The organism is Pseudomonas sp. Wu6, from assembly GCF_019891515.1.
Lineage (GTDB): Bacteria > Pseudomonadota > Gammaproteobacteria > Pseudomonadales > Pseudomonadaceae > Aquipseudomonas > Aquipseudomonas orientalis_A.
In genome coordinates, this window is record NZ_JAFLXH010000003.1 from 55,432 (window position 1) to 168,961 (window position 113,530).

General features: G+C 61.5%; 107 protein-coding genes and 2 pseudogenes (2 of these 109 running past the window's edge). 59 read left to right on the forward strand and 50 right to left on the reverse strand.

Annotated elements, in window-relative coordinates; translation table 11 throughout:
* The 10 genes from ribD to J1G34_RS02705 form a co-directional block, all read left to right on the forward strand.
* Positions 1-82, forward strand: the end of a protein-coding gene (ribD, locus tag J1G34_RS02660; protein ID WP_222993237.1) for a bifunctional diaminohydroxyphosphoribosylaminopyrimidine deaminase/5-amino-6-(5-phosphoribosylamino)uracil reductase RibD. The gene continues 1,046 nt to the left of window position 1, outside the view; 82 of the gene's 1,128 nt are visible here — the last part of the coding sequence; its start codon lies beyond the left edge, outside the window; its stop codon occupies positions 80-82.
* 48 nt (positions 83-130) lie between these two features.
* Positions 131-793: a riboflavin synthase gene (locus J1G34_RS02665; RefSeq protein ID WP_065888387.1), complete on the forward strand. Its 663-nt coding sequence runs from the start codon at positions 131-133 to the stop codon at positions 791-793.
* Between the two features lie 15 nt (positions 794-808).
* Entirely contained in the window at positions 809-1,900 is a 1,092-nt protein-coding gene (ribBA, locus tag J1G34_RS02670; RefSeq protein ID WP_065893131.1) for a bifunctional 3,4-dihydroxy-2-butanone-4-phosphate synthase/GTP cyclohydrolase II, read from the forward strand.
* A gap of 88 nt (positions 1,901-1,988) precedes the next feature.
* Positions 1,989-2,465, forward strand: coding sequence for a 6,7-dimethyl-8-ribityllumazine synthase (gene ribH, locus J1G34_RS02675; protein ID WP_003176356.1), 477 nt, complete (start codon positions 1,989-1,991; stop codon positions 2,463-2,465).
* Complete coding sequence (nusB, locus tag J1G34_RS02680) at positions 2,462-2,962, forward strand: transcription antitermination factor NusB (RefSeq protein WP_065888385.1); 501 nt, start codon at positions 2,462-2,464, stop codon at positions 2,960-2,962. Before ribH ends, nusB begins: the two co-directional genes overlap by 4 nt.
* A gap of 18 nt (positions 2,963-2,980) precedes the next feature.
* Positions 2,981-3,946 carry a thiamine-phosphate kinase gene (gene thiL, locus J1G34_RS02685; protein ID WP_065888384.1) on the forward strand — a complete coding sequence of 322 codons (966 nt, stop codon included), beginning with the start codon at positions 2,981-2,983 and terminating at the stop codon, positions 3,944-3,946.
* A 55-nt stretch (positions 3,947-4,001) separates the two neighbouring features.
* Positions 4,002-4,727 carry a substrate-binding periplasmic protein gene (locus tag J1G34_RS02690; RefSeq protein WP_222993239.1) on the forward strand — a complete coding sequence of 242 codons (726 nt, stop codon included), beginning with the start codon at positions 4,002-4,004 and terminating at the stop codon, positions 4,725-4,727.
* A 130-nt stretch (positions 4,728-4,857) separates the two neighbouring features.
* Complete coding sequence (ribA, locus tag J1G34_RS02695) at positions 4,858-5,475, forward strand: GTP cyclohydrolase II (protein WP_057724861.1); 618 nt, start codon at positions 4,858-4,860, stop codon at positions 5,473-5,475.
* The gene (locus J1G34_RS02700) at positions 5,472-5,891 is read left to right on the forward strand and encodes a nuclear fragile X mental retardation-interacting protein 1 (protein WP_065888382.1); all 420 of its coding nucleotides are present in this window, start codon (positions 5,472-5,474) and stop codon (positions 5,889-5,891) included. The genes ribA and J1G34_RS02700 overlap by 4 nt, the downstream gene beginning before the upstream one ends.
* Positions 5,888-6,673: a cobalamin-binding protein gene (locus tag J1G34_RS02705; protein WP_065893136.1), complete on the forward strand. Its 786-nt coding sequence runs from the start codon at positions 5,888-5,890 to the stop codon at positions 6,671-6,673. The genes J1G34_RS02700 and J1G34_RS02705 overlap by 4 nt, the downstream gene beginning before the upstream one ends.
* Before the next feature lie 482 nt (positions 6,674-7,155).
* Here the strand turns inward: J1G34_RS02705 and J1G34_RS02710 are convergent, their stop codons facing one another.
* The 7 genes from J1G34_RS02710 to J1G34_RS02740 form a co-directional block, all read right to left on the reverse strand.
* Positions 7,156-9,027 (reverse strand): TonB-dependent receptor domain-containing protein, encoded by a 1,872-nt coding sequence (locus J1G34_RS02710; protein ID WP_222993241.1) that lies wholly within the window; start codon positions 9,025-9,027, stop codon positions 7,156-7,158.
* Positions 9,028-9,168: 141 nt separating this feature from the next.
* Entirely contained in the window at positions 9,169-11,067 is a 1,899-nt protein-coding gene (dxs, locus tag J1G34_RS02715) for a 1-deoxy-D-xylulose-5-phosphate synthase (RefSeq protein WP_122682449.1), read from the reverse strand.
* A gap of 110 nt (positions 11,068-11,177) precedes the next feature.
* Positions 11,178-12,065 carry a polyprenyl synthetase family protein gene (locus J1G34_RS02720; protein ID WP_122560790.1) on the reverse strand — a complete coding sequence of 296 codons (888 nt, stop codon included), beginning with the start codon at positions 12,063-12,065 and terminating at the stop codon, positions 11,178-11,180.
* Positions 12,062-12,304, reverse strand: a complete 243-nt coding sequence (locus tag J1G34_RS02725; protein WP_003176346.1) for an exodeoxyribonuclease VII small subunit — start codon at positions 12,302-12,304, stop codon at positions 12,062-12,064. The genes J1G34_RS02720 and J1G34_RS02725 overlap by 4 nt, the downstream gene beginning before the upstream one ends.
* Positions 12,305-12,378: 74 nt before the next feature.
* The gene (locus J1G34_RS02730) at positions 12,379-13,518 is read right to left on the reverse strand and encodes a Fic family protein (protein ID WP_222993243.1); all 1,140 of its coding nucleotides are present in this window, start codon (positions 13,516-13,518) and stop codon (positions 12,379-12,381) included.
* Positions 13,519-13,649: 131 nt separating this feature from the next.
* Entirely contained in the window at positions 13,650-14,030 is a 381-nt protein-coding gene (locus J1G34_RS02735) for a hypothetical protein (RefSeq protein ID WP_065937156.1), read from the reverse strand.
* Position 14,031: 1 nt separating this feature from the next.
* Positions 14,032-18,642 carry an RHS repeat-associated core domain-containing protein gene (locus tag J1G34_RS02740; protein ID WP_222993245.1) on the reverse strand — a complete coding sequence of 1,537 codons (4,611 nt, stop codon included), beginning with the start codon at positions 18,640-18,642 and terminating at the stop codon, positions 14,032-14,034.
* A gap of 484 nt (positions 18,643-19,126) precedes the next feature.
* Between J1G34_RS02740 and J1G34_RS02745 the strand changes: the two genes are divergently transcribed.
* Both J1G34_RS02745 and J1G34_RS02750 read left to right on the forward strand, forming a co-directional pair.
* Positions 19,127-19,891, forward strand: coding sequence for a type IV toxin-antitoxin system AbiEi family antitoxin (locus J1G34_RS02745; protein WP_222993247.1), 765 nt, complete (start codon positions 19,127-19,129; stop codon positions 19,889-19,891).
* Positions 19,881-20,804: a nucleotidyl transferase AbiEii/AbiGii toxin family protein gene (locus J1G34_RS02750; protein WP_122561966.1), complete on the forward strand. Its 924-nt coding sequence runs from the start codon at positions 19,881-19,883 to the stop codon at positions 20,802-20,804. The genes J1G34_RS02745 and J1G34_RS02750 overlap by 11 nt, the downstream gene beginning before the upstream one ends.
* A gap of 55 nt (positions 20,805-20,859) precedes the next feature.
* Here J1G34_RS02750 and ycaC read toward each other — a convergent pair whose 3' ends face one another.
* On the reverse strand, positions 20,860-21,492 hold the full coding sequence (gene ycaC / locus J1G34_RS02755; RefSeq protein WP_222993249.1) for an isochorismate family cysteine hydrolase YcaC: 633 nt from the start codon (positions 21,490-21,492) through the stop codon (positions 20,860-20,862).
* A gap of 506 nt (positions 21,493-21,998) precedes the next feature.
* Here ycaC and J1G34_RS02760 point away from each other — a divergent pair.
* Positions 21,999-22,235 carry a hypothetical protein gene (locus J1G34_RS02760; RefSeq protein WP_065895149.1) on the forward strand — a complete coding sequence of 79 codons (237 nt, stop codon included), beginning with the start codon at positions 21,999-22,001 and terminating at the stop codon, positions 22,233-22,235.
* A 293-nt stretch (positions 22,236-22,528) separates the two neighbouring features.
* Here J1G34_RS02760 and J1G34_RS02765 read toward each other — a convergent pair whose 3' ends face one another.
* The 9 genes from J1G34_RS02765 to exaC form a co-directional block, all read right to left on the reverse strand.
* Positions 22,529-23,299 carry a LexA family transcriptional regulator gene (locus J1G34_RS02765; protein ID WP_065886816.1) on the reverse strand — a complete coding sequence of 257 codons (771 nt, stop codon included), beginning with the start codon at positions 23,297-23,299 and terminating at the stop codon, positions 22,529-22,531.
* Positions 23,300-23,510: 211 nt separating this feature from the next.
* Entirely contained in the window at positions 23,511-24,038 is a 528-nt protein-coding gene (ppa, locus tag J1G34_RS02770) for an inorganic diphosphatase (RefSeq protein ID WP_049711351.1), read from the reverse strand.
* A gap of 109 nt (positions 24,039-24,147) precedes the next feature.
* Complete coding sequence (locus J1G34_RS02775; RefSeq protein WP_122738771.1) at positions 24,148-24,963, reverse strand: M90 family metallopeptidase; 816 nt, start codon at positions 24,961-24,963, stop codon at positions 24,148-24,150.
* A gap of 6 nt (positions 24,964-24,969) precedes the next feature.
* Positions 24,970-25,626: a DedA family protein gene (locus J1G34_RS02780; RefSeq protein ID WP_065886818.1), complete on the reverse strand. Its 657-nt coding sequence runs from the start codon at positions 25,624-25,626 to the stop codon at positions 24,970-24,972.
* Between the two features lie 302 nt (positions 25,627-25,928).
* Positions 25,929-26,387 (reverse strand): GNAT family N-acetyltransferase, encoded by a 459-nt coding sequence (locus J1G34_RS02785; protein WP_056861944.1) that lies wholly within the window; start codon positions 26,385-26,387, stop codon positions 25,929-25,931.
* Between the two features lie 91 nt (positions 26,388-26,478).
* Positions 26,479-27,312 carry an ethanolamine ammonia-lyase subunit EutC gene (eutC, locus tag J1G34_RS02790; protein ID WP_065895151.1) on the reverse strand — a complete coding sequence of 278 codons (834 nt, stop codon included), beginning with the start codon at positions 27,310-27,312 and terminating at the stop codon, positions 26,479-26,481.
* A complete protein-coding gene (locus J1G34_RS02795) occupies positions 27,309-28,703 on the reverse strand; it encodes an ethanolamine ammonia-lyase subunit EutB (RefSeq protein WP_122462691.1) in 1,395 nt (464 codons plus the stop codon). The genes eutC and J1G34_RS02795 overlap by 4 nt, the downstream gene beginning before the upstream one ends.
* Before the next feature lie 63 nt (positions 28,704-28,766).
* Positions 28,767-30,200, reverse strand: coding sequence for an ethanolamine permease (gene eat / locus J1G34_RS02800; protein WP_065895153.1), 1,434 nt, complete (start codon positions 30,198-30,200; stop codon positions 28,767-28,769).
* Between the two features lie 207 nt (positions 30,201-30,407).
* Complete coding sequence (gene exaC / locus J1G34_RS02805; RefSeq protein ID WP_065895154.1) at positions 30,408-31,928, reverse strand: acetaldehyde dehydrogenase ExaC; 1,521 nt, start codon at positions 31,926-31,928, stop codon at positions 30,408-30,410.
* Between the two features lie 269 nt (positions 31,929-32,197).
* On the opposite strand from exaC, the gene J1G34_RS02810 reads away from it, so the two are divergent.
* From J1G34_RS02810 to J1G34_RS02835, 6 genes are all read left to right on the forward strand, one after another.
* Positions 32,198-34,117, forward strand: coding sequence for a sigma-54-dependent Fis family transcriptional regulator (locus tag J1G34_RS02810; protein WP_130137858.1), 1,920 nt, complete (start codon positions 32,198-32,200; stop codon positions 34,115-34,117).
* Positions 34,118-34,301: 184 nt separating this feature from the next.
* A complete protein-coding gene (locus J1G34_RS02815; RefSeq protein WP_222993251.1) occupies positions 34,302-37,487 on the forward strand; it encodes a hypothetical protein in 3,186 nt (1,061 codons plus the stop codon).
* Positions 37,488-37,746: 259 nt separating this feature from the next.
* Positions 37,747-38,661 carry a hypothetical protein gene (locus J1G34_RS02820; RefSeq protein ID WP_222993253.1) on the forward strand — a complete coding sequence of 305 codons (915 nt, stop codon included), beginning with the start codon at positions 37,747-37,749 and terminating at the stop codon, positions 38,659-38,661.
* Between the two features lie 133 nt (positions 38,662-38,794).
* Positions 38,795-40,144, forward strand: coding sequence for a UDP-N-acetylmuramate:L-alanyl-gamma-D-glutamyl-meso-diaminopimelate ligase (gene mpl, locus J1G34_RS02825; RefSeq protein WP_065936760.1), 1,350 nt, complete (start codon positions 38,795-38,797; stop codon positions 40,142-40,144).
* Entirely contained in the window at positions 40,141-40,770 is a 630-nt protein-coding gene (gene ubiX / locus J1G34_RS02830) for a flavin prenyltransferase UbiX (protein ID WP_065895159.1), read from the forward strand. Before mpl ends, ubiX begins: the two co-directional genes overlap by 4 nt.
* The gene (locus J1G34_RS02835) at positions 40,763-41,047 is read left to right on the forward strand and encodes a YceK/YidQ family lipoprotein (RefSeq protein ID WP_122561960.1); all 285 of its coding nucleotides are present in this window, start codon (positions 40,763-40,765) and stop codon (positions 41,045-41,047) included. Before ubiX ends, J1G34_RS02835 begins: the two co-directional genes overlap by 8 nt.
* Positions 41,048-41,506: 459 nt before the next feature.
* Here the strand turns inward: J1G34_RS02835 and J1G34_RS02840 are convergent, their stop codons facing one another.
* From J1G34_RS02840 to J1G34_RS02850, 3 genes are all read right to left on the reverse strand, one after another.
* The gene (locus J1G34_RS02840) at positions 41,507-42,148 is read right to left on the reverse strand and encodes an oxidoreductase (RefSeq protein ID WP_065886828.1); all 642 of its coding nucleotides are present in this window, start codon (positions 42,146-42,148) and stop codon (positions 41,507-41,509) included.
* A 29-nt stretch (positions 42,149-42,177) separates the two neighbouring features.
* Positions 42,178-43,896: a C13 family peptidase gene (locus J1G34_RS02845; protein ID WP_065895160.1), complete on the reverse strand. Its 1,719-nt coding sequence runs from the start codon at positions 43,894-43,896 to the stop codon at positions 42,178-42,180.
* Positions 43,897-44,001: 105 nt separating this feature from the next.
* Entirely contained in the window at positions 44,002-44,457 is a 456-nt protein-coding gene (locus J1G34_RS02850) for a MaoC family dehydratase (protein WP_065886830.1), read from the reverse strand.
* A 181-nt stretch (positions 44,458-44,638) separates the two neighbouring features.
* Between J1G34_RS02850 and J1G34_RS02855 the strand changes: the two genes are divergently transcribed.
* The 4 genes from J1G34_RS02855 (at position 44,639) to J1G34_RS02870 (ending at position 46,634) form a co-directional block, all read left to right on the forward strand.
* The gene (locus tag J1G34_RS02855; RefSeq protein WP_065895161.1) at positions 44,639-44,992 is read left to right on the forward strand and encodes a CidA/LrgA family protein; all 354 of its coding nucleotides are present in this window, start codon (positions 44,639-44,641) and stop codon (positions 44,990-44,992) included.
* Positions 44,989-45,705 carry an LrgB family protein gene (locus tag J1G34_RS02860; protein ID WP_222993255.1) on the forward strand — a complete coding sequence of 239 codons (717 nt, stop codon included), beginning with the start codon at positions 44,989-44,991 and terminating at the stop codon, positions 45,703-45,705. Before J1G34_RS02855 ends, J1G34_RS02860 begins: the two co-directional genes overlap by 4 nt.
* 21 nt (positions 45,706-45,726) lie before the next feature.
* Positions 45,727-46,317, forward strand: coding sequence for an LON peptidase substrate-binding domain-containing protein (locus tag J1G34_RS02865; protein ID WP_065886833.1), 591 nt, complete (start codon positions 45,727-45,729; stop codon positions 46,315-46,317).
* A 101-nt stretch (positions 46,318-46,418) separates the two neighbouring features.
* Positions 46,419-46,634: a hypothetical protein gene (locus tag J1G34_RS02870; protein ID WP_065895163.1), complete on the forward strand. Its 216-nt coding sequence runs from the start codon at positions 46,419-46,421 to the stop codon at positions 46,632-46,634.
* Here J1G34_RS02870 and J1G34_RS02875 read toward each other — a convergent pair.
* Both J1G34_RS02875 and J1G34_RS02880 read right to left on the reverse strand, forming a co-directional pair.
* Positions 46,628-47,944, reverse strand: coding sequence for a bifunctional DedA family/phosphatase PAP2 family protein (locus J1G34_RS02875; RefSeq protein WP_222993257.1), 1,317 nt, complete (start codon positions 47,942-47,944; stop codon positions 46,628-46,630). The genes J1G34_RS02870 and J1G34_RS02875 overlap by 7 nt on opposite strands.
* 75 nt (positions 47,945-48,019) lie before the next feature.
* Complete coding sequence (locus J1G34_RS02880) at positions 48,020-48,706, reverse strand: DNA-3-methyladenine glycosylase (protein WP_065895165.1); 687 nt, start codon at positions 48,704-48,706, stop codon at positions 48,020-48,022.
* A gap of 175 nt (positions 48,707-48,881) precedes the next feature.
* Here J1G34_RS02880 and J1G34_RS02885 point away from each other — a divergent pair, with 175 nt between their 5' ends.
* From J1G34_RS02885 to J1G34_RS02945, 13 genes are all read left to right on the forward strand, one after another.
* Positions 48,882-50,147, forward strand: a complete 1,266-nt coding sequence (locus tag J1G34_RS02885; protein WP_065895166.1) for a glutamate-5-semialdehyde dehydrogenase — start codon at positions 48,882-48,884, stop codon at positions 50,145-50,147.
* Positions 50,147-50,791 (forward strand): nicotinate-nucleotide adenylyltransferase, encoded by a 645-nt coding sequence (nadD, locus tag J1G34_RS02890; protein ID WP_065886838.1) that lies wholly within the window; start codon positions 50,147-50,149, stop codon positions 50,789-50,791. The genes J1G34_RS02885 and nadD overlap by 1 nt, the downstream gene beginning before the upstream one ends.
* 69 nt (positions 50,792-50,860) lie before the next feature.
* Positions 50,861-51,355 (forward strand): ribosome silencing factor, encoded by a 495-nt coding sequence (rsfS, locus tag J1G34_RS02895; protein ID WP_003176298.1) that lies wholly within the window; start codon positions 50,861-50,863, stop codon positions 51,353-51,355.
* A gap of 9 nt (positions 51,356-51,364) precedes the next feature.
* A complete protein-coding gene (gene rlmH, locus J1G34_RS02900; RefSeq protein WP_003176297.1) occupies positions 51,365-51,832 on the forward strand; it encodes a 23S rRNA (pseudouridine(1915)-N(3))-methyltransferase RlmH in 468 nt (155 codons plus the stop codon).
* 15 nt (positions 51,833-51,847) lie between these two features.
* Positions 51,848-53,746, forward strand: a complete 1,899-nt coding sequence (gene mrdA, locus J1G34_RS02905) for a penicillin-binding protein 2 (RefSeq protein WP_122463509.1) — start codon at positions 51,848-51,850, stop codon at positions 53,744-53,746.
* A gap of 31 nt (positions 53,747-53,777) precedes the next feature.
* The gene (gene rodA / locus J1G34_RS02910) at positions 53,778-54,881 is read left to right on the forward strand and encodes a rod shape-determining protein RodA (protein WP_057724897.1); all 1,104 of its coding nucleotides are present in this window, start codon (positions 53,778-53,780) and stop codon (positions 54,879-54,881) included.
* 17 nt (positions 54,882-54,898) lie between these two features.
* Positions 54,899-55,909 carry a lytic murein transglycosylase B gene (gene mltB / locus J1G34_RS02915; RefSeq protein ID WP_065895168.1) on the forward strand — a complete coding sequence of 337 codons (1,011 nt, stop codon included), beginning with the start codon at positions 54,899-54,901 and terminating at the stop codon, positions 55,907-55,909.
* Positions 55,909-56,913 carry a septal ring lytic transglycosylase RlpA family protein gene (locus J1G34_RS02920; RefSeq protein WP_065895169.1) on the forward strand — a complete coding sequence of 335 codons (1,005 nt, stop codon included), beginning with the start codon at positions 55,909-55,911 and terminating at the stop codon, positions 56,911-56,913. The genes mltB and J1G34_RS02920 overlap by 1 nt, the downstream gene beginning before the upstream one ends.
* A gap of 183 nt (positions 56,914-57,096) precedes the next feature.
* The gene (locus J1G34_RS02925) at positions 57,097-58,254 is read left to right on the forward strand and encodes a D-alanyl-D-alanine carboxypeptidase family protein (RefSeq protein WP_065895170.1); all 1,158 of its coding nucleotides are present in this window, start codon (positions 57,097-57,099) and stop codon (positions 58,252-58,254) included.
* An 84-nt stretch (positions 58,255-58,338) separates the two neighbouring features.
* Positions 58,339-58,614, forward strand: a complete 276-nt coding sequence (locus tag J1G34_RS02930) for a DUF493 domain-containing protein (protein ID WP_065886843.1) — start codon at positions 58,339-58,341, stop codon at positions 58,612-58,614.
* A complete protein-coding gene (gene lipB / locus J1G34_RS02935; RefSeq protein WP_122561191.1) occupies positions 58,614-59,261 on the forward strand; it encodes a lipoyl(octanoyl) transferase LipB in 648 nt (215 codons plus the stop codon). The genes J1G34_RS02930 and lipB overlap by 1 nt, the downstream gene beginning before the upstream one ends.
* 25 nt (positions 59,262-59,286) lie before the next feature.
* Positions 59,287-60,288, forward strand: a complete 1,002-nt coding sequence (gene lipA / locus J1G34_RS02940; RefSeq protein ID WP_162276339.1) for a lipoyl synthase — start codon at positions 59,287-59,289, stop codon at positions 60,286-60,288.
* A 180-nt stretch (positions 60,289-60,468) separates the two neighbouring features.
* Positions 60,469-61,386, forward strand: coding sequence for a S66 peptidase family protein (locus J1G34_RS02945; RefSeq protein WP_065895173.1), 918 nt, complete (start codon positions 60,469-60,471; stop codon positions 61,384-61,386).
* Between the two features lie 109 nt (positions 61,387-61,495).
* Here J1G34_RS02945 and J1G34_RS02950 read toward each other — a convergent pair whose 3' ends face one another.
* The 5 genes from J1G34_RS02950 to leuS form a co-directional block, all read right to left on the reverse strand.
* Positions 61,496-62,821: a lytic murein transglycosylase gene (locus J1G34_RS02950; protein ID WP_065895174.1), complete on the reverse strand. Its 1,326-nt coding sequence runs from the start codon at positions 62,819-62,821 to the stop codon at positions 61,496-61,498.
* A 62-nt stretch (positions 62,822-62,883) separates the two neighbouring features.
* Positions 62,884-63,048, reverse strand: a complete 165-nt coding sequence (gene arfA, locus J1G34_RS02955; protein WP_003176285.1) for an alternative ribosome rescue factor ArfA — start codon at positions 63,046-63,048, stop codon at positions 62,884-62,886.
* Between the two features lie 214 nt (positions 63,049-63,262).
* Positions 63,263-64,300, reverse strand: a complete 1,038-nt coding sequence (gene holA / locus J1G34_RS02960; protein ID WP_222993259.1) for a DNA polymerase III subunit delta — start codon at positions 64,298-64,300, stop codon at positions 63,263-63,265.
* Positions 64,301-64,339: 39 nt separating this feature from the next.
* Positions 64,340-64,945, reverse strand: a complete 606-nt coding sequence (locus tag J1G34_RS02965; protein WP_065886849.1) for an LPS-assembly lipoprotein LptE — start codon at positions 64,943-64,945, stop codon at positions 64,340-64,342.
* A gap of 89 nt (positions 64,946-65,034) precedes the next feature.
* The gene (gene leuS / locus J1G34_RS02970) at positions 65,035-67,641 is read right to left on the reverse strand and encodes a leucine--tRNA ligase (RefSeq protein WP_065895176.1); all 2,607 of its coding nucleotides are present in this window, start codon (positions 67,639-67,641) and stop codon (positions 65,035-65,037) included.
* A 261-nt stretch (positions 67,642-67,902) separates the two neighbouring features.
* On the opposite strand from leuS, the gene J1G34_RS02975 reads away from it, so the two are divergent.
* Together J1G34_RS02975 and J1G34_RS02980 are read left to right on the forward strand one after the other, a co-directional pair.
* Positions 67,903-68,220, forward strand: coding sequence for a hypothetical protein (locus tag J1G34_RS02975; protein ID WP_083203251.1), 318 nt, complete (start codon positions 67,903-67,905; stop codon positions 68,218-68,220).
* A gap of 95 nt (positions 68,221-68,315) precedes the next feature.
* Complete coding sequence (locus J1G34_RS02980; protein WP_065886851.1) at positions 68,316-69,077, forward strand: YdcF family protein; 762 nt, start codon at positions 68,316-68,318, stop codon at positions 69,075-69,077.
* Positions 69,078-69,199: 122 nt separating this feature from the next.
* On the opposite strand, the gene lnt is transcribed toward J1G34_RS02980, so the two are convergent.
* The 5 genes from lnt to miaB form a co-directional block, all read right to left on the reverse strand.
* Complete coding sequence (lnt, locus tag J1G34_RS02985) at positions 69,200-70,723, reverse strand: apolipoprotein N-acyltransferase (RefSeq protein ID WP_065897171.1); 1,524 nt, start codon at positions 70,721-70,723, stop codon at positions 69,200-69,202.
* A gap of 15 nt (positions 70,724-70,738) precedes the next feature.
* A complete protein-coding gene (locus J1G34_RS02990; protein WP_065886853.1) occupies positions 70,739-71,578 on the reverse strand; it encodes an HlyC/CorC family transporter in 840 nt (279 codons plus the stop codon).
* A gap of 42 nt (positions 71,579-71,620) precedes the next feature.
* The gene (gene ybeY, locus J1G34_RS02995; protein WP_065886854.1) at positions 71,621-72,079 is read right to left on the reverse strand and encodes an rRNA maturation RNase YbeY; all 459 of its coding nucleotides are present in this window, start codon (positions 72,077-72,079) and stop codon (positions 71,621-71,623) included.
* A complete protein-coding gene (locus J1G34_RS03000; protein ID WP_065886855.1) occupies positions 72,072-73,076 on the reverse strand; it encodes a PhoH family protein in 1,005 nt (334 codons plus the stop codon). Before J1G34_RS03000 ends, ybeY begins: the two co-directional genes overlap by 8 nt.
* A gap of 225 nt (positions 73,077-73,301) precedes the next feature.
* Entirely contained in the window at positions 73,302-74,630 is a 1,329-nt protein-coding gene (miaB, locus tag J1G34_RS03005) for a tRNA (N6-isopentenyl adenosine(37)-C2)-methylthiotransferase MiaB (protein ID WP_222993261.1), read from the reverse strand.
* A gap of 131 nt (positions 74,631-74,761) precedes the next feature.
* Here miaB and J1G34_RS03010 point away from each other — a divergent pair, with 131 nt between their 5' ends.
* The 6 genes and pseudogenes from J1G34_RS03010 to J1G34_RS03035 all read left to right on the forward strand — a co-directional run bounded on the left by J1G34_RS03010 (position 74,762) and on the right by J1G34_RS03035 (position 80,748).
* Complete coding sequence (locus tag J1G34_RS03010; RefSeq protein ID WP_003236992.1) at positions 74,762-75,088, forward strand: DUF1820 family protein; 327 nt, start codon at positions 74,762-74,764, stop codon at positions 75,086-75,088.
* A 235-nt stretch (positions 75,089-75,323) separates the two neighbouring features.
* Complete coding sequence (locus J1G34_RS03015; protein WP_222993264.1) at positions 75,324-77,381, forward strand: oxidoreductase; 2,058 nt, start codon at positions 75,324-75,326, stop codon at positions 77,379-77,381.
* 35 nt (positions 77,382-77,416) lie between these two features.
* Positions 77,417-78,175, forward strand: coding sequence for a transporter substrate-binding domain-containing protein (locus J1G34_RS03020; RefSeq protein WP_065935421.1), 759 nt, complete (start codon positions 77,417-77,419; stop codon positions 78,173-78,175).
* Between the two features lie 28 nt (positions 78,176-78,203).
* The gene (locus J1G34_RS03025) at positions 78,204-78,920 is read left to right on the forward strand and encodes an ABC transporter permease (protein WP_065935420.1); all 717 of its coding nucleotides are present in this window, start codon (positions 78,204-78,206) and stop codon (positions 78,918-78,920) included.
* Positions 78,917-79,627, forward strand: coding sequence for a histidine ABC transporter permease HisM (hisM, locus tag J1G34_RS03030; RefSeq protein WP_222993266.1), 711 nt, complete (start codon positions 78,917-78,919; stop codon positions 79,625-79,627). Before J1G34_RS03025 ends, hisM begins: the two co-directional genes overlap by 4 nt.
* 8 nt (positions 79,628-79,635) lie before the next feature.
* Positions 79,636-80,748: pseudogene (locus J1G34_RS03035) on the forward strand (succinylglutamate desuccinylase/aspartoacylase family protein).
* On the opposite strand, the gene J1G34_RS03040 reads toward J1G34_RS03035, so the two are convergent.
* The 4 genes from J1G34_RS03040 to J1G34_RS03055 form a co-directional block, all read right to left on the reverse strand.
* Entirely contained in the window at positions 80,749-81,303 is a 555-nt protein-coding gene (locus J1G34_RS03040) for a tetratricopeptide repeat protein (RefSeq protein WP_065886862.1), read from the reverse strand.
* Between the two features lie 226 nt (positions 81,304-81,529).
* On the reverse strand, positions 81,530-82,813 hold the full coding sequence (gene hemL / locus J1G34_RS03045) for a glutamate-1-semialdehyde 2,1-aminomutase (protein ID WP_222993268.1): 1,284 nt from the start codon (positions 82,811-82,813) through the stop codon (positions 81,530-81,532).
* A 19-nt stretch (positions 82,814-82,832) separates the two neighbouring features.
* Entirely contained in the window at positions 82,833-83,456 is a 624-nt protein-coding gene (gene thiE, locus J1G34_RS03050; protein WP_222993270.1) for a thiamine phosphate synthase, read from the reverse strand.
* Between the two features lie 18 nt (positions 83,457-83,474).
* Complete coding sequence (locus J1G34_RS03055) at positions 83,475-84,272, reverse strand: hydroxymethylpyrimidine/phosphomethylpyrimidine kinase (RefSeq protein ID WP_065895186.1); 798 nt, start codon at positions 84,270-84,272, stop codon at positions 83,475-83,477.
* Between the two features lie 276 nt (positions 84,273-84,548).
* On the opposite strand from J1G34_RS03055, the gene J1G34_RS03060 reads away from it, so the two are divergent.
* From J1G34_RS03060 to J1G34_RS03075, 4 genes are all read left to right on the forward strand, one after another.
* Positions 84,549-86,948, forward strand: a complete 2,400-nt coding sequence (locus J1G34_RS03060; protein WP_065895187.1) for a hybrid sensor histidine kinase/response regulator — start codon at positions 84,549-84,551, stop codon at positions 86,946-86,948.
* A 68-nt stretch (positions 86,949-87,016) separates the two neighbouring features.
* Positions 87,017-88,672: an acyl-CoA dehydrogenase family protein gene (locus J1G34_RS03065; protein WP_222993272.1), complete on the forward strand. Its 1,656-nt coding sequence runs from the start codon at positions 87,017-87,019 to the stop codon at positions 88,670-88,672.
* A gap of 182 nt (positions 88,673-88,854) precedes the next feature.
* Positions 88,855-90,327: an AMP nucleosidase gene (gene amn, locus J1G34_RS03070; protein WP_162303223.1), complete on the forward strand. Its 1,473-nt coding sequence runs from the start codon at positions 88,855-88,857 to the stop codon at positions 90,325-90,327.
* 71 nt (positions 90,328-90,398) lie between these two features.
* Complete coding sequence (locus tag J1G34_RS03075; protein ID WP_065895787.1) at positions 90,399-91,034, forward strand: pseudouridine synthase; 636 nt, start codon at positions 90,399-90,401, stop codon at positions 91,032-91,034.
* Here the strand turns inward: J1G34_RS03075 and J1G34_RS03080 are convergent.
* The gene (locus tag J1G34_RS03080) at positions 91,029-91,238 is read right to left on the reverse strand and encodes a DUF2788 domain-containing protein (protein WP_032884769.1); all 210 of its coding nucleotides are present in this window, start codon (positions 91,236-91,238) and stop codon (positions 91,029-91,031) included. The genes J1G34_RS03075 and J1G34_RS03080 overlap by 6 nt on opposite strands.
* Before the next feature lie 219 nt (positions 91,239-91,457).
* A complete protein-coding gene (locus J1G34_RS03085) occupies positions 91,458-91,937 on the reverse strand; it encodes an Lrp/AsnC family transcriptional regulator (RefSeq protein ID WP_003194418.1) in 480 nt (159 codons plus the stop codon).
* Positions 91,938-92,354: 417 nt separating this feature from the next.
* Here J1G34_RS03085 and J1G34_RS03090 point away from each other — a divergent pair, with 417 nt between their 5' ends.
* Positions 92,355-93,356, forward strand: a complete 1,002-nt coding sequence (locus tag J1G34_RS03090) for a DUF6515 family protein (protein ID WP_065895786.1) — start codon at positions 92,355-92,357, stop codon at positions 93,354-93,356.
* Here the strand turns inward: J1G34_RS03090 and J1G34_RS03095 are convergent.
* Positions 93,353-94,246: a cation diffusion facilitator family transporter gene (locus J1G34_RS03095; protein ID WP_065886870.1), complete on the reverse strand. Its 894-nt coding sequence runs from the start codon at positions 94,244-94,246 to the stop codon at positions 93,353-93,355. The two genes, J1G34_RS03090 and J1G34_RS03095, sit on opposite strands and share 4 nt — an antisense overlap.
* Positions 94,247-94,255: 9 nt before the next feature.
* The gene (locus J1G34_RS03100) at positions 94,256-94,675 is read right to left on the reverse strand and encodes a polyribonucleotide nucleotidyltransferase (protein WP_065886871.1); all 420 of its coding nucleotides are present in this window, start codon (positions 94,673-94,675) and stop codon (positions 94,256-94,258) included.
* A gap of 149 nt (positions 94,676-94,824) precedes the next feature.
* Between J1G34_RS03100 and hrpB the strand changes: the two genes are divergently transcribed.
* Positions 94,825-97,332 (forward strand): ATP-dependent helicase HrpB, encoded by a 2,508-nt coding sequence (gene hrpB, locus J1G34_RS03105; RefSeq protein ID WP_222993274.1) that lies wholly within the window; start codon positions 94,825-94,827, stop codon positions 97,330-97,332.
* Between the two features lie 270 nt (positions 97,333-97,602).
* Here the strand turns inward: hrpB and J1G34_RS03110 are convergent, their stop codons facing one another.
* Positions 97,603-98,691 (reverse strand): endonuclease/exonuclease/phosphatase family protein, encoded by a 1,089-nt coding sequence (locus J1G34_RS03110; RefSeq protein ID WP_065897647.1) that lies wholly within the window; start codon positions 98,689-98,691, stop codon positions 97,603-97,605.
* A 41-nt stretch (positions 98,692-98,732) separates the two neighbouring features.
* On the reverse strand, positions 98,733-99,392 hold the full coding sequence (locus J1G34_RS03115; protein ID WP_065886874.1) for a YciC family protein: 660 nt from the start codon (positions 99,390-99,392) through the stop codon (positions 98,733-98,735).
* Positions 99,393-99,571: 179 nt separating this feature from the next.
* Here J1G34_RS03115 and J1G34_RS03120 point away from each other — a divergent pair, with 179 nt between their 5' ends.
* The 3 genes from J1G34_RS03120 (at position 99,572) to J1G34_RS03130 (ending at position 101,557) form a co-directional block, all read left to right on the forward strand.
* Positions 99,572-100,306, forward strand: a complete 735-nt coding sequence (locus J1G34_RS03120) for a DUF2076 domain-containing protein (RefSeq protein WP_222993276.1) — start codon at positions 99,572-99,574, stop codon at positions 100,304-100,306.
* A gap of 120 nt (positions 100,307-100,426) precedes the next feature.
* Complete coding sequence (locus J1G34_RS03125) at positions 100,427-100,903, forward strand: LabA-like NYN domain-containing protein (protein ID WP_057724933.1); 477 nt, start codon at positions 100,427-100,429, stop codon at positions 100,901-100,903.
* A 42-nt stretch (positions 100,904-100,945) separates the two neighbouring features.
* Positions 100,946-101,557: a 3'-5' exonuclease gene (locus J1G34_RS03130; RefSeq protein ID WP_057724934.1), complete on the forward strand. Its 612-nt coding sequence runs from the start codon at positions 100,946-100,948 to the stop codon at positions 101,555-101,557.
* 171 nt (positions 101,558-101,728) lie between these two features.
* Here the strand turns inward: J1G34_RS03130 and J1G34_RS03135 are convergent, their stop codons facing one another.
* On the reverse strand, positions 101,729-102,037 hold the full coding sequence (locus J1G34_RS03135; protein WP_065897646.1) for a DUF6124 family protein: 309 nt from the start codon (positions 102,035-102,037) through the stop codon (positions 101,729-101,731).
* 417 nt (positions 102,038-102,454) lie between these two features.
* Here J1G34_RS03135 and J1G34_RS27555 point away from each other — a divergent pair.
* Positions 102,455-102,556: pseudogene (locus J1G34_RS27555) on the forward strand (acyl carrier protein); the annotation flags it as partial.
* A gap of 54 nt (positions 102,557-102,610) precedes the next feature.
* Here J1G34_RS27555 and J1G34_RS03140 read toward each other — a convergent pair.
* Together J1G34_RS03140 and J1G34_RS03145 are read right to left on the reverse strand one after the other, a co-directional pair.
* Positions 102,611-103,318 carry a cyclase family protein gene (locus J1G34_RS03140; protein ID WP_262411686.1) on the reverse strand — a complete coding sequence of 236 codons (708 nt, stop codon included), beginning with the start codon at positions 103,316-103,318 and terminating at the stop codon, positions 102,611-102,613.
* The gene (locus J1G34_RS03145; RefSeq protein WP_065886880.1) at positions 103,308-103,769 is read right to left on the reverse strand and encodes an Lrp/AsnC family transcriptional regulator; all 462 of its coding nucleotides are present in this window, start codon (positions 103,767-103,769) and stop codon (positions 103,308-103,310) included. The genes J1G34_RS03140 and J1G34_RS03145 overlap by 11 nt, the downstream gene beginning before the upstream one ends.
* 160 nt (positions 103,770-103,929) lie before the next feature.
* Between J1G34_RS03145 and yedA the strand changes: the two genes are divergently transcribed.
* Together yedA and J1G34_RS03155 are read left to right on the forward strand one after the other, a co-directional pair.
* Positions 103,930-104,826, forward strand: coding sequence for a drug/metabolite exporter YedA (gene yedA / locus J1G34_RS03150; RefSeq protein WP_065886881.1), 897 nt, complete (start codon positions 103,930-103,932; stop codon positions 104,824-104,826).
* Positions 104,827-104,874: 48 nt separating this feature from the next.
* The gene (locus tag J1G34_RS03155) at positions 104,875-106,209 is read left to right on the forward strand and encodes a DEAD/DEAH box helicase (protein ID WP_065935808.1); all 1,335 of its coding nucleotides are present in this window, start codon (positions 104,875-104,877) and stop codon (positions 106,207-106,209) included.
* A gap of 122 nt (positions 106,210-106,331) precedes the next feature.
* Here the strand turns inward: J1G34_RS03155 and J1G34_RS03160 are convergent, their stop codons facing one another.
* On the reverse strand, positions 106,332-107,558 hold the full coding sequence (locus tag J1G34_RS03160) for a TIGR03862 family flavoprotein (protein ID WP_122463065.1): 1,227 nt from the start codon (positions 107,556-107,558) through the stop codon (positions 106,332-106,334).
* A gap of 171 nt (positions 107,559-107,729) precedes the next feature.
* Entirely contained in the window at positions 107,730-108,650 is a 921-nt protein-coding gene (locus J1G34_RS03165) for a histone deacetylase family protein (protein WP_065895198.1), read from the reverse strand.
* Between the two features lie 76 nt (positions 108,651-108,726).
* On the opposite strand from J1G34_RS03165, the gene J1G34_RS03170 reads away from it, so the two are divergent.
* From J1G34_RS03170 to J1G34_RS03180, 3 genes are all read left to right on the forward strand, one after another.
* Positions 108,727-109,296, forward strand: a complete 570-nt coding sequence (locus tag J1G34_RS03170) for a GNAT family N-acetyltransferase (RefSeq protein WP_065886885.1) — start codon at positions 108,727-108,729, stop codon at positions 109,294-109,296.
* Between the two features lie 134 nt (positions 109,297-109,430).
* Positions 109,431-110,300 carry an acyl-CoA thioesterase II gene (gene tesB, locus J1G34_RS03175; protein ID WP_065895199.1) on the forward strand — a complete coding sequence of 290 codons (870 nt, stop codon included), beginning with the start codon at positions 109,431-109,433 and terminating at the stop codon, positions 110,298-110,300.
* A complete protein-coding gene (locus J1G34_RS03180) occupies positions 110,297-110,896 on the forward strand; it encodes an HAD family hydrolase (RefSeq protein WP_065895200.1) in 600 nt (199 codons plus the stop codon). The genes tesB and J1G34_RS03180 overlap by 4 nt, the downstream gene beginning before the upstream one ends.
* Before the next feature lie 490 nt (positions 110,897-111,386).
* Here J1G34_RS03180 and J1G34_RS03185 read toward each other — a convergent pair whose 3' ends face one another.
* The 3 genes in view from J1G34_RS03185 to J1G34_RS03195 are tightly spaced (at most 55 nt apart) and all read right to left on the reverse strand, a layout consistent with a single transcriptional unit that may run on beyond the window.
* A complete protein-coding gene (locus J1G34_RS03185) occupies positions 111,387-112,361 on the reverse strand; it encodes an alpha/beta hydrolase (protein ID WP_222993280.1) in 975 nt (324 codons plus the stop codon).
* Positions 112,362-113,255: a KPN_02809 family neutral zinc metallopeptidase gene (gene ypfJ, locus J1G34_RS03190; RefSeq protein ID WP_122463070.1), complete on the reverse strand. Its 894-nt coding sequence runs from the start codon at positions 113,253-113,255 to the stop codon at positions 112,362-112,364.
* Positions 113,256-113,310: 55 nt separating this feature from the next.
* On the reverse strand, positions 113,311-113,530 hold the 3' portion of the coding sequence (locus tag J1G34_RS03195) for a lipoprotein (RefSeq protein WP_065886890.1). Its footprint extends 194 nt past the window's final position; the window shows 220 of its 414 coding nt (coding positions 195-414); its start codon lies off the right edge, out of view; its stop codon occupies positions 113,311-113,313.

Sequence of the window (113,530 nt, forward strand, 5' to 3'; positions counted from 1 at the left end):
CCACCTCAAGATCACTGACATGCGTGCCGTGGGCGACGACTGGCGAATCACTGCCATTCCCGTGCCTGCGGCGAGCGTATAATTCCCGGCCCGCGCTTGAGCGTCAGCCCCCCGTTTTCAGGAGAACGACATGTTCACCGGCATTATCGAGTCCATCGGCAGCATCCGTGCAATGACCCCCAAAGGCGGCGATATTCGCCTGCTGGTTGAAACCGGCAAGCTCGATCTGGGCGACGTCAAGCTGGGCGACAGCATCGCCGTCAGCGGTGTGTGCCTGACCGTCGTCGAGTTGCCGGGCAACGGCTTCGCTGCCGATGTGAGCCGCGAGACCCTGGACTGCACCGCGATGAACGATCTTGCGGCCGGCAGCCCGGTCAACCTGGAAAAAGCCCTGACGCCCACCACGCGCCTGGGCGGCCACCTGGTCAGCGGGCATGTCGACGGCGTCGGCGAAGTCGTGGCCCGCAGCGAGAACGCGCGCGCCGTGGAGTTTCGTATCCGCGCGCCGAAAGAGCTGGCCAAGTACATCGCCCATAAAGGCTCGATCACCGTCGACGGCACCAGCCTGACCGTGAACGCCGTGAATGGCGCCGAATTCGAACTGACCATCATTCCCCACACCCTCAGCGAAACCATCATGGCCTCCTACCAGCCAGGCCGGCGGGTGAACCTGGAAGTGGACTTGCTTGCCCGTTACCTGGAGCGCCTGTTGCTGGGCGAAAAGGCCGCAGAGCCTGCATCAGGCACCATCACCGAAAGTTTTCTGGCCGCTAACGGCTACCTGAAATCCTGACCAAGGGGGTGCCGCGTGGCGCTCAATAGCATCGAAGAACTGGTTGAAGACATCCGCCAAGGCAAGATGGTCATCCTGATGGATGACGAAGATCGCGAGAACGAAGGCGACATCATCATGGCCGCCGAAGCGTGCAAGGCCGAGCACATCAACTTCATGGCCAAGCACGCCCGTGGGTTGATCTGCATGCCCATGAGCCGTGAACGCTGCGAATTGCTCAAGCTGCCGTTGATGGCGCCGCGTAATGGCTCGGGCTTCGGCACCAAGTTCACCGTATCGATTGAAGCCACCACCGGCGTCACCACCGGCATCTCCGCCGCCGACCGTGCGCGCACCGTGCAGGCTGCTGCTGCGAAAGACGCCAAGGCTGAAGACATCGTCAGCCCCGGCCACATCTTCCCGCTGATGGCCCAGCCGGGCGGCACCCTGGCGCGTGCGGGGCACACCGAAGCCGCGTGCGACCTGGCGCGTATGGCCGGGTTCGAGCCGAGCGGGGTGATCTGCGAGGTGATGAACGACGACGGCACCATGGCCCGTCGCAGTGAACTCGAAGCGTTTGCCGCCGAGCACAACCTCAAGATCGGCACCATTGCCGACCTGATTCACTACCGCATGATCCACGAACGTACCGTTCAGCGGATTGCCGAGCAGCCGCTCGACAGCGAACTGGGCCACTTCAATCTGGTGACCTACCGTGATTCAGTGGAAGGCGACGTGCACATGGCGCTGACCCTGGGCACCATTTGCGCCGAAGAGCCGACCCTGGTGCGCGTCCACAACATGGACCCGCTGCGCGACCTGCTGATGGTCAAGCAGCCCGGCCGCTGGAGCCTGCGCGCGGCCATGGCCGCGGTTTCCGAGGCGGGCAGTGGCGTGGTGCTGTTGCTTGGCCACCCGCTGGATGGCGATGTACTGCTGGCGCATATCCGCGAAACGGCCGACCACGTGCCGGTGAAAAAACCGACCACCTACAGCATCGTCGGTGCCGGTTCGCAGATCCTGCGCGACCTCGGTGTACGCAAAATGCGCCTGATGAGCGCACCCATGAAATTTAATGCGATATCCGGTTTCGATCTGGAAGTTGTAGAATACGTGCCCTCCGAATAAAGGCTGGCGATTCCTGCCCCTTGTTCGCGGTTAAATCATCACTGAGGGACGCACTTTTCGCGTCCCGGCTCTTTAAGAGATTTGTCGAATGACCCTGAAGACCATCGAAGGTACCTTCATCGCCCCCAAAGGCCGCTATGCCCTGGTGGTTGGCCGCTTCAACAGCTTCGTGGTTGAAAGCCTGGTAAGCGGTGCCGTTGACGCCCTGGTTCGCCACGGTGTGAGCGAGAGCGACATCACCATTATCCGTGCCCCTGGCGCCTTCGAAATTCCACTGGTTGCGCAAAAGGTTGCCCAGCAGGGTGAATACGCGGCAATCATCGCCCTGGGTGCGGTCATTCGTGGCGGTACCCCGCACTTCGAATACGTGGCCGGCGAATGCACCAAGGGCCTGGCCCAGGTGTCCATGGAGTTCGGCGTGCCCGTCGCTTTCGGCGTGCTGACCGTTGACTCCATCGAGCAAGCCATCGAGCGCTCCGGCACCAAGGCCGGTAACAAAGGCGCTGAAGCTGCCCTGTCCGCCCTGGAAATGGTCAGCCTGCTGTCGCAGTTGGAGGCCAAGTGATTTCCGACGAAAGCGATCGTTTCAACCCACGCGACGAGCGTCCAGCCGACGCCGGCAAGCCTTCGAAAAGCGAAAAGCGTCGTGCTGCGCGCCAGCTGGCGACCCAGGCGCTGTACCAGCGCCACATGGCTGGCACTGCGCTGAACGAAATCGAAGCGCAATTTCGCGTCGATAACGATTTCACCTTCGCTGACCAGAGCTACTTCCACGACATCCTGCACGGTGTTCCGGCCAACCTGGACGAGATCGACAAGGCCTTGGCGCCCTGCCTGGACCTGACCCTCGAAGAGCTGGATCCGGTTGAACTGGCCGTGCTGCGCCTGTCCACCTGGGAACTGCTCAAGCGCGTCGACGTGCCGTACCGCGTGGTGATCAACGAAGGCATCGAACTGGCGAAAGTCTACGGTTCGACCGACGGCCACAAGTTCGTCAATGGCGTGCTCGACAAGCTGGCCCCGCGCCTGCGGGAAGCCGAAGTGAAGGAACACAAGCGCTAAGTTGCGCTTGTGGCCTTGATGGGTGAGTTCGAGCTGATCCGCAACTATTTCGCCGCCGCGCCCTGCGCGCAAGGCGGCGAAGGCATTGCCCTGGGGATCGGCGACGACTGCGCCTTGCTGGCGCTCCCCGCCGGGGAGCAACTGGCAGTCTCCACTGACACCTTAGTGGCCGGCGTACACTTTGCCGACCCGTGTGACCCGTTCCTGCTCGGCCAGCGCTCGCTGGCCGTGGCAGTGAGCGACCTGGCCGCCATGGGCGCCCATCCCCTCGCGTTTACCCTTGCCCTGACCACGCCGACCGTCGATGCCGACTGGTTGCAACGCTATGCCCAGGGTTTGAACGCCATGGCGCAACGCTGCGGCGTGGGCCTGGTGGGCGGCGACACCACGCGCGGGCCGCTGAGCCTGACCTTGACCGTGTTCGGTCGCGTGCCGGCCGGGCTGGCCTTGACGCGCGGCGGTGCACGGCCCGGTGATCTGTTGTGTGTCGGTGGCGAATTGGGCAACGCGGCCGGGGCGTTGCCGCTGGTGTTGGGCCAGCGCAGCGCGCAAGCGGCCATCGCCGAACCGCTGCTCGCCCACTACTGGTCACCGCAACCGCAACTGGCCTTGGGGCTGGCGCTGCGGGGCAAAGCGACGTCAGCCATGGATATCTCCGACGGGCTGCTGGCCGATTGCGGGCATATCGCCAGGGCATCGGCTGTCAGCCTGTTGATCGAGCGCGACACCTTGCCGTTGTCGGCGGCGTTGCTGGCGTTTGTCGGTCGCGACGAGGCGCACGTAGCCGCGTTGAGCGGCGGCGATGACTATGTGCTGGTGTTCACCTTGCCGCCGGCCGAACTGGCGCCGTTGCGGGCGGGCGGCTGGCCGGTCCATGTAATCGGTCGGGTCCAAGCGGGGCAGGGCGTGACACTGCTCGACGCCAACGGACAAGACATCACTCCGGCCGTGCACGGCTATCAGCATTTTCATCAGCTGCCGTAGTCGGCGCTGCTGCGTTACCCTTCATATGAATATCTCCACGTAGGAAGTCATCCTTATGAGTGTGCGCTGCTGGCTGCTGATCATGCTGTGCGTTATGACCCCTGCGCTTGAGGCGGACGAAGCCCGGTTGCCCGGCAAGATCGTCCTGGCCAGCGAGGAGTGGAGCAACTACACCAACAGGGATGGCAGCGGCCTAGCCTGGGACGTGTTACGCCAGGTGTTCGAACCGGCCGGCGTCGCCCTGCAAGTCCGCAGCGCGCCCTATACCCGCTCGGTCGGCTTGGCCCAGCGTGGCGAGGTGGACGGTTGGGTCGGTTCCTACCGCGACGAAGCCGAGCACGTGCTTTATCCGTACTGGCACTTTGACTCCGATCATATCTACGCCCTCGGGCTGGCAACGATGCCCACGCCGGGCCTGGCGACGCTCGGCGATTACCGCCTGGCCTGGGTGCGTGGCTACAAATACGAGAAATACCTGCCGAACGTGCGTCGGTTCAACCAGGTCGAGCGCCGCGACGGTATCCTGTCGATGCTGCAGCATGGCCATGCAGACCTCTACATCGAGTCGCTCACCGAAGCCGAGTATGTGCTCAGTCAGGCCGACGATCCGTCGCGGTTCACACTCACCCACCTCACGGAACTGCCGCTCTACGTGGGCTTTGCCTATAACGAACGTGGGCGGGCACTGAGGACCTTGTACGACCAGCGCATGGCCGTGCTGGTGAAAACCGGCGACTTGAAGCCGATTTTTCAACGCTGGAAGCAGCCGTATCCGTTCTGACCTGCATAGAACCAAGCCGAAGGCCAATCGAACCTATTGATCTTTATCAGCGATCATTCAGCTTAAGCGTCTGTAGGAACAGGCTGTTACAATGGCCGCTTCTGTGAAAATCTGAAATCAGGAGCACACGGTGCCCGTCGTTTTCGTCGCCGCTTCCAAGCTGCCTACCCCCTTTGCCACGTTCACCATGCATGGCTTTCTCGAAGAAGCCACCGGGCGCGAGCACGTTGTGCTCAGCCTGGGCGATATCGCTGATGGTGCGCCGGTGCTGGGCCGCGTGCATTCCGAATGCCTGACCGGCGACGCGCTGTTCAGCCAGCGCTGCGACTGCGGTTCGCAATTGGAAGCTGCGCTGCAGGCTATCGCCCGCGAGGGCCGTGGCGTGCTGCTGTATTTGCGTCAGGAAGGCCGTGGCATCGGCTTGTTGAACAAGATCCGCGCCTATGAATTGCAAGATGGCGGTGCCGACACCGTGGAAGCCAACGAGCGCCTGGGCTTTGCCGCCGACCAGCGTGACTACGCCATCTGCCTGCCGATGCTTGAGCATCTGGGCGTGAAGTCGCTGCGCCTGATGACCAACAACCCGCGCAAGGTCAAAGCCTTGACCGAAATGGGCATCACCGTGGCCGAGCGTGTGCCGCTGCATACCGGGCACAACCCGCACAACAAACTGTACCTGGCCACCAAAGCCAGCAAGCTCGACCACATGATGGGCAACGAGCATCAGGGCGAGGTCGACCGCGCGTGACCCGCGGCCAGGTGAAACGTCGACTGTCCTTCAACTGGTGGCAGTACCTGGCCCTGGCATTGCTCCCATTGTTTGTGATCAACCTGGTGTTCGGCCGCGCCGAGTCCTTGCTTCCCGTACTGGCCATGCCGTTGTTTATCGCCGGCGTGGCCTCGATGTTTCTCAGCCTGCGTTATTTTCACGGCTATAAACATGCGCTGATCGCCACGTCCAAGGCCCTCGATACTGCCGAAGAACCTGCCGCCTGGATCACTCTGGCGGCGCGTCGACGTACAGCCTTGCTGGTGGCTGCGCTGCCGGCCTGGATCGGCGCGTTGGCGGTGTTCGTCGGTCTGGAAGCGGTGCCGCTGTGCTTGCTGGCGCTGTCGACGACGGTGCTGTTTTACCTCTATCGCATTCCGCGTCAGTTGGGATGAAACGCTACTGGCTGGCGTTGTTGCTGGGGTTCAGCGTTCAGGTGTTGGCCGCCGAGCGCGTTGTCAGTCTGGCGCCGTCGCTGTCTGAAATCGTCGTCGAATTGGGCGCTGCCGATCTCTTGGTGGGTGTGCTCGATGGCGGCGAGCGGCCGTCGGCCCTTGCGCAGGTGCCATCGGTCGGGCGTTACGGCCAGTTGGACATGGAGCGCCTGCTCAGCCTCAATCCCGACCTGATCCTGCTCTGGCCCGGCAGCGTCGGCCCGGCTCAGCGCGAGCAATTGCAGCGCCTGAATATCCCGGTGTACGTTGCCGAACCCCATGACCTTGAACAATTGACCCGTCAGGTCCAGGCCATTGCCGAGCAATTGGGGCGTGCCGACGCTGGCCTGGCCTTGGCCGATCAACTGCGCCAGCGCCTCGCCGAACTGCGCCAGCGCTATCGGCGCGCCGAGCCGTTGCGCGTGTTTTACCAGGTCTGGAACCAGCCGCTGTACACCGTGGGCGGCGAGCAGATCATCAGTGATGCGTTGAAGGTGTGCGGGGCGCGCAATGTGTTCGACGATCTCACGCTGCCGGCGCCCCAAGTCAGTATCGAGTCAGTGTTGCAGCGTGATCCGCAGCTGATCCTGGTGGGCGATCAGGCGCAGCGGGAGGCCTGGAAGGTCTGGCCGAGCCTGTTCGAGCGCGTGCGGTTGGTACCGGACAAGGGCCTGGAGCGGCCCAGTGGGCAGATGCTGGAAGCGGTGGCGCGGTTGTGTCAGGTGATTGCGCCTAGCCTCTGACATCGTTATCGCAGGCCAGCCAGCTCCCACAGGGGAATGCATTTCAAGTGTGGGAGGGGGCTTGCTCCCGATGGCGGCCTCTGGGCCGACCAGGATGCTGGATTGGAGCGGGTACATATCCGTTTCTGCGGTAACGGCTGCTATGGGTTCCGCTTTTACAGCGGCTCACTTTTGAAAAGCGCAAAAGTAAGCAAAACGCTCTTGCCCCACCACTCGGCACCTCGCTCATGCTCGGTGTGCCCTCTCTCCGGCTTGAATCCGTGGGCCGCCGCAATGGGCCATCCATGGCCCAGTGCGGCTAACCCGGCGTCCTGCCGGGTTACCCACGGATTCAAGCCTGCGTTCGGCCAGCGTGGTTTAACGGGGCGCCTGAGATCAAAAGCAGATCAAGATCAAGGGCGGCTCGCTTCGCATCGTGGTTACGGTTGGGGGGACTGGAATTGTGTTGGCAGCTATGCTGCGATGACGCCGGTTCAGGCAACTCAAATCTCGGGTGTCCAGGTTACCCCGAGCATCCACGTCCGGGCTGCTTCGCGATAATTCTGATACCCCTCGAGGTAGCTGTACTTCGCCCGCGCATAAGACTTGTCCAGCACGTTATCGACCTTCAACGACAACGAAACCTCGCGGTTCAACGCCCAACTGCTGCGCAGCCCCAGCAAGGCATAGCCGCCCAGGCGATTACGATTGGCTTCGTCATCGTAGCTGCTGCTGATGGCCTGCCAGCTCGCGCCCACACCGACCTTATCGAACTGCCGATCCAGGTCCAGGTTCAACGTGCGCCGTGCGCGGCGCGCCAGGGTATGGCCGCTGTCGCGGTCACGCGGGTCGATCAACGACACGCCCAGGTTGCCTTGCCAGCCAAACAGCTCCTGCTTGAGCGCCGCTTCAACACCATTGATTCGCGCCGATGCCACGTTCTGCGGCTTGCCACCGTCAAGGATGATCGCATCGCTCAGGTCGGTGCGGTACAGCGAGGCTTCCAGGCGTGTGCTGTCCGCCAGTTGGCTGCGCCATTGCACCTCGTAGCTTTTTGACGTCTCAGGCTGCAGGTTGGGGTTGCTGTATTGCGTGTCGGGGTAATAGAGATCGTTGAAGGTCGGTGCGCGAAAGCCTTCGCTGTAGCTGAGCAACACGTCATTGTCAGGGTTGATCGGCACTGTCAGCGTGCCGCTCCAGCTGTTCTGGCCGCCGAACTGCTGGTTCTGGTCGCGGCGCAGGCCCAGTTCGGTGGAAAACCATTCACCGTGAAAGCGATGCTGCACGAAGGCGGCACGGTTCCAGCGACTGTCTTCGGTAAACGCGGTGGAACCGTGGAAGCGGTCTTCGTACCAGTCGCCGCCGACGATCAGGCTGTTGCGCTCGTTCAGCGTCAGGTCGTTCTGCCAGTTGACCGAGTCGCGGTAGGTATTGAACACGCTGAAATCATCGCTTAGGGTGTCGCGCTTGGTGTCGCGGTTTTCGCTGTGGCCCAGCTCCAGGCGCGACTGCCAGCCTTCGCTGAGGGTGGCGTCGACATAGCCGCTGGCACTGCTGACGGTGTAATCGGTGTAGGGTTTCTGGCCGAAGCTTTGCCCGGTGGCGAAGTCGTAGCGCCCGAAGCTGTTGTCGTACTCCGACTTGCCGCGGTTATCCAAAAGGTTGAAGCCCAGTTCCAGCGCATCGCTGAACGAGTGGCTGAGGTTCAGGCTCAGGGACTGATTGCGGTAGGCGTCGTGGTCGCCGTCGCTGGGAAACGACTGATGGGTCGAGTTGATGCCGGCCGTTTCATCCAGGCTGGCGCCCAGGTTGAAGCGCGTCTGTTCATCGCCGCCCGACAGGCCGACGCTTCGCTCCCAGGTCTGGTGGCTGCCAAAGCCCAGCTTCACCCGGGGTTGCAAGCCTTGCTCGGCGTTGCGTCGGGTAAACACCTGGATCACCCCGCCGATCGCATCGCTGCCGTAAATCACCGAACGTGAGCCGCGCAGCACTTCCACGCGCTCAATCTGGTCGACGTTGAGGTATTGCAGACCGCTGTCGCCGGAGGTGGTATTGGCGATGCGCTGGCCGTCCACCAGCACCAGACTCTGCGCCGATTTTGTACCGCGAATGTAGATGCCCGGCAGACTGCCACGTCCACCGGTGGGCGCCACTTGCACCCCGGGCACGCGGCTGAGCAGGTCGGTAACGCTGTCGGGCTGCAGGCGGTCGATATCGGCGCGGGTGAATACGGTGTTGGCGGCGCTGCTGTCATTGCGCGCCTGCACCTGGCGGTTGGCGCTGATGACCACGTCGGAGAGTTTCAAGGCCTGGTCGCGGGTGTCGGCGAGCAGATCGGCGCAGGGTAGCAGCAGGGCAAGGCTCAGGCGTTTCATGGGCTGTCCATAGCGTTTGAAGGGTGTACACATCAAAATGTGGGAGGGGGCTTGCCCCCGATTGCAGTGTGTCAGTCAGAACATCTGGTACTGATACACCGCTATCGGGGGCAAGCCCCCTCCCACATTTAGTCCCGGTTTCTACAGGGCCAGAAGCGCCAAACGCTGGCGCACCGAGGCCTCGATACCGGCTTCATCCAACCCGCATTCAGCCAGCATCTGCGCCGGCTTGGCGTGTTCGACGTACATATCCGGCAAGCCCAGGTGCAGCACCGACTTGAGGATATTCTCCCGTGCCAGGAATTCACTGACCGCCGCACCGGCGCCGCCCATGATGGCGTTTTCTTCGACCGTCACCAGCAGTTCGTGACTACCGGCAATCTCGCGCACCAGGGCTTCATCCAGTGGTTTGACGAAGCGCATGTCGACCACGGTGGCATCGAGTTTCTCAGCGACTTTCAAGGCTTCGGCCAGTTGCACGCCGAACACCAGGAAGGCCGTCTTGTTGCCCTGGCGACGTAGAATGCCCTTGCCGATTTCAATCGGCTCCAGGTCTTTCTCGATCACCGCATTCGGGCCATTCCCGCGCGGATAGCGCACGGCGGCGGGGCCGTTGTACAGGTGGCCGGTGCTGAGCATCTTGCGCAATTCGTTCTCGTCGCTCGGCGTCATGACCAGCATGCCGGGGATGCAGCGCAGGTAGGACAGGTCGAAACTGCCCGCATGGGTCGGGCCGTCTTCGCCGACGAGGCCGGCGCGGTCGATGGCGAACAGTACGTCGAGGTTCTGCACCGCCACGTCATGCACCAACTGGTCATAACCGCGTTGCAGGAAGGTCGAGTAAATCGCGACCACCGGCTTGGCGCCTTCACACGCCATGCCCGCAGCGAACGTTACCGCGTGCTGCTCGGCAATCGCCACGTCGAAATAGCGCAGCGGGAAACGCTCGCTGAAGGTCACCAGGTCGGAGCCTTCCTTCATCGCCGGGGTAATGCCTACCAGGCGCGAGTCGGCGGCGGCCATGTCGCACAGCCATTCGCCAAACACGCCGGAATATTTCGGCCCGCTGGCCTTTTTCGGCGCGGCGGCGGGGGCGTCCAGGGGCTCGAGCTTGGTGATCGCGTGGTAACCGATCGGGTCGACTTCCGCTGGGGCGAAGCCTTTGCCCTTCTTGGTGACGATATGCAGGAACTGCGGGCCCTTGAGGTCACGCATATTGCGCAGCGTGGCGATCAGGGTGGGCAGGTCGTGGCCGTCGATCGGGCCGATGTAGTTCCAGCCCAACTCTTCGAACAAGGTGCCGGGCACCAGCATGCCCTTGGCATATTCTTCGGTGCGACGGGCAATTTCCCACGCGCCGGGCAGACGCGACAGCACTTTCTTGCTGCCTTCGCGCATGCTGGCGTAGGTGCGGCTGGAGAGGATTTTCGCCAGGTAATTGGACAAACCACCCACATTGCGCGAAATCGACATGTCGTTGTCGTTGAGGATCACCAACATGTTGGCATCCACTTCCGGCGCATGGTTCAGCGCTTCGAAGGCCATGCCCGCGGTCAGCGCGCCATCACCGATCACCGCGATCGCCTTGCGCTCACTGCCTTGCAGGCGGGCGGCAATCGCCATGCCCAGCGCTGCACTGATGGAGGTACTGGAATGGCCGACGCCAAAGGTGTCGTACTCGCTCTCCGAACGCCGTGGAAAGGCGGCGATACCGTCCTTCTGGCGCAGGCTGGCCATGCGCTCGCGACGGCCGGTAAGGATTTTATGCGGATACGCCTGGTGGCCCACGTCCCACACCAGCCGGTCGTCCGGGGTGTCGAATACGTAGTGCAGGGCGATGGTCAGCTCGATCACGCCCAGCCCGGCACCGAAATGCCCACCGGTCTGGCCGACCGTGTAGAGCAATTCCAGGCGCAGTTCATCGGCCAGGGTTTCCAGCTCGGCTTCACCCAGTCGACGCAGGCCGTCCGGCGTGGCAGCGCGGTCGAGCAGGGGCGTGGACGGGCGCTTGCGGGGAATCTCTTGGAACGTCGTGGGCATCAGGCGAATCGTTATAGGTATAGAAGAGGCGGCAGTTTACCTCAAGCATTGCAAACTGCCCACGCAGAGGGGCGAACTTGGCCGATTTGCGGCGCTTATGGCCGCAGCTGTCAGTGGCGACGTTCGACGATATACCGCGCCAGATCACGCAACGGCTCAGCCGCCGCGTCGAAAGGTCGCAGGGCGTCCAGGGCTTGATCGCGCAGCTCCAGGGCGTAGGCCTTGGCGGCCGCAAGCCCGAGCAGCGCAGGATAGGTCGGCTTGTCCCGCGCGATATCGGCGCCCTGGCGTTTGCCGAGGGTGGCGGTGTCGCTTTCCACGTCGAGGATATCGTCCTGCACCTGGAAGGCCAGGCCGACAGCCCGTGAATAGGTTTGCAGCGCCGCCAATTGCGCCGCTTCAGCCCGGCCACTGGCCAGGGCGCCCAGTTGCACGGCAGCTTCGATCAGCGCGCCGGTCTTGTGACGATGCATGTGTTCCAGGGCTTGCTGATCCAGCTTGAGGCTGACCGAACCCATGTCGATCGCCTGCCCGCCGACCATCCCGGCCGGGCCTGCGGCCAGGGCCAGGGCGGTGACCATGCGCAGGCGGGTCTCGGCGTTGACGCTGCTCAGCGCCGGGTCCAGCAATGCGCTGAACGCCAGGCTCTGCAGGCCATCACCGGCCAGGATCGCATAGGCTTCATCAAAGGCTTTATGGGTGGTCGGCTGGCCGCGACGCAGATCGTCGTCGTCCATCGCCGGCAGATCGTCATGTACCAGGGAATAGGCGTGAATCAGTTCTACCGCACAGGCCGCGCCATTGGCCTGCTCGGCTGGCGCACCCAGCGCTTCACACGCGGCATACGCCAGCAACGGGCGCACACGCTTGCCACCGTTCATCACGCTGTAGCGCATGGCGGCGTAAAGCCGCTTCATTTCCGGGCTCGGCGCAACAAACAAGGGCTCCAGCGCCGCATTTACCCGGGCTTGGCTACTGGCCTGATACGCATCGATCATTCGGGTTGTTCCGCATCGAAAGGTTCTTCGGCCAACTCCCCGTCGCGCTCAAGCAACACCTGCACTTTTTGCTCAGCCTGCGCCAACGCGCTCTGGCAGTCACGGGTCAGGCCGATGCCTTGCTCAAATGCCGTCAACGAGTCTTCCAGCGACAACTCGCCGTTCTCCAGACGCTCGACCAGGGTTTGCAGGTCGGCGAGGGATTGTTCGAAATCGAGTGCAACTTTTTTGCGGGCCATGGCGGCAATTCCGGTAGACGGTAAACCGGCGCGACACTAGCAGACATGGGGGATTGGGGCAAATGAGTGGGGGCTTACTCGCCCGCAGTATTAATCTGATAACGCGTGCTGCGACCGCCTCCGGGCAGACGGATCAGGCAGTTTTTTTCCAGCAGGTCAGCCAGGTGCCGCGTGGCGGTTGCCTTGGATACCTTGGCCACCGCCTGGTACTGCGCGGCGCTGATGCCCTGTTCGAAACCCCTTTCACCGCCGTCGAGCAGGCGGTTGAGCACCTTGGTCTGTTCGGCAGACAAAGCAGCGCCGCGGTGGTGGTCCCAGAATCGCGTCTTGCTCAACACACGATCTATCCGCGCCATTGCCTCTTGCAGGCTGCGCAACAACGTTCTCAGAAACCACTCGAGCCAATCCGTGATATCGAGCGTGGCCTTTTGGCTGGACTCCAATGCGTTGTAATAGCCCTGGCGGTCCTCAAGGATACTGGCTGACATCGCATAAAAGCGTATCGCGTGATGGTCGCCCTGGGCCAAGGCCAAGTCAGTGATGGCGCGTGTCAGGCGACCATTGCCGTCATCGAACGGGTGAAGCGTGATAAACCAGAAATGCGCAACGCCGGCACGTATGAAGGGTTCCAGTTCCGCTTGACTGCGGCTCAGTTCGAACCACTCAAGAAAGTCATCGAGCGCCTGCTTCAGCCCCGCGCGTGGCGGCGCCTCAAAATGCACGGTAGGCCGGTCAAGACGGCCCGATACTACCTGCATCTGCTCATCCCCCCGCAGCCCCCCGACAGTTATCTCTCGCGTGAAAACGCTCGCTTGCGAAGTTGGAAACAGCAAATAGTGCCAATGCATCAGGCGCGAATAGGTGAACGGTTTGGCGAATTGCTCGGTGGCATCCATCATCAGATCAGCGAGGCCTTCGCTACGGCGGCTTACCTGACCGGCTTTCGTGGCCTCCAGGCCTAACCGTCGCGCCAGGGAGGACCGCACCGAGCCGGCATTCAGTTGCTCGCCTTCAATAGCGGAGGAGGTCAGGATGTTTTGCAGCAGCGCGTCCAGCTCGTTCTGCGCGCTGGCTACCTGACCAGCGGAGCCGAGCATGCCCAGGAGTTTGCCCTGGGAGTGACTGCATTCGCGCAGCAAAGCAGCCAAGCGTCCGGGCTGCCAGTGGAAATGGGGCCAGTCGAGGTGTTGCCAGATCCAGCGGGGGTGATCCATGGAAGAAGTACCTAGGTACTGAGTCGAATGTAGGGGTTATTCGGCTCATATGGTGAGCCGATTGTGCTGGTCATTCGGCTCACTGTCGAGGGGGCAAGCCGATGATTGGATGTTTGAGCGTCTAAAATTTTTTAGATATTAGTTGGGTAAAGATGAATGGCGGTAGCTCTGACATCAACGAAGCCGAGCTCGTGCGGCACTGGCTGGTCTAGCTCTACGAGGATTACTGAATCCCCTATCTTTAGTACTGCACAGCCGTCTGTATCGTTAATAAGCTCGCCAGTTATTATCTGTATGCCATCGTTTACGGTGATTTTTGGCGTTGTGTCAGAAGAAAGATCAATATTTTCCTTCCAGGAAAATACTTCATCCAATTCTAATTCCACATCCAAAACATCACCGATGTTGGGTTTGGTGCCATGCCAGAAAGCTATGCCATTTCCAAAAAGCGAGCTGAACTCCACACATAAAGTGTCTTGGACGGAAAAAACGTCAGTCGTTCGTATTTTCATTTCACTTCTTCGTTAATGGGACCCGTACAACAGTATTGTCTATATTCATCGTGTTGGTCTTCAGTTCAAGTGTCCATGTTTCCTCATGATAATGATGCTTGCTTGGCTTGCTGTTCATTTCATGAGCGCCGTAACGGATGCTTCTTTTTGCATCGCTGGAAACAATTCTGTCTTTATCAGGTTTGCCTGTTCGTGGGTTGGTATTCGTATGAGGGGGAGGTCCCAAAAACTCTTCCCATTTATGAACGGTTTCTTCCGGATTTACAGGTTTACTGGCATAGGTCTCCTTGTGGTAGCCAATATCAGGTCGCGCATTTGGGCTCTTAGGTGTGGGTGTGCTGTATTCATTAGCCTGCGGCAGTGCCTCTGGACCTTCACGACTATTCTGCTGGCACTTGTTTTCACCTGGACAATTGTTCAGACCTAGAGGGTCTAACCAGCCTGTAGGGTTGGGCACGTACTGGTACGCATTGATCCCACCCGCCAGCTTCACCGGATCAGGCGTCAGGTAACGACCAATATCCGGATGGTAGTAGCGATGCCGGTTGTAGTGCAGGCCGCTTTCTTGGTCGTAGTACTGGCCTTGGAAACGTAGAGGGTTGTCGATTTTGCCTACGTCGAGGCGGCTGATTTCGCCGTAAGCGCGGTAGTGCGCGGACCAGGCGATTTCTCCGTCGGCAGTGGTGAGCTCCTGCGGTGTGCCGAGGTGGTCGAGTTGGTAGTGGTAGGGCGTGGTTTCTTCCGGCCCGAAGCCTTCCAGCAGTGCCAACGGACGGAAGCTGTCGGGTTCGTAGAGGTAGCTGCGATGTTGATCGGCATGGTGTTCGGCGATCAGCTTGTCGCCTTGCCAGAAGAACTCCGTGGTTTTCTCTTCGATGGTTTTGCTGATGCGCCGACCAAACGGGTCATAGCGATAGCTCGCGGTTTGGCCGTTGGGCTTGGTGACGCCGATCAGCCGGTGCTGGAAGTCGTAGCGGTACTCGGTGACGAGTGAATGACCGTTGCCACGCCGTTCTCTTATTAGATTTCCAAAAGCGTCATAGTCGTAATGGTGATCGCCTTGGATCATCAGGCGATTGCCCGCCACGATGTCCGGCCCCGGCCTGTCTTGCATAAGCAAATTGCCGGCGGGGTTGTGGCCGAAACGCTCCTGCACGTCTTGCGAGTGATCGGCGCGGGTCAGGCGGTTTAGTGGGTCGTAGCGGTAACGGTGTTCGCCTTTGCGGGTGTCGATCAGGCGGGCGAGGTTGCCGGCTTTGTCGTAGTCGTATTGGCGTTGGTAAAGGTGGTTTCCTTGCTGGGTGACGGCGTGGGCGTGCAGGCGGTTTTGGTCGTCGTAGTGGTAGTGGCTGAGCAGTTGGCCTTGTTGGCGTTGGTGTTCGCGACCGGCGTGGAACAGGTGGGAGGTCAGCAGTGCGCCATTCAGCTCGACGGTGGCCAGGTGGCCGCCTTTGTCGTGGTTGAAGGTCAGACGGTTATTATCCGGCAGGCGTAAATGCTGAAGTTGGCCACAGGCGTCATAGCCATAGCGCAAGGTGCCCCAGCCCTGGTGCTCAGCAGTGAGGCGGTTTTGTTTGTCGTACTCGTAGGCCAGCGCCCAGTGGCCGTCTTCGACGCTGAGGAGGTTGCCTTGGCGGTCGTAGGTGTAGTCGACCGTATTGCCATCGGGGAGGGTTTTTCTTACAAGACGACCGGCGTGGTCGCGCTCGTAACGGGTAACAAGCTGACTACCGTCGTCGCCGTGTTCGGTCTTTTCCAGCAGGTTGCCGTTGAGGTCGTAGGCGTAGGCGGTGCGTTGGCCGTCGAAGCCGGTTTCCTGTCGGATCAGGCCGTTGGGGTGGTAGTCCAGTTGATAGGTTTCGCCAACTTCGTTTTCGATTTCAGTCAGCAAAAGGCGGGCATTGTCGTAGCGGTACTTGACCTGGGTGCCATCGGCGTTGATGCGGCGGCTGATCAGGTGCAGGCCGTCGGCGTATTCGTAGCGGGTGACGTGGCCGAGTTCATCGCGTTCGGCGATGATTTTTCCGTAAGGGTTGTAGCTGAACTCCCGATAAGTACCGTCGGATTGGGTCAGTTTCAGCAGGCGCCCTACCGCGTCCCATTGATACTGAGTCAGCGCGCCAAGCTCATCCTCACGCGACAATTGCCGGCCCAGATCGTCATAGCGATAACGCATGATGCTTCCATTGGGCAACTGTTCTTCAACAAGCTGCCCACGCTCATTCCACACCAGCCGATGACAACTGTTGTCGGGATACCAGACCCCGGTCAGTTGCCCTTGCTTGTCGTAGCTGTAGTCCGTCGCGTCGCTGTCCGGATCAATCCTGCGGATGACATCGCCTTGCTCATTACGCTCGTATTTCCAAACCGCCTCACCACGCCGCACGACCCGTACGAAACCATTGTCATGCTCGTAGGACGTCGGCTCATCCTCCCCCGGAAACAGCGCGACCAAGCGTCCGGCGGCGTCGTACTGATACGCCGTCACCGCGCCCAGCGGGTCCTGCTCGACGGTCAGTCGGCCCTTGTCGTCGTAGGATTTGAAATGCCGGGCGCCGTCGGGATCGATGCGCTGTACCAGTCGCGCCCGGTCGTCATGCACGTACACTTCCTGGCTACCATCGGCGTTGTGCACGTTGACGCTGCCGTCATCGCTCCATACATAGCGCGTGTCCATCTGCGAAAAACTGGCCCAGTGCCGGACACAGCGCGCGGCTTTACCAGACCTTTCCCACGCCCAAAAGAAACTCGCCCCACCGGCCAATTGCCGCTCAAGAATGATGTGCTGTTCGTCGTACCGATAAACCTCGCGTTCACCGACGGCATTGGTTGCCGACACCAGTCGTCCGGCGTCGTCATAGGCGTAGGAAACGACGTTCTGCTCGGTCACCCAAACGAAGGGTTCATGGCCTTTGGCGCGATGCACCTGGTAGTCCACCGCCACGATGCGGTCGAATTCATACCGCAAAAAAAGCGAACGGCCCGCACCGTTATCCAGTCGCTCAATACGCCCCAACCGATCCCGGACAATGCGCAATCGGTTGTCATACGCATCGCTGATCGCCGTCAGCACACCGTCGCAAAAGTGATAAAACCGGGAAGACTGGGCCAGCACCAACTCGTCAGGCGCAGACCCCAAGTAGATCGCCGCTTCCGCCAGGCTGTTGGTAATCGCCGGCCGAGCCGCCGTCGGCAAGGGCAGGGTGGTCGAGCGATTCTCATGGTCGGTCCACACCACCGAATCGCCCGACACAGAAAGCCTGTGCGCCAGCGCATGACTCCAGCCAAACCCCAACCCGCAATCCACTTCCACCGCACTGGTGCGGTACAAGCGCGTCCACTCGAACGGCAAGATCCCATCCAGCGCGCCGTCGGTCAGGGTCAGCAGTTCCTCGCCGGTGACCATCGACACCGGGCAACCGTGGGTAACGGTCTTGTCCGCAGAAGCCGCTGCATCGCCCTTCGGATTCGAAGCCACGGCAGACACATCATCTACATGCTCTTTCTGCCGCAGCACTGCGTTCTGCCGAGCCTTCCAGCGCATCTGTAGGGTGCCCTGCTTCAGCCCACCGACCACCCCTCGAACCGCCACCGCTTTATAGCGATCCACCGCCTGCATAAACTTGGTCAGAATCGCCAGCATGCTCTGTATGAAGCCAACCGCAGCATCAACAATCCGAGCGCCATACTTGCCCAGCCGCAAGCTCAAATACGCCACACCCGCCGCCGGTAAGGCGATGGTCAGTACCGCGCCAATCACCAGGTCAATCAGCAGCGACACGATCAACCCTGCAGCCACTTGCGCGATCTGGCCCGGCGGCAATGCGTCCAGCCAGACCAACGCGGTGCGCACCAGAAGGAACAGTGCCGCCTCATCACTGGCCAGCAACATCGCGTGTTCCATGATTTTGGGGGCATCGCTGGCGATTTGCGCCAACTTGGCTGCTTGGGCTCCCAAGTGCTCTACGTACTGCAACGGATCTTCAAGGATCGACTGCACCAGCTTTATGCTGTCCCACACCTCACCGATCGCCGCCCTACTGCCCGCCAGTATGCCGCTGCCAATTGCACTGGCCGTGGATTGCTGCCAATGCGGCTTGAAGTCCTTCCACTGATCGCGCAGCCATTGCTCCAGATCTGCTGTCAGCCCGGCATAAGAGGCAAACAAGGCATCCACTTGCTGCGCTGAAACACCGCCTTGAACCCGAACTTGATAGCGCCCGCCGGCGGCGCAATCGTGCGAACCCTCGCCGTGTTCATCGAGCATGATCACCGCTGAACTGCCGTCATCCAGGCGGGTCACCTCAACGGGGATGTCGCCAATCGGTACGTCATACAGCGACTCGAACCTGCTCTGGATCTTAAGCACGCCGCCCACCGGGCAACGAGCCACAGTAGAAAAATCCGCGTCGGTATGGCTCACCGACTGCTGCGAATCCCCGGCCCGCAACACCCGGTCCATCCCCAGCAACGACGGCATATCCACAGCATGGCTCACCGAATCCAGTGCCCGGGAATACCAGGCACCCATTTGCTGGCGATAAATCGTCAGGCTCTGATGGAAAGTATCCAGCTCATATTCGATCGAGGTGATGTGGGCAGCGTGGGTCATCCATGACGTCTCGGCAGAAGGCAAGGCGTCGGAGTCTGCCGCAGCGAAAGGCGGCTGGATGAGCGGTTTGAAAAATCAGATTGCGCTTACAAAAGGCGGGTAATTTTCGATGTCGACGTGTGCCCCCGGAGCACTTCAGATAGCGACGCTGCTGATTGACGAACAGTGCCTTGAGCGCCTTTCAGCTGGGTTTCAAACGCATTCAAACCGGCTTACATCCGCTGCAACTCGGCGATTTGCGCGGCTAATGTTGAGGCGGTTGTAGATTGGAGTGTTCACGGTTGAATCCTTTTTTATTTGGGCTGGTTGGGCATTGTGTTCAACATGGCCCAGATTAATGGGTGGTTGATGGAGGATAAATCGGGGTGGAGGGAGTCTTACTGCCTACTATTAGGTGACAATAAAAGGCGGAGAAAGTGATCCCCGAAGCGGCATCATGGTTTAATATTAATTCTATAAATACCCTTATAGGGATATATTTTTCATGAAAATAAACCGTCTTCTCGCAGATTGGCCGTCGGGCACGATCGTCACTCAGGCGTGGCTTCACGAGCAGGGAGTCGGCCCCAACCTCATTCAGAAATATCAGCAAACAGGCTGGGTAGAGCGTGTGGGCCACGGCGCCTGGAAACGCACCGGCGACAGTGTCGACTGGCACGGCGGTGTTTTCGCATTGCAACAGGGTGCAACGATGCAGACCTGGCCGGGCGGCGCGACGGCGTTGAGCCTGGCCGGTTACAGCCATTACCTGACGTTTGGAAAAGAAACCGTTGATTTATTTGGCACTTCAGGCGCCGTTCTTCCCGGTTGGTTTCGCAAGCATGAATGGGAAGCGCAGATTAACTTCCATCCGGGCGCGCTCTTCACAGGGCTGGAAGATATGGCGTTACAAGTTTTCCAAATACCTTACCGCCAATTCGCGCTAAAAATCTCCACCCCGGAACGTGCGGTGCTCGAGCTTATTCACCAAAGCGCCGACGAGATGCTGTTCAGCGGTGTAGCCGATGTGATGAACGGTCTTACCACGTTGAGCCCCAGGCGCCTGCAGAAGCTGCTTGAAGCGTGCAACTCCATCCGCGTCAAACGTGTGTTCTTTGTGCTGGCGCGCAATGCGGCTCATACCTGGTACGAGCGAATAGACCGTTCCAGCATTGATCCAGGCAAGGGCAAGCGGCAAATCATCCGGGGCGGTCGACTCGATAAAGAGTTCCTTATTACCGTTCCGGAGCGTTTTGCCAATGCCACTTGATCCACGTTATGCCGCTCAGGTTCGTCTGCTGGTGCAGGTCATTCCTTACGTGGCGGCAGAACGATGTTTCGCGCTGAAGGGAGGCACGGCGATTAACCTGTTCGTACGTGACCTGCCTCGATTGTCGGTGGATATAGACCTGGCGTATCTGCCCAGCGCTGATCGTCAGCAGGCATTGGTCGACGCTCGCCAGGCCCTGGAGCGGATTACCGAGGCGATAGGGCGGGGCCTTCCCGGAGCCGTCGCCACCATTCAAGGAAATCGAGACGATGAGCTTCGGATTCTCGTAAGGAACGCCCAGGCCCAAATCAAGATTGAAGTTTCGCCAGTGCTGCGCGGCACCGTCCATCCACCGTTGGCGCGTGACGTAGTGCCGCTGGTCGAGGAAGCGTTCGGATTCGCTTCGATGGCCGTGGTGTCCCTGCCAGACCTGTATGGCGGCAAAATCTGCGCTGCACTGGATCGGCAACATCCCAGAGACCTTTTCGACGTGATGTGGATGCTTCGAGAGCAGGGGCTGACACGTGAAATCTTCGAGGGTTTTCTGGTGTATCTGATCAGCCACAGCCGTCCCATGGCTGAATTGCTGGCACCCCGCTGGAAGCCATTGGCGGGCGCGTTTCAGGCTGAATTCGCCGGCATGACGCGAGAGCCCGTCACACTTGACCAGTTGGAAGCGACCAGAGAGGCGTTGTTAGCCGCGATCCGCCAACAATTCAGTGAGCAGGATGCCGCCTTCCTGATCTCGATCAAACAGGGAAAGCCGGACTGGACGACGCTGAACCTGCCGGGAATAGATCGTTTGCCTGCCGTGCAATGGAAATTGCATAACGTCAGGCAAATACCTGCTGCAAAACGGGCGGAAGCCGTGGCGAAGCTGGAAGTGGTGATTGAGCAATTGTTGGCAGGGTAGGCATGACGTGAAAAAGCCCGCTTTCATAGCAGGCTTTTCTTAACGCTGGGTTTACTTATTTCTGCTGCGCCGTCAACGCCGCATACCCATTCATCAAATTGCGATAGTTGGGAATACGCTGGGACAACAGATTCCCCAAGCCTTCGATATCGTAACGCCAGTCGCGGTGCAGCTCACACGCCACCGAGAACCAGTTCATCAGCTGCGCACCGGCCTGGGTCATCCGGCTCCAAGCTGCCTGCTGCACCGTGGTATTGAACGTGCCCGACGCATCCGTCACCACAAACACCTCGAATCCTTCCGCCAGCGCCGACAAGGTCGGAAACGCCACGCACACATCCGTTACTACACCGGCAATGATGATCTGCCTACGTCCGGTGGCCTTGATCGCCTTGACGAAGTCTTCGTTGTCCCACGCATTGATCTGGCCTGGGCGAGCGATATACGGCGCGTCCGGGAACATCTCCTTCAACTCCGGCACCAGCGGGCCGTTGGGGCCTTGCTCGAAGCTGGTGGTGAGGATGGTCGGCAGATTGAAGAACTTGGCCAGGTCGGCGAGGGCCAGCACGTTGTTCTTGAACTCGTTGGGGGAGAAGTCCTGCACCAGGGAGATCAGGCCGGTCTGGTGGTCGACCAGCAGTACGATGGCGTCGTCTTTATTGAGGCGGTTGTAGGTTGGAGTGCTCATGGTTGAATCCTTTTTTGTTTAGGTTGGTTGGGCGTTGTGTTCAACATGGGCACAGATTAATGGGTGGTTGATGAGGGATAAATCGGCTGTGATGAGTCTTACTGTCAACTTGAACAGGACGATGGTTAGTGCAGCAGTCTGTTGCACAAAATCAATGTGAAGAGCGATGGGGGATTTGACTTTGAATGGCCAGCAGGTCCTATCCCTTTCATTTGCAGGACGTTTCCGAGAGAATCCCAACCGCATTGCGCCAGCGGGAATGGGTGACTAGGCTGCGGATTGTCACTGCACATTCAGTGACCGGGTTTAGTCGCCCGGACTTCGATTGGCGCATAAGCAATTCATGAGTCAGGCACCCCATCGCCTGCATCTTATGGTGGCTGTGCGCAGGGCACCTCCGGGTGCGCCGGGTTACCAATCGACCGGTCGACTAACCTGCGTACAGCTGCCGCCTTTTGTTTAGTCGCGGAAAGTGGCAGCTCCAAATTATCGATTGGAGTTTTGCTATGGATAACGTTTGTTCGGATTTACCGTCATCAGCTGTGACCAATCCGTTTACCGTCAATGAAGAACTGAGCTTCGAGGACGCCTGGGTGCAGGTGGCTGAGCTGCTGCATTGTGCGCTGGCCACGTCGCAGGTGCTCGGCGAGCCAGTGGCTGCCCCGCAAAGGGCGGTGATGCATTTGGTGGAGATGGCCAGAATGGTGGCCGATCGGGCTGTGGCGTGTTTGCAGGCCCCATGACGCGCAAGGCCGGCAAGTCGCTGAGCGGCCTCTTTTGATCATTCAATTGTCCAGCGGCTGTTGGACAATTGAGCCGAGATTGGCGGGCATTAAAAAGCCGGCTTATGGCCGGCTTCTCTGTGACTGCCTCAGCTTGTTTTTGACAAACCTCACCAGCCTTCAAATCGCTCAGCCCACGTTGCGTCGGGCTGAATAGTAGGGGCATCTGCGGGAACTCCTCCGCGTCGCCTGGCAGGGCAACAGCTTAAAACCATCCCCTGCCAAATGTGCGGCGCATGATACCCACATTCACCTCAGTTGCCCACCTCCGGTTCCGGTTCAGCGCCTTCCCAGCCCAGCAGGTGGTCATCCAGCGGGACGGGTGGGCGGCGGTTGTTGAGGGTGGACCACCAGAATACCCAGCCGACGATTTGGAAGTTCTGCTCGAAGCGTTCGTCGTAGGTGAGGTATTCGTCCGGGTGTTCGCCGGCGTTGTGGCTGCGCATGCGCAGGCCTCCGCCTGGGCGGTTGTAGAGGTATTTGATGCGCAGCATGCCGTCGTGTTCGACGGCGTAGATTTCGCCATCGATGATTTGGGTGCGGCCTCGGTCGATGGCGAGGGTGGCGCCTTGCTGGATGATGTCGATCATGCTGTTGTCGACCATGTAGGCGCCCACGGCTCGGTCGGGTTTTACGTTGAGGGTCTGGAGGGTGTGTTGGGTGACGCGGATGCGTTCGGTTGAGGTGAATGTGGGGTGGAGGGGGATTTCCACGTCGTTGTTTTCCGGGCGGCAGGCGGGGCCTGTGAGGTATTTGCCGATGTCTTCGCGGGCGGGTGCAATCCTTGCGGTGGGGGCTTCCAACAGGTAGTTGGCGGGCGGGTGTTTGGGGCCGCGGCCGTCGCTTAGCCAGCGACTTGAGACGCACAGCAGTTCTGCGATCTCGTTGAGTCGGCCCATGGGGACGCCGCGTTTGAACCAGTTGTTCACGTGCTGAGGCGTGACGCCGCGGTTCTTGGCGAAGTCGGAGGCGGAAAGATGAACTTCCCGTAGTAGCGCTTTTAAACGATCACCTGATGTATTCATGAACACAGAGTTTACTGGCCGGGAAAACCATTCAAATAAACCATGCGTTGATTTGCGCGTGTAGGTTTTTGCTTAGTTGTAGCTTGATTCTTCAGGGTTGCTGGTTAGTTGAACGTCTAAGCTTAAGCGCTGAACTTGATGTTTATTTTTCCCACAAAAAAGCCCCGAATAATCGGGGCTTTTTGATTGCCGTGGCAATGAGGCGCGGGTATCAGCCTTTGTAGGCGGCCACCGACTTCATGATCTCGGCGCGGGCGGCTTCTGCGTCGCCCCAACCGTCGATCTTCACCCATTTGCCTTTTTCGAGGTCTTTGTAGTTCTCGAAGAAGTGCTTGATTTGTTCCAGCAGCAGGGGCGGCAGGTCGGTGTATTCCTTCACGTCGACGTACAGCTGGGACAGCTTGTCGTGTGGCACGGCGATGACTTTGGCATCGCCGCCGCCGTCGTCGGTCATGTTCAGGATGCCGACCGGGCGAGCGCGGATGACCGAGCCTGGGGTGACCGGGTAAGGGGTCACGACCAGCACGTCGAGGGGGTCGCCGTCGTCGGCCAGGGTGTTGGGGATAAAACCGTAGTTGGCCGGGTAGAACATCGGGGTGGCCATGAAACGGTCAACGAACAGGCAGTCGCTGTCTTTGTCGATTTCGTATTTGATCGGCGCGTGGTTGGCCGGAATTTCGATGGCGACGTAGATGTCGTTCGGCAGGTCTTTGCCAGCCGGAATCTTGCTGTAGCTCATTGGGCGTTGCCCCCGTTAGTTGGCCATGTGACATGGCCGGATTGGCCTAAAAGTGGCGGCGATTATAGGCATATTCTGACGCCGATGCCATGCGCCAAGCGTCGTACGGTCATTCGCCCTGCGGCTGGTAGCGCGGGTCGCGGGCTTGCAGTTGGGTCAGGCGGGCCAGGGGATCCTGGCGGTAAAAGCGGCTGAGTTGGGCGTACACCTGTGGATAACTATTGACCAGCAAGTCCGGGGCACTGAAGAAATATTCGCTGGTGACGGCAAAGAATTCCGCCGGGTTTTCGGCGGCGTAGGGGTCGATCTCGGTTTCAGCGTCGGGGTTGGCGTCCAGTTGGCGATTGAGGTCGTCAAAGGCGCTCTGCATCACGCCGGCCCAGTCCTGCACGCGCATGTCGTTGTGCAGCGGTGGCAGGCCGTTGGCGTCGCCGTTGAGCATGTCCAGTTTGTGCGCCAGCTCGTGGATGACCAGGTTGTAGCCTTCCCATTGGCCGCTGGCCAGTACCCCGGGCCAGGCGAGTATCACCGGGCCCTGCTGCCAGGCTTCGCCGCTGTGTTCGCCGTCCCACTCGTGCTCCACGCCGCTGGCATCGCGATGGCGCTGCGGGCTGAGAAAGTCGTCGGGGTACAGCACGATTTCATGGAAGCCCTGATACCAGTCGAGGTCGCCCAGGTTCATCAGCGGCAGTTGCGCCTGGGCGGCGAGCAGCAGGCGTTGTTCCTGGTGCAGTTCGACGCCGGGCAGGGCGGTGAGGTGTTTTTCGGCGAGGAACAGCACACAGGCTTCGCGCAGCCACTGGTCTTGCTCGGCTGTGAGGCCGTCGAGGAAGGTCAGGTGGTGGCGCACCCGCTGCCAGGTGTCATCGGCAATCGGGTGCTTGGCCAGCAGGCGCCGGCGACGCCAGGCGCTGAGGGACCACACGGGCGATCAGTGTGGTTTGGCTTCGGAGGAGGTGCGGCCAAAGCGGCTGCGCACCACGCCGATGATCATCGGCACCAGGGACAGCAGGATGATGAACACGACGAGCAACGACAGGTTCTTCTTGATGAACGGCACGTTGCCGAAGAAGTAGCCCAGGGTCACCAGGCCACCGACCCAGAGAATGGTGCCGAGCACGCTGAACCCGAAGAAGCGCGGGTAGGGCATTTTCGCGATGCCGGCGACGAACGGCGCGAAGGTGCGCAGGATCGGCAGGAAGCGCGCCAGGGTCACGGTTTTGCCGCCGTGCTTGTCGTAGAAGTCGTGGGTTTTTTGCAGGTAGTCGCGACGGAAGATTTTCGAGTTGGGGTTGCTGAACAAGCGTTCGCCCACCGTTCGCCCGATCACGTAGTTGGTGCTGTCGCCGAGGATGGCCGCCAGCATCAGCAGGCCGCCCAGCAATACCGGGTCCATGCCGCCGCCTGCGGCCACGGCACCGGCGATGAACAGCAACGAATCGCCCGGCAAAAACGGCATGACCACCAGGCCGGTCTCGCAGAAAATCACCAGGAACAGAATGGCGTAGATCCACGGACCGTAATTGGTTACCAGCATGTCGAGGTAAACATCGAGATGCAGGATAAGGTCAAGCGGGTTGAAATCCATGGATGGCACCTGTGTGAATGGCCCGGCTCAGCAGGCCAGTGCGGGAACGACGGGAAATAAGGCTACACGTGTATGTCGAGATTCTTACAACCCTGAGAGGTGCGCATTATACGGATTGAATAGTGAAAAGCGTGTGGCTTTTGTAGCGGGGAGTGTCGTGAAATTGTGAAGCGGTGGGGCTCGGTTTGAAAATGTGGGAGGGGGCTTGCTCCCGATGGCGGTGGGGCAGGGATAGATTCGTTAACTGACACTCCGCCATCGGGGGCAAGCCCCCTCCCACAGGGGATTTTGGTGTTTGAGGGTCAGTCCTCGCTGATCGGCAGCACGTAGTTCTTGAATTCGGTGTCTTCGCGAAAACCGATGGACTCGTAGGTCTTCTGCGCCACGTCATTATCGCTGCTGGTCGATACCCGCAGCCGCACCGCGTGGGTTTCCTTGGCCATTTTCTTCGCTGTGCGCATCAGGTTATCGGCGACCAGTTGCCGGCGCGCGTCCTCTGCCACATAGATGTCGTTGAGGATCCACACCCGTTTGAGCGACAGCGAAGAGAAGCTTGGATAGAGCTGGCAGAACCCCAGCAGCCGCTTGTCATCATCATCGGCCAGTGCCAGGTAGATCACCGATTCCTTGCGGCGCAGGCGCTTTTCCAGGAAGGCCCGCGACGAGTCCGGGAACGGCAGGGCCCCATAGAATTCGCGGTATTTGACGAACAGCGGGGTGAGCAGGTCCAGGTGTTCCAGGGTCGCTTGAGTAATCCGCATGCCAGGCCTCAACTTCCAAATGGGTATGACCACGCGCGCGGTCGTCGCTTGATGCTGCCTAAAGCCACGAAAAAGCGCAATCGTGCGGCGATCAGTCTACGGGTGGGCTGAGCAGGAAATTGCCCTTCATCAAGTCCGGGTCATCTGATTCAATTGTCTGCAACTGCGCCTCGTCCTTGAGATTGACCCCAGACAATTGCCGGCGGCAGGCCTCGCGCATCAGGTACAGCAGGCGATGGGCCGCCATGCCGTAACTCAGGCCTTCCAGGCGCACATTGGAGATGCAGTTGCGGTAGGCGTCGGTGAGGCCGACCTTGGGGTTGTAAGTGAAATACAGCCCCAGGCTGTCCGGCGAACTGAGCCCCGGCCGTTCGCCGATCAGGATCACCACCATTTTGGCGCCGAGCAGTTGCCCGATCTCGTCGGCCACTGCCACGCGGCCCTGTTCTACCAGGATGACCGGTGACAAGGACCAGCCTTCAGCGTGGGTCTGTTCTTCCAGGCGTGTCAGAAAGGGCGCGGTGTGTTTATGCACGGCCAGCGCCGACAGGCCATCGGCTACTACGATCGCCAGGTCCATCCCATTCGGATGGGCTGCCGCATAGTCGCGCAGGGTCTGGGCCGATTCATCACTCAAGCGGCGTCCAAGATCGGGGCGTTGCAGGTAGGTATGCCGGTCGGTGGCGGCGCTGTGCAGCAACAGGCTGTCGCGGCCGCGTTCGGCACATTGGCGGCTCAGCGCTTCATGATCGAAGGGCAGGTGCACCGCGTCTCGCGCCTGGGCGTGGGCGAACTGGAAGTCCAGTTGGGCGTTGGTCGGAATGCTGGTGCCGGTGCGGCCCAGGGCAATGCGCGCCGGGGTCAGGCGGCGCAGTTGCAGCCATGGATTGTCAGGCAATTCTGGTTGCACGGTCGGCTCCTTCATCCCAATTGCGCCAGAGCGTGGCGAAACGCCGGTGGCAGGCTGTTACCAAAGTGCACCTTGCCACCTTCCTGCGTAAAGATGCCCATTTTCGCCAGCCATTGTTCGAACTCCGGCGCCGGTTTCAACCCCAGTGTCTGGCGCGCGTACAGCGCGTCGTGGAATGAGGTGGTCTGGTAATTGAGCATGATGTCGTCGGAGCCGGGGATGCCCATGATGAAATTGATCCCGGCCACGCCGAGCAGAGTCAGCAGGGTGTCCATGTCGTCCTGGTCGGCTTCGGCGTGGTTGGTGTAGCAGATGTCGCAACCCATCGGCACGCCGAGCAACTTGCCGCAGAAGTGGTCTTCGAGACCGGCACGGATGATCTGTTTGCCGTTGTACAGGTACTCGGGGCCGATAAAGCCGACCACGGTGTTGACCAGAAACGGTTTGAAGTGCCGGGCCACCGCGTAGGCGCGGGTTTCACAGGTTTGCTGGTCGACGCCAAAGTGCGCGTTGGCCGACAAGGCGCTGCCCTGGCCGGTTTCGAAATACATCAGGTTCTGGCCCAGGGTGCCGCGATTGAGGCTCAGGCCGGCGTCGTAACCTTCCTGCAGCAGGCTCAGGCTGATGCCGAAGCTGGCGTTGGCCGCCTCGGTGCCGGCGATCGACTGGAACACCAGGTCCAGCGGCACGCCACGGTTGATCGCCTCGATGGAGGTGGTGACGTGGGTCAGCACGCAGGCCTGGGTGGGAATGTCGTAGCGCTGGATGATGGCGTCGAGCATCTCGAGCATGGCGCAGATCGAGGCGATGCTGTCGGTGGCCGGGTTGATGCCGATCATCGCGTCGCCGTTGCCGTAGAGCAGGCCGTCGAGAATGCTGGCGGCGATGCCTGCCGGTTCGTCGGTGGGGTGGTTGGGCTGCAGGCGCGTGGACAGACGCCCGCGCAGGCCCAGGGTGCCGCGAAACCGGGTGACCACGCGGATCTTCTGCGCCACCAGTACCAGGTCCTGCACGCGCATGATTTTGGACACGGCGGCGGCCATTTCCGGTGTCAGCCCCGGTGCCAATAAACGCAGGGACTGTTCGTCGGCCGCGTCGCTGAGCAGCCAGTCGCGCAGGCCGCCGACGGTGAGGTGGCTGACCGGTGCAAACGCCTGTTTATCGTGGGTGTCGATGATCAATCGGGTGACTTCATCGCTCTCGTAAGGAATCAGCGCCTCCTGCAGGAAGTGCTTGAGCGGGATATTCGCCAGCGCCATCTGCGCGGCCACCCGTTCGCCGTCATTTTGTGCGGCAACACCGGCGAGGAAATCCCCGGAACGCGCCGGGCTGGCCTTGGCCATCACATCCTTGAGGCTGTCGAAGCGGTAGGTGTGTGCACCCACCGCGTGGGAAAAGCTTGCCATACAGTGTCTCCTGAATGACGCGGGCGAACCTGGAAAAGCCGCCCGCGTCGAGGTTTTCGGCAATCAGTGCAAGGCGGCCTCTGCGGCCTGGATCGCCGCAAATTCTTCTTCCGGCGTGCCTGCTACCAAGTGATGCCGGCTGTAGAAAGCAAAGTAAGCAATTAATACTCCATAGATGATCGCAGCGCCAATCACCACCCGTGGATCCACCAGAAAGCCCGCCACCACGGCCACGCAGGCCAGTACCAGCGCCACGCCCGAGGTGAAGATGCCGCCCGGCGTGCGGTACGGGCGATCCATTTTGGGGCGACGGATGCGCAGGGTGATGTGGGCGGCCATCATCAACACGTAGGAAATGGTCGCGCCGAACACCGCCACCAGAATCAGCAGATCGCCCTGGCCGGTCAGCGACAGGCCAAAGCCGATAATCCCGGGAATCACCAACGCCAGTACCGGTGCCTTGCTCTTGTTGGTCTGGGACAGTTTGCGCGGCAGGTAGCCAGCACGGGACAAGGCGAATATCTGCCGCGAATAGGCATAGATGATCGAGAAAAAGCTGGCGATCAAGCCGGCCAGGCCCACCAGGTTGACGAAGCTGCCCATCCAGGTCGAACCGCCGTAGGCCAATGCCAGGGCTTCCACCAGCGGGTTGCCGGATTTGATCAGCGCGTAAGTGCCCGCACCGCCGGGCGCGATCACCAGGATCAACAGGGCAAAACTGGTCAGCACCACAATCGCGCCGATCAGCCCGCGTGGCAGGTCGCGCTTGGGGTTCTTGGTTTCTTCCGCAGCCAGTGGCACGCCCTCTACCGCGAGGAAAAACCAGATCGCATAGGGGATCGCCGCCCACACGCCAACGTAGCCGAACGGCAGGAAGCTGCTGGCGCCCTTGGCGTCGCTCAGCGGGATATCCAGCAGGTTGGCGACGTTGAAGTGCGGCACCATCGCTACCAGGAACACACCCAGCGCGATGGCCGCGATGGCGGTAATCACGAACATCAACTTCAACGCTTCACCCACGCCAAAGATGTGGATGCCGATAAAGATGATGTAGAACGCCAAATAGATCATCCAGCCGCCAATACCGAACAGCGACTCGCAATACGCGCCGATAAATACCGCGATGGCGGCGGGGGCGATGGCATATTCGATCAGGATCGCCGTGCCCGTCAGGAACCCGCCCCAGGGGCCGAACGCGCTGCGGGCAAAGCCGTAGCCACCGCCGGCGGTGGGGATCATTGAGGACAGTTCGGCCAGGGAAAAGCACATGCACAGGTACATGGTGGCCATCAGCAGTGTGGCGAGGAACATCCCGCCCCAACCGCCCTGGGCCAGGCCGAAGTTCCAGCCGGCGTAGTCGCCGGAGATGACATAGGCGACGCCAAGGCCAACCAGTAACACCCAGCCGGCGGCGCCTTTTTTAAGTTCGCGTTGTTGGAAGTATTGGGAGTCGACTTTTTCGAAGTCGACGGAAGAATTTGTGGGTTCGCTGGGCATGGGAAGTACCTTCCATTCTTATTGTTTTAACTCGGCCTCTGTGTGCCGAATGCGCATCGCAAATACTTATGCAGATCCAAAATGTGGGAGGGGGCTTGCCCCCGATGGCGGTGTATCAATCAATTCAGTGTTGGCTGATCCACTGCAATCAGGGGCAACCCCCCTCCCACCTTTGATTGCATTGCAAAGGTGGGAGGGTGTTGTGGGTTAGAAGAAACCCAGCGGATTAATGTCGTAGCTCACCAGCAAGTTTTTGGTCTGCTGGTAGTGATCCAACATCATCTTGTGCGTCTCGCGCCCTACACCGGACTTCTTGTAACCGCCAAACGCGGCATGGGCCGGGTACAGGTGGTAGCAGTTGGTCCACACGCGGCCGGCCTTGATCGCGCGGCCCATGCGGTAGGCGCGGTTGATGTCGCGGGTCCACAGGCCGGCGCCCAGGCCGAACTCGGTGTCGTTGGCAATCGCCAGGGCTTCGGCTTCGTCCTTGAAGGTGGTGATGCTCACCACCGGGCCGAAAATTTCTTCCTGGAACACGCGCATTTCGTTGGTGCCCTTGAGCAGGGTCGGCTGGATGTAATAGCCGGTAGCCAGGTCACCGCTGAGCTTCTCCACCTTGCCGCCGGTGAGCAGTTGCGCGCCTTCGCCCTTGGCGATTTCCAGGTAGGACAGGATCTTGTCGAACTGCTGCTCGGACGCCTGGGCGCCGACCATGGTGTCGGTGTCCAGCGGGTCGCCCCGTTTGATCGACTCGACTTTCTTCATGACCACTTTCATGAAGTCGTCGTAGATCGACTCTTCCACCAGCGCGCGGGATGGGCAGGTGCACACTTCGCCCTGGTTGAAGAACGCCAGCACCAGGCCTTCGGCGGCTTTTTCGATGAATTGCGGTTCGGCTTTCATGATGTCGGCGAAGAAAATGTTCGGCGACTTGCCGCCCAGCTCAACCGTGGACGGAATGATGTTCTCGGCCGCCGCATGCATGATGTGCGAACCCACTGGCGTTGAGCCGGTGAACGCGATCTTGGCGATGCGCTTGCTGGTGGCCAGGGCTTCGCCAGCTTCTTTGCCGAAGCCGTGCACGACGTTGAGTACACCGGGCGGCAGCAGGTCGCCGATCAGTTCCATCAGCACGTTGATGCCCAGCGGCGTTTGCTCGGCCGGCTTGAGCACTACGCAGTTACCGGCGGCCAGGGCCGGGGCGAGTTTCCAGGCGGCCATCAGCAAGGGGAAGTTCCACGGGATGATCTGGCCGACCACGCCCAGCGGCTCGTGGAAGTGATAGGCAGCGGTGAGTTCGTTGATTTCGGCGCTGCTGCCTTCCTGGGCGCGAATGCAACCGGCGAAGTAGCGAAAGTGGTCGGCGGCCAGCGGGATGTCGGCGTTGAGGGTTTCGCGCACGGCCTTGCCGTTGTCCCAGGTTTCGGTGATGGCCAACAGTTCGAGGTTCTGTTCGATGCGATCGGCGATTTTCAGCAGTACCAGCGAGCGGTCCTGGGCGCTGGTTTTGCCCCAGGCGTCAGCGGCGGCATGGGCGGCGTCCAGCGCCTTGTCGATGTCCTTGGCGGTGGAGCGCGGGAAGTCTGCGATGGGCTTGCCGTTGACCGGCGAAGTGTTGGTGAAGTAATTGCCATCGACCGGCGCAACGAATTCGCCACCGATGTAGTTGCCGTACTTGGCCTTGAACGAAACGATGGCGCCTTCAGTACCGGGGTGTGCATAACGCATGGTGGGCATCTCCTGCTTTTATGTTTATCGGAGTCAGCGCGGCAAGCGCTTTATAAAGCGTAGAGCAAAGGTCGGGCCACTGGGTGCGGGCCAGGTAAATCAAGGGTTTGGTTTTGTTTACACGGCATGACTGTGGCCGGATCGATACAGGCGGGTGACAGTGTGTGCCATAAACGGTACAGCCAGTGACCGATGGGTCGGCGCGGGATTGCAATGGCCGGGTGCCTGGGGGATGCTGGGCGTTCTCACGCAGGGAGAATAATAAGAACATGCACAACGATCATTTCAGTCGCCATGCCCAGCAGGTGCTCACCGTCACCCGTGGGCAAGAGCCGCCTCACGGACCGGGCAGCGACCCGTCCATCGCCCGCTCCTGGTTGCGTTGCCTGGAGGACTACCACCTCGACCCTGCGCTGACCGTCGCCCCCACCGTGCTTGAGCATGGCCGCTTGCTGGAAAGCCGCGAACGCCTGCGCCAGGTCTTGCACATCGCCGGCACCGAAATGAACAGCCTGCACCAGCAGCTCTCGGGCGCGGGCCACGCCGTGCTGCTCACCGATGCGCGCGGGGTGATCCTCAACTGCGTCACCGCCCCCTCCGAACGCAGGATATTCGAGCGCGCCGGGCTGTGGCTGGGCGCTGATTGGAGCGAAGCCTGCGAAGGCACCAATGGCATCGGCACCTGCCTGGTCGAGCGCCAATCCCTGACCATCCACCGTGACGAGCACTTTCGCGGTCGCCATACCGGGCTGACCTGTTCGGCGAGCCCGGTGTTCGACCCCCATGGTGAGTTGCTGGCGGTATTGGATGTGTCGTCGGCCCGCGAAGCCGTGTCGCGCCAGAGTCAGTTCCACACCATGGCGTTGGTCAACCTGTCGGCCAAGATGATTGAAAGCTGCTACTTTTTGCGCCACTTCGAACAGCACTGGTTGTTGCGCTTTCATCTGCAGGCGGAGTCGGTCGGGTTGTTCAGTGAAGGGCTGTTGGCGTTTGATGGCGAAGGGCGCATCTGTGCGCTCAACCAGAGCGCACTGAACCTGTTGGGGCAGTTGCGTGGCGGTTTGTTGGGCCAGCCGGTGGAAGCGGTTTTCGACTGTTCCCTGGATCAGTTGCTGGGGCGCGCCAGCGCCAACCCCACGGCCGGCTGGCCGTTGCGTACCCGCGATGGCCGCCAGTTGTTCGCGGCGTTACGCGGGCAGGGGCGCCCGGCCCCGACGCCCAGCGCCAAGCAGACTGTTCCCGGCCGTTCGCGCTTGCCCGGCGTCTGCCTGGATGACCCGGCGCTGAGGCTGGCTTTCAGCCAGTCTGTGCGGGTGTTCGAACGTGATGTACCGTTACTGGTCAATGGTGAAACCGGCTCGGGCAAGGAAGCCTTTGCCAAGGCGGTCCATCTGGCCAGCCAGCGTGCCGACAAACCCTTCGTTGCCCTCAACTGCGCCGCTATCCCGGAAAACCTGATCGAGAGCGAATTGTTCGGCTATCGCGGCGGCAGTTTTACCGGCGCGCGCAAGGAGGGCATGCAAGGCAAGCTGCAGCAGGCCGATGGCGGCACGCTGTTTCTTGACGAGATCGGCGACATGCCCCTGGCCTTGCAGACGCGACTGCTCAGGGTGCTGGAAGACCGCCTGGTGGTGCCGATCGGTGGCGAACCCCGAGCCGTAAATGTCAGGATTATCAGCGCTACCCACCGCAACCTACTGGCCCGGGTAGAGGACGGCGGCTTCCGCGAGGATTTGTATTATCGGCTCAATGGCCTGGAAGTTGCGCTACCGGCGTTGCGTCAGCGCACTGACAAATCACAGCTGCTGGACCTGCTGCTGGCACAGGAAGCCGGTGATCAGGCTGTCTACCTGGAGCCGGCTGCGCGCGACGCGTTGTTGGCGTATGCCTGGCCGGGCAACGTCCGACAGTTGCGTACGGTATTGCGCACGCTGGTCGCGCTGTGCGAAAACGGGAAGGTCGCTGCGGAAAATTTACCGCCGATGATCCGTCACGCACCTACTCATGACGCTCCCTCAAGTGTTTCTTCGCTGTCCCCCTTTGAAGAAGCCGAGCGGTCAACCCTGCTGGCCGCGCTGGAGCAACAGCACTGGCATATGAGCCATGCGGCAACGCACTTGGGCGTCAGCCGTAACACGTTGTACCGCAAGTTGCGCAAGTATGAAATTTCACGAGCTTCGGTAGTTTAGCCTACAGTGGTTTTGAAGTTTTACAGGCGCCCTGGTTAATAAGTAAATGGGGGTGTGTAAGTTGTTGGGTTCAGCAATATTATGTCGATTTTAAATGTCGCGTATTTTGCATGTTTGTCCCACTCATTGAGTACATTGAAGCTTCGGTTGTTTAGAAACTTGAACACTGTATTCAGGGTGGATTATGAGTATTCCAACGACGTATACGTACCCAATAACAGCGTCCTTCAGTTCACTGGCTGAACGAGGCGAAGGCCATACAAATCATAGGGGCGGCGCCGCGATTGATAAAGGCCACCCTGCGACTGAAACAAGTGAAACGCCCTCAACAAGTCGCGCCGAGGCCGATGCCGAGGTCGCCAGTTCATTCGCCTCATTATTGCTCGACGGTCGTTATAGAACGTCAGTTCGGCCCCCCGATGTGCAGGTCCCGCCGCACTCGACGGTGGCGCGCTGGTATGCCCAACTGGAGAGTGCATTCAAAAGCGAAGGGTTTTCAGCCTGGGCTAACAAGCAGGGGCTGGATATGCATGCTCTGACGCTGATCCCTGCGCGCGGGGAAATAAAAGGTTATGTAGACGGTCGGCCCAAAACCTTTTATCTGTCAGACGATTCAGGCTGGTCTGATGTTTCCCGCACGCTCCTGGCCCTGGGCAGGGTATTCGCCCCCGAACACGGTCAAGCGGTGCGATACCCAGGGAGCGGTCAGGGCGGCGTGTCGATGCCGCTGGTCGCGCAATTCTACAAGGAGCCTGATCTTTTTGACGGCGGCCAAGCCAGCGTTCGCCGCAAACAGTTCACGGATAATCCCGGCTTCAATCTGGATGAGCGTCACCTGTCGACCCACTCAGACGCGGCGCTGGCGGCGCATCGGCAGGCGTTGGGCGATGAGGCCAATCGGCACAAGCTGATGAGCGCATTGAACGCTTTGGTCGATGACGCTGAGGGGCGTGTCGACCTGGAGCAGAGCAACGTGCCCATCGATCCTCGCTCTGCATTGTTTGATCGAGAGCCCAGCAAAACGTTGAGCCTTGCCCGGATGCTCAAGCTGGAAGGCTACAAAATGCCCGCGAACAGTGCCCAGGCTCATGCGTTGGCCTCGGCACTGTCCTTTGACCTGGCACACAGGGCGCCGGGCGTGGATTCAGGTGGCGTAAGGCACATCGGGCAGGGGCTGTCGTCTACTTCGCAGCGCAAGATGGGAAAGCTTGTAAAGGCGCAGATCGCGCCAGGTACGGCGAACGTGCCTGGAACGGACAGCCTCTTGAGTCGCCTCGTCAGTCATCTTCCAGCCAACCTCAGAAAGGCCATGGCTGATTATCCGTCAATCGCCCTCGACCAGCTCCTGCGCACACCCGAGGCCCTGCGCCTGGGCAAGTTGATTCGGGAGGTGCTCAAGGTTATCGACACCCCCACGAGCGCGATTGAAAGTCTTGGCGTGGCCCTGGTTCAGGAACTCGATCCTGGCTTGGGCAAGTCGCGGTTCAACCTGGCGGGCTACAACCTGTATAGCGTTGATAACGCGGGCGCGTCTTCGGCAGAGATCGTCCAGCGCTTTACGGCGCACCTCGCCGGCCGGGTCGGCAACGAGGCCGCCGCTGTCGCCGCACGGGTTTTATTATCGGCGGCAGCCCCTGAGTTTGTGGTGAAAGACATCCCGCCCAATTTGGTCTACGGCTCCCACACCTGGGCGAATTTTTGTATAGAGGTGGCGCGCATAGAGCAGCAAGTGCCTGGCGCGACCGCAAACATGACCTTCAGCCAGGTGATGGCTTTCGGTAATACGCCGCCGGTGTCCACCGAGGATGAGGATCAACTGAAGTTCGCCGCACGCGATGCGATCATTGCCTGGGGCATTGCCAACCGTGTTATCGACACCAGCCCGACGCACACTTATTCGGATGCGCAGGCCGAGCAGGCGCAACAGGCACTCAACAAGCAGCAAAAAGAACTTCGTTGGGCGAGTAATGCCATGAAAACGCCGCCGACGACACGACGGGAATTGGCGCTGGCAGAGTTGAAACGGGTATTTCCGGACGTGGACCCGACGCTCGAGGTGATGCAGCAGGCCTCCGTGAAGCATAAGCCGATATCGTTGTTGGATATTTATATGACGGGGCCCATTCAACCGGACTATTGGATATCCAAGGATGAGCAGCGTTTTCCCTATGAGCGTTTGAAGTCGCGTCTGTCTGAATTGACCCCTGACATCAATAAAGTGTTTAAAGCGAAATTTCAGGAGTATCGCAAGGTTCAGGAAAGTGCCTGGGCTATCCAGTTCAAATATCAGCTGTCACTGCTGCCCATGGCGGACAGGGTGCGTATCAGCCAATCGGACGTCAGTTTTTTTGAGGTGTCCCGCGCCTATACCAAGAGCGGGCCTTGTACCTCCGGGTTGTTCACCCCCAGAGAATGCCTGCCTCCAACGCCCACGGCGCAGGAACTTGAAGCGCTCAAGGGCAGGCACGGGTTGCTGATGAAAGTGGTGGAGCCTGACGGCACTGTCAGCGCCTACAGTTACTTTCCCGCCGAAGGCAAGATCGTCAAGGAAGACGGCTTTCCGGGCGGGCGGATCGACCTGGATGATCGCTCCTATTTTGGAGGGGGGAACGAAGGTTACATTCCGGGTTTGCCGCATACCTACAAGCAATATGGGCTAACGGATAAAACGCGCGATCCTGCACCGGATGGGAAAAACCAGGGTGACTACTTTTCTGATAAATCGGCTGCACTCGCGCACCTGGCGGGTGGTTATTTCACCAAGGACTACGGCGGCCTGCAGAAGGCGGCGGCGGGCGTCACCGAGATTGAAAAAGGGCGTGCTTACGACGAAGAACTGAAGGGTTTTTTTCTGAGCCTCGTGCCTTTTTATGACGGTATTCAGGACGCTATCAAAGGTGATGTAGGCGGGGCTATATTCAATCTCGGCTTCGACATTCTCGGCTTTGTCATTCCCGGTGCGAATGCCGCGCGCAAAGCCGCCAAGGTGGGCAGAGGTGTTCTGAATACAATTAAAAGCGCTGTCGTGGCGGGTGTGGGGGCGTCCGTAGGTTATACCGACTCAGTCGATATTGCGAAGAACTTAAATAAAGGCGCACGCGCCGGTTATAAGGATACGAAGTACCTGATTGAAAAGGGTCACGATGTGTTGTCACGTTTGAGAGGCCATTACGGAAGTTATGATGTTACTAAAATCTATAAGGAGGGCGATATTGTAAAAGGGTTTTTTCACGCAGCTGAGGACAATGTATGGCGACCTGCCGTGGCCGTCTTCAAGAAAGGCGCCTGGTATGCCTATAACGTTGTCACTAAAACGCCGTTCGGTGTTCAGTTGGCACAATTTGGTGCGGTGAGTTCATTGCAACGCTGATACACGGACGTGTTCAGATAGCCACGATTTTCCATTGTTTAATATTCATTCGACAGGGAGCGCGAATGCTTTGTATCTATCCCGACTAAGGTGAATGACGATGAGACGTTCAACAACAATAACAACGGCGTTACTTCCTGTCCGCACTTCGATTGTATTCAAAGGGCGTATCAATCATAAAAAATCGTATCGAACGATAAAATGTTCAAAAGTAGGTGAGGTCATTGGCGGCCTTCTGAGGGGCGCTTCCAGAGAGAGTATGCCGAGCCCGACACGGGTTGACGCGCCCAACCTCGCAGGCACTACACGCAGTGGCGTGGAAACAGGCTACCAAAAGTTCGATCAAGGCTTTGTGGACGCCAAAGTGAACGGGTTCGACGGCCCAGGGCACGCCAGTGGCACCCGGCAGGCGGGAGACGCCGCCTCAGGCACCGGGCAAACGCCCGAAATGGCCGCGTATGTCGAAAAACAGCGAAAAGCCTGGCAAGCCTCCAGGGATGCGCACATCCGCGACCAGCTGTTCGGCCAGCCCAGTCCGGGCCGTGTCAATGGGCAGGATGTCGAGCCTTTTTCTGCGCGAACCCTTGAAGAGAATGCCAAGACGGCGGTCAAGGCCAAAGAGACCGCGCTGCCGCCGACCAACACGACCCTGCTCAAGACCGCAGCGATCACGACGGCGATCAGCGTACCTGTGACGTCGATCGGCATGATCGTTGTCGGGAGTGTCAACGAAGCGCTCAAGCCACTGATCAATCCGGCGCCTGCACCCGTGACACCGGAAAGCATCGAAGAAGGACGGCTCGTCGAGTACGCGCAGAACGCAACTTTTCTGTTGGTCAACACCTTGTCGAAACTGCGTGGAGAGCGGCTTATCGGGCCGAACCTGCAATGGGTGATGCAAACCAGGGACGAGCGCCTCGACTCGCTTGAGGCCATGATTGGCTATGTCGAGAGGGAGCTGGGCAAAGAGGCCAAGGCCCGGAAAATTGATTTTCAACCGGCGTCTACGGGGCCTGAAAAAGATGACATCAAGGCGCGTGTGATCGATTTGGAGAGCCGCATGGCAGCGCTTTCTGCCTTGCTGGGGACCATGAGCATCACACCCGCGCCTCAGTCCAACACGCCGGTTTCGCCGATAGGAAACGGTTTGCAGCGGTTGCTGACCATCCAATAGCCCTGGTGGCCGGCGCCACGCCAACCCAGCCTGCGCGCCCGTCGTATCGCCGCGACGGGTGTTTCGCCCTCAGCTAAAGCGTGCGAACTTTCCCACCCTACGCTAACCTGCCTCGATGTTTACGAGGTCAACTATGCACATTCATATTCTGGGTATCTGCGGCACGTTCATGGGTTCGATGGCGGTTCTGGCCAAAGAGCTGGGCCATCACGTCACTGGCTCCGATGCCAATGTTTATCCACCGATGAGCACGCAATTGCAGGCGCAAGGGATTGAACTGACCCAGGGTTACGACCCTTCGCAGTTCGACCCGGTGCCGGATCTGGTGGTGATTGGCAATGCCATGTCGCGCGGCAACCCGGCGGTCGAATACGTGCTGAATAAAGGCTTGCCTTACGTTTCAGGCCCCCAGTGGCTGGCCGATCACGTGCTGCAGGGCCGCTGGGTATTGGCCGTCGCCGGCACCCACGGCAAGACCACCACCAGCAGCATGCTGGCCTGGGTGCTGGAGCACGCGGGCATGAGCCCGGGCTTTCTGATCGGCGGCGTTCCGCAGAATTTCTCGGTGTCGGCGCGCCTGGGCGACACGCCGTTTTTCGTGATTGAGGCCGATGAATACGACAGCGCCTTTTTCGACAAGCGCTCCAAGTTCGTCCACTACCGTCCGCGCACGGCGATCCTGAACAACCTGGAGTTCGATCACGCCGACATCTTCCCCGATCTGCCGGCCATTGAGCGGCAATTCCATCATCTGGTGCGCACCATTCCCAGCGAAGGCCTGGTGATCCATCCGACCACCGAGCCGGCGTTGCAGCGTGTGATCGACATGGGCTGCTGGACCCCGGTGCAAACCACTGGCGTCGGCGGGCAATGGCAGGTCAAGTTGCTCAGTGACGACGGTTCGCGGTTTGAAGTGCTGTTCGAAGGCGTGGGCCAAGGCGTGGTCGATTGGGGTATGACCGGTCAGCATAACGTCGCCAATGCCCTGGTGACCCTGGCGGCTGCGCGGCATGTGGGCGTGACGCCGGCCGTAGGTATCGCCGCATTGAGCGCATTCAAAAGCGTGAAGCGGCGCATGGAAAAGGTCGCCGACGTGAACGGGATTACCATCTACGACGACTTTGCCCACCACCCCACGGCAATTGCCACCACCCTGGATGGCCTGCGCAAACGCGTCGGTGATGCGCAAATCATTGCCATCGTCGAGCCGCGCTCCAATTCCATGAAGCTGGGGGCGCACCGCGATGGCCTGCCTGAAAGCGTGAATGATGCCGACCAAGTGGTGTGGTATTCGCCCGCCAACCTCGGCTGGGACCTGCCGGCTATCGCCGCACTGTGCACCGTGCCTTCGAAGGTATGCGACTCGCTGGAGGGCATCATCGAGCACGTCAAACACGTGGCCAGGCCGGGCACCCACGTGGTGATCATGAGCAATGGCGGCTTCGGCGGCTTGCACGGCAAGCTGGCTGAGGCGCTCCAATGAGCGGCCCGGAACGTGTCACCCTGGCGATGACCGGCGCGTCCGGTGCGCCGTATGGCCTGCGCCTGCTCGATTGCCTGGTGCGTGAAGACCGTGAGGTGCACTTTCTGATCTCCAAGGCGGCGCAGTTGGTGCTGGCGACCGAGACCGACGTGGAGCTGCCGGCCAAGGTGCAGATGATGCAAGCCTTCCTCACCGAATACACCGGCGCGGCGGCGGGGCAGATCAAGGTGTACGGCAAAGAGGACTGGATGTCGCCGGTCGCTTCCGGCTCCGGTGCGCCGGCGGCGATGGTGGTGGTGCCATGCTCCACCGGCACCCTGTCGGCGATTGCCACCGGCGCGTGCAACAACTTGATCGAGCGCGCGGCGGACGTCACCTTGAAGGAGCGGCGCCAGTTGATCCTGGTGCCACGCGAGGCGCCTTATTCCAGCATTCACCTGGAGCACATGCTCAAGTTGTCGAACATGGGGGTGACCATTTTGCCGGCGTCGCCAGGCTTCTATCACCAGCCGCAAACCATCGATGACCTGGTGGACTTTGTGGTGGCGCGTATTCTCAACCTGCTTAATATCCCCCAGGACATGCTGCCGCGGTGGGGCGAGCATCACTTGAGTGGCGATGAATAAGGCGCTGTGGGTTGTGCTGGTGCTGCAGCTGACCGGCTGCGCCACCGCGCGCACGCTGGATGCGGCGCAACCGGGCGCGCCAGTGGTGTACGCCGGGACCCGGCTGGATATGTACGCGATCAACGGCGGCTGCTGTGCCAGGGACAGGTTTGGCGTCGAGGCCCCCACCTATCCCCATATCGACCTGCCCGCCAGTGCGTTGCTCGATACGCTGCTGTTGCCACTGTCGTTGTTGACCGTGCTGGGCGTCGGCTTCAACGCCACCGGCGGCCTGTAACGCAATTCTCAACAACACCATAAAACCAATGTGGGAGGGGCGGTGCGACGATTCGACTTGCCCTCGATGGCGGCCTCTGGGCTGGCCGGGATGTTGGATTGGACCGAGTACATATCCGTTTCTGCGGTCACGGCTGCTATGGGTTCCGCCCTTACGGCGGCTCACTTTTGAAAAGCGCAAAAGTAAGCAAAACGCTCTTGCCCCACCACTCGGCACCTCGCTTGGGCTCGGTGTGCCCTCTCTCCGGCCAGCGTGGTTTAACGGGGCGCCTGAGATCAAGATCAAAAGCAGATCAAGATCAAGGGCGACTCGCTGCGCATCGTGGTTACTGTTGGGCGCTGCTGAGTTGTGTAGATGCCTATGCCCCGATGGCGGTAGTCCAGTCAATATCTTCAGCGACTGACACTCCGCTATCGGGGGCAAGCCCCCTCCCACATGGGGTTCAGTGTTTGCCGTTATCTATTTGCCGAGCTTGCGCAGCTCGTCCGACTCTACGACCCGCACGCCATCCTGCTCTTCCAGCGCCAGGCGCCACAGCGCGCGGGCCAGTTCGCACACTTCGATACCGTGGTACTTGCCCGGAATCAACCGAGACAACGGCCCGGCCAGTTGTTCGGCCAGGCGCGGTTCGAGTCGTTCGCCCAACAACAACGATGGCCGCGCGATGGTCAGTTGCGGCCAATCCTGGGCTCGCAATGCCTGTTCCATTTCGCCTTTGACCCGGTTGTAGAACACCGAGGATTTCGGGTCGGCGCCAATCGCGCTGATCACGATCAGGTGCCGTGCGCCCAGTTCCCGAGCGCGCTTGGCGAAGGCCACCACCATATCCAGGTCGACCGCACGAAACGCCGCTTCGGAACCGGCCTTCTTGATCGTGGTACCCAAACAGCAGAAGGCGATATCCACCCGGCCGCTCAGTTGAGGCAGGAACACTGCAGGGTCGCCTACCGGGTTTTCCAGGCGTGGGTGTTCAGCCAGTGGTTTACGGCTGGGTGCCAGGACGCGGGTGACGGTGGGTTCGTTGAGCAGGCGGTCCAGCAAGTGTTCGCCGGTGAGGCCGGAAGCACCGGCCAGTAAGATATGCTGCGGTGTCAGGTACATGGTGTTTCCCCCTTGTTACACGTTACAGCTTAGTTGCCTTTGGCTTCCTTGCTATTCATTGAGACGCTTTCCAGCGCCTTTCGTGCCTGCTGTTTACGTAATAGTTGCCAGTGGGCGATCACGCCCTTGGGGGCCCAGATCTGCGGTTCGGAGGCTTCGAAATTGTCCGCCTGTTCGCGTTCGGCCACGTGCAGTTGTGCCAGTTTGAAGGCCTGTTGCAAATCGTCCGTTTGGTTGAAAGCCTGTGCGAAAAGGGCATCACCGAAGTAGGTAAAGTCTGCTTCTTCCGAGCAGCCGAACGACACGCGATCCGCGCGTGAGGCGGTCATGATCAGCGTGCGCTCATCTTTCAATGCCGGGATGAAGCCGCCGGAGTAGCAGGCGGAAATCACGATGATCTTGTCGCGGTTTTTCAGTGGCGCGAGCACCGCTGCCAGTTCATCGGCCGGCAGGTCGGCCAGTTCCATGCGCGGCTGGTCGAGCACCAGTTCGTGTTCGTGGGTGCCGTGGCTGGTCATGTAGATGAACACGAGGTCTTCCGGCCCGCTGCGCTCGGCCAGGGTTTGCACGGCCCGGCGCAGGTTCTCGCGGGTGGCCATGGGCCGGTCGGCAATATGGTCGCGGTGGTTGACCAGGCGAATCTGCCCATGGGCACCGAAGCGGGTGGCGAGCATGTTGCTGACGTAATCGGCTTCGCGCAGGAACACGCTTTGCTTACCGTCGCCGGCCAGCGCCAGGGTGTACAGCTCGACGGCGGGCGTGGACGCGGGGACGGCGGCGAGGGCTTCGGCCAGCAGTTGGCCCTGGGCCAATACGCCGATTTCCAGTGGGTCGGGCAGCAGCTTGCCCTCGGCGTCGCGCACGCGCATACCGTTGACCCAGGTGCCGGCCTGTACCGTACCGTCAGTCAGCACCAGCGTGCCGCGACCCTGGTAGCTGTCGCTGTCAAAGCCGCCGATATAGAAGCTGCCATCGGTAAGGTTCAGGCGACCTTCGCCGCTGAAGCGCCAGTCGCTGAACTGGCCGACGTAATGGCTGCCATCGACGCCGATCAGTTCGCCTTTGCCGCTCAGGGCGCCTTCCTTGAACTGGCCGATCCAGACGTCGCCGTCGGCGTTTTCATAGCGCCCCTTGCCGTTGAGCTGGTTCTGTTGGAACTGGCCGACGTAGATATCGCCATCCGCGCTGTTGAACGTGCCGTTGCCTTCCAGCTGGCCATCGACGAAGTGGCCGCTGAACTGATTGCCGCTGTCGTCGTTGCGCTGGCCTTCGCCATTGGGTTTGCCGTGGGCGAATTGGCCCTGGTATTGGCTGCCGTCGGCCAGCTCCAGGCGCCCGAGGCCGGAATACTGGTCGTCCTTGAATTCGCCGCGATAGGTCATCTGCCCCTCTTTGAGGGTGCCTTCGCCGTTGCGTCGACCGTTCTTGAACCCGCCCACGTAACTGCTGCCCGCCGTGGTCAGGCTGCCCTGGCCATCGAACAGGCCTTGCTTGAATTGACCTTTGTAGACTTCGCCGTTGCTGCCATGCCATTCGCCCTGACCATGCCACTGGCCTTTATGGAACTCGCCGGCGTACCAACTGCCGTTGGGGTAGTCGACGCGCCCCTGGCCTTGCAGCAAGCCGTCGACCACATCGCCCCGGTAGCGGCCGCCATCGGGCAGGCGCGCATCGGGCGGCAACAGCGATTCGCCATCTCCGCAAGCGGTGAGCAACAGGGCAAGGGCAAGGGGAGCGAGTGGGCGCATAGCGGGATCCGGATAATTGAGCGCCGAGTATGCCGCAGCTGCGCGTTTCATACATAAATTTACATACACTGTGGCAAGGTTTGTTGCCTCGCCACAGGCAACGTCCTACACGAAGCAGAGTGACAATGACTCAGCGATGTAAGCCGGTTTTTCCTGACCTTCGATTTCCAGGGTGGCGGTGGCCTTAAATAGCCATTGGCCAGGTTTTTTCTCGTGGACGTCGGTGAGGGTGACATTCAGGCGAACCCTGGAGTCGACCTTCACCGGCTGTATGAAGCGCACACTGTCCAGGCCGTAGTTGATGGCCATCTTCAGGCCCTCGGGCATGATCAGGATGTCCTCCATCAGCTTGGGCATCAGCGACAGCGACAGGAACCCATGGGCGATGGTGCTGCCGAACGGGGTTTGCGCGGCCTTGGCCGGGTCGACGTGGATAAACTGATGATCGCCGGTGGCCTCTGCGAACAGGTTGATGCGCGCCTGGTCGATGGTGAGCCATTCGGAACGTCCCAGTTCCTTGCCGACATAATCGTTGAGCTGCGCTACGGGTACATAGGGCATTGCGTTTCTCCTGGGTTCATCATTTTTATCCCCGCTGACGAGGGGTTTTTTATGGGATACAGAGAACCAATGTAGATCATCATGGGCAATCGACCCGGTCAACCCAACATGCTTTTGGCGAATGCCGGAGCATAGGGCGGGCGTGCTTATAATGCGCACGAACTTTGAGGGGGCAGAGAGGATGTTGTTACGTGGCCTGACCTGGCTGGTGCTGTTTCAATTGATCGGCACTGCGCTCAACCATCTGCTGTTGCCGGTATTGCCGGGGCCGATCATCGGCCTGCTGCTGATGCTCGGCTTCCTGATCTGGCGCGGCGAAGTCAGCGAGCCGCTGAGCCTGGCGGCCGGCAGCCTGCTGCGCTATTTGCCGTTGCTGCTGGTGCCGCCGGCCGTGGGCGTGATGGTGTATGCCAGGGACATCGTTGCCGACTTCTGGGCTATCGTCGGCGCGCTGCTGCTGTCGCTGGTCATCGCGATGGCGGTTGTCGGCGTGCTGATGGAACGGTTGGTCCGGCGCAAGGAGAAGGAACAATGATGTTCGACTGGCAGGGCGCCTGGACGGCCGTCATTCATCACCCCTTGTTCGGCATCGGCATTACCCTGGGCGCTTATCAACTGGTGTTGGCGGCTTTCGAGAAAACCCGCTGGATCTTCCTGCAGCCGGTGCTGGTCTCCATGTTGCTGGTGATTGGCGTGTTGCTGATCTGCCGCCTGGACTACACCGAATACCGCAAGAGCACCGAGATCATGGGCATTCTGCTGGGGCCGGCGACGGTGGCCCTGGCGGTGCCGCTTTATTTGAACCTGCGACGGATTCGCCAATTGTTCTGGCCGATTTTTACTACGCTGGTGATAGGCGGCGTGTTGGCCACCGGCCTGTGCGTGTGGTTGGGCTGGTGGTTCGGTGCCGAGCACAGGGTGCTGATGACCATGGCGCCCAAGTCAGTGACGTCGCCGATTGCGATGTTGGTGGCCGAGCAGATCGGCGGGGTGGCGGCATTGGCTGCGGTGTTCGTGCTGATCACCGGGGTGGCCGGCGCGATGATCGGCCCGGCGTTCCTGTCGCGCCTGGGTGTCTACAGCCCCGAGGCGCGCGGCATGGCCCTGGGCATGACGGCCCACGCGGTCGGCACCTCGGTGGCCCTGCAGGAAAGCGAAGAATGCGGCGCCTTTGCGGCGCTGGCCATGAGTTTGATGGGCGTGGCCACGGCAGTGTTCCTGCCGCTGGCCGTGTCCGTGATCGTTTAAACCGGGTTTAAGGAAACCTTTATGAGTCTGGCGCTGTTTCCCCTCAACACCGTGCTGTTTCCTGGGTGCACCCTCGATTTGCAACTGTTCGAGGCGCGTTACCTGGACATGATCAGTCGCTGCATGAAAAAGGGCGAAAGCTTCGGTGTGGTGTGCATCCTCGATGGCAAGGAAGTCGGCCTGGCCCCGGATGGCTATGCGCTGATCGGCTGTGAAGCGCTGATCCGCGACTTTAAACAACAGGATAATGGCCTGCTGGGAATCCGCGTCGAGGGCGGGCGGCGTTTTCGCGTGCGCGATGCCGAGGTCCAGAAGGACCAGTTGCTGGTGGCCCAGGTGCAATGGCTGGAGGAACTGCCGGACCAGCCGCTGGAAGAAGAGGACGCCGACCTGCTGGCACTGCTGCAGGCATTGGCCGAGCACCCGATGGTCGCTTCGCTGGATATGGACGCCCATGCCGAGGGCCAGCAGGCCCTGAGTCATCAGCTGGCGTACCTGCTGCCGTTCACCGAGGCGGATAAAGTCGACCTGCTGCAACTCGACGATCCGCAACAGCGGCTGGATGCGATCCAGATGTTGCTGGATGAATTGCAGGGTGAATTGTTCCCCTGAGATTCGGAATGCTCTGACGCGGGTATCAGACTTTGTTTCGTCGTTTTCAGGGACGTGGACTGCACTATTTTCCGATCACACCCCAATGATCGGAGATCACCATGATTCAGCTGACACCCTCGGAACAAGTGGCCTGGGACGCGTATTTCGTCAGCGTCACCACCCAGTTACTCCAGCACGATCCCGCGCGCGGCGCGCAATATATCGCCGAGCGCGCCGCCGACCTTGCCGATGAAATGCTGTTGGAGCGACGCGAGCGCTGTGTTGAACGGCGCAGCGCGTCGGTGGACTGGATCGGCCCGGCCAAGGGTCAGTAGGCGTACCTGAGCAACGCGTGGGACGTGCCGGTAAACGCGATAAAGCCGAGCACCGCCACGATCACCGGCAATACCAGCCACCAGGCTTTTTGCGTCATCGGCGGCAACGGGCTGCGGTATTGAATGAGGGTGAGGCTCAATGCGCACATGCTCATCGCCAGGAGCGTGCCGGCCAGGATATCCGTGGGCCAGTGAGCGCCCAGGTACACCCGCGACAACGCTATGAACGCCGCAGGTATGCAGCCCAGCAGCAGCCAGGTCAGGCGCAGTCGCGTGGGTTGGCCTCGGCCGGCCAGTACCGCCAGGGCCAGGAAGAACGCAAACGCGCCGGAGGCATGGCCGCTGGGCATGCTGAAACTGGTGAGCGGGTCGGTGAGGATTTCCGGGCGGCCACGGGCGAAGAAGAGCTTGGTGCCAGTATTGATCACGGCGGCGCCCGCCAGCGTGGCGCCGACGAAGATGGCATGACGCCACTGTCGCGCCAGCAACAACAGGCCGGTAAACACCGCGCTGGCGACGAACATTTTCTTGAATTCGCCCAGCTGGGTGATCCGTACCATCACCTCGTCGAGCCACGGGCTGCGATGTTCCTGCACCAGTGCGCTCAGGCCCTGGTCGAAATCGTTGAGATGCGGGTAGCCGATAAACAGTGCGACCAGCAACGTCAGGCTGGCGCAGCCGATCCACAGGGTGGCGCGACGATGGCCGCGCAGGCTGCTGTTCAAGCTCAGCCCCAGCAGTGCCGCCAGGCAGGCCGCGACAATCGCCGCTTCCGGCCAGAAACCTTCGGGCAGGGGCAAGCGGAACGCCGCACCGGCAGCCCAGCCCGGCAACAGATACGCCACTGACCAGCCTGCCGCCGCGATAACGCTGACGATCGCGAAGCGCGGGAACGGCATGTCGCACATGCCGGCGACCATCGGCAGCATGGGCCGCAACGGGCCAATGAAACGCCCTACCAGCAGGCTGGCGATGCCGTACTTATGGAAGTAGGTTTCCGCACCGTTCATCCACTCGGGATGATGGCGCAGGCCGGGCAGGCGCCGGATGTTCTGGTGGAAATGCCGGCCCAGGTAGTAGGACACCCCGTCGCCCAGTAAGCCGCCGAGGAAGCCCAGCAACAGGGTCTCACTCAACGACAACGCGCCGCTGCCGGCCAGCGCGGCAATCGCAAACAGCAGCACCGTGCCCGGCACGATCAGCCCGGCGATGGCCAGGCATTCCACGCACGCGACGATAAACACCGCCACGGCCAGCCATTGTGGGTTAAGGGTCAGCCAGCCGGTGATGCTATCGAGCCATTGGCCCATACAATCCACTCCATCTCTGTAATGCATATGCTCAAACGCTGATGATCAACGGTGGGAGCCGCTGTGCTGCAAGCATCATCCAATCAAAAAATAATCGCGGCCTTCGACCTGCCCGCGCCGCAGCGGGTTCCGTGTGCAATAAGGCGCATAGCCAGCATCGACGAAGCGGTACATCAAGTGCTCATCGCGCCCACTGGGAATGCCCAGCCGTGTGGTCTGGATAATCTGCGTGGGCACCTGGCCCACGTCCTCGACATACAACCGTTCCTGATCGAAGCGCTTGGCATCCCACATCGGTACTTTCAGGCCGAGCGCCTTGCACAGCAGCGTCTGGCCCGCACAGAGTTTCTGCGAAGGACGCGGGCTGCCGTCGGGGTTGGGGTTGTTCAACAGCATGTGCGCCAGGCTCGCCGGCCCGGACCTCTCATCGACCCAGGGATAGGCCGATTTGATCAGCACGGCATTGCCCGGGCCATGGGCGCTGAAGTTCAGCGAATCACCGCCACGGGCGTAGTACATGTAGATATGCCCACCATCCAGAAACAAAGCCTTACGTTTTTCTGTGTAACCGAGTGAGGCGTGACTGCCTTTTTCGGCCACGTAATAGGCTTCGGTTTCAATAATCCGCGCTGAAAGCCAGATTTGGCCGACACGATGACGAATGACTTTGCCGAGCAATTCTTGCGCGAGCAGCTGGGCGTCGCGGTCGAAGAAGCTGTCGGGGAGGGCGCTGGCGGGGCGTTCGGGCGTGATGGTGGACATAACGTTCAGGGTTATTACGGCTAAATGTGACGGAATCATAACAACTCTCACCTTAATTACCGCTGAACCCCAGGTTTTTACAGTTCATTTCGACCATCCGCCCCTCACCGCTGTCAGTCAGGCGGCGTCACAGCTATAATCTGCCGCTTTCCTCTTTGCCAAGACTTCCTGACCCATGACTGAGTCCGTTCTTGACTACATGACCCGCCTGGGTCGCGCTGCCCGTCAGGCCTCGCGGTTGATCGCTCGTGCGAGCACCGCGCAGAAGAACCGTGCCCTGCTGGCCGCCGCCGATGCTCTGGATGCTGCGCGCTCCGAGTTGGCCGCCGCCAACGAACAGGACCTGGCCAACGGCCGCGCCAATGGCCTGGAGCCGGCCCTGCTGGACCGCCTGGCACTGACCCCGGCGCGTATCGACGACATGATCGAAGGCTTGCGTCAGGTGGCCAAGTTGCCTGACCCCATCGGTGAAATTCGCGATATGCGTTACCTGCCGTCCGGCATCCAGGTCGGCAAGATGCGCGTGCCCCTGGGCGTGATCGGCATCATCTACGAGTCGCGTCCGAACGTGACCATCGACGCCGCGAGCCTGTGCCTGAAGTCAGGCAACGCCACCATCCTGCGTGGCGGTTCCGAGGCGATCCATTCCAACCGCGCCATCGCCGCCTGCATCCAGCAAGGCCTGGCCGTGGCCGAGTTGCCTGCCGAAGTGGTGCAAGTGGTGGAAACCACTGACCGCGCCGCCGTTGGCGCACTGATCACCATGCCGGAATTCGTCGACGTGATCGTGCCACGCGGTGGCAAGGGCCTGATCGAGCGCGTCAGCCGCGACGCCAAGGTGCCGGTGATCAAGCACCTGGACGGCGTGTGCCACGTATACATCGACATCGCCGCCGACCTCGACAAGGCGATCCGCATCGCCGACAACGCCAAGACCCACCGCTACGCGCCGTGCAACACCATGGAAACCCTGTTGGTGCACGCCGGCATTGCCGAGCGCGTGCTGCCGCCGCTGGCGGCCATCTACCGCGACAAGGCTGTGGAATTGCGCGGTTGCGAGCGTACCCGTGCGCTGCTGGGCGCGGACGTGATCGAGGCCACCGAGCAGGACTGGTACACCGAATACACCGCGCCGATCCTGTCGATCCGCATTGTCGACGACCTGGACCAGGCCATCGAACACATCAACACCTACGGCTCCAAGCACACCGACGCCATCGTCTCCGAGCATTTCAGCGATGCCCGGCGTTTCCTCACTGAAGTGGATTCCGCTTCAGTGATGATCAATGCCTCGACGCGCTTTGCCGATGGTTTCGAGTACGGCCTGGGGGCGGAAATCGGCATTTCCACCGACAAGCTCCACGCACGCGGCCCGGTCGGCCTGGAAGGCCTGACCAGCGAGAAGTACGTGGTGTTCGGCGACGGTCATGTGCGCACTTGATGGCTAAACGCATCGGGCTGCTCGGCGGTACTTTCGACCCCGTGCACATCGGCCATTTGCGCAGTGCCCTGGAAGTCGCGGATGCCCTGGCGCTGGATGAGGTGCGCCTGATGCCCAATTTCCGGCCGCCTCACCGCGATACGCCGCAGGTGTCCGCACAGCAGCGCCTGGAAATGGTGCGCGTTGCGGTGGAGGGCATAGCACCGCTGGTGATGGACGATCGCGAGCTCAAACGCGATAAACCGTCCTACACTGTCGACACCCTGGAACTGATGCGCGCCGAGTTGGCCGCCGATGACCAGGTGTTTCTGCTTTTGGGCTGGGACGCATTTTGCGGCCTGCCCTCTTGGCACCGCTGGGAGGAACTCCTCCAGCATTGCCACATCCTGGTTCTGCAACGCCCGGATGCCGACAGCGAACCGCCGGATGCCTTGCGCAACCTGCTGGCCGCGCGGTCGGTAAGTGACCCCTTGGCCCTGACCGGGCCGAACGGGAATATTGCATTCGTCTGGCAGACCCCGCTTGCGGTGTCCGCCACCCAGATCCGTCAACTGCTGGCCAGCGGTAAGTCGGTACGTTTCCTGGTGCCTGACGCGGTCCTGGCCTACATCGATGCGCACGGGCTTTACCGTGCGTCGAACTGAAAAGGCGCGCTTGAATGCACGAAAAATCGTGCAGCGAGAGCCCTAACATACGAGCAAAACGAGTTTTATATGACGAACAAAGACGTAAGCAAAGTTAAGCGCAAAGGCACCTTCAAAAGCGCACCGCTGCCGGTAGAAGCCCACGTTGGCCCGGAACTGGCCGGTGAAGAGCTGGTAAAAGTCGCCGTGGCGGCCCTGGAAGACGTCAAGGCCCAGGACATCCAGGTGCTGGACGTACGCGACAAGCAGAGCATCACCGACTTCATGATCATCGCCACCGGTACCTCCAACCGCCAGATCGGCGCGATGCTGGACAAGGTTCGTGAAGCCGTCAAAGCCCAGGGCGTAAAGCCGCTGGGTGAAGAAGGCAAGGGCGACAGCGACTGGGTGCTGCTGGACATGGACGACGTGATCGTTCACATGATGACCAGCAACGCCCGCCAGTTCTACGACCTGGAGCGTCTGTGGAAAGGCGCCGAGCAGAGCCGTGCCGCCGATGGCAAGCACCACAGCCCGGAAGTGGGCCACGCGCACTTCGACAAGCTCAACAAAGACCAGGAATAAGGAACGGCTGTGCGCCTGCGTCTGATCGCTGTCGGTTCACGCATGCCCAAGTGGGTGGAAGAGGGCTGGCACGAGTACGCCAAGCGTCTGCCTGCCGAGCTGTCGCTTGAACTGGTGGAAATACCGCTCAATACCCGGGGCAAGAACGCCGACGTGGCGCGCTTTATCCGTCAGGAAGGCGAAGCCATGTTGGCCAAGGTCGGCCCCAACGAGCGCATCGTCACCCTCGAAGTGCACGGCAAGCCCTGGAGCACCGAGCAGTTGGCGGTGGAACTGGACCGCTGGCGCCTGGACTCGCGCACCGTCAACTTCATGGTCGGCGGCCCCGAAGGGCTGGCGCCGGAAGTCTGTGCGCGGGCCGATCAGCGCTGGTCGCTGTCGGCGCTCACGCTGCCGCACCCGTTGGTAAGGATTCTGATCGGTGAACAGCTGTATCGCGCCTGGACAGTTCTGTCCGGGCACCCTTATCACAAATAATCTGCGCCATAGCCGATGACCCAGCCGATCCGCATCAAGGACCACGAGAAGGACGCACGTCTTGTACGCGCGCGCGTGGTATTTGGCGCGATCATGGTGGTGGCATTGATTGGTGTGCTGATCGCCCGTCTGTATTACCTGCAGGTGATCCAGTACGAGTATCACTCCACCTTGTCGGAAAACAATCGGGTGCATGTGCAACCGATCCCGCCGACCCGTGGGCTGATTTTCGACCGCAATGGCGTGGTCGTGGCGGATAACCGGCCCAGCTTCAGCCTGAGCATGACCCGCGAGCGTTCCGGCGACTGGCAGCAAGTGCTCGATGTGATTGTCGAAGTGCTGCAGCTGACGCCGGAAGACCGGGTCATTTTCGAGAAACGCATGAAGCAGGGGCGCCGACCTTTCGAGCCGGTGCCGATTCTGTTCGAGTTGAACGAAGAACAGATCGCGCGGATCGCGGTGAACCAGTTCCGCCTGCCGGGCGTGGAAGTGGTGGCGCAGTTGGTGCGGCATTACCCGCAGGGGCCGCACTTTGCCCACTCGGTCGGCTATATGGGGCGCATCAACGAGAAAGAGCTCAAAAGCCTCGATCCGGTCAATTACAGCGGCACCCATCACATCGGTAAAACCGGCATCGAGCGTTTCTACGAGCCCCAACTGCACGGCCAGGTGGGTTACGAAGAAGTCGAGACCAACGCCCGTGGCCGCGTGCTGCGCGTACTCAAGCGCACCGACCCCTTGCCGGGCAAGGACATCGTGCTGAGCCTGGACATCAAGTTGCAGGAAGCCGCCGAAATGGCGCTGGGCGGTCGTCGCGGTGCGGTGGTGGCGCTGGACCCGAAGACCGGCGAAGTCCTGGCCATGGTCAGCCAGCCGAGTTTCGACCCCAACCTGTTCGTGACCGGCATCAGCTTCAAGGCCTACGCCGAATTGCGCGACTCCATCGACCGGCCGCTGTTCAACCGGGTGCTGCGCGGCCTGTATCCGCCGGGGTCGACCATCAAGCCGGCGGTGGCGATTGCCGGCCTGGATTCCGGGGTGGTCACCGCCTCGAGCCGGGTCTATGACCCCGGCTATTACATGCTGCCCAACTACGATCACAAATACCGTAACTGGAACCGCTCCGGTGACGGCTATGTCGACCTGGACACCGCCATCATGCGCTCCAACGACACCTATTTTTATGACCTGGCCCACAAGCTGGGGATCGATCGCCTGGCGGCCTACATGGGCAAGTTCGGCCTCGGCCAGAAGGTCTCCCTGGACATGTTCGAAGAGTCTCCCGGCCTGATGCCCTCGCGCGAATGGAAGCGGGCGACGCGCCGCCAGGCGTGGTTCCCCGGCGAAACCCTGATTCTCGGCATCGGCCAGGGCTACATGCAGGCCACCCCGCTGCAACTGGCCCAGGCAACTGCGCTGGTGGCGAACAAGGGCGTGTGGAACCGGCCGCACCTGGCCAGGACCATCGAGGGCGAGAAACCGGTGGATGAGAACCCGATCCCCGACATCGTGCTGCGCGACCCTTCCGACTGGGCCAAGGTCAATCATGGCATGCAGCAGGTGATGCACGGCGCTCGCGGCACCGCACGCAAGGCGGCGCTCGGCGCGCAATACCGCATCGCCGGCAAGAGCGGTACCGCCCAGGTAGTCGCGATCAAGCAGGGTGAAAAATATGACCGCTCCAAGGTGCAGGAGCGCCACCGCGACCACGCCTTGTTTGTCGGCTTTGCCCCTGCCGATGACCCGAAAATCGTGGTGGCGGTGATGGTGGAGAACGGCGAGTCCGGTTCCGGTGTGGCTGCGCCTGTGGTGCGCCAGATCATGGACGCCTGGCTGCTGGCCCCCGACGGCAAGCTCAAGCCCGAATATGGCGGCCCCCCTTCCAGCCCCGAGGTTACGGCCCGTGAAGAGTAATTTTGACCGCATCCTCTCCAGTGAGGATGTGATGCGTCGCCGTGCGACGTTGCTGCAACGCATGCACATTGACGGCCCGTTGCTGGTGCTGCTGCTGATACTGGCGGCCGGCAGCCTGTTTGTGCTGTATTCGGCCAGCGGCAAGAACTGGGACCTGCTGATCAAGCAAGCGTCGTCGTTCGGCCTGGGCCTGTTGTCGATGGTGGTGATCGCCCAGCTCGAGCCGCGGTTCATGGCGCGCTGGGTGCCGCTGGGCTATGTCGCCGGGGTGTTGCTGCTGGTGGTGGTGGACGTGATGGGGCACAACGCCATGGGCGCGACCCGCTGGATCAACATCCCGGGGGTGATTCGCTTCCAGCCGTCGGAATTCATGAAGATCCTGATGCCGGCCACCATCGCCTGGTACCTGTCCAAGCGCACCTTGCCGCCCCAGCTCAAGCATGTGGGGATCAGCCTGATCCTGATCGGCGTGCCGTTCATTCTGATCGTGCGCCAGCCGGACCTCGGCACCTCGTTGCTGATCCTGGCGGGGGGCGCGTTCGTACTGTTCATGGGCGGCCTGCGCTGGCGCTGGATTCTCAGCGTGCTGGCCGCTGCCGTGCCGGTGGCGGTGGCCATGTGGTTCTTCTTTATGCACGACTACCAGAAGCAGCGGATCCTGACGTTCCTCGACCCCGAAAGCGACCCGCTGGGTACCGGCTGGAACATCATCCAGTCAAAGGCCGCCATCGGTTCCGGCGGCGTGTTCGGCAAGGGCTGGCTGCTGGGGACCCAATCGCACCTGGACTTTTTGCCCGAAAGCCACACCGACTTCATTATCGCGGTGATGGGCGAAGAGTTCGGCCTGGTAGGCATCTGCGCGCTACTGCTGATCTATTTGCTGTTGATCGGGCGCGGGCTGGTGATTACCGCGCAGGCGCAGACGCTGTTCGGCAAGTTGCTGGCCGGCAGTCTGACCATGACGTTTTTTGTTTACGTTTTCGTCAACATCGGTATGGTCAGTGGCCTGTTGCCGGTGGTTGGGGTGCCGTTGCCATTCATTAGCTACGGCGGAACTTCGCTGGTGACATTGCTGTCAGCGTTTGGGGTTTTGATGTCGATTCATACGCATCGCAAATGGATCGCTCAGGTTTGAATAAGGTGAAGATGTCAATGCAAGTAATGCGCGGCTGGGCCACTCGGCATGCGTCCTGGATGGGCCTGATCGGGCTGCTGGGCGCAACGCAGGAGGTGCAGGCCGGTGACTACGATGGCTCACCCCAGGTCGCCGAATTCGTCGGTGAGATGACCCGCGACTACGGTTTCGCCGGTGAACAGCTGATGGGCGTGTTCCGCGAAGCGCGCAAAAAGCAGGCGATCCTCGACGCCATCTCGCGCCCCGCCGAGCGGGTCAAGCAGTGGAAGGAATATCGTCCGATGTTCCTCACCGACGCCCGTGTGGCCCGGGGCGTGGACTTCTGGCGCCAGCACGAGGCGGTACTGGCGCGCGCCGAGCAGGAATATGGCGTGCCGGCCCAGGTCATCGTCGCGATCATCGGCATTGAAACCTTTTACGGGCGCAACACCGGCAGTTACCGGGTGATCGACGCGTTGTCGACCCTGGGCTTCGATTACCCGCCGCGTGCCGAGTTCTTCCGCAAGGAGCTGCGCGAATTCCTGTTGCTGGCCCGCGAAGAACAGGTCGACCCGATGACCCTCAAGGGCTCGTACGCCGGGGCGATGGGCTTGCCGCAGTTCATGCCGAGCAGCTTTCGCGCCTACGCGGTGGATTTCGACGGCGACGGGCATATCAATATCTGGAGCAACCCCGACGATGCCATCGGCAGCGTGGCCAGCTACTTCAAGCGCCACGGCTGGGTCGGCGGAGAACCGGTGGTTGTGCGCGCCGATGTGACGGGCGAGCGTGCCGATGAAGGCCTGACCCAGGGAATCGACCCGGTGAAGACCGTCGGGGAGTTGCGAGCGCTGGGCTGGTCGAGTCAGAATGCGCCACGCGATGATATGCCGGTGACGGCGTTCCGCCTTGAAGGTGAAAATGGCCCGGAATACTGGATGGGCCTGAAGAATTTCTACGCAATCACGCGTTATAACCGCAGTGTGATGTACGCCATGGCCGTGCATCAGCTGTCAGACGAGCTGGTTCAAGCACGGGGCAACAAGTAATGCGGGTATCGCCGTTCAAAAAACCGCTCAAGCTGGTGGCGTTCGCCGCGTTGTCCCTGCTGATCGCCAGTTGCTCCACGACACCGAATCGAGCGCCGGCCAAGAAGGCCGGCGGTGCGGTGGTTCGCGCCCAGCCGGGCCTGGACATCAACCGTGCGCACAAGGACGGCGCGCCGTGGTGGGACGTGGATGTGTCCAAGATCCCGGATGCCACGCCAACCCTGCACTCCGGCCCCTACAAGGCCAACCCCTATACCGTGCTGGGCAAGAATTACTTCCCGCTGCAGGAATCCAAGACCTACGTGCAGTCGGGCACGGCGTCCTGGTACGGCACCAAGTTCCACGGCCAGAACACCGCCAACGGCGAAGTGTATGACCTGTACGGCATGAGTGCGGCGCACAAGACCCTGCCGCTGCCCAGCTATGTGCGCGTGACCAACCTGGACAACAACCGCACCGTGATTCTGCGGGTCAACGACCGTGGGCCGTTCTATTCGGACCGGATCATCGACCTCTCCTATGCCGCTGCGAAGAAACTCGGTTACGCCGAAATCGGTACCGCGCGGGTGAAAGTCGAAGGCATCGACCCGGCGCAGTACTGGGCCCAGCGTGGCAAGCCGGCGCCGTTGATGCTCAACGAGCCGCAAACCCCGCAACCGCAAGTGACGGCGTCGACCGGCAAGATCGAACAATGGACACCGCCGCCGGCGCAGCATGCTCCGGATACGGTGGTCGTGCCCCATGCGGCGCCCGGCGCCTCCAAGGTGGGCGGGCAGTACCTGCAGGTGGGCGCTTTCGCCAACCCGGATGCGGCAGAACTGTTAAGGTCCAAGCTCAGCGGCATGGTCAGCGCGCCAGTGTTCATCAGCTCCATCGTGCGTAACCAGCAGACCCTGCACCGAGTGCGTATGGGGCCGATCGGCTCGCCGAGCGAGGTTGCGCAAGTGCAGAACAGCGTACGCCTGGCTAACCTGGGGCAGCCCAGCGTAGTGACTGCGGAATAAGGCAATACAGGATTGACGGTCCAGGTGCGTGCGCGTGCCCGGGCCCTGGTTGTTGGCTCGTTGAACAATAAAACCCAGGGGCAAGGGGTGAGCGGGCAACCGAACACGTGACAGTCTGGAAGCGGGCTGTCTGAATAGTTTTGCCCGCGAGGGCAAGTTTCCATAAGCAATTTCGAGAGACGGATGAACATCACCACCTTAGCCAAACGTACGTGCCTGCTTATCTCGCTGATCATCACCCCGGCCGCCTGGGCGGTTGAGATGGTGCCGGCTTCCCCGCAACTGGCCGCAAAGGCCTGGGTCCTCATGGATGCCGCCAGTGGCAACGTGCTGGTCGAAAGCGGTGGTGACGTGCGCCTGCCGCCTGCCAGCCTGACCAAACTGATGACCGCCTACATCGCGACCCTGGAAATCCGTCGCGGCCAGATCGGCGAGAATGATCCGGTAACCGTCAGCGAAAACGCCTGGCGCACCGGTGGTTCGCGGATGTTCATCAAGGTTGGCTCGCAAGTCACGGTCAGCGACCTGCTGCACGGCATCATCATCCAGTCCGGTAACGACGCCAGCGTGGCCCTGGCCGAACACATCGCCGGCAGCGAAGATGCGTTCGCCGACATGATGAACAAGACGGCCGGCGACCTGGGCATGACCAACAGCCACTTCATGAACCCGACCGGCCTGCCGAACCCTGAGCATTATTCGTCGGCTCACGACATGGCGATCCTGGCCCGCGCGATCATCCGTGTCGACCCGGTGCACTACGCCATCTACTCCCAGAAGGAATTCTTCTGGAACAACATCAAGCAGCCTAACCGCAACCTGTTGCTGTGGCGCGACAAGACCGTCGACGGCCTGAAAACCGGCCACACCGACGAAGCCGGCTACTGCATGGTGTCGTCCGCCGTACGTGATGGCCAGCGCCTGATCGCCGTGGTCTTCGGCACCAACAGCGAGCAGGCCCGTGCGGCCGAGACGCAAAAGCTGCTGACCTACGGCTTCCGCTTCTTCGAAACCCAGACCTTCTACCAGAAGGGCACCGAGCTTGCGACCGCGCCGGTCTGGAAGGGCGCGACCTCCCAGGTCAAGGCCGGCCTGGCCGATGACCTGACCCTGACCATGCCTAAAGGCCAGCTGAAAAAGCTCGCCGCCAGCATGACCCTGAACCCGCAACTGGTTGCGCCAATCGCCAAGGGTGATGTGATCGGCAAGGTTGAAGTCAAGCTCGAAGACAAGGTGGTGCACAGCGCCGACCTGATCGCACTGGACGCCGTCGACGAAGGTGGTATCTTCCGCCGCGTGTGGGATAGCATCCGTCTATTCTTCTACGGCTTGTTCAACTGATTGTGTGCACCTGCAAAGCCCCGCGTTGATCCGACGCGGGGCTTTGCCGTCGCCACGGCTTACCGCTTACGAGGCCGTTCTGCCATGACCGATAAAGAAGTAAAGGCGCCAAAGATCGAATTCCCGGTGACGGATTACCCCATCAAGGTGATCAGCGATACCGGCGTAGGTCGCAAAGACACGATTCTCGAGATTGTGCGCAAACACGCGACCATCAACGACAACCGCGTGGACGAGCGTTCCAGCTCCACGGGTAAATACACGACGATCCAGTTGCACATCGTTGCGACGGATCAGGACCAGCTCTACAACATCAACAGCGAACTGCGGGCCACCGGCTTCGTGCACATGGTGCTGTGATGTCGCACGTCCTGGGCTTTCGCGAGCTCGGCCGGATGGACTACGAGCCCGTCTGGCATGCCATGCAGCGCTTCACCAACGAGCGCGGCACCTCGGCACCGGATGAAGTCTGGCTGGTCGAGCACCCACCGGTATTCACCCAGGGCCAGGCCGGCAAGGCCGAGCATCTGCTGCTGCCGGGTGATATTGCGGTGGTGCAGGTCGACCGAGGGGGGCAAGTGACTTACCATGGGCCTGGCCAACTGGTCGCGTATCTGTTGCTGGATGTGCGCAAGCTGGGCTTTGGCGTGCGTGATCTGGTCAGCCGCATGGAGGCTTGCCTGATCGAGCTGCTGGCCAGTTACGGCGTGATCGCTGCGGCCAAGCCCGATGCACCGGGTGTGTATGTGGAGGGCGCGAAAATCGCTTCCCTCGGGCTGCGCATTCGGCACGGTTGTTCCTTTCATGGCCTGGCCCTGAATGTGGACATGGACCTGGCCCCGTTCCAGCGGATCAACCCGTGCGGTTATGCGGGTCTTGCGATGACCCAGTTGAGCGACCATGCAACACCCATAGAATTTGCCGAGGTAAGTGCCCGGCTGCGCGCGCAGCTCGTCAAACACCTCGACTATGCTGAGCAGACGACCCTGACGGGCGGAATCGATTGATATGACTACTGATGTTGTGCAAACCATGATCCCGACGCTGGACATCACCGAGCGTCCAGCCCCGGCCCCACGTGCCAAGGTGGAAGCCGGCGTCAAGCTGCGCGGCGCCGAGAAGGTTGCACGCATCCCGGTGAAGATCATTCCGACCACCGAACTGCCGAAAAAGCCTGACTGGATTCGCGTGCGTATCCCGGTCTCGCCGGAAGTCGACCGTATCAAGGCCCTGCTGCGCAAACACAAGCTGCACAGCGTGTGCGAAGAAGCGTCCTGCCCGAACCTGGGTGAGTGCTTCTCCGGCGGCACCGCCACCTTCATGATCATGGGCGACATCTGCACCCGTCGTTGCCCGTTCTGCGACGTGGGCCACGGCCGGCCGAAGCCGCTGGACGTCAACGAGCCGCAAAGCCTGGCCATTGCCATCGCCGACCTGAAACTCAAATACGTAGTGATCACCTCGGTCGACCGTGACGACTTGCGTGACGGCGGTGCCCAGCACTTTGCCGACTGCATTCGTGAAATCCGCAAACTGTCCCCCAACGTAATGCTCGAAACCCTGGTGCCCGACTACCGTGGGCGCATGGACGTGGCGCTGGAAATCACCGCCGCCGAGCCGCCGGATGTGTTCAACCACAACCTGGAAACCGTGCCGCGCCTGTACAAGGCCGCGCGTCCGGGGTCGGATTACCAGTGGTCGCTGACCCTGCTGCAGAAATTCAAGCAAATGATGCCGCACATCCCGACCAAGTCCGGCCTTATGCTGGGCCTGGGCGAAACCGACGAAGAAGTCATCGAAGTCATGAAGCGCATGCGTGAGCATGACATCGACATGCTGACCCTGGGCCAATACCTGCAACCGTCCCGCAGCCACTTGCCGGTGCAGCGCTTCGTGCACCCGGACACCTTCGCCTGGTTCGCCGAGGAAGGTTACAAGATGGGCTTCAAGAACGTCGCATCGGGCCCGCTGGTACGGTCTTCGTACCACGCCGATGAACAGGCCAAGCTGGTCAAGGCGAGCCTGGTATCCTGATAAAGAGTTTCGTAATAAAGAGTTGCTAATAGAGATCTGCCCGCCACCGCAGATCCAATGTGGGAGGGGGCTTGCCCCCGATTGCGGTGTGTCAGTCCCTTGAGTATTGGCTGTCACGCCGCCATCGGGGGCAAGCCCCCTCCCACATTTCGTTATGCGTCATATCAGGGAGAATTGTGCATGACTACCGCCGTACCTGCATTGCGCCTCGAAGGCACCATCGGCCTGATCGCCCCGGCCGGCCCTGCTGCGCTGGACGTCGAAAAAGCCGGGCAATGGATGCGCACCCGTGGCTATGAACTGCGAATTTTCCCCGGTGTGTATGAACGCGACGGCTACCTGGCCGGCAGCGATCAAGTGCGCCTGCGCGACCTTCACGCCGCCTTCGCCGACCCGGAAATCGATGCCATCTTCTGCCTGCGCGGCGGCTACGGTACGCCACGTCTGCTCGACGCGCTGGACTTCGACCTGCTGCGCGCCAACCCCAAGCCCTTCGTCGGCTACAGCGACATCACCGCCTTGCACCTGGCGATCAACCGCTACGCCGGCTTCGTCACTTTCCACGGGCCGATGCTCAATGCCGACCTGCTCGGCGGCAAGCAACCACCTACCGAGTCATCGCTGTTCAGCCTGTTACGTGGCCAGTTGGGTGCCGGCAGTGTGCTCACGCATCCGGTGGCCTACCCCTTGACCACGATCGAGCCAGGCATCGCCTGCGGGCGCTTGCTGGGCGGTAACTTGTCGATGATCGCGGCGGTGATGGGCACCGCTTATGAAATTGACGCTGAAGGCATCATCCTGTTTATCGAGGACGTCAACGAGCCGCTCTATCGCATCGACCGCTTGCTGACGCACCTGCGCCTGGCGGGCAAACTCGACCAGGTTGCGGGGGTGTTGGTGGGGGATGTGTCGGGTGTGGATAACGGGGCGCTGGAGCGGCTGTTGAAACAGACCTTCGAACCGCTGTGCATTCCGGTGCTGGCTGGCTGGCGCAGTGGGCATTGCGATCCGAACCTGACGCTGCCGATGGGCGCGTTGGTGCGGTTGGATGCGGGGCAGCAGCGGGTGGTGCTGGAGCAGGACGTAGTCTGTAAATAGGGGTCGCCTGCCAGACCCTATCGGGGGCAAGCCCCCTCCCACACCTGGAATGCATTTCAAAATGTGGGAGGGGGCTTGCCCCCGATGGCACCAGTCGCCATAAGCCAATCTATTGGCCCAGCAGCGCCTCCAGCAACTTCACCGTCGGATACCCATCCGCCGGCCAGCCCAGTGCTTGCTGCGCCGCCCGAATCGCCTTGCGCGTGTTGGCGCCGATGATCCCGTCGGCGTTGCCCGCGTCATAACCTTTGGCGCTGAGCGCCGTCTGCAGGTCGATACGCTGCGAGCGGCTCAGGGGCAGCTCATCCTTTGGCCAGCTCCCGCGAATCACCCCACCGCCACCAAAACGCTCCGACAGCAGGCCAACAGCCAGTGCATAGGACGACGAATTGTTGTACTTGAGGATTGCACGGAAGTTATCCAGCACCAGGAACGCCGGGCCACGGTAGCCGGCCGGCAGCAGCAGGGCGGCGGACAGTTGCTCGACGTTGGCCGGCAGGCTCGCGCCGGGCGGCAGTTGGATACCCAGTTTCAGCCATTCGGCGACGGTCTTGCGGATGCCACCATCGGCCAGGGAATAGTCGAAGCCCGATGGCAATTGCTGCACCTCAACGCCCCACGGCTGGCCTTTCTGCCAACCGGAGCTTTGCAGGTAATGGGCAGTGGAGGCGAGGGCGTCCCCCGGGCTGTTCCAGATATCGCGGCGACCGTCACCGTCAAAATCCACCGCGTGGGTGTTGTAGGTGGTGGGGATGAATTGGGTCTGGCCCATCGCGCCGGCCCAGGAGCCTTTCATCTGGTCGGCCGGGATATCGCCGTGCTGGATGATCTGCAGCGCCGCCAGCAGTTGTGCCTGGGCAAACGCCGGGCGGCGGCCTTCATAGGCCAGGGTCGCGAGGGAGCGGATCACCGAGTTATTGCCCTGGAACTGGCCGAAGTTACTTTCCATGCCCCACACCGAGACCAGTGCCTGGCGATCAACGCCGTAACGCTCCTCGATGCGCTGCAGGATATCGGCGTACTTGACCAGCAACGCCTGGCCGTTGCGCACGCGCAGCGGCGACAGCGCACCATCAATGTATTCCCACACCGGACGGGAAAACTCCGGCTGGCTGCGGTCGGCGCGAATCACGGCCATGTCCGGGCTGACGCCGGCGAAGGCGTTATCGAAGACTTCGGCGCTGATCCCGGCTTGCAGGGCCTGTGCACGGAACCCGGCCTGCCATTCGGCGAAGGTCTGGGTCGGTTGGATGTCCAGGTTATCCACTGCCAACGGCGCCACGACGGCAGGCGCGATGGCCGGTGCGGTCTTGAGCGGGGGCAGGGGTTGAGCGTCCGCGGCGGTGGGTTTTTCCGCGCAGGCGACAAGCAGAATGAGGCTGGAGGCAGCAATCAACTGGCGAAGGTGCCAGCGACGGGAAAGACTAGAGGGCATGCACAGGTCCAGGGGGTTACAAATCAAGTGCAGACCTTATCATGCCAGAGGGGCGCTTGCCTTCAGGCAGCCAGAAAGTAAGAAGCCTCCCAGCTGTTAGACTGGAAGGCTTCGCGGCGGTAGCTGCCTTTGCCCTTGCCGGCGCGTTCCTGACGGCTGCGGAACAGTGGCTGGGCGATGATGGATTTGGCCTTGTTCGGGCCATGCTTGGATGGCTTTTTGCTCATGATGGATTCTCTCGCTTGGGTGTGGAATGGAGCGGAGCAAATCATCTGCCGAAGTGGCCCGGCTGTAAAGCCCGGCGACAACCCCTGTAGGAGCGAGCTTGCTCGCGAAAAACTCACAGGCGCCGCGTTCATTCAGGAAATACGCGTTATCGTTGACGTTTTTCGCGAGCAAGCTCGCTCCTACATTGGATTCAGGGTGTTTTTGGAAGCAGGGTTATTCGGCTGGCAGGGTGAGGCGCTGGCCGGCCATCAACAGCGACAAACGGCTCAGGCTCATCCACGGCGAACCGGCCGCCTGGCCCTTGATCTGTGCGTCGATGCGCTGTGCTTCGAGCAGCAGTTGCGCCCAGCGTTGCGCCGAGTGCCGTTGCAGGGCCTTGCTCATCAGGGGCTTGCGCTTGTCCCACACCGGCGGCTTGGCCTGGCTGAAGCATTTGTCCAGCGGAATGCCCTGGCTGTACTGCAAGGCAATGTTGGCCAGTACCCGCAGCTCCCGGGCCAGAGCCCAGAGAATCACCGGAGGCTCCACGCCCTCGCCACGCAGCCCTTCGAGCATGCGCAGGGCGTGAGCGGGTTCGCCGTTGAGGATCGCGTCCACCAGCCCGAATACATCAAAGCGCGCACTGTCAGCCACCGCGCCCTGCACGGTTTCGACAGTGATCTGCCCCTCTTCGGCCATCAGCTTGAGCTTTTCGATTTCCTGGGCGGCGGCAAGCAGGTTGCCTTCGACCCTGGCGGCGATCAGCTCGACGGCCTCTTGCGTGGCCGACAGCCCCGACTGTGACAGGCGTTGGCGAATCCACTGCGGCAGCTGGCTGCTGTCCACCGGCCAGATCTGAATGAACTGGGTCTGCGGGCCTTCCACCAGGGCCTTGCCCCATTTGGTTTTCTGCGCACTGCCATCCAGCTTGGGCAGGCTGATCAGCAACACCGTGTCTTCAGCAGGTCTCGAGCAATACTCGATCAACGCTGCCGCGCCTTTATCGCCCGGCTTGCCCGAAGGCAGGCGCAGTTCCAAAAGACGTTTTTCGGCAAACAACGACATGCTCGCGCCGGCTTGCAGCAATGTTCCCCAGTCGAAACTGGCGTCGGCACTGAATACCTGGCGCTCATCGAAACCTTGCTGGCGCGCCGCCGAGCGAATGGCGTCGGCCGCTTCCTGGCACAGCAGTGGATCATCGCCGCTGACGATATAGACAGGCGCGAGGCCACCTTGCAGGTGTTTGGCGAGTTGGGCGGGGGCAAGTTTCATAGGCAGGGCGAACGGGGCGCCAGGAGCGCCCCGTTTGGCTTACTCGACAGGGACTTCAACAGGCGACTGTTTCGGCGTGTTGTCTTCGTACTCTTGCGCCGCCTTCAGGGCATCGGCGTCAGCCTTGGCCTTGTTGTCGGCGATTTGCTGCAACTCGGCGAGTTTTTCCGGGTTGAGCAGTTGCAGGCGAGTCATCATGCGCTGAACCAGGTCACGACGCATTTCCTTGCGCGCCTGAAGGATCTCGGAGTCCGAACCCACCAGGTTGTTGCCGTCGTGGCTCACGACTTTCTGGACCTGGATCTTGTCGCCCATCAGCGGCAAGTTATCGCGGCCCTGTACTTCGAAGCTGACGGTGGTGGCCAACTCGATGTCGGAGGCGCGGCCGGCACTGGCGTAGCTGATGTTGCGCTGGGTTTCGCGCTCATCGACCAGGTTCAGCTTGTAGGTGGCGCCGCTATAGACGTGCACGCCGCTGTTTTCCAGGCTCTGGCGCAGTTGCGTCACGGTTTCGCCGTAGGCGTTACGTGCGCTGACGTCGAGTTCCTTGAGCGACAATTCATTGGTGCCGGTGCCGCGCAGCTGGAAGCCGCAAGCGCTCAAAAGAACGGCCAGGCCCATTACCAGCAGATTGCGTTTGATCATGTTGTTGCTCCCCTTGAAACCAGGCGGGCCGTATCGAGGCCCTGAAGGTTTAGTTCGGCGCAGGGCTTGAGCCCTGCGCCCGATCCGATTTAGCTGGCGACGATATTGACCAGTTTTCCAGGCACTACGATCACTTTGCGGATCGTCAGGCCTTCGGTAAAGCGCAGCACGTTCTCGTTGCAGCGTGCAGCCGCTTCGACTTCTTCACGGCTGGCGCTGGCCGGCATGTCGATCTGGCCGCGCAGTTTGCCATTGACCTGGATCACCAGTTGCAGCGTGTCCTGTACCAGCGCGCTGTCATCCTGCACCGGCCAGCGGGCGTCGATGACGGCACCGCTGTGGCCCAGGCGGCTCCACAGTTCGTGGCTGATGTGCGGCGTGATCGGCGCCAGCAGCAGGGTAACCGTTTCCAGGCCTTCCTGGATCAATGCGCGATCCTGTTCCGTGGCCTGCGGGGCTTTTTCCAGCACGTTCATCAGCGTCATCACTTGGGCGATGGCGGTGTTGAACTTGTGGTTCTGCCCTACGTCCTGGCTGGCCTGGCGGATAGCCAGGTGGGTGCTGCGACGAATGGCTTTCTGTTCATCATTCAAGGACGCGACGTCCAGCTTGCCCGGCAAGCCCTGGCTGACGTGGGCATGGGCCAGGCGCCAGACGCGCTTGAGGAAGCGGTGCGAGCCTTCGACGCCGGAGTCGGACCATTCGGCGCTCATGTCGGGCGGCGAGGCGAACATCATGAACAGGCGGCAGGTGTCGGCGCCGAACTGATCGATCATCGATTGCGGATCGACGCCGTTGTTCTTCGACTTGGCCATCTTCTCGGTGCCGCCGATTTCCACCGGCAGGCCGTCGGATTTGAGCTTGGCGCTGATGACCTTGGCCTTGCTGTCACGCTCGAGCTCGACGTCCGCCGGGTTGAACCAGGTGTAGGCGCCATTGGCTTCGCGGCGGTAGTAGGTCTCGGCGATGACCATGCCTTGGGTCAGCAGGTTCTTGAACGGCTCGTCGGAGCTGACCAGGCCTTCGTCGCGCATCAGCTTGTGGAAGAAGCGCGCGTACAGCAGGTGCAGGATGGCGTGTTCGATACCGCCGATGTACTGGTCCACCGGCAACCAGTGGTCGGCTGCGGATTTTTCTACCAGGCCACCTTCATAGTGCGGCGAGGCGTAGCGGGCGTAGTACCACGAGGACTCCACGAAGGTGTCCATGGTGTCGGTTTCACGCTTGGCAGGCTGGCCGCATTTGGGGCAGCTGCATTCGTAGAACTCGGGCATGCGCGCCAGTGGCGAACCGGCGCCGTCCGGTACGACGTCTTCGGGCAGGACCACCGGCAGTTGCTCTTCTGGTACCGGCACGTCGCCACAGCTTTCGCAGTGGATGATCGGGATCGGGCAGCCCCAGTAGCGTTGACGGCTGATGCCCCAGTCGCGCAGGCGGAACTGGGTGCGCGAGGCGCCGAGATTTTTCTTGATCAGGGCAACTTCGATGGCGTCGAAAGCGCCCTGGAAGTCCAGGCCGTCGAACTCGCCGGAGTTGATCAGCTCGCCGTGCTCGCCATAGGCGTCCTGCCACGGGGCCGGGCTGGTGTCGCCCGCGCTGGTGCGCACCACCGACTTGATCGGCAGGTCGTACTTGGTGGCGAATTCGAAGTCGCGCTCGTCGTGAGCCGGGACTGCCATTACAGCGCCATCGCCGTAATGCATCAGCACATAGTTGGCGACCCAGACCGGCAATTTCTCGCCCGTCAGCGGGTGCTCGACGAACAGCCCGGTCGGCAGGCCTTTTTTCTCCTGGGTGGCGACGTCGGCTTCGGCCACGCTGCCGCCCTTGCACTCGGCGATGAACGCCTGCAGCTCAGGGTTGTTCTGTGCGGCCTGGGTGGCCAACGGGTGTTCGGCGGCCACGGCGACATAGGTCGCGCCCATCAGGGTGTCCGGACGGGTGGTGAAGACTTTGAGTGCGCCCGCTTCGCCGATCGAGTCGACGTTGTACGGGAACTGCACTTCCATGCCCTTGGATTTGCCGATCCAGTTGCGCTGCATGGTCTTGACCTGTTCAGGCCAGCCCGGCAAATCGTCGAGGCTCGACAAGAGTTCATCCGCGTAGGCGGTGATCTTGAAGTAGTACATCGGGATTTCGCGTTTTTCGATCAGCGCGCCGGAACGCCAGCCGCGGCCGTCGATCACCTGTTCGTTGGCCAGTACGGTCTGGTCAATCGGATCCCAGTTCACGGTGCCGCTTTTTTTGTAGATCACGCCTTTTTCGAACAGGCGAGTGAACAGCCATTGTTCCCAGCGGTAGTAATCCGGCTTGCAGGTGGTCACTTCACGGGACCAGTCCACCGCCAGGCCCAGGCTGCGCAGCTGGGTCTTCATGTAGGCGATGTTTTCGTAGGTCCACTTGGCGGGCGCCACGTTGTTTTTCATCGCGGCGTTTTCCGCCGGCATGCCGAAAGCGTCCCAACCCATGGGTTGCAGAACGTTCTTGCCGAGCATGCGCTGGTAGCGGGAAATCACGTCGCCGATGGTGTAGTTACGCACGTGCCCCATGTGTAGCTTGCCGCTGGGGTAAGGGAACATCGATAGGCAATAGAACGTCTCCTTGCCTGGCTGTTCGCTGACTTCAAAGGACTTTTGCTCGTCCCAGAAGGTTTGTGCGGCATTTTCTATTTCACGGGGCTGATATTGTTCGTGCATGGCTACTTTTGAACTGGATAGGGGTGGCCTAATCCTCTTCGGTGCAACGTTCAGGTTGATCGACACCGGAAAGCGGCGCGTCCGTGCCCAAACCCTGCGGGAAGTGGAGTTACAGGAAGCGCCGTAGCATACATGACCCCACTCTATCGAGGGAAACCCTGATTGCGCAGGCCAGGCCGTCTGTCGCGGCACCGGGCAGGTGCAGCCACGGGGGCTACGCTGTTTATTGGGGAGCAAGTATTTCTTCAATGAGGTGAGGGGATGGCTGAATCGCAGCGAACTTTGACGAAACCGCAGTTATACGAAGGACTGATCGACCGTTTGGGTCGGGCATTGGATGCCGCAAGAACCGCAGGCCGATTGTGTGATGAACGGCCTCTGGAACTGGAGTTGCGAGGCTTGAGCCAGGCAGAGCTTGAACTGATCAAGCGCTATCTGGAATTGCACCACCAGCGCGCCGCTCATGGGCCGGCATCCCCGCCGGTCCCCGAGTCGCCTCGTTCGGCCAAGGTAGTGTGGCTGAAGGATCTGGCGGCCGGTCGCAGCCCGGAAAATGTCCGGTCGATACGGTGCAAGTGACCCCGCGTTATCCGTTGATGTTTACAAAATATGCTCGTAAGGATTGTTGCTGAACCCCGATGCATCTAGGCTTCGGGCATCTTTGGAGATGCCCGATGCCTTTTCGTTATTTCATTAAACAATTGTTGTTGCCGCCCGGTATTTTCCTGCTGTTGCTGGCACTTGCCTGGTGGTTTCGCCGCAGTCGTCCGCGCCTGGCCGGGTGTTGTTTTGCCTTGGGATTGGGCGGGATGTGGTTGATCAGCCTGCCGGTGATGGTGCAGTGGGGCGCACGCGCCCTGGAGACAGCACCGCCTCTGGCCCGCGAGGACTGGGCAAACCTGGCCCAGCGTGCCGACGCGATTGTGGTGCTGGGCTCCGGTCGTGAGCGCGGCGACATTGCGTGGGGCTCCGACCAGCCCACCGGCATCGGTTTGGAGCGTGAACGTTACGCGGCGCGTCTGGCCAAGGCGTCCGGGTTACCGGTGCTGACCAGCGGCGGCCTGCACTACGGCACGCCGCCCAGCGAGGCAGAGCTGATGGCGGTGTCGATGCAGGATGACTTCGGCGTCACGGTACGCTGGAAGGAAGAGCGCAGCCGCACCACTTGGGAAAATGCGCAGATGAGCGCCGAGATACTGTTACCCCAAGGCATCAAGCGCGTGGTGGTGGTGACCCAGGCCTGGCACATGCCGCGTTCGGTGTGGAGTTTTGAGAAGGCCGGCTTCACTGTGGTGCCCGGGCCAGTGGGGTTTCTGGGCGTGGATCACGGTCGGCCGCTCGGCGGGTGGATGCCGGAGGTCAAGTCGGTGTGGCAGAGCGGGCAGTTGATCAATGAGGCAGTGGGGCAGGTGGGGTATAGGTTGTTCTACAGGTAACACCGCAGGACAAATGTGGGAGGGGGCTTGCCCCCGATTGCAGTGTGTCAGTATCAAATGTACTGACTGACACTCTGCCATCGGGGGCAAGCCCCCTCCCACATTGTTTTGTGTTTGCTCAATCAGACGGTTTTAGCCATTCGAGCGGCCAGCAGTGCCCAGCCGAACAGCAGCAGGCACACGATGATCAGCGGCCACGAGCGCCATTGCAGGTACGGCGTCAGGTTGTGCATCGGCACCACGTCGCCATAGAGAATGCCGCGCTCGAACTGCGGGATCTGCGCGGTGATCTGCCCAAACGGGTTGATCAGGCCGGTCACGCCGTTGTTGGTGGCGCGGATCATCCAGCGTCCGGCTTCAAGCGCACGCATCTGCGCCATCTGCAGATGCTGCAGCGGGCCGATCGAGCGGCCGAACCAGGTGTCGTTGCTGATCGTCAGCAGCAGGTCGCTCTGGGCCGACAGGCCGGCGGCGAACTCCGGGTACACCACTTCATAACAGATGAACGGCGCAATCTGATAACCCTTGGCCTGGAGCATGGGCTGGTCGGAAGGGCCACGGGCGAAGTCCGACATCGGCAAATCGAAGAAGGCGATCAGCCCGCGCAGCATATCCTGCAGCGGCACGTACTCACCGAACGGCACCAGCTTCTGCTTGAGGTAGGTGCCTTCACCTTCGCCGACCACGGTGATGCCATTGAAGTAGCGCTTCTCGTGGCGCACTTCCTCGCGAATCGGTACGCCGGTGATCAGTGCAGTATTACGCTCGGCGGCGAACTTGCCCATCATGCCCAGGTAACCTTCGACCGACTCCTTGAGTACCGGTACGGCGGTTTCCGGCCACACCAGCAGGTCGACGCGTTTGGAACTCAAACTCATGTCGCGGTACAGCGCCAGTTGCGCGTTAAGCTGCTCGGGGTCCCACTTCATGCTTTGTTCGACGTTGCCCTGGATCGCGGCCACGCTCAGGGGCGGGCCGGAGGGCGAGGTCCAGGCATGGTGCTTGAGCGCCAGGCCGATGGCCCACGGTGCGACGAGCAGCACCAGGCCGGCCGCGATAAAGCTGTTGCGCCGGCTCGCCAGCAGGCGCGGCAGGTTGCACAGCAGGGCGGCGGTCAACGCCAGCGCGAACGAAATCAGCCACATGCCGCCTAAGGGCGCGAGGCCGGTCAGCGGGCCGTCGAGTTGACTGTAGCCCGAATACAGCCACGGGAAACCGGTGAGGAACCAGCCGCGAAAAGCTTCCTGGCCGACCCACAATGCCGCGAACGTCAGCGCATCGGCCAATGGCGCTTCATTGCGGCGCAGCCAGCGCGCCCACAGCCAGGCAGGCAGGGCGAAGAACCAGGCGATGGCGGCGGTGAACAGCAGCATCAGGAACCCCGCCAGCAGCACCGAAGCGCCGCCGAAGTGGTGGATGCTGTAGTAGATCCAGCTGGTGCCGGCGCCAAACAGGCCGAAACCGAAACACCAGCCGCGGCCCAGGGCCTGGCGGGGTGTGAGTTCACGCAGGCCGATATAGAACAGACCGGCCGCCACCAGCGCCAGCGGCCAGATATCGAACGGCGCCAGCGCCAGGGTAGTGATGGCGCCGGCCACCACGGCCAGCAGGTTACCGGGCCAGCCGGGTGCGATCAGACGGCGCATTTCAGTCCTTAACCCTCAACGGGCAATAGGGGTCAAACGGATCAGGTGGATACGACGGCTGTCCGCGTTCAGGATGCGGAACCGATACGCGCCGATCTCGGTGGTTTCGTTACGCTTGGGCAGGTGCCCGAATGCACTCATCACCAGGCCGCCGACGGTGTCGAATTCATCGTCGGAAAACTCGCTGTCGAAGAACTCGTTGAAGTTCTCGATGGGCGTCAAGGCCTTGATCAGGAAGTCACCGCTGGGCAGTGGCTTGATGTAGCTGTCTTCTTCGACGTCGTGCTCGTCTTCGATGTCGCCGACGATCTGCTCCAGTACGTCTTCGATGGTCACCAGGCCAGCCACGCCGCCGTATTCGTCGATCACAATGGCCATGTGATTGTGGTTGGCGCGAAACTCACGCAGCAGCACGTTCAGGCGCTTGGATTCAGGCACGAAGGTGGCCGGGCGCAGCAGGTCCTTGATGTTGAAGTTGTCGCCGTTCTCCTTGAGGATCAGCGGCAACAGGTCCTTGGCCAGCAGGACGCCCATGACGTCGTCATGGCTTTCGCCTATCACCGGGTAGCGCGAGTGCGCCGAGTCGATCACGGCCGGGAGGAATTCCCGTGGGGTCTGGGTCGCCTTGATGCTGATCATCTGCGAGCGCGGCACCATGATGTCGCGTACTTGCAGGTCAGCCACCTGGATGGCGCCTTCGACGATGGCCAGCGCTTCGCTGTCCAGCAACTTGTTCTGGTGGGCCTCGCGCAGCAGCTCCAGCAGCTCCTGGCGGTTTTTCGGCTCGTGGGCAAAAGCCTGGGTCAGTTTACCCAGCCATGACTTTTGCCCGTTGCTCGATCGGTCTTCGCTCATAGCGATTACTCTAAATCCTTTGATATGACAGTTGAGTGTTGATCAGTTTTCGTCGTCTGCGTAGGGGTCGCGATGCCCCAATTCAGCAAGCAACGTTCGTTCCAGTGCTTCCATTTCCTCGGCTTCGTCATCGTCTATATGGTCGTAACCCAAGAGATGCAAGCAGCCGTGGATGACTAGATGGGCCCAGTGGGCCTCAAGTTCCTTGCCTTGTTCGCGCGCTTCGCGTTCCACCACTTCGACGCAGATCACCAGATCGCCCAGCAGCGGGATATCCAGTAATTCGTCGGGTACGTCGGCGGGGAAGGACAGCACGTTGGTCGCGTAGTCTTTCTGGCGCCAGGTGTGGTTCAGCTCGCGGCCTTCGGGCTCATCCACCAGACGAATGGTCAGTTCCGAGTCGGCAGTGCGCTGGCGCAGGGCCAGGGCGCACCATTGACGAAACTGTGCTTCGCCGGGGGCGGGCGCTTCGGTGGCCCGCTGCAGGTCAAGCTCAAGCATCGCGGCGCGTGTCCTGGGCCGGTGCGTCGTCCTTGTGGTCGAAACGCTCATAGGCTTCTACGATGCGCTGCACCAGCGGATGACGGACCACGTCCTTGGGCATGAAGTGCGTGAAGCTGATACCCGGTACGTCCTTGAGCACCTCGATTACCTGCGCCAGCCCGGACTTGGTGCCCTTGGGCAGGTCGACCTGGGTGACGTCACCGGTAATCACGGCCGTGGAGCCGAAACCGATACGGGTGAGGAACATCTTCATTTGCTCGACCGTGGTGTTCTGGCTTTCGTCGAGAATGATGAAGCTGTTGTTCAAGGTGCGACCGCGCATGTAGGCCAGCGGGGCGATTTCGATCACCTGGCGCTCGATCAGCTTGGCGACGTATTCAAAACCGAGCATCTCGTACAGCGCGTCGTAGAGCGGGCGCAGGTACGGGTCGATCTTCTGGGCCAGGTCGCCGGGCAGGAAGCCGAGTTTTTCACCCGCCTCGACCGCCGGGCGCACCAGCAGGATGCGGCGAACCTGTTCGCGCTCCAGGGCATCCACCGCACAGGCCACGGCCAGGTAGGTCTTGCCGGTACCGGCCGGGCCGATGCCGAAGTTGATGTCGTTGCCGAGGATTTCCTTGACGTACTTCTGCTGATTCAAGCCGCGCGGGCGAATCATGCCTTTTTTGGTACGCAGGGCCACGCTGGCTTCGGCCACAGGATTGTTGGCCAGGTCTTCCACGGCGGATTCCTGCAGGTACAGGTGCACCGTTTCCGGCGACAGCTCACTGCCCTTGGTTTCGCGGTAGAGGCGCCGCAGCAGGTTTTCCGCAGACGTGGTGTGTTGGGGTTCACCAATAAGCTCGAACTGATTGCCGCGGTTGCGGATCTCGATGCTCAGGCGTTGTTCGATCAGGCGCAGGTGCTCGTCGAACTGTCCGCACAGGTTGGCGAAACGGCGAGCCTCAAACGGCTCGAGGAGAAAACGATGGGGTTCTACTGTAGGTGCGTTCAAGGTCGCTTTTAGCCGCCCTTTGGCTGTTGAGGTGAAACAGAGAATAACGCCAGTGGCGCGGGTACGAAAGCACTTACGTCATCGGAATGTTGCATGGATCCAATGTGGGAGGGGGCGTGCCCCCGATGGCGGAGTGTCAGCCGACACATTTGCTACTCAGACACCTCAATCGGGGGCAAGCCCCCTCCCACATTAGTTCTGCCCTTGCCTTGGCAGCCGGGGGCGTCAGTTGATCAACGAACCGCGCAGCGAGTGCGGTTGCGCCGCATCGATGTGTACGTCGGCAAACTGGCCGATCAGGGTCGGGTTGTCGCAGCGGAAGTTGACGATGCGGTTGTTCTCGGTACGGCCCTGCAATTCGCCCGGGTCCTTCTTCGAGTAGTCGGTCACCAGGATGCGCTGGATCGAACCGACCATTTGTCGGCTGATCTCGAAACCCTGCTGATTCAGGCGATGTTGCAGCGCATTCAAGCGTTCTTTTTTCAACGCTTCCGGGGTTTCGTCCGGCAGGTCGGCCGCTGGGGTGCCCGGGCGCTGGCTGTAGACGAACGAGTAGGAGAAGTCGAAACCGACGTCCTCGATCAGCTTCATGGTCTGCTCGAAGTCTTTCTCGGTTTCGCCGGGGAAACCGACGATAAAGTCCGAGCTGATGCAGATGCCCGGCACTGCGGCGCGCAATTTACGCAGCTTGGATTTGTACTCCAGGGCCGTGTGGTTGCGTTTCATGGCCGACAGGATGCGGTCCGAGCCCGACTGCACCGGCAGGTGCAGGTGTTTGACCAGCTCCGGCACGTCGGCGTGGGCCTGGATCAGGCTGTCGGAAAACTCCAGCGGGTGCGACGTGGTGTAGCGGATGCGCTCGATGCCATCGACGGCGGCGACTACGCGGATCAACTCCGCCAGGTCAGCCAGGCGCCCATCGTCGGTCTGGCCACGGTAACCGTTGACGTTCTGGCCCAGCAGGGTGACTTCACGCACGCCGTTTTCGGCCAAGTGGATGATTTCCGACAGCACATCGTCAAACGGCCGGCTGACTTCTTCGCCACGGGTGTAGGGCACTACACAGAAGGTGCAGTACTTGCTGCAGCCTTCCATCACCGACACATAGGCACTTGGCCCGTCGATGCGCGGCTCGGGCAAATGGTCGAATTTTTCGATTTCAGGGAACGACACGTCCACTTGCGGCAACTTGGTGATGCGCGCGGCGTCGATCATTTCCGGCAGGCGGTGCAGGGTCTGCGGGCCGAAGACCACGTCGACATAGGGCGCGCGGTCGCGGATCGCGGCGCCTTCCTGGCTGGCCACGCAACCGCCGACGGCGATCACCATGTCCGGGTTGGCCAGCTTCAATTCGCGCCAGCGGCCCAGCTGCGAGTACACACGGTCCTGGGCCCGCTCGCGGATCGAGCAGGTATTGAGCAGGATCACGTCGGCATCTTCGGCGCGGGCGGTGACTTCCAGGACCTGGTGTTCGCCCAGCAGATCGACCATGCGCGAGCTGTCGTACTCGTTCATCTGGCAACCGTGGGTTTCGATGTAAAGCTTCTTGGCCATGGGGATCGTCAACTGGTGGTAAAGAACCGCGCATTATAGGGGGCATGCCCATTGGTTCCTAGCGCTGTGCATCGGGTGCCATGCTATAGTTCGCGCCCTCTTTTATATCCGCGATGTGTTGCTCGCCCGCCATGACCAAACGTGAAGCTCCAATCTACAAGGTGATTTTCCTCAACCAGGGCCAGGTGTTCGAAATGTACGCCAAGCAGATCTATCAAAGTGATCTGTGGGGCTTCCTGGAGGTGGAAGAGTTCGTCTTTGGCGAGCGTACCCAATTGGTCGTCGACCCGGGCGAAGAAAAGCTCAAGGCCCAGTTCGAAGGCGTGGTGCGCAGCTTTGTGCCGATGCATTCGATCGTGCGCATCGATGAAGTCGAGCGCCTGGGTACGCCGAAAATCAGCGAGGCGCGGGGCGTGAGCAATGTCATGCCGTTCCCGATGCCGATGCCGGAGAAGTGACCCTCAATTAATTTGTAGGGCGTTTCCGAAATTGCCCTCTTGTGGATAGACATTTTGTTTGAAAGATAGCAAATTTTGTTTATTCGGAGAGGGCGCCATGAATCTATTAATAATAAGAAAACCTTTAAATAAACCTCGAAGTTTCCCCGTTTCAATTCCCTTGAATCACGCCATTCAATAGCCCCGAGTTTTATCACGCCGTCATTAACGAACCTTACTGTTCGGGAGTAGCCCTGTGCGCGATCCTCGCTATGACATTCTGTTTGAGCCGGTACAAATAGGCCCGGTTCGCACCCGTAATCGCTTTTACCAAGTTCCCCACTGCAATGGCATGGGCCATGTGCACCCGTCGGCCATGGCTCGCATGCGCGGGATTAAGGCCGAGGGCGGCTGGGGGGTGGTGTGCACTGAAGAGTGTGAAATCAGCCCGCTGAGCGAGTTCTCGCCTTATATCGAGGCGCGGTTATGGGATGAACGCGACATCCCGGCCCTGGCGAAAATGTGTGAGGCGGTGCACCAGCACGGTTCGTTGGCCGGCGTCGAGCTGGCGTTCAACGGTTACTCCGCGCCTAACCGCTACAGCCGCGAAATTCCCTGGGCGCCGTCCAATACGCCAGTACGCAGTTATGACCCGGTGCAGGCCCGGGCCATGAGTCGTGCCGATATCCAGCAGTTGCGGGCCTTGCATCGGGCGGCCGCCCTGCGCGCGCGGGAGGCCGGCTTTGACATCATTTATGTGTATGCCGGGCACGACCTGAGCGTCCCGTTCCATTTCCTCACGCCGCGTAACAACCGGCGCACGGATGAGTACGGCGGAGTGCTGGAAAATCGCGTGCGACTGCTGCGCGAACTGATTGAGGACACCCGCGATGCAGTGGGCGACCGCTGTGCCGTGGCGGTCCGCCTGGCGGTGGATGAGCAGATGGCCGGCGGCCTCAGTCGCGAGGGCGAAGGCGCCGAGGTGTTCTCGATGCTGGCAGACCTGCCGGACCTGTGGGACATCAATGTCGCCGACTGGTCGAACGACAGCGTGACCGCGCGCTTTGCCGGCGAAGGCTATCAGGAGGCTTTCCTGGTGGGGCTCAAGGCGCTGACCCGCAAGCCGGTGGTCGGCGTTGGGCGCTTTACTTCGCCGGACACCATGGTGTCCCTGGTACGCCGTGGCGTGCTCGACCTGATTGGAGCGGCCCGGCCTTCGATTGCCGATCCGTTCCTGCCGAAGAAGATTGAAACAGGGCGCGTCGAGGAAATTCGCGAATGTATCGGCTGCAATGTGTGCGTCAGCGGCGACCACACCAGTACGCCGTTACGCTGCACGCAGAACCCGACCATGGGCGAGGAGTGGCGGCGTGGCTGGCATCCCGAGTCGGTCGACCGTGCGCACCGGCTCGGCAGGGCGCTGGTGGTCGGCGCCGGGCCCGCAGGGCTTGAGTGCGCGCGGATACTCGGCACGCGCGGGATGGACGTGGCGCTGGTCGACAGCCTGCGCAATCTGGGCGGACGGGTAGCGCTGGAAGCCCGGCTGCCTGGGTTGGCGAGTTGGGCGCGGGTCGTCGATTATCGACTGGACGCCTTGAGCCGCCTGCCCTCGGTGGAGATTTATCGGGAAAGTCAGCTGCAGGCCGAGGATGTGCTGGATTTCGCCGCCGAGCACGTATTTATCGCCACCGGCTCACATTGGCGGCGGGACGGCCTGGGGCGCGCCCTGCGCCAGGCATTACCGGGCCTTGAGTGCCTGCCAGTGCTGACGCCGGACGAGGTGATGGCGGGTGTGCTGCCGGCTTCGCCGGTGCTGCTGTTCGATGATGACCACTACTACATGGGCAGCGTGCTGGCCGAGCACCTGGTGGCGCGAGGCGTGGAGGTGATCTTCGTCACCCCGGCGGCGGATGTGGCGGCCTGGACGCACAACACCCTCGAGCAGCATCGCATCCAGCGTCGTCTGATGGAGTTGAATGTCACGATCATCCCCTCCCATACGCTGGTCCGGGCGATGCCGGAGGGGGTGATGGCAGGGTGTGTCTACACCGAGCGCACACGGTTCATCGGCGCCGCATCCTTGCTGCTGGTGACCTCCCGAGCGCCTGAACAGGCGTTGTATCAGGCATTGAATAACACCCCCGAACGGTTGCAGGCGGCGGGTATCGGCACGCTGGCGCTGGTCGGTGATTGCGTGGCGCCCGGCACGATTGCAGCAGCGGTGTATTCAGGGCATCGAAGCGCCCGCGAGTTCGACGCGCCGGCTGGGTCGTTAGTGGTTAAACGAGAAATTCCATTTATTGAGGTGCAGTAAGTTCAGCTGTTTCATCTATAACGAGGAATACAATAATGAAAAAAATACTCCTGCTGTTAATCACCACGTTTTTATTCAATACATCGCTTCTGGCCAAAGACTATGAAGTGATTCGTTTTGCTGCCGATCCCAACTACGCGCCCTTTGCTTATAAAGACAGTACGGGAACGTTGACCGGCTTTGAAATTGATATCGGTCAAGCTATCTGCGCGCAGTTGAATGTGCGCTGCCAATGGGTTGAAAGCGACTTCGACGCAATGATCCCCAGCCTGAACGCCGGCAAGATTGACGCAATCCTGGCTTCAATGACCATCACTGCCGCGCGGCAAAAGGTTATCGATTTTTCCTCGGAAGTCTTTTCCAGCCCTACCGCCATGGTGTTCCGTCCTGGTACCGAGCTTTCCACAGGCACGGCCGTCGGCTATCTGCAGGGCAGTACCCAGGAAATGTATGCCCTTAAGGTGCTCGCCGGCCAAGGCATCAAGGTGGTGGCTTACGCCGATCAGGAGCAGGTGTATGCCGACTTGCAAACAGGCCGTTTGCAGGCTTCGCTGCAAGATGCGCAGCAAGCGCAAAGCGGGTTCTTGCGTTCGCCCCAGGGCGCCGGGTTCGTACTGGGGCCGATCATCGAGAGCGAGCTGATGCCGTCCAAGAGCGGCATTGGCATCGCCAAGGGCAACCAGGGGCTCAAGGCGCTGCTGGATAAGGCGCTGGCGGCGCTCCACGCCGACGGCACCTACGCCCGCCTGCAGGAGCAGTATTTTCCCGGCGTGAACATGTTCAGCGGCCAATAACCGCCCTCCAGGCCAACGAGGGCAAAACATGCTACCGACCTTCTCCCAATTCGTCGCGACCCTGGGCGCCTTTGCGCCGATGTTACTGCATGGCGTGTGGATCACCCTGCAACTGGCGCTGTTGTCGTTGCTGCTGGGGCTTGTCCTCGGCCTGCTCGGTGCCGGCGCCAAGCTGTCCGGGGTGCGCACGTGGCGTTTGTGCGCGCAGCTCTACACCACGTTGATACGCGGTGTGCCGGACCTGTTGCTGATGCTGTTGATTTTTTACGGGCTGCAAACCGGCTTGAGCCGTCTGACCGCCGGGTTGGGCTGGGCGTACATCGACATTGACCCTTTCAGCGCGGGCGTGCTGACACTGGGGTTTATCTACGGCGCCTATTTCACCGAAACCTTTCGCGGCGCCTTGCTGGCTGTACCGCGCGGCCAGTTCCAGGCGGCCAAGGCCCTTGGTTTGACCTTCCGCCAGAGCTTCGTGCATGTGATCTTCCCGCAAATGATGCGGTTCGCCTTGCCGGGGTTGGGCAATAACTGGATGGTCCTGCTCAAGGCCACAGCGCTGGTGTCGATCATCGGCTTGGCGGACCTGGTGAAAGTCGCCCAGGTGGCGGGCAAAAGCAGCCAGCAACTGCTGGCCTTCCTGCTGCTGGCGGCGGTGGTGTACCTGCTGCTCAGCAGTGCTTCAAACCTGATACTGGGTTGGCTGGAGCGTCGTTACGCCGGCGGCGTGCAGGAGCCGTCACGATGATGGAACTCATCCAGGAGTACTGGCGACCGTTGATTTATTCCGACGGCTACCAGATCACCGGCCTGGCCATGACCTTGTGGCTGACCAGCGCGTCGTTAGGCCTGGGCCTGCTGCTGGCGTTGCCGTTGTCCATCGCCAGGACATCCGCCCGGCGCTGGCTGCGCTGGCCGGTGCAAGGCTATACCTACCTGTTTCGTGGCACGCCGCTGTACATCCAGTTGCTGATTTTCTACACCGGTATCTACAGCCTGGCCGCCGTGCGCGAACAGCCGTTGCTCGATGCGTTTTTCCGCGAAGCCCTCAACTGCACCCTGCTCGCATTCGCGCTGAATACCGCCGCCTACACCACAGAGATTCTGGCGGGCGCCATTCGCGCAATGCCTCGCGGGGAAATCGAGGCCGCGCGGTCCCTGGGTTTTGACGGGTGGAAACTGTACGTGCACCTGATCATGCCTTCGGCCCTGCGCCGATCATTGCCGTACTACAGCAATGAAGTAATTTTCATGCTGCATTCCACCACCCTGGCGTTCACGGCCACGGTGCCGGACATCCTCAAAGTCGCGCGGGATGCCAATGCCGCCACCTTTCTTACCTTCCAATCCTTCGGCCTGGCCGCCGTCCTTTATCTGAGCATTACGTTTGCCCTGGTCGGCCTGTTTCGCCTGGCTGAACGGCGTTGGCTGGGTTTTCTCGAGGCGGGCCGATAGGGGGCGTCATGCACACTCAAAATCACAGGTTGTTGAGCGCTGTACCCGGCACGGCACGGCAGATCCATAGTTTTCATTACGGCCCGGCCGATGCGCCGGGCAAGGTGTATATCCAGGCGTCCCTGCATGCCGATGAACTGCCGGGGATGCTGGTATGCTGGCATCTGAAACAGCGGCTGGCGCATCTGGACGCGGCCGGGGCGCTGCGCTGGGAGGTGGTGCTGGTGCCGGTGGCCAATCCGCTGGGGCTGGAACAGGTGTTGATGGACGTGCCGCAGGGACGCTTCGATAACGACAGTCGAGAGAACTTCAATCGCTTCTTTATCGATGTCAGCCGGCAGGTCGCGGATCAGGTGCAGGACGCGCTGACCGCAGACCCTGCGCATAATCTGCAACTGATCCGTTCGACCCTGCGGCAAACCCTTGTCGACCAGGTGCCGGCGACGCAACTGCAGTCAATGCGCTTGATCCTGCAAACATTGGCGTGTGATGCCGATGTGGTGCTGGACCTGCACTGTGATTTCGAGGCGGTCCAGCATCTGTACCTGGCGCCGCACGCCTGGCCGCAGGTGGAGCCGCTGGCGCGGTACCTCGGCGCGCAAGCCTGCTTTATGAGCGAAGACGCGGGCGGGCACTCGTTCGACGATTGCTACACCCTGTTCTGGGCGCAGATGCAGGCGTGTTTCCCGGGGCGATTGGCCGCGCCGTGATTTGCCGCGACCGTGGAGCTGCGCGGTGTGGCCGATGTGGAGGATGGGCTGGCTCGCCAGGATTGCCAGGCATTGATCAACTACCTGACGCTGCGCGGCGCCATCGATGGCCAGGCGCCACTGCCGCCGCCGTTGTTGAACCCGCCCACACCCTTGGCCGGGGTTGAGCCGGTGGTGAGTCCGGTGGGAGGCTTGATTGTATTTGCCGCTCAGGTCGGCGACTACCTGAAAGCAGGACAGGCGCTGGCGCACATCATCGATCCAGTCACTGATCGCGTAACCCCGGTAGCGTGTGCACGTGAAGGACTGTTGTATGTGCGCTCAGTGCGCCGAATGGCGAGCGCCGGCATGACCATCGCCCATGTGGCGGGGCCTGCGGCGTATCGGCAGGGCTATCTGTTATCGCCGTGATCAGGGCAGGGGGGAGAAGGGTGAGCGCCCATCGGCACTCTGCAGTTCCTGCAGGTAATTGCGGAAAATCTGCCCCAGCACCTGGGTGGCCACTTCCAGTTCATCGCGCTGCATGTGCTCGGCGACTTCGTCGGCGGTGTCCAAGGCGTCTTCGGCGCCGTTGACGGCCGCCATTTTCAGCACGATGTAGGCCTGGACGTTATTGGCCGGCACACCTTCGCCACGGAAGAACATGTTGCCGAGCTGGAATTGCGCCTGTGCATGGCCTTGCAGCGAAGCTTTTTCGAAGTAGCTCAACGCTTTGTTGAGATCGACGGCCGGGTTCTTACTGTCGTGGAAGTATTCGCCCAACTCGTATTGCGCTTGCGCATCCCCTTCGTCAGCCTGTTTCTGGCACGCGCTCAGGGCTTCGGCCTGGGTGTCGGGCTGGGTATTAAGGGTGCAACGACCCATCGCTGGAATTAACAACGAGTTGCCGCCTGCTTGTGCATGCGCCAGCAGCGGCTGAAGGAGCAACAGGCAGCCCAGAACCAGGGTGCGGCCGGTGCGTTTCATGGGAATCGACTTACCTCTGACGGGGCGCGCGGACCCTCGGGGAGTCCAATAAGCGCGCATTATGAAATAAGCAGGCCTCTGCTTACAAAGTCTTTACTCGTTTTTCTGCTGCTTGGGCAAGTTATCTGCCGGATTGCAGGGCAATTCTCGAAAAAACCGGGAAATCTCTGTAGGCAAAGTAGCAAATCTGACGCCGCCACGGGCAGCGTCAGAGGGTTGCCGTCACTTATTTCAGGGCCGCGAAGGCGCGCTCGGCAGCGTCCAGGGTCAGCTTCAGCTCGGCTTCGCCATGGGCGATCGACGTGAAGCCGGCCTCAAAGGCACTCGGCGCCAGGTACACGCCGCCTTCGAGCATCAGGTGGAAGAAACGCTTGAACAGGTCGGCATCGCTGCCCATGACGTCATCGAAGGTGACGATGTCGTCGGCACCGCTGAAGTACAGGCCAAACATGCCGCCGGCCTGGGTGGTGACGAACGGGATACCGGCGGCGTCGGCACGCACTTGCAGGCCGTCCAGCAGGCGGGTGGTGTAGTCGGTCAGTTCGGCATGGAAGCCCGGACGGCTGATCAGACGCAGGGTGGTCAGGCCGGCCGCCATCGCCAGCGGGTTACCGGACAGCGTGCCGGCCTGGTACACCGGGCCCAGCGGGGCGATGTGCTGCATGATCTCGCGCTTGCCGCCGAAGCAGCCCACCGGCATGCCGCCGCCGATGATCTTGCCGAAGGTGCTCAGGTCCGGCGTGACGCCGTAGTGCGCCTGGGCGCCACCGAGGGCCACGCGGAAACCGGTCATCACTTCATCGAAAATCAGCACCACGCCGTGTTTGTCGCACTGCTCGCGCAGACCTTCGAGGAAGCCCGGGGCCGGCGGGACGCAATTCATGTTGCCGGCGACCGGCTCGACAATGATGCAGGCCACCTCCTGACCGACGTCAGCGAGCATCTGCGCGACGGCGTCAATGTCGTTGAATGGCAGGGTCAGGGTGTGTTTGGCGAACGCCGCCGGCACGCCGGCCGAACTCGGTACGCCCTGGGTCAGGGCGCCGGAACCGGCTTTTACCAACAGGCTGTCGGAGTGGCCGTGGTAGCAACCTTCGAACTTGATGATGCTGTCGCGGCCGGTGAAACCACGGGCCAGGCGGATCGCGCTCATGGTGGCTTCGGTGCCGGAGCTGACCATGCGCACCATTTCCATCGACGGCACGATCGAGCAGACCAGGTCGGCCATCTCGGTTTCCATCGCGGTCGGAGCACCGTAGGACAAACCGTGCTGCAGTTGCTGGCGAACGGCGTCGAGCACCTCCGGATGGCTGTGACCGAGGATCATCGGGCCCCAGGAGCCGACGTAGTCGACGTAGCGCTTGTCATCTTCGTCGGTGACATAGGCGCCTTCGGCATGCTTGAAGAACAATGGCGTGCCGCCCACGCTCTTGAACGCACGCACGGGGGAGTTCACACCGCCGGGGATGTGTTTCTGGGCATTGGCAAACAGGGTTTTGGAACGGGACATGATGGAAGTCTCTCTGAAATCAAATCTTAAGAAGGGCGTTGAAAGCACGGGCACGGCGCGTGACTTCCTTGGTGCTGTCGGCGCCGAACAGGCCGTGCACCACGGCGAGCAGGTCGGCCCCGTGGGCCACCAGCGGTTCGGCGTTTTCCAGGGTGACGCCGCCGATCACGCAGATCGGCAGGTGCAGGCGTGTGCGCGCCTCGGCCAGCATGTCAACGGTGGCGGCCGGGGCGCCGGGTTTGGTCGTGGAATTGAAGAAGCGCCCGAAGGCGACGTAACTGGCGCCTTCCTTCGCGGCCTGTTCGGCCAGTTCGATCTGGCTATGGCAGGTGGCGCCGATGATCGCCCTGGAGCCGAGCAGCGCACGGGCCGGGGTCAGTGGGCCGTCGGTCTGCCCCAGGTGCACGCCCACGCCCAGGCGCGCGGCCAGTTCGGCGTCATCGTTGATGATCAATTGGGTCGTGTAGCGCGAGCACAGTTCCCGCAGCTTTTCGGCCTCTCGCAGGCGGCGCGCTTCGTCGCTGCTTTTGTCGCGGTACTGCAACAACGTCACGCCACCGTCCAGCGCCGCTTCGACGTAGGCGAGAAATTTGCCGGCCAACAGTTGGCTGTCGGTGATGGCGTAAAGGCCACGTAGTTTCATCGGGCAGGCCTCTCGGTATTAAGAGCAGAAATCCAGCGGCAGACGGCGAGGCACGAACTGGCCCTGGCCGAGTCGTTCGGCGTCACGCAGGGTGCGCCAGGTGTAGTCGAGCGCCGACTGCACGGCGCTCACCAACCCTTCGCCCTGGGCGATTCGCCCGGCAAGGGTGCTGGCCAGCGTGCACCCCGAGCCGTGATAGCTGCCGGGCAAGCGCTGGCACGTAAAGGTATGGCGGCTGCCGTCGCGGCTGTACAGGCGATTGTGCACTTGCTGCTCATCGCCGTGGCCGCCGGTGATCAGCAGGTGCTTGACGTAGGGCAACAGCTTCTCGGCGCATGCGTCGGCGCTGCCGTCGGGCAGTTCGGCGAGAATGCGCGCTTCAGGCAGGTTGGGCGTGGCGATCAGCGCCAGGGGCAACAGTCGCTCGCGCATCGCATAGCCCACTTCATCCTTGCCCAGGCTGCCGCCGCCGCCGGCACGCAGCACCGGGTCGCATACCACCGGCAGGTGCGGGTGCGCCTGCAGCAGTTCGATCACGGTGTCGACCATGGCGGTAGATCCCAGCATGCCCAGCTTGACCGCAGCGACTTCGGAGTCGCCGAGCACGGCATTGGCCTGGGCCAGCACCCACTCGCGGTCGAGCACACGAAAGTCACTGACATTGACGGTGTTCTGCACGGTCAGCGCGGTGACGGCCGTAGCGGCGTGGCAGCCCTGGGCGAGCAGGGCTTCGATATCGGCCTGCAAGCCGGCGCCACCACTGGGATCATGGCCGGAGAGACAGAGAACAACGGGGCGAGAGCTGTAGATATTCATGGTGCGCGAGCTTACCACCAAACGCTTTTTGCGTGGCCGTCCGGCGATAGCTGAATGTTGCCCTGCGCCAAGACGTTTCGGGCGGCTGACAATTGTCATCAAATGCGCTGAAAGCCACGTCCCAGGGCCGTCCGAAAATACTTCCAATGGTGTCTAATGGCCTTTACCGGCTATGCTAGAGTTCATTCAAACAACTTTCTGTATTGCCGGTGTACGTCTTCTCAAAAGGAATGGAGGAGCTTTTTGCCTTAACCGGCCAGGCCACGCTGGGGCTCTATGCGCTATTTGCTGATTTTATTATTGTGCGGGTTGCCGCTGTTGGCGGGCGCCGTCGAGTTCAATCAGAGCACACGAAGCCTGCCATTGGGCCGGGTCATGCAAGTGCTCGAAGACCCAACCGGCGCCCTCACCATTGCTGACGTCAGCTCGCCTGCCTACGCCGCCCAATTCAGGACCCATGACAAACCCACCCTCAATGCCGGTTATTCGCACTCGGTGTTCTGGCTGAAGGTCAACCTGCATTACACCGCCGTTGACCCGCGCTCCCCGCGTACCTGGTTTCTGGAACTGGCTTACCCGCCGCTCAATCGCCTGGATCTGTACCAGAACGATGGCACCGGCAATTATCGTCTCACCACCCGCACCGGCAGCGCGTTACCGTTTTCCAGCCGCGAGGTGCGCCAGAGCAACTACCTGTTCAAGCTCAACTTCGTGCCTGACCAGCGGCAGACGGTCTACCTGCGCCTGCAAAGCCAGGGCTCGATCCAGGCGCCGTTGACCCTCTGGTCCGGCACCGCCTATCTGGAAGAGCAGCCGCTGCGCTTGTATGTGCTGGGCGCTATCTACGGCGTATTGCTGGGCATGCTGATTTACAACCTGTTCATTTATTTGAGCGTGCGCGACACCAGCTACCTCTATTACATCCTCTACATCGCCTCGTTTGGCCTGTACCAACTGTCGGTCAATGGCGTGGCGGTGGAATACTTCTGGCCGAACAATCCGTGGTGGGCGAATGCGGCGGTGCCGTTTCTGATCGGCGCGGCCGCCTTGTTCGGCAGCCTGTTCGCGCGCAGTTTCCTGCACACCGCGCAGCACAGCCGCTGGCTCGACCGCATCCTGCTGGCGCTGGCGGCCTGTGGTGGGGTGGTCATGGCGCTGGCGCTGCTGACCAGCTACGCGGTCGCCCTGCGCCTGGCCACCGGCCTGGCATTGGTGTTTACCGTGACCATCTTCGTGACCGCGATCAAGGCCTGGTATTGCGGCCAGCGCATGGCGCGTTATTTCATCATTGCCTGGTCGGCGTTTTTACTCGGCGGGGTGATCAATACGCTGATGGTGCTGGGCTACTTGCCCAACGTCTTCCTCACGATGTATGCCAGCCAGATCGGCTCGGCCATCGAAGTGGCGCTGCTGTCCCTGGCCCTGGCCGACCGCATCAACGGCATGCGCGAGCAGCAGGCGCAGATCCTGTTCGACGCCAGCCAGAAGCTCGAAGTGCTCAACCAGCAACTGGCCCGCAGCAATCGGCTCAAGGATGAATTCCTCGCCACCTTGACCCATGAGTTACGCACGCCGATGAACGGCGTTATCGGCTCCCTTGAACTGATGCAGACCGAACCCCTGGGCGACGACCTGGCGCAGTACCAGCAAGCCGCCGCCGGTTCGGCGCGGGACATGATGCGCATGGTCAACGGCATTCTCACCCTGACCGAGTTGCAGGCCGGCCGCCTGGTTGCCCGGCCCCAGGTGTTCGGCCTGCGCGGCGCGCTGGAAACCTTGCGCCAACAGTTCACCCCCAGCGCCCAGGCCAAGGGCCTGGAGTTTTCCATTGACGTCGCCGATGCCGTGCCGGACCGCGTGATCGGCGACGCCGACAAACTGATCCAGTGCCTGGACTGCCTGCTGGACAACGCCTTCAAATTCACCCACCACGGTGCGGTGCGCCTGCGCGTGGTAGGCCTGCCCCAAGCCGATGGCAGCTTGCACCTGAGCTTTATCGTGACCGACACCGGGATCGGCTTCGCCTTCCTTGACGAAGCCACGCTGTACCAGCGCTTCTTCCAGCTCGATGGGTCGATGACCCGCGAATATGGCGGGCTGGGCATTGGCCTGGCGATTTGCCGGCAGTTGATCGAGCTGGTGGGCGGGCGCCTCACCCACCATTCGGAGCCACGCAAGGGCAGTCGCTTCCAACTGGAAGTGGACGTCAAGCCAATGCCGCCGGAGCCCAAGCCGGCCGCGCAATCGCTGCCTGCGCAACGCGCGCCGCAGGATTGCACGGTGCTGCTGGTGGACGACAATAGCGTGGTGCAACTGGCGGTGCGCGGCATGCTGCTCAAACTGGGGTATCGGGTCAAAGCCGTGGATGGGGGGCCGGCAGCACTGACGGCGCTGCAGGAGAGCAGGTTTGATGCGGTGGTGCTGGATGTGCCTGAGGGCGGGTTCTCGTTGTGCTGTCAGATTCGTGCCTTGCCGGGCTGCGGTGAATTACCGGTGATCGGCATGAGCACTGCACTTAATGTCACAGATCGCGAGCGCTGCCATGGCATCGGCATGAGCGAGCACCTGGCCAAGCCGGTACGGTTCGAGGCCTTGCAGGCCGCGCTGGAGCGTCTCGTACTGTGTCCGCAAGAGGGTGAAAGCGCCGTGCATTCGGCGCGTATGCCACTTTTTTAACCTGAGTGACGGTGCTTAACTGAAAATCAGGCCTCGATATCACGTGGCCTTTTTCCAGGAGGCCCGTCATGAATCCGCACCGGTTTGCCGAAACCCACGACGTCACCAACCAGCCACCGTCCCTGGACGGCACCAACCTGTATCGCATCGACCTGCCCCTGCAGGAGTGGGCGCGTCGCTTTGGCGCCGGCTGGGCCGAGTCGCGTATCGATGCCTATGGTGCGTTGGCCGGCGGGCCGTTGATGGAGGCCGGCTTCCTGGCCAATCAGAACAAGCCGGTGTTCAGCAGCCATGACCGTTATGGTCACCGGATTGACCTGGTGGAGTTTCACCCCGCCTACCACGAACTGATGCGCACCGCCGTCGAACATGGGCTGCCGTCGCTGCCGTGGACCGATCCGCAATCCGGCGCCCACGTGGCCCGCGCCGCCATGACCTACTTGCACACCCAGGCCGAAGCCGGCAGCGGCTGCCCGCTGACCATGACCTTCGCCTGCGTCCCGGCCCTGCAGTTGCAGCCAGACCTGGCTGAGCTGTGGCTGCCGAAGATACTCTCGACCCAATACGACCCGCGCAACCTCGGCATTGCCCATAAAGGCGGTGCCACAATCGGCATGGCCATGACCGAAAAACAGGGCGGCACCGATGTGCGCGCCAACACCACCCGCGCCTATCCGGTGGGCGCGGGCGGTCCGGGGCAGGCCTATGAACTGGTCGGCCACAAATGGTTCTGCTCGGCGCCGATGTGTGACGCCTTCCTCACCCTGGCCCAGACCGACAAGGGCCTGACCTGTTTCCTGCTGCCCCGGCATCGCCCGGATGACACACGCAACGAGTTCTACATCCAGCGTTTGAAAAACAAACTCGGCAACTGCTCCAACGCCTCCAGTGAAGTGGAGTTCCGTGGCGCCCTGGCCTGGATGATCGGTGAAGAGGGACGCGGCGTGCCGACCATTATCGAGATGGTCGCCATGACCCGCTTCGATTGCATGGTCGGCTCCAGCGCGCTGATGCGCCAGGCATTGACCCAGGCCAGCCATCACTGCGCCCATCGTTCGGTCGGTGGCCGCGTGCTGAGCGAACAACCACTGATGCAGAACGTGCTCGCTGACCTCGCCCTGGAAAGCGAAGCGGCCCTGGCCTTGAGCCTGCGCATGGGGCGGGCGCTGGATCACCTGGGCAATGAACAGGAGGCCAAATTCGCCCGGCTGGTGACGGCGGTGGGCAAGTATTGGATCTGCAAGCGGGCGCCGGCCATGATCAATGAGGCCGCTGAATGCATGGGCGGCACCGGCTATGTCGAGGACAGCATCCTGCCGCGTCTGTACCGTGAGGCACCGGTGAATTCGACGTGGGAAGGTTCCGGCAACGTGCAATGCCTGGACGTGCTGCGGGCATTGTCCAAGGAACCCGGTGTGCTGGAGGCGTTGTTCGTCGAGCTGGGCGACGGACATGGCGACCGGCAATTGGCGCGACACATAGAGCGGTTGAAGTCAGCGTTTATGGACACCCAGGATATCCAATACCGCGCCCGTCAGCTCACCGAGGATATCGCCCTGGCGTTGCAGGCCAAGCTGCTGCTGGAGGCCGGTAATGCGGCGGTCAGCGATGGGTTTGTGGTCAGTCGGTTGGGAGAGTCGTCGGGCCGGGTCTACGGCGCCCTGCCGCGTGGGGTGGATGTGGAAGCGCTGGTCCATCGATCCACACCCCATCCCGCTGACTAAACACATTCAAGTGTGGGAGGGGGCTTGCCCCCGATAGCGGTGTGTCAGCCACTACATCTGATGGCTGATACTCAGCCATCGGGGGCAAGCCCCCTCCCACATTTTAAAGAGCATTCCAATCCGACTGTTTCAGTGGAGCCTGGATACAGGCAAGATAAAGGCCTGCAAGTCCAGAACACAGGATGCTTACCGTGACCGAAGCTTTTGTTGTCGTTCAAACCGCTGAAGAGGCCGTGGATCGGCTGGCGGCCCTGCATGAGCGTGCGACTGGCGCGCTCAATCAAGCCCTCAAGCAATACCTCAAGGATCGCGTCGAACCCGACGCCGAACAACGCGCGCAGTTTCGCTACCCGGAACTGCGCCTGACCTACCACTGCCATGGCGAAGTCCCACAGACCACCCGGGCCTATGCCAAGGTGCAATTGCCGGGTACCTACAGCGTTACCGTCACCCATCCGGCGGCGTTCCGTAAGTACCTGCTGGAGCAACTGGTGCCGCTGATGCACGACTTCACCGTGACGGTGGAAGTGGGCGTCAGCCAGCAGAACATTCCGTACCCGTACGTGGTGGAGCAGGGCGACGAACTGGCCGGTTCCGGCGTGACCGCCGCGACCCTGGCCCGCGTGTTCCCCAGCACCGACTTGTCCGCCGCCACCGATGGCATCGCCGACGGTCTCTATGACTGGGAAAACACCGACCCGCTGCCCCTGGCCCTGTTCGACGCGGCGCGTGTGGACTTCTCCCTGCGCCGCCTGGTGCACTACACCGGCAGCGACTGGCGCCATGTGCAACCGTGGATTCTGTTGACCAACTACCATCGCTACGTTGACCAGTTCATCCTGCATGGCCTGGAGCAACTGCGCAGCGACCCACGCTTCATCCGCATGGTGCTGCCGGGCAACGTGGTGATCGACAAGAGCATGGACCATGGCGAAGCGTCGGCGATTGCTGCGGGCGTGGTCTGGCACCGCTACCAGATGCCGGCCTATCACCTGCAGGCCACTGATGGCCATGGCGTGACCCTGGTGAATATCGGCGTGGGCCCGTCCAACGCCAAGAACATCACCGACCACCTGGCCGTGCTGCGCCCGCATTGCTGGCTGATGATCGGGCACTGCGGCGGCCTGCGCCAATCCCAGACCATCGGCGACTACGTCCTGGCCCACGCCTATATGCGTCGCGATGGGATTCTCGACCGCGTGGTTCCGCCGAACATCCCGATCCCGGCCCTGGCCGAGGTGCAACTGGCGCTTCAGCAAGCGGCGGCGAACGTCACCGGCGAAAAAGGCGAAGAGCTGAAAAAACGCCTGCGCACCGGCACCGTATTGACCTACGACGACCGTAACTGGGAACTGCGCTGGGCCCAGGAACGACCGCTGATCAACCTGTCCCGCGCCGTGGCGGTGGACATGGAAAGCGGCACCATCGCCGCCCAGGGCTATCGTTTGCGGGTGCCGTACGGCACGTTGTTGTGTGTGTCGGACAAGCCGCTGCACAGCGAGATCAAGTTGCCGGGTTCGGCCAACGCGTTCTACGAGCGCGCCGTCAGCCAGCACTTGAAGATCGGCATCGAAGCCGTCGACCTGCTGCGTACCGAACTCAACTCGCTGCACTCGCGCAAACTGCGCAGCTTCGACGAGCCGCCGTTCCGCTAAGCGGTGGGGATGGTCATTTAGCGGTCAGGCCACTAGCATTGTGGGTCCTGACCGTTAGATGTTCCCTTGCCATGTCCCGTCCCACCCGTCCCGATGCGCGCCGCCCCGGCGTGAAACCCCCGCATGCAGGCCCGCGCCGTGTCGCCAAGGCGCCGCCGGCCGAGCCAAAGCTGATCCTGTTCAACAAGCCTTTCGATGTGCTGACCCAGTTCAGTGACGAAGGCGGGCGCGCGACCCTCAAGGATTTCATCGATATCCCCGGCATCTACCCGGCCGGCCGCCTGGACCGTGACAGCGAAGGCCTGTTGTTGCTGACCAATGATGGCCAGTTGCAAGCGCGCATTGCCGATCCCAAACACAAACTGGCAAAAACCTACTGGGTGCAAGTCGAAGGCGAACCGACCGAAGCACAACTGCAACGCCTGCGCGACGGCGTGGAGCTCAACGACGGCATGACCTTGCCCGCCGAGGCACGGCAGTTGGAAGAGCCCGCGTTATGGCCGCGCAACCCGCCCGTGCGTTTTCGCAAAAGTGTGCCCACGCATTGGTTGGAGTTGGTGATACGTGAAGGGCGCAATCGCCAGGTGCGGCGCATGACTGCGGCGGTGGGCTTGCCGACGTTGCGCCTGGTGCGCGTGCGGATTGGTGACTGGTCTATCGAAGGCCTCGATCAGGGCCAATGGAAGGCCGTGCCGGCACGTTTATAAGGCGCCGGACTCGATCAGCCCGATCACCACGCTCTTGATGATGAACGCGGCCACGCCCAGGCCCAGCACAAAAAACAGAATGAACGAGCCAAAGCGCCCGGCCTTGGATTTCTTCGCCAGGTCCCAGACGATAAAGCCCATGAAAATAATCAGGACAGTGACCAGGCCGGTCATCATCCATTCTTCGAACAGGGCGGGGTCGATGTTGTTCATGGGGCTTCCTACTAAGGCAGGCGGGAAGTATACGGCAGCGTCACAGGCGCAACATTGACCTGAGTCGAAACACAATCCAAATGTAGGAGCGAGCTTGCTCGCGAAAAACGTCAACGATACCGCGTGCTTTCTGAATGAGCGCGGTGCCTGTGAGTTTTTCGCGAGCAAGCTCGCTCCTACAACAAGCAAGCCCCTCGAACTTCGTTGTTCTCAGGTGCGCAAGTGGGTCAATGGCAGTTCGGTGCTGTTGAGCACCTGGTTCAGCACAAAGCTGGAGCGCACGCTGGTCACGCCTTCAATCCGGGTCAGGTGCCCCAGCAGCAGCTTTTGATAATGGTCCATGTCCGGCACCACCACCTTCAACTGATAGTCGGCGTCCATCCCGGTCACCAGGCTGCATTCCAGGACCTGGGGCAAGGTACGGATGGCCGCTTCGAAATTCTCGAAACGTTCCGGCGTATGCCGGTCCATGCCGATCAGCACATAGGCCGTCAGGCTCAGGCCGAGCATCTTGCGGTCGAGCAACGCCACCTGGCGGGCGATGTAGCCGTCGTCTTCCAATTGCTTGACCCGGCGCGAGCAGGGCGAAGGCGACAGGCCGATACGCTCAGCCAGCTCCTGGTTGGAGATCCTCGCGTCGCGCTGCAATTCCGCCAGAATACTCAGGTCGTATCGGTCAAGCTTGCTCATTGGGTTGGCCTTTGTCGTAACTATTGCGGTTAATTATCCATGAAGGGTTAAAAATTGCGCAAGCACTGTTTATTGACGCAATCTTCGCAATCATCCGTCGGGCGCAGGCCTGTATCTTTATCAACAGAATCACCGCCTGGACAACAGTCCACTGCAGCGCGCCCAATCAGGCCCGCTGCGGCCGCCACCCCAGCAGGGTTGAGCCGGCCTCCAGGCTGCACACTGTCCACCAGACGGCGTGAGGTGAGCCAACGTCAAAAGCGTTGAGCCAGGACGAAATTCTCAAGGGGTGGCCGACGGGTCACCCCTTTTCTTTTGCGTTCAAGAAAATAGTGCTGGTGACTGATAACCTGTCTCAGAACCGGGCGAGGCTTTCCCAGTCTCATGAACAAGCCCTAACCCGCAGTGAGGAAAAGCATGAAGCGCATCTGGCGTATGGCAGGTGTTGGTTTGCTGGTGGTCAGCGTCGGCACGCAGGTAATCGCCGACGAGCGCGATAACTCACCGGGCCAGGGGCCGCGCCCACAGGGCGGTGGCCAGCATGAGCGGGGCCCGGAAGGCGCAGGTCGCCCGGACAATAACCCGCCGCGCCCGCAGGCCCCGCCGGTTGATCGCGGCGGCCACAATGGCGGCGGCCAATGGCAAGGGCGCCCGCCGGTCAATGAACCGGGGCGACCGCAGCCGCAGCCGTCCAATAACCTGCCGATCCAGGGCCGGCCCGATACCGTGCGCCAGACCCAGGAACCGCGCCAGGGTTACTACCGCGACATTCCCCGGCGCAATGATGACAACCGGCATTGGGAGGCGGGCGGCCCTGGCTCGCGGCCCGGCCCGCGTCCGGATGACCATCGCTGGCCAGGTCGCCCCGACGGTCATGGCAATGGCTGGGGCCCGGGCCCGCAATATCGCCCCGGTTACGTTGTCGACCGCTTCCCCGACCGCAACTACCGCGTGCCGTATCGCGGCCAGGACTACTTCTTTTCCGGTGGCTACTGGTACCGCCCGCAGGGGCCGCGCTACGTCGTAGTGGCGCCGCCCTATGGTATCCGCGTGCATTACTTGCCGGATTACGCGCGTGAAGTGTGGGTAGGGGGCTCGCTGTTGTTCCTTGCTGCCGGCGCCTACTACGCCTACGAACAGAGCACCCAACAATACGTGGTGGTGCAACCGCCGGCGCAAGTGCCGTCGCCCCCGCCGGCACCGCAAGGCAACGGCTATGATGTGGTTGCCTACCCTGCCAACGGCCAGTCACCGGCCCAGGTGCAGCAGGACGGTTACGACTGTTATCGCTGGGCGGCGCAGCAAAGCGGTTTCGATCCGCAGGCGGCTACCTACGCCCCCGACCCGGCGGTGGTGCAAACCTACCGCCAGGCCCAGGGCAACTGCCTGAGCAGTCGCGGCTATCAGGTGCAGTACTAGGTTTTATTGCCGGTGACCACTTCCCGCGGGTCGGCGTGCACCAGCACTTCGGCGCGTGGGTAAGCCTGGTGAATGGCGTCGGCGGCCTGGTCGCTGATGCTGTGGGCCACCGACAAGGTCAATTCCCCCGGCAACTCCAGGTGCAACTGCACAAACCAGTGGCTGCCCGAAATACGTGTGCGCAAGTCGTGGGCGCCCAGTACCCCGGGTACGCTACGGGCCAGTTCAAGCATGTGCTGGCTGACGTCCGGCGGTAACTCTTCATCCATCAACACGGCAAAGCTTTCCCGGGCAATCTGGATCGCACTCCACAAGATGTAGGCGGCGATGCCCAGGCCGAACCAGGCGTCCACCTGATTAAAGCCAAAACCGGCGAGCACCAAGGCCACCAGAATGCTGCCGTTGAGCATCAGGTCGGAGCGATAATGCAGCGAGTCGGCGCGCACCGCGTTGGAGCCGGTTTCGCGGATCACCCGATGTTGCAGCATCAACAACGCCACGGTCAGCACCAGTGAGAACACGATCACGCCGATGCTCAGCCAGGGCGCGCCCACCGGTTCCGGATGCTGCAGGCGTTGATAGGCCTGCAAGGCGATCAACACCGCGCTGCCACCGATAAACAGTGCCTGGGCCATCCCCGACAGCGACTCCGCCTTGCCATGACCGTAACGGTGGTCATCATCGGCGGGGCGCAGGGCGTAGTGCACCGCCAGCAGATTGAGCAGCGAGGTCACGCCATCGAGCAGCGAATCGGTCAACCCGGCGAGCATGGCCACCGAGCCACTGAACCACCAGGCGATGGCCTTGGTGACAATCAGCACACAGGCCACGCCCACCGAGGCGCGGGTGGCCAGGCGCAGAAGCCTGGCGTGTTCGGGACTGCTGGTCATGGGCTGTCCTTATGCGGCGGGCTGCAGGCCCAGGGACGCCAATTGGTGCACGCTGCCTTTGAACTGGATCAGGCGCGGGTCGTCCAGCGGCAAGGTGCGGCCGGTTTCCGTCTGGATGATGCTTTGCAGCTTGGCGTTATCGACCTTGCCGTCGGCGCCGATGGCTTCGTGCAGTTTTTCCGGCGCAACCTGGGCGGTCTTGCCCGGTTCGAAATAGATCGCGCCCGTGGCGAAGTCGACGCCGAACGCGATCAGGCCGGGGATCACGTAGAACAGCAAGCCGACCGCATCGAGCACGGCGATCGCCGGGTCGATCTTGCCGTTGATCTGACCGCGCCGGTCGGGGTAGAAAATCGAACCGCAGGCGGTGAGTTGGCTCAGCAGGGTGACGGCCAAGACACCGCCGATGACACGGGAAGCGATACGCATGAAAAAGTCTCCTGAATATATTAAGGGTGACTATAAGCCAGATGTGCCAGACGCCGATGCTCCCACACTCGATTGCATAGGTGTTTTTGAGACCCGCGTCAGCCTCCGGCCGTTCGCCGTTATACTCGCCGCTCTGCTTTGGAGCCAGTATGAATTCGTTGCCGATCGATGATGTTTTACCCGCCCTGCGTGACGCCTTGGCGATTCGCCACGAAGCCGTGCTGGAAGCGCCCCCCGGCGCCGGTAAAACCACCCGCGTGCCCCTGGCATTATTGAACGAGCCCTGGCTCGCCGGGCAAACCATCCTCATGCTCGAACCCCGGCGCCTGGCTGCGCGGGCCGCCGCCGAGCGGCTGGCCAGCGAGCTGGGTGAAAAGGTCGGTGAGACCGTTGGCTACCGCATCCGCCTCGACAGCAAAGTCGGCCCCAACACGCGTATCGAAGTGGTCACCGAAGGCATTCTCACCCGTCGCCTGCAGGACGACCCGGCGCTGGACGGCGTGGGCCTGTTGATCTTCGACGAATTCCACGAGCGCAGCCTCGACGCCGACCTGGCGCTGGCCCTGAGCCTCAACGGCCGCGAGCTGTTTCGTGACGAGCAGCCGCTGAAAATCCTGCTGATGTCCGCCACCCTCGAAGGCGAGCGCCTCGCCAGCCTGCTGGATGACGCCCCGATCCTGCGCAGCGAAGGGCGCATGTTCCCGGTGCAGATGCGCTGGGGCCGGCCCTACCAGTCCGGGGAATTTATCGAGCCACGGGTGGTGCAGACTATTCTCGAAGCCCTGCATGACGAGACCGGCAGCGTCCTGGTTTTTTTGCCGGGGCAGGCAGAGATTCGCCGGGTCAACCAGCAACTGGCCGACGCCCTGGGGGATCGCCCTGATGTGTTGTTATGCCCCCTGCATGGCGAGTTGGACCTCAACGCCCAGCGCGCCGCCATCGACCCGGCGCCGGCCGGCAGGCGCAAAGTGGTGCTGGCCACCAACATCGCCGAGACCAGCCTGACCATCAACGGCGTGCGCGTTGTCATCGACGCCGGGTTGGCGCGGGTGCCGCGTTTCGACCCGGGCAGCGGCATGACCCGCCTCGACACCCAGCGCATCTCCCGCGCCAGCGCCACCCAGCGCGCCGGTCGGGCAGGGCGGTTGGAGCCAGGCGTGTGTTATCGGTTGTGGTCCGAAGACCAGCATGACGGTCTGGCCGCGTATGGCAGCGCGGAAATACTCGCCGCCGACCTGGCCGGGCTGGCCTTGCAACTGGCCCGTTGGGGCGTGACGCCCAGCCAGTTGGTGTGGCTGGATGTGCCGCCCGCCGCCGCGTATGCCCAGGCCCAGGAGCTGCTGCAACGCCTCGGCGCATTGAACGAAGAAACCCTCACCGCCCATGGCCAGAAGATGGCCGAGTTGCCCGCCCACCCGCGTATCGCCCATCTGTTGTTGCGCGGGCAGGACCTCGGGCTGGCGGCGATGGCCTGCGACGTGGCGGCGCTGTTGGGCGAACGCGATATCTTGCGCGGTGGTGGTGCGGACTTGCACAGTCGCCTGGCGCTGATGTCCGGCGAAGAGCGCGCCCGTGGTACCCAGGGCGGGGTGCAACGGGCCAGGCAGTTGGCGCGCCAGTATCGCGGTTATTTACGAGGCAAGGCCAGCCAACCGGTGGCCGACCCCGACCACCCTCGCTGGCTCGGCGCCCTGCTGGCGCTGGCCTATCCGGACCGCGTCGCTCAACAGCGTCGCCCCGGGGGCGCCGAATACCGTTTGGCCAACGGCCGCGCGGCGCTGTTCGCCGAGGCCGACAGCCTGATGAAACAACCCTGGCTGGTGATTGCTGACCTGGGTAGCCGCCAGGGCCAGCGCGAAGAGCGCATCTACCTGGCGGCGGATTTTGATCCGGCGCTGTTGGACACAGTGCTGGCCGAGCAAGTGCGCAATGTCGACCAGCTGGATTGGGATGAACGCGAAGGCGTGCTGCGCGCCGAACGCCAGCGCAAGGTCGGTGAGCTGGTGCTCAGCCGAGAACCCCTGACCGGCCTCGACGAGTCCGCCCGCAGCCAGGCGCTGGTCAACCTGGTACGCCGCAAAGGCCTGGAGCTGCTGCCCTGGACCCCGGAACTGCGCCAATGGCAGGCCCGTGTGATGCTGCTGCGCCAACTGGACGCCGGCCACACCAGCGAATGGCCCGATATCAGCGACAAGGCCCTGCTCGCCAGCCTGGAGCACTGGCTGATGCCCTACCTGGGCAAAGTCTCGCGCCTGAGCCATTTTGCCAACCTGGATATTTCCAGCTACCTGCACAACCTGCTGCCCTGGCCACTGCCCCAGCGCCTGGATGAACTCGCGCCGCAGCATGTGAAAGTGCCGTCGGGCTCGTCGGTGCGCCTTGACTACAGCGAACAGCCGCCGATCCTGGCGGTGCGCTTGCAGGAGCTGTTCGGGCTGGCGGATACACCACGCATTGCCGGTGGGCGCCAAGTGGTCAAGCTGCACCTGCTGTCGCCGGCGCGGCGGCCGGTGCAGGTCACGCAGGACCTGGCCAACTTCTGGCGCAGTACCTATGCCGAGGTGAAGAAGGATTTAAAGGGGCGTTACCCCAAGCATTACTGGCCGGACGACCCCCTGGTGGCCGAAGCGACCGCCAGGATCAAACCCCGAAAATAGCCACAATGGAAATCCCCTGTGGGAGGTAATGCCGTTCAGTTAAGGCATTTTGTAGGAGCGAGCTTGCTCGCGAAAAACTCACAGGCGCCGCGTTCATTCAGGAAGCACGCGTTATCGTTGACGCTTTTCGCGAGCAAGCTCGCTCCTACAGAGCACGATATACGCTTAACTGAACGGCATTACCTGTGGGAGGGGGCTTGCCCCCGATAGCGGTGCATCAGTAACAGCTGTACTGACTGACACACTGCCATCGGGAGCAAGCCCCACATTTTATTGCGCGGCAGGCAGCAGGAAGCGGGCGATGACCGGCAAATGGTTGGAGATGCGCAAGGTGTCTTCCTGCCTGACCTTGGCCTCGACCCGCTTGATCCGCGCGCTGTAGAACAGGTAGTCGAGCGTCCGATCCGGCCCCTCAAGGCTTGGGTCATTGGGAAAGTGCGTCAGCCATTGCTTGCGGTCGATGCCGCTGGATTCACTGTTGCTCGGGATCATCGGGTATTTGTCCCACAACAGGTGCAACTCACTGTCCGGCGAATACTGGCCGCGTTTTTGCGCATCCAGGCGCAGGAATTGGCCCAGCGGCAGCAGATTGAAATCCCCGCCGATCAACCAGGGTGTGCCACGGCCTTCGAGTTTATCCAGTAACTTCACGGTGGCCTCCACTTGTTCCTGCACGGCGCTGCGCCCAGGCATGCCACCGTCCAGGCGTGTGTTGAGCACCGCCAGTTGCCCACCGTCGCTCAGCGGCAGGTACGTCAGCAACAAAGCGGGCTTGGGCTGGAACTGGCGGCTGATGAAGTTGGCATCCGCCGTGGGCAGTTGCAGGCGCTCGGCGTGTTCGATCTGGTAGCGGCTGAGGGTGGCCAGCTTGCGCCCGACGCTGCCGAAGATGGGCAGGCTGGGCACAAAGTCGGCTTTCCAGTCGAATGCCTGGGTGCTGCACGGGTAGAGGTCGACCAGCCGCTCCTGCAACAGCGCGAGTTGATCCTGGTAGTGGGAGGGCTTGGCGCCTTCGTCGATTTCCTGCAACAGCAGGATGTCGGGCTGTTCGTCGCGGATCACCCGCGCCACTTCGTCAAGGCTGAAGGCCATGTCCTCAACCGTGGGCCGTTCGTCCGGGCCGCTGCCGTCGGGGGTGTCGTACCAGAACACGTAGTTCTTGCCGGCCAGGTACTGCACGTTCCAGGTCATCACCTTGAGCGCCTGCCCCGGCAGCAGGGTCGGCGCACGCGGCGCCACGCAACTGACCGGCAGGGTCTCCTTGTCGGCCGGGCGCCAGGTCAGGCTGTAGATCAGTGCCGCCAACAGGCCTGCAATCAGTAGCAGGCTCAACACGGTGATGCGCAATAAACGGGTCATCGGCTCGGCTTATGTGCGTTTCAGAAGAGGCACGGAGCATATCACCGCGCGTCGGCGTCGCCACCGATCAACATGAATAAACGGAACAGCACCACACTGGTAAACAGTTGCAGGAAACTGTGGGCGCTGTCCATCAGCAGCCCCAGCAGCGGCGCGGGTTCGGGATACGCCGCCACGCTGGCGCCCTTGAGCAGCCACAGCGGCGTCATTACGCACAGCAGGCACACCAGGATGCGCCAGAAATGCCCACGGGTCAGGCGCAGGCTTTCCTTCATCGCTTCGAGCGCCGACATGCCGCGCAATACCAGCAAGTACTCGGCAAACGCCAGCACCACCATCAGCCACAGGCCCGGCAGGAAGTACAGCGACAGCCCGAGCAGAATCAGCAGTGTGCTCATGGCGGTCAACAGGGCGAAGCGCGGCCACATGGCCAGGGCCAGGGCCCACACATCCCGGGTACGTGGCGATTCACCGCGGGTGCGGGCGTCGAGGAACAGGATCAGAGCGCCGGTGTACAGCGGATACACCAGTAACCCCACCACCACGCTGTAACCGCTGAAGGCCTCCGGGCCCAGCATGTGGTCGAGCACCTGTTGTAACAGGGCTTCGAGGATCACCAGCGGCAGGCACAACTGGACGATGGCGCCCAGGTTGCGCAGGGTAAAGCGAAAGGAGTCGCGCAGCACGTCTAACGGATTCATCAGAGTCATCACAGGCCGAAAAGCAGGGACACACTTTAACCGATAGCCGGCCTGGGCAAGCAAACGTAAACCTTGAGTAAAGACCATTGAAACAATTGGTAACAGCCCCATAACTAGGACGTACCTTGCCTGATGTCAGGCGGGACCCTGATTTTTACCGGCAATCTAACGAGGTCGCCATGAACAGCGAAGAACAAACCCTGATCGATGGACTGTTTTCACGGTTGCAGCAAGCCGAGACGGACTCAGCCCCCCGCGACGCCCAGGCCGAAGCGCGGATCAAGGAACACATGACTCGCCAACCAGCCGCCGGCTACTACATCACCCAGTCGCTCCTGGTGCAGGAGCACGCGCTGCAAAGCCTGGATGCGCAGAACAAGCAGCAGGCCCAGCAGATCCAGCAATTGCAGGAAGAATTGCAGCGCGCCAAATCCGCGCAACCGGCCCCGGCCAGCGGCGGTGGTGGTGGCTTCCTGTCGAGCATCTTTGGCGGCGGTTCGCGCGAGGCGCAGCCTGCGCCGGGTAATTCGGGCGGCGGCTGGCGTGAACCGGCGCGGCCATCGTTCAACGCGCCGGCGCCGCAGCAGAGTTATCAACAGCCGTCACAACCGGCCGCCGTCGCGCCAGCCGGCAGCGGGTTCCTCGGTGGGGCCATGAAGACCGCTGCCGGCGTAGCCGGTGGTGTATTGCTCGCCGAGGGCATCAGCAGCCTGTTTCATCACAACCAGCAGCCGCAGGTGGTGGAAGAGATCATCGAACAACCGGCGCCGGCCAGTGATCAAGGTGGCTGGGGCAACGATGACCAGAAGTTCGCCGGGAATGACAGCTGGGGCAGCAACAACGCGGACAGCGTCGCCGACAGCGATTATGTCGACGATTCCTCCGCCTTTGGCGACGACGATTCCTTCGTCTGACCCGCTCGACCCGGGGCGCTGCGTCGCCCCGGTCTGATTTTTTCCCGGAAACCTCCCCATGGCTGGCATACTGGCAGCCTTTTCCGGGCGCTGGCGCCTGGCGGTCATTGAGGAAGTGCGGTGAAGAAAATTGCAGTGTTCGCCGATGTGCAAAACCTCTATTACACCGTTCGCCAGGCCTACGGCTGCCACTTCAACTACGCTGCGCTGTGGGCTGATATCAGCGCCCATGGGCAGATCGTCGAGGCCTACGCCTACGCCATCGACCGTGGCGACAGCAAACAGCAGCAGTTCCAGCAGATCCTGCGCAACCTGGGCTTTACGGTAAAACTCAAGCCTTACATCCAGCGCAGCGACGGTTCGGCCAAGGGCGACTGGGACGTGGGCATCACCCTCGACATCATGGACGCCGCCGACCATGTCGACGAAGTGGTGCTGGCCTCCGGCGACGGGGATTTCGACATGCTGCTCGAGCGCATCATCCACAAGCATGGCGTGCAAGCGGTGGCCTACGGCGTGCCGGGGCTGACGGCCAACTCGCTGATACGCGCGGCCAGCCGCTACGTACCGATCGAAGGCGCGTTGCTGCTCAAATAAGCGCGGCGGCTCAATACATTGTTGAACGGAGTTGGAACAGGTTTGGAACGTATAGCGGTCATCGACTTTGAAACCACCGGCATCACCCCAAGCAGCCACTGCCGGGCCACGGAAATTGGTGTGGTCATCCTTGAGCGCGGGCACATTGTCGACCGCTACCAGAGCCTGATGAATGCCGGCGTGCGCGTGCCCGGTTTCATCGAACAACTCACCGGCATCAGCAACGCCATGCTGCGCAACGCGCCACCGGCCGAGCGGGTGATGAATGAGGTCAATGAGTTCGTCGGCACCACGCCGCTGATGGCGCACAACGCCGCGTTCGACCAGAAGTTCTGGGACTTTGAACTGGGCCTGATCCGCCGCACCCGCCTGCAGAAATTTGCCTGCTCCCTGCTGCTGGCCCGCCGCCTCATGCCGGCGGCGCCCAATCACAAGCTCGGCACCCTCAACAGCTACGCCCAATTGCCCCACACCGGCCAGGCTCACCGGGCGCTGGCGGATGCCGAGATGGCCGCCAACCTGACGGCGCACCTGGCGCGGGAACTGCGCCAGACCCACGGCCTGCGCGAACTGTCCCACGACTTGCTGTGCACCTTGCAGAAAGTGCCGGCCGCGAAGATCAATGAGCACCTGAAGAAACATCGCGGGTTCTAAGGCCTGGCGCTGATCGTCCCCACGCTCCGCGTGGGAATGCATCTGGTGACGCTCCGCGTCACGACTTTAAGAGCGGACGCAGAGCGTCCAGGGCGGCATTCCCACGCAGAGCGTGGGAACGATCAAATGGGGGCGGGGGCAAGCCCCCTCCCACATTGGGTGATGCGTCGCCTATCGAGGTTGCGTGCACTCCAACGCCTGATCCACCACCCCCTTCGCCATCTCCACCAAATGCATCACCGCCCGCTGCGGCGCCTTCACCACCTCACCCGACGCGTGGGCCGTCTCCACCGCGCAATGCAGCAAATCCGCCGCATGGGCCAGGGCGTCTTCGAAGCTCAGGTTGTCATTCAGGATAAAAATGGGTGCATCCGGGGCGGATGCCTTGAGGTAGTAGTCGATGGCACGACGGTGGAGCAGGGCGTCTTCGCTGAGGAAATCGGGTTTAGACTTGGGTGGATCGGGGGTGACTTTGACCATGGTGAAACTCCTTGCTGGAAGAAGTCGACACCGTTCGCTTGCACGCGAATTAGGGTGGCAACTGTGCGTAGGTGTGCAAGACCGGGGCAAGGATCCAAACCCAGCAGGCCCGAAGGCCTCCCACGCACAGCCGCCATAACAGGCATATCGGCTGTAGGTTTATTTATGATCTTGCTTGCCGTCGGACTTGCACGTCCGGTCACCGAACATTCGATGACAGGGCGAGACTAGCCACCGAATCCGACGGAAACAAGGCCGTGGGATTCTCTCGGAAACGTCCCGCAAATGAAAGGGATCGGTCTTGCTGGCCACTGAAATGCACGTGTTTTGAGGCCACTTGCATGTGAGCGCTGAATGATCGGTAGGCCAAATCCGGCTGTGACCTAGAACCTTTCTGATTTTCCTCTTCACTCATGTATGGCGTCCCCCCATAGCGAAAAGGTTATCCAGCTATTCGTCGATATCATCGGTTTTATCGACCGAAGCCAGATGACGGAGCGCACCGACTTCATCCATGACGACCATCAGGCAGACAGTCGATCTGATCGTTGAGCGCTCAACGCCGCGATGATGTCAGGGAATAAACGCCATCACCGAGGCCGGTGACCCCGAGCCACCTTCAAGCGCCAATATCCCGATGACCAGCGTTGCCCCAGTGGCCGGTAGCCGGTCGAGCTGGGTCAGGCACTCCAGCACAATCCCGTTTTCGGCCAGTACCGCGTGATTGATGGCGAACGCGCTGCTTTGCCCATAATCCACGCCGTGGGTATCAATGCCCACGCCGGCAATCTGGCGATGCTCCAGCAAAAAGCCAATGGTTGCCTCGCCAATCCCTGGAAAGTGCGAGCCTTGCGCATCGTGGCCGAAAAAGGCGGTCGGGTCGTTCCAGAGGTGTTGCCACCCGGTGTACACCAGCACCACCGAACCCGCATCGATAGGGCCGTGTTGGTGTTCCCAGGCGTGGATATCCTGCGGGCTGACTTGGTAATCCGGATCGGCCGCGGCTTTACCGCGCACATTGATCACCACCGCCGGCCGCACCAGCGCTTCTGCCGAGTAACCCTCAATCCCCATCCCATCGGCATAAAAGCTGTTCGGCGCATTCATATGGGTGGCGCTGTGTTCGCCCATGCTGAAGCGGCGCAGGTAATAGCCGTCCCGCTCCAATGACGCAACGTCTTCGAACGCCACTGGCGGGTCGCCCGGCCACAGCGGGATGCTCGGGTTGATTGGATGGCTGAGACTGATGACCCGCTCAAATTGCAGTTGTTTAACCGCCATGTTTGCCATTCCCTTCCAATTGCCCCAGCGGCACCCGCCGCTCTATGGCGCTGGACAAAATAATCGACGTCTTGCTGAACCCGAACTTCGCCACCCGATTAATTAGGTCTTCCAGCTCCGGCATGGTGCCCACTGCTGCTTGCATGATCACGCACGGATCACCGGTGACCCGATGGCATTCGGTCAGCTCGGGAATTTGCGCCAGGGCGTCGTAAACTTTTTGGCTGCCGTGATTGGTCAGCCGCAATTCAATCACGCATTGAATCGGCAGGCCGACTTTGGACAAGTCGACCTTGGCCTGGTAACCGGTAATCACCCCGCTGGCCTCCAGCTTGGCCACGCGCTCGGCCACGGCGGGGGCGGAGAGGTTCACCGTGCGGGCCAGTTGGGCGTAGGAAGCGCGGCCGTCTTCGAGCAGGGCGCTGAGGAGCATGCGGTCATATTTGTCCATGATAAGGCTCCGGTTGCGCGTGGCTTTCGAAAGCATGGGTTATAGCCTTCATAACCATGCTTTGAAAAGTGTATGGGCGCTTTAAACAGGTTTTGTAACTTATGTTTATGCGCCTTCGTTTCTAGAATAAGCCTCCCAACTCCTGCCATAGAGCCGCCCCATGCCTGGCCCACGTCGTTTTCCCTTACCGTTGATCGCCGCCTTTTTTGCGTTGTATGTGATCTGGGGTTCCACTTACCTGGTGATTCGCATCGGCGTGGAGTATTGGCCACCGCTGCTGCTGGCGGGGATTCGGTTTTGCACCGCGGGCGCGTTGATGTACGCCTATCTGCGGTGGCGCGGGGTGCCGGCGCCGACGTGGCCGCAGTGGAAGGCGGCCGGGATGATCGGCATTTTGCTGCTCACCGTAGGCAATGGCGGCGTCAGCGTGGCGGAACATATGGGCGTGTCGTCCGGTGTAGCCGCATTGGCGGTGGCGACCGTGCCGTTGTTCACCCTGCTGTGTGGTTTTTTCTGGGGCGCGCGTAATACGCGGCTGGAATGGGCCGGGGTGATTCTGGGGATCATCGGTATTGCGATGCTCAACATGGGCAGCACCCTGCAATCGAGCCCACTGGGGGCGGTGTTGCTGTTGATGGCGGCGGCTTCCTGGGCCTTCGGCTCGGTGTGGAGTCGCCACTTGCCGCTGCCCCAGGGCGCCATGGCCAGTGCCGCGGAAATGCTGGTGGCCGGCGTGGCGCTGCTGATCGTCAGCACACTGTCCGGCGAGCACCTGCAGGCCATGCCGCCGCTGGAAGGCTGGCTGGCCCTGGCCTACTTGACGGTGTTTGGTTCGATCATCGCGTTCAACGCCTACATGTACCTGCTCAAGCACGTGCGCCCGGCGGCGGCGACCAGCTATGCCTATGTGAACCCGGCGGTGGCGGTGTTGCTGGGGATTGTGTTCGTCGGCGAGAGCATCGGTGTGGAAGAGGCCCTGGCAATGCTGGTGATCATCAGCGCCGTGCTGTTGATCAGCCTGCCCCAATGGCGCAAGCCGAAACCGGAAATAAGGTAAACTGCCGCGCATTACGCCCTTGCGCTGAATTTTTCCTACGGTAAACACATGACTTTCGCCACCCTTGGCCTGATCGAACCCTTGCTGCGCGCCCTTGAGACGCTTGGCTACCAGACCCCGACGCCGGTGCAGGCGCAAGCCATTCCGGCGGTGCTGGCCGGTCGCGACCTGATGGCCGCCGCCCAGACCGGCACCGGCAAGACCGCCGGCTTTGCCTTGCCGCTGCTGCAACTGCTGACGATGGAAGGGCCGAAAGTCGCCGCCAACTCGGCGCGTGCGCTGATCCTGTGCCCCACTCGCGAGCTGGCCGAGCAGGTTCACGCCAGCGTCGCCGAATACGCCCAGCACCTGCCGCTGACCACGTATGCGGTGTACGGCGGCGTGAGCATCAACCCGCAGATGATGAAGCTGCGCAAGGGTGTCGACATCCTGGTCGCCACCCCTGGCCGCCTGATCGACCTGTTCCGCCAGAACGCGCTGAAACTCAATCAGCTGCAAACCCTGGTGCTGGATGAAGCCGACCGCATGCTCGACCTGGGCTTCTCCGAAGAACTGGCAAACATCTACCGCATGCTGCCGAAGAAACGCCAGACCCTGCTGTTCTCCGCCACGTTCTCCGATGACATCCGCCTGCTCGCCGGGCAGATGCTCAATGACCCGCTGAGTATCGAAGTCAGCCCGCGCAACGTCGCCGCCAACACCGTGCAGCAGTGGGTGGTGCCGGTGGATAAAAAGCGCAAGCCGGAACTGTTCGTGCACCTGATGCGCAAGGGCCGCTGGAAGCAGGTGCTGGTATTCGCCAAGACGCGTAACGGCGTGGACGCGCTGGTGGACAAGTTGCAGGGCCTGGGCATCAATGCCGACGGTATCCATGGCGACAAACCCCAGGCGACCCGCCAACGCGCACTGGACCGCTTCAAGGCCAGCGAAGTGCAGATCCTGGTGGCCACCGACGTGGCGGCCCGTGGCCTGGACATCGAAGACCTGCCGCTGGTGGTCAACTTCGACTTGCCGATCGTCGCCGAAGACTACATCCACCGTATCGGCCGTACCGGCCGTGCGGGCAACACCGGCGAGGCGATTTCGCTGGTGTGTGCCGATGAAGTGAACATGCTCTCGGCGATCGAGATGCTTACGCGCCAGACCCTGACCCGCAAGATGGAGCCGGATTTCGTACCCGAGCACCGCGTGCCGGATACCGATGCCAGTGGGCAGGTGGTGAAGAAGCCGAAAAAGCCGAAGAAGCCCAAGACATCGGGCGGCGGCGGTAAGCGCAATTTGGGTAAATGGGTGGACAGTGGTGACGCGGCGCCGGTGGAGCCGTCGATCAAGCCGGTGCGCAAGGTGCCGGTGTTTAATACCGGGCCGCGTAAGAAGAAGTGATTTTGCGGTGGGGCTGATGGCCTCATCGGGGGCAAGCCCCCTCCCACATGTTTGAATTGTGAATACCGTCAAGTGTGGGAGGGGGCTTGCCCCCGATGGCGGCCTTGAATCCGCCAAACCTCTCAGCGCCTAAGCCATTCCAACAGCCCAAGCCCAGCCGCCCTGCCACTGGCAAAACACCCCGTCAGCAGATACCCCCCGGTCGGCGCCTCCCAATCCAGCATTTCCCCCGCACAAAACACCCCAGGCAATTGCTTGAGCATCAGCCGCTCATCCAGCGCTTCAAACGGCACACCCCCTGCGGTGCTGATGGCTTCGTCGATGGGCCGCGTCTTGACCAATGTCAGCGGCAACGCCTTGATCTCTACCGCCAACTGCGCCGGATCATTGAAATGTTCAGCCGGCGCCAGCTCGCGCAACAGCGCCGCCTTGACCCCATCCAACCCCAACTGACTGTGCAAATGCTTGCTCATCGAGCGCGAACCACGTGGCTTTGCCAGCGCAGCCTGAACCTTGTCCAGCGGCTTGCTCGGCAGCAGATCGATATGCACAGTGGCGGCGCCGTCACGGTTGATCGCCTCGCGAATCGGCGCCGACAGCGCATAGATCAGGCTGCCTTCGATACCAGTGGCCGTCACCACGCATTCCCCCAGGCGAGGCTTATCGTCCCCCAGTCCAATGGCGACGTTTTTCAACGGCGCTCCGGCGAATTTGCTGACCATCAACTCGCTCCAGGCGGACACTTCGAACCCGCAGTTGCTCGGTTGCAGGCGCACGTAAGGCACGCCTTGGCCTTCCAGCAGATTCAGCCAGGCCCCATCGGAGCCCAGGCGGGACCAACTGCCGCCACCCAGGGCCAGCAGCACGGCATCGCTGTGGACAACTTTTTCGCCTTCGGGGCTGTGGATAAGCAGCTCACCCTCGGCATTCCAGCCCACCCAGCGATGTCGGGTGTGGATAACCACGCCTTGTTCGCGCAGGCGCTTGAGCCAGGCACGCAGCAGCGGCGCGGCTTTCATGTCCGTAGGAAATACGCGGCCTGAGGTGCCGACAAAGGTTTGAATGCCCAAGCCGTGGATCCACTCGCATAACGCCTCGGCCCCGAAGCTGCGCAGCAACGGTGCCATGTGCGGCGCGCGTTCGGCATAGCGCGCAAGGAACGCCGGGTAGGCTTCGGAGTGGGTGATGTTCATGCCGCCCACGCCGGCCAACAGGAACTTGCGCCCCACCGACGGCATGCCGTCGTACAGCGCCACCCGCACGCCCGCCTGGCTCAAGACTTCGGCGGCCATCAGCCCGGCAGGGCCGCCGCCGATAATGGAGACAGAGGGGGGAGAAGACTGAGGCATGGGCAAGGCTACGGTGGTGTGAATAGGCCGAGCATTCTACCCGACGGCGGCACGGCTGCCTGATCAAAAAATGTACAGTTTCCTACACGCCATACGGTTACTTGCTTGCAGGCCGTTACGCTCAAGTTATCCACAGGTGGTTCCACAGGCATTGTGGGTAACGCCCACACTTCAATGACAACCTGATGACGTCCACACCCGCTGCGCACTGTGATGCAGGATGCCGTGGCGGCGGGCCAGGGCAGGGCGGTCCTTGCTGTAGCCGCCACCGATCACGCCCATCACTGGAATATCGCGGCCCAGGCAATGACGCATCACGCTTTCATCGCGCGCGGCAACGCCGGCATCTGTCAGCTTGAGGTAACCGAGGGCGTCGTCCTTGTGTACGTCCACACCCGCGTCGTACAGCACCAGGTCAGGCTGGTACAGCGGCAGCAGGTAATTGAGCGCGTCATCGACCACCTTGAGGTAGTCGTCGTCGCCCATGCCCATCGGTAACGGAATGTCCCAGTCGCTCTGGGCCTTGCGCGCCGGAAAGTTCTTTTCGCAGTGCAGCGATACGGTGATGGCGTCCGGCGTGTCATGCAGGATACGCGCGGTGCCGTCGCCCTGGTGCACGTCGCAATCGAAGATCAGCACCCGATTGACCCGGCCGCCGGCCAGCAGGTAATGGCTGATCACCGCCAGGTCATTAAAGATGCAAAAGCCCGCCGGATAATCGTAGTGGGCGTGATGGGTGCCGCCGGCGAGATGGCAGGCCAGGCCGTGTTCCAGCGCCTGCTCCGCCGCCAGGATCGAGCCGCCCACCGCGCGCACGGTGCGGCGCGCCAGGGCCTCGCTCCACGGCAGGCCGAGGCGCCGTTGGTCCTCGCGAGACAACTCGCCGCTCATATAGCGTTCGATATACCCGGTGTCATGGGCCAGGCCCAGAATCTCCCCCGGGCACAGTTGCGGGCGCAGCAACTGGCTGTCCTCGGTCAGGCCGCTGTCCACCAGGTGGTCGCGCAACAGGCGAAACTTGTCCATGGGGAACCGGTGGTCCGCCGGGAACTCGGGGCTGTAGTCATCGTGGTAGATCAATGGCAAGGGCATGGGATTTTCTGACGGGAATCTGCGTCGGATCTTACCAGCGCTGTACACTCACGCACATGGCAAGGGAGGGGGAACCATGGAGCCGATACTGGAATTGGAAAGTGCACGCCTGGTCATGCGCCCATGGCGTGACAGCGACCTGCAGGCGTTCGCGCAGATGTGCAACGACCCGCAGGTGATGCGCTATTTCCCGGCCAGGTTGAGCCACCTGGAAAGCGCCGCACTGATTGGGCGGATTCGCGGCCATTTTGCCGAATATGGTTTTGGCTTCTGGGCTTTGCAGCGCAAGGACACCGGCGAATTCATCGGCCTGACCGGGCTGCAGAACGTCAGTTTTGAAGCGGGCTTCACCCCGGCGGTGGAAATCGGCTGGCGCCTGGCCCGCGAACATTGGGGCCTGGGTTACGCCAGCGAGGCGGCCTGGACCGCATTGCGTTGTGGTTTTGATCGCCTGAGCCTGGATGAAATCGTCGCCTTCACCACCGAAGCCAATTTGCCTTCACAAAAAGTCATGCAGGCCATCGGTATGCATTACGATCCGCAGGCAGATTTTCAACACCCCAAAGTCGCAGCCGATGACCCGCTGCGCCCACATGTTTTGTACCGCATCACCCGCGCCCAATGGTTGGACACGCTGCACGGGTAGGCGCGAGCTTGCTCGCGAAGAACGCAAGTGCGCCGTGGAGTATCAGGAACCCCGCGTCACCATTGACGACCTTCGCGAGCAAGCTCGCTCCTACAGGTGAAGGTAGATGCTGTTTTGCTCTGAGGAGAGTGTGAATGAGCCAAGTATTGGAAGATCTGGTGGACTTGCTGACCCTGGAGCCGATCGAGGAAAACCTCTTTCGCGGCCGCAGCCAGGACCTGGGTTTTCGCCAACTGTTCGGTGGCCAAGTGCTCGGCCAGTCGCTGTCGGCGGCCAGCCAGACGGTAGAAGAAGCGCGTCACGTCCATTCCCTGCACGGGTATTTCCTGCGCCCGGGGGACGCGGCATTGCCGGTGGTGTATTCGGTGGACCGCGTGCGCGATGGCGGCAGTTTCAGTACGCGCCGCGTCACCGCGATTCAGAAGGGCCATCCGATTTTCACCTGCACGACCTCGTTCCAGTACGACGAAGAAGGCTTCGAGCACCAGACCACCATGCCCGTGGTGGTCGGCCCGGAGAACCTGCCCTCGGAGCTGGAACTGACTCAGCAGCGCGCGCACCTGATCCCCGAGCACATGCGTGACAAGCTGCTGTGCCCCAAGCCTATCGAAGTGCGCCCGGTCACCGAAAAAGACCCGTTCAACCCGCAGCCGTCCGACCCGGTCAAGTACGTGTGGTTTCGCGCCGATGGCGCCCTGGCCGATGCGCCGGCATTGCATAAATACCTGCTGGCCTACGCTTCGGACTTCGGCCTGCTGACCACCTCGCTGCTGCCCCACGGCAAAACCGTGTGGCAGAAAGACATGCAGGTCGCCAGCCTCGACCACGCGCTGTGGTTTCACGCCGACCTGCGCGCTGATGACTGGTTGCTGTACGCCATGGACAGCCCCTGGGCCGGCAACTCCCGTGGGTTTTCCCGCGGCAGCGTGTACAACCGCGCCGGGCAACTGGTGGCCTCGGTGACCCAGGAAGGCTTGATTCGCCATCGCAAGGACTGGGCATGAGCCTGGCCGACGTCCGGCATTGGGTGTTCGACATGGATGGCACCCTCACGGTGGCGGTGCATGATTTCGCGGCCATCCGGGTGGCCCTGGAGATTCCCGCCGAAGACGACATCCTTACTCACCTTGCCGCATTGCCGGCGGATATCGCGGCGGCCAAACATGCCTGGCTGCTGGAGCACGAGCGCGAGCTGGCGCTGGGCTCGGTGGCGGCGCAAGGTGCGGTTGAACTGGTGCGCGAGCTGGCCGCACGCGGTTATCGCCTGGGGATTCTGACGCGCAATGCCCAAGAGCTGGCGCATATCACCCTGGAGGCGATCGGCCTGGCGGACTGCTTTGCCAAGGAGGATGTGCTGGGGCGTGAGGACGCGCCGCCCAAGCCTGACCCGGGTGGCTTGTTGAAACTGGCGGCGGCCTGGAGCGTGGCCCCCGGCGAGATGGTGATGGTGGGGGATTATCGTTTTGACCTGGACTGTGGCCGGGCAGCGGGCACCAGGACCGTGTTGGTAAACCTGCCGGAGAACCCGTGGCCTGAGTTGGCGGATTGGCATGCCGAGGACTGTGCGGCGCTGCGCCAGATGATCCAGCCCAGGCAATAGCGATCAACTGTGGGAGGGGGCTTGCCCCCGATAGCGGTCTTTCAGCTAAGCATGTGCTGGCTGACCCACCGCCATCGGGGGCAAGCCCCCTCCCACATGTTTGATCCGGTTTCTTCAGTGATTATTGTGGGAACAACACTTTCTGTCCCGTCGTTATTGCGCCAGATGATCCAGCCCAGGCGATAGAGATCAACTGTGGGAGGGGGCTTGCCCCCGATAGCGGTCTTTCAGCTAAACAGGTGCTGGCTGACCCACCGCCATCGGGGGCAAGCCCCCTCTCACATGTTTGATCCGGTTTCTTCAGTTATTGTGGGGACAACACTTTCTGTCCGCGTCGTTATTGCGCCAAATGATCCAGCCCAGGCAATAGCGATCAACTGTGGGAGGGGGCTTGCCCCCGATAGCGGTCTTTCAGCTAAGCATGTGCTGGCTGACACACCGCCATCGGGGGCAAGCCCCCTCCCACATGTTGATCCGGGTTCCTCAGTGATTATTGTGGAAACAACACCTTTTGCCCCTGCGGCGAGGTAAACATCTTGTCCCCGTCATGCCCAACCCCTGGCACTTCCACCAGCCTGTGACCCAGCTGCGGATGTCGCTGCTTGAGGTAGTCAACATAGTTGTGCCCGCGAATCAGCCGATACGCGCCCTGGGTTTCGGCTTCGCAGCTTTTATCCAGCGCAGGGTGGTTGGGGTCGGTGTCCTGCTGGCCCAGCAGGTAGGTGATGTCGCGCGACACGTAGACTTGCTCCAGTTGCTGGGCACCCTGGTGGCCGACGTAATTCGGCAGGTTTTGCATGCCATATTTCCAGTCGTTGAAACCTGGGCAACTGGCCGCGTCGAACGGCACCGGCCGCTGCGGGCTGAAGTAGGCGTAGGACGATGGGTTGGCGACCACGTACCGCAGGCTGATGCCTTCGGTTTGCAGCAAGGGGTGATCGTGGCCGGTGAGGGCGAAGCGTTGTACCACCTGGCCACCACCTGAATGCCCGGCGATGACGATTTCTTTCAGCGCCGGGAACAGCGTGCGGTTGCCCAGGTGCTTGATGATCTGGTCGAGGGCGGCGTAGGAACTGATATGGCCGGGGCCCGTCGAGGGGTCGCCGGCCATCCAGTCGTTACCCTTCCACTGCAATACCTGATCGCCCAGTTGGTTACGCTTCACATCCGACTGATTGAGAAACTGCGGCGCGATCACCAGCGTATTGCCGCCAACCCCGGCATGCTCGGCGGCGTCGATGCCGCTTTGCAGGTAGGTCTGCGCATTGCGCAGGCGGCCATGCACGATGATCAGCGCACGCGTGACCTTGGGCAACGGCTGGCGCCAATCCTGGCTCAAGCCGAGGCTGAGGTCGCCGGCTTCCAGATGAAAACGATCGGGGCTGACCACCTTGACGCCGTGTTCGGCCGCGAGGGTGCAACAGGACACCAACACACCCAGCAGCAACCCCAATCGTTTATTCATTTAGAGACTCTTGGCATTAAAGGTATCGCACTGGGCAATCTGCCCCTGGGCGAAGCCGGTCTTGAACCAGCGTACGCGCTGGGCCGAAGTACCGTGGGTAAACGAGTCCGGCATCACGCGCCCCTGACCCTGTTGCTGCAGGCGGTCATCGCCGATGGCATTGGCGGCGTTCAGGGCTTCTTCGATATCGCCGGGCTCCAGCCAGTTCAGGCGTTTTTGTGCGCGGTTGGCCCACACGCCGGCAAAGCAGTCGGCCTGCAGTTCCTGGCGTACCAGCAGGCCACCGTCGCCTTGCATGGGGCGACCTTGCTCGCGCGCAGCCTGGATCTTCGACGAAATACCGAGCAGCGTTTGCACGTGATGCCCGACTTCGTGGGCAATCACATAGGCCTGGGCGAAATCGCCGGCGGCCTGGAAGCGTTGCGACATTTCCCGGAAGAAATCCAGGTCCAGGTAGACCTGCTGATCCGCCGGGCAATAGAACGGGCCGCTGGCCGAGGTGGCGCCACCGCAGGCGGAGTGCACGCGGCCACGGAACAGGATCAGTTTCGGGTTCTTGTAGGCCAGGCCGTTTTCCTGGAATACCTGGCCCCAGGTGTCTTCGGTATCGCCCAGCACGGCGCGCACGAAGTCGGCCTGCTCATCGTTGGCCGGCGGCGCCTGGCGCGACTGTGGCTGCGTGCTGACCGACGGCGCCTGCTCCATCTGGCCGGTCAACTGGCCGAGGATCTGCATCGGGTCCTGGCCGGTGAGCCAGCCGATGCCGACGATCAGAACGATAGCGGTCAGGCTCAGGCCCTTGCCGCCACCGAAGCGCATACCACCGCCACCGCCGCCGCTGTCATCGCGGGCATCGACCACGTTGTCGCTGCGTCGGCCTTTTTTCCATAGCATGGGGCAATCCTCTTGTTAACGGTCCGGCAAAAATATGGAGGGAGTATGGTCGTAGTCAGCGGCAATAGCCTTCGCCGGCAGCCACAATCAGGCAGTCTTTTTTATCTGCCAGCCACTTCAGGCCCGTGGCGGCACCGTCCCCGGCGCGCAGCACCTGGGGGCCGTCGGGGCGAGTGAAGGCGATGCCTTCGTCGGTTGCCTGGCCCTTGAACGTGCCGGAAGCATCGGCATCCAGGCCATATTGCATGGTCAGGATGTAGTGGCCGCGGCCGATG

Bases quoted from the DNA above. Each gene is read 5' to 3' on its own strand.
- J1G34_RS02665 (WP_065888387.1), top strand. From the start codon at position 131: ATGTTCACCGGCATTATCGAGTCCATCGGCAGCATCCGTGCAATGACC.
- ribH (WP_003176356.1), top strand. From the start codon at position 1,989: ATGACCCTGAAGACCATCGAAGGTACCTTCATCGCCCCCAAAGGCCGC.
- thiL (WP_065888384.1), top strand. From the start codon at position 2,981: ATGGGTGAGTTCGAGCTGATCCGCAACTATTTCGCCGCCGCGCCCTGC.
- J1G34_RS02690 (WP_222993239.1), top strand. From the start codon at position 4,002: ATGAGTGTGCGCTGCTGGCTGCTGATCATGCTGTGCGTTATGACCCCT.
- J1G34_RS02705 (WP_065893136.1), top strand. From the start codon at position 5,888: ATGAAACGCTACTGGCTGGCGTTGTTGCTGGGGTTCAGCGTTCAGGTG.
- J1G34_RS02710 (WP_222993241.1), bottom strand. From the start codon at position 9,027: ATGAAACGCCTGAGCCTTGCCCTGCTGCTACCCTGCGCCGATCTGCTC.
- dxs (WP_122682449.1), bottom strand. From the start codon at position 11,067: ATGCCCACGACGTTCCAAGAGATTCCCCGCAAGCGCCCGTCCACGCCC.
- J1G34_RS02720 (WP_122560790.1), bottom strand. From the start codon at position 12,065: ATGATCGATGCGTATCAGGCCAGTAGCCAAGCCCGGGTAAATGCGGCG.
- J1G34_RS02725 (WP_003176346.1), bottom strand. From the start codon at position 12,304: ATGGCCCGCAAAAAAGTTGCACTCGATTTCGAACAATCCCTCGCCGAC.
- J1G34_RS02730 (WP_222993243.1), bottom strand. From the start codon at position 13,518: ATGGATCACCCCCGCTGGATCTGGCAACACCTCGACTGGCCCCATTTC.
- J1G34_RS02735 (WP_065937156.1), bottom strand. From the start codon at position 14,030: ATGAAAATACGAACGACTGACGTTTTTTCCGTCCAAGACACTTTATGT.
- J1G34_RS02740 (WP_222993245.1), bottom strand. From the start codon at position 18,642: ATGACCCACGCTGCCCACATCACCTCGATCGAATATGAGCTGGATACT.
- J1G34_RS02745 (WP_222993247.1), top strand. From the start codon at position 19,127: ATGAAAATAAACCGTCTTCTCGCAGATTGGCCGTCGGGCACGATCGTC.
- J1G34_RS02750 (WP_122561966.1), top strand. From the start codon at position 19,881: ATGCCACTTGATCCACGTTATGCCGCTCAGGTTCGTCTGCTGGTGCAG.
- ycaC (WP_222993249.1), bottom strand. From the start codon at position 21,492: ATGAGCACTCCAACCTACAACCGCCTCAATAAAGACGACGCCATCGTA.
- J1G34_RS02760 (WP_065895149.1), top strand. From the start codon at position 21,999: ATGGATAACGTTTGTTCGGATTTACCGTCATCAGCTGTGACCAATCCG.
- J1G34_RS02765 (WP_065886816.1), bottom strand. From the start codon at position 23,299: ATGAATACATCAGGTGATCGTTTAAAAGCGCTACTACGGGAAGTTCAT.
- ppa (WP_049711351.1), bottom strand. From the start codon at position 24,038: ATGAGCTACAGCAAGATTCCGGCTGGCAAAGACCTGCCGAACGACATC.
- J1G34_RS02780 (WP_065886818.1), bottom strand. From the start codon at position 25,626: ATGGATTTCAACCCGCTTGACCTTATCCTGCATCTCGATGTTTACCTC.
- J1G34_RS02785 (WP_056861944.1), bottom strand. From the start codon at position 26,387: ATGCGGATTACTCAAGCGACCCTGGAACACCTGGACCTGCTCACCCCG.
- eutC (WP_065895151.1), bottom strand. From the start codon at position 27,312: ATGAAGGAGCCGACCGTGCAACCAGAATTGCCTGACAATCCATGGCTG.
- J1G34_RS02795 (WP_122462691.1), bottom strand. From the start codon at position 28,703: ATGGCAAGCTTTTCCCACGCGGTGGGTGCACACACCTACCGCTTCGAC.
- eat (WP_065895153.1), bottom strand. From the start codon at position 30,200: ATGCCCAGCGAACCCACAAATTCTTCCGTCGACTTCGAAAAAGTCGAC.
- exaC (WP_065895154.1), bottom strand. From the start codon at position 31,928: ATGCGTTATGCACACCCCGGTACTGAAGGCGCCATCGTTTCGTTCAAG.
- J1G34_RS02810 (WP_130137858.1), top strand. From the start codon at position 32,198: ATGCACAACGATCATTTCAGTCGCCATGCCCAGCAGGTGCTCACCGTC.
- J1G34_RS02815 (WP_222993251.1), top strand. From the start codon at position 34,302: ATGAGTATTCCAACGACGTATACGTACCCAATAACAGCGTCCTTCAGT.
- J1G34_RS02820 (WP_222993253.1), top strand. From the start codon at position 37,747: ATGCCGAGCCCGACACGGGTTGACGCGCCCAACCTCGCAGGCACTACA.
- mpl (WP_065936760.1), top strand. From the start codon at position 38,795: ATGCACATTCATATTCTGGGTATCTGCGGCACGTTCATGGGTTCGATG.
- ubiX (WP_065895159.1), top strand. From the start codon at position 40,141: ATGAGCGGCCCGGAACGTGTCACCCTGGCGATGACCGGCGCGTCCGGT.
- J1G34_RS02835 (WP_122561960.1), top strand. From the start codon at position 40,763: ATGAATAAGGCGCTGTGGGTTGTGCTGGTGCTGCAGCTGACCGGCTGC.
- J1G34_RS02840 (WP_065886828.1), bottom strand. From the start codon at position 42,148: ATGTACCTGACACCGCAGCATATCTTACTGGCCGGTGCTTCCGGCCTC.
- J1G34_RS02845 (WP_065895160.1), bottom strand. From the start codon at position 43,896: ATGCGCCCACTCGCTCCCCTTGCCCTTGCCCTGTTGCTCACCGCTTGC.
- J1G34_RS02850 (WP_065886830.1), bottom strand. From the start codon at position 44,457: ATGCCCTATGTACCCGTAGCGCAGCTCAACGATTATGTCGGCAAGGAA.
- J1G34_RS02855 (WP_065895161.1), top strand. From the start codon at position 44,639: ATGTTGTTACGTGGCCTGACCTGGCTGGTGCTGTTTCAATTGATCGGC.
- J1G34_RS02860 (WP_222993255.1), top strand. From the start codon at position 44,989: ATGATGTTCGACTGGCAGGGCGCCTGGACGGCCGTCATTCATCACCCC.
- J1G34_RS02865 (WP_065886833.1), top strand. From the start codon at position 45,727: ATGAGTCTGGCGCTGTTTCCCCTCAACACCGTGCTGTTTCCTGGGTGC.
- J1G34_RS02870 (WP_065895163.1), top strand. From the start codon at position 46,419: ATGATTCAGCTGACACCCTCGGAACAAGTGGCCTGGGACGCGTATTTC.
- J1G34_RS02875 (WP_222993257.1), bottom strand. From the start codon at position 47,944: ATGGGCCAATGGCTCGATAGCATCACCGGCTGGCTGACCCTTAACCCA.
- J1G34_RS02880 (WP_065895165.1), bottom strand. From the start codon at position 48,706: ATGTCCACCATCACGCCCGAACGCCCCGCCAGCGCCCTCCCCGACAGC.
- J1G34_RS02885 (WP_065895166.1), top strand. From the start codon at position 48,882: ATGACTGAGTCCGTTCTTGACTACATGACCCGCCTGGGTCGCGCTGCC.
- nadD (WP_065886838.1), top strand. From the start codon at position 50,147: ATGGCTAAACGCATCGGGCTGCTCGGCGGTACTTTCGACCCCGTGCAC.
- rsfS (WP_003176298.1), top strand. From the start codon at position 50,861: ATGACGAACAAAGACGTAAGCAAAGTTAAGCGCAAAGGCACCTTCAAA.
- mrdA (WP_122463509.1), top strand. From the start codon at position 51,848: ATGACCCAGCCGATCCGCATCAAGGACCACGAGAAGGACGCACGTCTT.
- rodA (WP_057724897.1), top strand. From the start codon at position 53,778: ATGCGTCGCCGTGCGACGTTGCTGCAACGCATGCACATTGACGGCCCG.
- mltB (WP_065895168.1), top strand. From the start codon at position 54,899: ATGCAAGTAATGCGCGGCTGGGCCACTCGGCATGCGTCCTGGATGGGC.
- J1G34_RS02920 (WP_065895169.1), top strand. From the start codon at position 55,909: ATGCGGGTATCGCCGTTCAAAAAACCGCTCAAGCTGGTGGCGTTCGCC.
- J1G34_RS02925 (WP_065895170.1), top strand. From the start codon at position 57,097: ATGAACATCACCACCTTAGCCAAACGTACGTGCCTGCTTATCTCGCTG.
- J1G34_RS02930 (WP_065886843.1), top strand. From the start codon at position 58,339: ATGACCGATAAAGAAGTAAAGGCGCCAAAGATCGAATTCCCGGTGACG.
- lipB (WP_122561191.1), top strand. From the start codon at position 58,614: ATGTCGCACGTCCTGGGCTTTCGCGAGCTCGGCCGGATGGACTACGAG.
- lipA (WP_162276339.1), top strand. From the start codon at position 59,287: ATGATCCCGACGCTGGACATCACCGAGCGTCCAGCCCCGGCCCCACGT.
- J1G34_RS02945 (WP_065895173.1), top strand. From the start codon at position 60,469: ATGACTACCGCCGTACCTGCATTGCGCCTCGAAGGCACCATCGGCCTG.
- J1G34_RS02950 (WP_065895174.1), bottom strand. From the start codon at position 62,821: ATGCCCTCTAGTCTTTCCCGTCGCTGGCACCTTCGCCAGTTGATTGCT.
- arfA (WP_003176285.1), bottom strand. From the start codon at position 63,048: ATGAGCAAAAAGCCATCCAAGCATGGCCCGAACAAGGCCAAATCCATC.
- holA (WP_222993259.1), bottom strand. From the start codon at position 64,300: ATGAAACTTGCCCCCGCCCAACTCGCCAAACACCTGCAAGGTGGCCTC.
- J1G34_RS02965 (WP_065886849.1), bottom strand. From the start codon at position 64,945: ATGATCAAACGCAATCTGCTGGTAATGGGCCTGGCCGTTCTTTTGAGC.
- leuS (WP_065895176.1), bottom strand. From the start codon at position 67,641: ATGCACGAACAATATCAGCCCCGTGAAATAGAAAATGCCGCACAAACC.
- J1G34_RS02975 (WP_083203251.1), top strand. From the start codon at position 67,903: ATGGCTGAATCGCAGCGAACTTTGACGAAACCGCAGTTATACGAAGGA.
- J1G34_RS02980 (WP_065886851.1), top strand. From the start codon at position 68,316: ATGCCTTTTCGTTATTTCATTAAACAATTGTTGTTGCCGCCCGGTATT.
- lnt (WP_065897171.1), bottom strand. From the start codon at position 70,723: ATGCGCCGTCTGATCGCACCCGGCTGGCCCGGTAACCTGCTGGCCGTG.
- J1G34_RS02990 (WP_065886853.1), bottom strand. From the start codon at position 71,578: ATGAGCGAAGACCGATCGAGCAACGGGCAAAAGTCATGGCTGGGTAAA.
- ybeY (WP_065886854.1), bottom strand. From the start codon at position 72,079: ATGCTTGAGCTTGACCTGCAGCGGGCCACCGAAGCGCCCGCCCCCGGC.
- miaB (WP_222993261.1), bottom strand. From the start codon at position 74,630: ATGGCCAAGAAGCTTTACATCGAAACCCACGGTTGCCAGATGAACGAG.
- J1G34_RS03010 (WP_003236992.1), top strand. From the start codon at position 74,762: ATGACCAAACGTGAAGCTCCAATCTACAAGGTGATTTTCCTCAACCAG.
- J1G34_RS03020 (WP_065935421.1), top strand. From the start codon at position 77,417: ATGAAAAAAATACTCCTGCTGTTAATCACCACGTTTTTATTCAATACA.
- J1G34_RS03025 (WP_065935420.1), top strand. From the start codon at position 78,204: ATGCTACCGACCTTCTCCCAATTCGTCGCGACCCTGGGCGCCTTTGCG.
- hisM (WP_222993266.1), top strand. From the start codon at position 78,917: ATGATGGAACTCATCCAGGAGTACTGGCGACCGTTGATTTATTCCGAC.
- J1G34_RS03040 (WP_065886862.1), bottom strand. From the start codon at position 81,303: ATGAAACGCACCGGCCGCACCCTGGTTCTGGGCTGCCTGTTGCTCCTT.
- hemL (WP_222993268.1), bottom strand. From the start codon at position 82,813: ATGTCCCGTTCCAAAACCCTGTTTGCCAATGCCCAGAAACACATCCCC.
- thiE (WP_222993270.1), bottom strand. From the start codon at position 83,456: ATGAAACTACGTGGCCTTTACGCCATCACCGACAGCCAACTGTTGGCC.
- J1G34_RS03055 (WP_065895186.1), bottom strand. From the start codon at position 84,272: ATGAATATCTACAGCTCTCGCCCCGTTGTTCTCTGTCTCTCCGGCCAT.
- J1G34_RS03060 (WP_065895187.1), top strand. From the start codon at position 84,549: ATGCGCTATTTGCTGATTTTATTATTGTGCGGGTTGCCGCTGTTGGCG.
- J1G34_RS03065 (WP_222993272.1), top strand. From the start codon at position 87,017: ATGAATCCGCACCGGTTTGCCGAAACCCACGACGTCACCAACCAGCCA.
- amn (WP_162303223.1), top strand. From the start codon at position 88,855: ATGCTTACCGTGACCGAAGCTTTTGTTGTCGTTCAAACCGCTGAAGAG.
- J1G34_RS03075 (WP_065895787.1), top strand. From the start codon at position 90,399: ATGTCCCGTCCCACCCGTCCCGATGCGCGCCGCCCCGGCGTGAAACCC.
- J1G34_RS03085 (WP_003194418.1), bottom strand. From the start codon at position 91,937: ATGAGCAAGCTTGACCGATACGACCTGAGTATTCTGGCGGAATTGCAG.
- J1G34_RS03090 (WP_065895786.1), top strand. From the start codon at position 92,355: ATGAAGCGCATCTGGCGTATGGCAGGTGTTGGTTTGCTGGTGGTCAGC.
- J1G34_RS03095 (WP_065886870.1), bottom strand. From the start codon at position 94,246: ATGACCAGCAGTCCCGAACACGCCAGGCTTCTGCGCCTGGCCACCCGC.
- J1G34_RS03100 (WP_065886871.1), bottom strand. From the start codon at position 94,675: ATGCGTATCGCTTCCCGTGTCATCGGCGGTGTCTTGGCCGTCACCCTG.
- hrpB (WP_222993274.1), top strand. From the start codon at position 94,825: ATGAATTCGTTGCCGATCGATGATGTTTTACCCGCCCTGCGTGACGCC.
- J1G34_RS03110 (WP_065897647.1), bottom strand. From the start codon at position 98,691: ATGACCCGTTTATTGCGCATCACCGTGTTGAGCCTGCTACTGATTGCA.
- J1G34_RS03115 (WP_065886874.1), bottom strand. From the start codon at position 99,392: ATGAATCCGTTAGACGTGCTGCGCGACTCCTTTCGCTTTACCCTGCGC.
- J1G34_RS03120 (WP_222993276.1), top strand. From the start codon at position 99,572: ATGAACAGCGAAGAACAAACCCTGATCGATGGACTGTTTTCACGGTTG.
- J1G34_RS03135 (WP_065897646.1), bottom strand. From the start codon at position 102,037: ATGGTCAAAGTCACCCCCGATCCACCCAAGTCTAAACCCGATTTCCTC.
- J1G34_RS03140 (WP_262411686.1), bottom strand. From the start codon at position 103,318: ATGGCGGTTAAACAACTGCAATTTGAGCGGGTCATCAGTCTCAGCCAT.
- J1G34_RS03145 (WP_065886880.1), bottom strand. From the start codon at position 103,769: ATGGACAAATATGACCGCATGCTCCTCAGCGCCCTGCTCGAAGACGGC.
- yedA (WP_065886881.1), top strand. From the start codon at position 103,930: ATGCCTGGCCCACGTCGTTTTCCCTTACCGTTGATCGCCGCCTTTTTT.
- J1G34_RS03155 (WP_065935808.1), top strand. From the start codon at position 104,875: ATGACTTTCGCCACCCTTGGCCTGATCGAACCCTTGCTGCGCGCCCTT.
- J1G34_RS03160 (WP_122463065.1), bottom strand. From the start codon at position 107,558: ATGCCTCAGTCTTCTCCCCCCTCTGTCTCCATTATCGGCGGCGGCCCT.
- J1G34_RS03165 (WP_065895198.1), bottom strand. From the start codon at position 108,650: ATGCCCTTGCCATTGATCTACCACGATGACTACAGCCCCGAGTTCCCG.
- J1G34_RS03170 (WP_065886885.1), top strand. From the start codon at position 108,727: ATGGAGCCGATACTGGAATTGGAAAGTGCACGCCTGGTCATGCGCCCA.
- tesB (WP_065895199.1), top strand. From the start codon at position 109,431: ATGAGCCAAGTATTGGAAGATCTGGTGGACTTGCTGACCCTGGAGCCG.
- J1G34_RS03180 (WP_065895200.1), top strand. From the start codon at position 110,297: ATGAGCCTGGCCGACGTCCGGCATTGGGTGTTCGACATGGATGGCACC.
- J1G34_RS03185 (WP_222993280.1), bottom strand. From the start codon at position 112,361: ATGAATAAACGATTGGGGTTGCTGCTGGGTGTGTTGGTGTCCTGTTGC.
- ypfJ (WP_122463070.1), bottom strand. From the start codon at position 113,255: ATGCTATGGAAAAAAGGCCGACGCAGCGACAACGTGGTCGATGCCCGC.